The 115343-nt window shown below is 41.9% G+C and carries 106 protein-coding genes and 1 tRNA gene (1 of these 107 cut by a window edge); 49 read left to right on the top strand and 58 right to left on the bottom strand.

What is annotated here, in order from left to right; translation table 11 throughout:
• Nucleotides 1–221: 221 nt before the first annotated feature.
• The 7 genes from N6H18_RS12535 to N6H18_RS12565 form a co-directional block, all read right to left on the bottom strand.
• A complete protein-coding gene (locus N6H18_RS12535; RefSeq protein WP_262308617.1) occupies nt 222–437 on the bottom strand; it encodes a hypothetical protein in 216 nt (71 codons plus the stop codon).
• Between the two features lie 119 nt (nt 438–556).
• Nucleotides 557–1117, bottom strand: coding sequence for an aminoacyl-tRNA hydrolase (gene pth / locus N6H18_RS12540; protein WP_262308618.1), 561 nt, complete (start codon nt 1115–1117; stop codon nt 557–559).
• A gap of 166 nt (nt 1118–1283) precedes the next feature.
• Nucleotides 1284–1877 carry a 50S ribosomal protein L25/general stress protein Ctc gene (locus N6H18_RS12545; protein ID WP_262308619.1) on the bottom strand — a complete coding sequence of 198 codons (594 nt, stop codon included), beginning with the start codon at nt 1875–1877 and terminating at the stop codon, nt 1284–1286.
• Nucleotides 1878–1889: 12 nt separating this feature from the next.
• Entirely contained in the window at nt 1890–2822 is a 933-nt protein-coding gene (locus N6H18_RS12550; RefSeq protein WP_262308620.1) for a ribose-phosphate pyrophosphokinase, read from the bottom strand.
• Nucleotides 2823–2873: 51 nt separating this feature from the next.
• A tRNA-Gln gene (locus N6H18_RS12555) sits at nt 2874–2946 on the bottom strand.
• 96 nt (nt 2947–3042) lie between these two features.
• Entirely contained in the window at nt 3043–6711 is a 3669-nt protein-coding gene (gene purL, locus N6H18_RS12560; RefSeq protein ID WP_262308621.1) for a phosphoribosylformylglycinamidine synthase, read from the bottom strand.
• A gap of 78 nt (nt 6712–6789) precedes the next feature.
• A complete protein-coding gene (locus N6H18_RS12565; RefSeq protein WP_262308622.1) occupies nt 6790–7602 on the bottom strand; it encodes an alpha/beta fold hydrolase in 813 nt (270 codons plus the stop codon).
• Between the two features lie 115 nt (nt 7603–7717).
• On the opposite strand from N6H18_RS12565, the gene N6H18_RS12570 reads away from it, so the two are divergent.
• Genes N6H18_RS12570 through N6H18_RS12585 form a run of 4 tightly spaced genes read left to right on the top strand, consistent with a single transcriptional unit; the run spans nt 7718 to nt 14315 of the window.
• Complete coding sequence (locus tag N6H18_RS12570; RefSeq protein WP_262308623.1) at nt 7718–8341, top strand: TetR/AcrR family transcriptional regulator; 624 nt, start codon at nt 7718–7720, stop codon at nt 8339–8341.
• The gene (locus N6H18_RS12575; RefSeq protein WP_262308624.1) at nt 8328–9683 is read left to right on the top strand and encodes a TolC family protein; all 1356 of its coding nucleotides are present in this window, start codon (nt 8328–8330) and stop codon (nt 9681–9683) included. The genes N6H18_RS12570 and N6H18_RS12575 overlap by 14 nt, the downstream gene beginning before the upstream one ends.
• 25 nt (nt 9684–9708) lie before the next feature.
• Nucleotides 9709–10884, top strand: a complete 1176-nt coding sequence (locus N6H18_RS12580) for an efflux RND transporter periplasmic adaptor subunit (protein ID WP_262308625.1) — start codon at nt 9709–9711, stop codon at nt 10882–10884.
• A 29-nt stretch (nt 10885–10913) separates the two neighbouring features.
• Nucleotides 10914–14315, top strand: coding sequence for an efflux RND transporter permease subunit (locus N6H18_RS12585; RefSeq protein ID WP_262308626.1), 3402 nt, complete (start codon nt 10914–10916; stop codon nt 14313–14315).
• Nucleotides 14316–14505: 190 nt separating this feature from the next.
• Here N6H18_RS12585 and N6H18_RS12590 read toward each other — a convergent pair whose 3' ends face one another.
• The gene (locus N6H18_RS12590; protein ID WP_262308627.1) at nt 14506–15624 is read right to left on the bottom strand and encodes a TlpA family protein disulfide reductase; all 1119 of its coding nucleotides are present in this window, start codon (nt 15622–15624) and stop codon (nt 14506–14508) included.
• Nucleotides 15625–15821: 197 nt separating this feature from the next.
• On the opposite strand from N6H18_RS12590, the gene N6H18_RS12595 reads away from it, so the two are divergent.
• From N6H18_RS12595 to N6H18_RS12620, 6 genes are all read left to right on the top strand, one after another.
• Nucleotides 15822–17009 (top strand): proline dehydrogenase family protein, encoded by a 1188-nt coding sequence (locus N6H18_RS12595; protein WP_262308628.1) that lies wholly within the window; start codon nt 15822–15824, stop codon nt 17007–17009.
• A gap of 73 nt (nt 17010–17082) precedes the next feature.
• Nucleotides 17083–18534, top strand: a complete 1452-nt coding sequence (gene nhaC / locus N6H18_RS12600) for a Na+/H+ antiporter NhaC (RefSeq protein WP_262308629.1) — start codon at nt 17083–17085, stop codon at nt 18532–18534.
• The gene (locus N6H18_RS12605; RefSeq protein WP_262308630.1) at nt 18534–19112 is read left to right on the top strand and encodes a 3'-5' exonuclease; all 579 of its coding nucleotides are present in this window, start codon (nt 18534–18536) and stop codon (nt 19110–19112) included. Before nhaC ends, N6H18_RS12605 begins: the two co-directional genes overlap by 1 nt.
• 13 nt (nt 19113–19125) lie before the next feature.
• On the top strand, nt 19126–21972 hold the full coding sequence (locus N6H18_RS12610) for a PD-(D/E)XK nuclease family protein (RefSeq protein WP_262308631.1): 2847 nt from the start codon (nt 19126–19128) through the stop codon (nt 21970–21972).
• Between the two features lie 657 nt (nt 21973–22629).
• On the top strand, nt 22630–23184 hold the full coding sequence (locus N6H18_RS12615) for a hypothetical protein (protein WP_262308632.1): 555 nt from the start codon (nt 22630–22632) through the stop codon (nt 23182–23184).
• Between the two features lie 809 nt (nt 23185–23993).
• A complete protein-coding gene (locus N6H18_RS12620; RefSeq protein WP_262308633.1) occupies nt 23994–24554 on the top strand; it encodes a DUF1572 domain-containing protein in 561 nt (186 codons plus the stop codon).
• A gap of 255 nt (nt 24555–24809) precedes the next feature.
• Here the strand turns inward: N6H18_RS12620 and N6H18_RS12625 are convergent, their stop codons facing one another.
• The 3 genes from N6H18_RS12625 to N6H18_RS12635 all read right to left on the bottom strand — a co-directional run bounded on the left by N6H18_RS12625 (nt 24810) and on the right by N6H18_RS12635 (nt 29233).
• Nucleotides 24810–26606, bottom strand: coding sequence for an acyl-CoA dehydrogenase family protein (locus N6H18_RS12625; RefSeq protein WP_262308634.1), 1797 nt, complete (start codon nt 26604–26606; stop codon nt 24810–24812).
• 199 nt (nt 26607–26805) lie between these two features.
• Nucleotides 26806–28623 carry an ABC transporter permease gene (locus N6H18_RS12630; RefSeq protein WP_262308635.1) on the bottom strand — a complete coding sequence of 606 codons (1818 nt, stop codon included), beginning with the start codon at nt 28621–28623 and terminating at the stop codon, nt 26806–26808.
• 31 nt (nt 28624–28654) lie between these two features.
• Nucleotides 28655–29233 carry an ABC transporter permease gene (locus N6H18_RS12635; RefSeq protein ID WP_262308636.1) on the bottom strand — a complete coding sequence of 193 codons (579 nt, stop codon included), beginning with the start codon at nt 29231–29233 and terminating at the stop codon, nt 28655–28657.
• A 290-nt stretch (nt 29234–29523) separates the two neighbouring features.
• On the opposite strand from N6H18_RS12635, the gene N6H18_RS12640 reads away from it, so the two are divergent.
• From N6H18_RS12640 to N6H18_RS12650, 3 genes are all read left to right on the top strand, one after another.
• Entirely contained in the window at nt 29524–30885 is a 1362-nt protein-coding gene (locus N6H18_RS12640) for a sigma-54-dependent transcriptional regulator (protein WP_262308637.1), read from the top strand.
• A complete protein-coding gene (locus tag N6H18_RS12645) occupies nt 30875–32230 on the top strand; it encodes a sensor histidine kinase (RefSeq protein ID WP_262308638.1) in 1356 nt (451 codons plus the stop codon). Before N6H18_RS12640 ends, N6H18_RS12645 begins: the two co-directional genes overlap by 11 nt.
• 199 nt (nt 32231–32429) lie before the next feature.
• A complete protein-coding gene (locus N6H18_RS12650) occupies nt 32430–33650 on the top strand; it encodes a multidrug effflux MFS transporter (protein ID WP_262308639.1) in 1221 nt (406 codons plus the stop codon).
• Nucleotides 33651–33766: 116 nt separating this feature from the next.
• On the opposite strand, the gene N6H18_RS12655 is transcribed toward N6H18_RS12650, so the two are convergent.
• From N6H18_RS12655 to N6H18_RS12675, 5 genes are read right to left on the bottom strand one after another with little or no spacing between them, the layout of a single operon-like run.
• Nucleotides 33767–34501, bottom strand: a complete 735-nt coding sequence (locus N6H18_RS12655; protein WP_262308640.1) for an SDR family oxidoreductase — start codon at nt 34499–34501, stop codon at nt 33767–33769.
• Between the two features lie 9 nt (nt 34502–34510).
• A complete protein-coding gene (locus N6H18_RS12660) occupies nt 34511–34747 on the bottom strand; it encodes a hypothetical protein (RefSeq protein WP_262308641.1) in 237 nt (78 codons plus the stop codon).
• Complete coding sequence (locus N6H18_RS12665; RefSeq protein WP_262308642.1) at nt 34744–35523, bottom strand: peroxiredoxin-like family protein; 780 nt, start codon at nt 35521–35523, stop codon at nt 34744–34746. The genes N6H18_RS12660 and N6H18_RS12665 overlap by 4 nt, the downstream gene beginning before the upstream one ends.
• A gap of 25 nt (nt 35524–35548) precedes the next feature.
• A complete protein-coding gene (locus tag N6H18_RS12670) occupies nt 35549–36352 on the bottom strand; it encodes a haloacid dehalogenase type II (protein ID WP_262308643.1) in 804 nt (267 codons plus the stop codon).
• A 47-nt stretch (nt 36353–36399) separates the two neighbouring features.
• Nucleotides 36400–37002, bottom strand: coding sequence for a TetR/AcrR family transcriptional regulator (locus N6H18_RS12675; protein WP_119843528.1), 603 nt, complete (start codon nt 37000–37002; stop codon nt 36400–36402).
• Between the two features lie 152 nt (nt 37003–37154).
• Here N6H18_RS12675 and N6H18_RS12680 point away from each other — a divergent pair, with 152 nt between their 5' ends.
• From N6H18_RS12680 to purU, 11 genes are all read left to right on the top strand, one after another.
• Entirely contained in the window at nt 37155–37709 is a 555-nt protein-coding gene (locus N6H18_RS12680; protein WP_262308644.1) for a DUF2911 domain-containing protein, read from the top strand.
• A 391-nt stretch (nt 37710–38100) separates the two neighbouring features.
• Nucleotides 38101–40257, top strand: a complete 2157-nt coding sequence (locus N6H18_RS12685) for a TonB-dependent receptor (protein ID WP_262308645.1) — start codon at nt 38101–38103, stop codon at nt 40255–40257.
• Nucleotides 40258–40279: 22 nt separating this feature from the next.
• Nucleotides 40280–40696 (top strand): DUF2141 domain-containing protein, encoded by a 417-nt coding sequence (locus N6H18_RS12690; RefSeq protein WP_262308646.1) that lies wholly within the window; start codon nt 40280–40282, stop codon nt 40694–40696.
• A gap of 20 nt (nt 40697–40716) precedes the next feature.
• Nucleotides 40717–41361, top strand: a complete 645-nt coding sequence (locus tag N6H18_RS12695; RefSeq protein ID WP_262308647.1) for a tetratricopeptide repeat protein — start codon at nt 40717–40719, stop codon at nt 41359–41361.
• A gap of 157 nt (nt 41362–41518) precedes the next feature.
• Nucleotides 41519–42601 carry a sensor histidine kinase gene (locus N6H18_RS12700; protein WP_262308648.1) on the top strand — a complete coding sequence of 361 codons (1083 nt, stop codon included), beginning with the start codon at nt 41519–41521 and terminating at the stop codon, nt 42599–42601.
• Nucleotides 42598–43353, top strand: a complete 756-nt coding sequence (locus N6H18_RS12705) for a LytR/AlgR family response regulator transcription factor (RefSeq protein WP_262308649.1) — start codon at nt 42598–42600, stop codon at nt 43351–43353. Before N6H18_RS12700 ends, N6H18_RS12705 begins: the two co-directional genes overlap by 4 nt.
• Before the next feature lie 349 nt (nt 43354–43702).
• On the top strand, nt 43703–45265 hold the full coding sequence (locus N6H18_RS12710; protein WP_262308650.1) for a PhoX family protein: 1563 nt from the start codon (nt 43703–43705) through the stop codon (nt 45263–45265).
• Between the two features lie 29 nt (nt 45266–45294).
• Nucleotides 45295–47100: a cytochrome-c peroxidase gene (locus tag N6H18_RS12715; RefSeq protein ID WP_262308651.1), complete on the top strand. Its 1806-nt coding sequence runs from the start codon at nt 45295–45297 to the stop codon at nt 47098–47100.
• Nucleotides 47101–47389: 289 nt separating this feature from the next.
• A complete protein-coding gene (gene msrA, locus N6H18_RS12720) occupies nt 47390–47920 on the top strand; it encodes a peptide-methionine (S)-S-oxide reductase MsrA (RefSeq protein ID WP_262308652.1) in 531 nt (176 codons plus the stop codon).
• Nucleotides 47921–48151 (top strand): hypothetical protein, encoded by a 231-nt coding sequence (locus N6H18_RS12725; protein ID WP_262308653.1) that lies wholly within the window; start codon nt 47921–47923, stop codon nt 48149–48151. It begins immediately after the preceding gene.
• Between the two features lie 136 nt (nt 48152–48287).
• Nucleotides 48288–49157, top strand: a complete 870-nt coding sequence (gene purU / locus N6H18_RS12730) for a formyltetrahydrofolate deformylase (protein WP_262308654.1) — start codon at nt 48288–48290, stop codon at nt 49155–49157.
• A gap of 63 nt (nt 49158–49220) precedes the next feature.
• On the opposite strand, the gene N6H18_RS12735 is transcribed toward purU, so the two are convergent.
• Nucleotides 49221–49790: an acyl-CoA thioesterase gene (locus N6H18_RS12735; RefSeq protein WP_262308655.1), complete on the bottom strand. Its 570-nt coding sequence runs from the start codon at nt 49788–49790 to the stop codon at nt 49221–49223.
• A 108-nt stretch (nt 49791–49898) separates the two neighbouring features.
• Here N6H18_RS12735 and N6H18_RS12740 point away from each other — a divergent pair, with 108 nt between their 5' ends.
• Together N6H18_RS12740 and N6H18_RS12745 are read left to right on the top strand one after the other, a co-directional pair.
• Nucleotides 49899–52094: a B12-binding domain-containing radical SAM protein gene (locus N6H18_RS12740; protein ID WP_262308656.1), complete on the top strand. Its 2196-nt coding sequence runs from the start codon at nt 49899–49901 to the stop codon at nt 52092–52094.
• 55 nt (nt 52095–52149) lie between these two features.
• A complete protein-coding gene (locus tag N6H18_RS12745) occupies nt 52150–53301 on the top strand; it encodes a hypothetical protein (protein WP_262308657.1) in 1152 nt (383 codons plus the stop codon).
• A gap of 663 nt (nt 53302–53964) precedes the next feature.
• Here N6H18_RS12745 and N6H18_RS12750 read toward each other — a convergent pair.
• The 4 genes from N6H18_RS12750 to N6H18_RS12765 form a co-directional block, all read right to left on the bottom strand.
• Nucleotides 53965–55401 (bottom strand): TolC family protein, encoded by a 1437-nt coding sequence (locus tag N6H18_RS12750; protein WP_262308658.1) that lies wholly within the window; start codon nt 55399–55401, stop codon nt 53965–53967.
• Entirely contained in the window at nt 55391–58555 is a 3165-nt protein-coding gene (locus tag N6H18_RS12755; RefSeq protein ID WP_262308659.1) for an efflux RND transporter permease subunit, read from the bottom strand. Before N6H18_RS12755 ends, N6H18_RS12750 begins: the two co-directional genes overlap by 11 nt.
• 31 nt (nt 58556–58586) lie before the next feature.
• Complete coding sequence (locus N6H18_RS12760) at nt 58587–59669, bottom strand: efflux RND transporter periplasmic adaptor subunit (protein ID WP_262311612.1); 1083 nt, start codon at nt 59667–59669, stop codon at nt 58587–58589.
• Nucleotides 59670–59938: 269 nt separating this feature from the next.
• Nucleotides 59939–60328 (bottom strand): hypothetical protein, encoded by a 390-nt coding sequence (locus N6H18_RS12765; protein WP_262308660.1) that lies wholly within the window; start codon nt 60326–60328, stop codon nt 59939–59941.
• Between the two features lie 198 nt (nt 60329–60526).
• Here N6H18_RS12765 and lhgO point away from each other — a divergent pair, with 198 nt between their 5' ends.
• The 5 genes from lhgO to moeB all read left to right on the top strand — a co-directional run bounded on the left by lhgO (nt 60527) and on the right by moeB (nt 64897).
• Complete coding sequence (gene lhgO, locus N6H18_RS12770; RefSeq protein ID WP_262308661.1) at nt 60527–61720, top strand: L-2-hydroxyglutarate oxidase; 1194 nt, start codon at nt 60527–60529, stop codon at nt 61718–61720.
• A 400-nt stretch (nt 61721–62120) separates the two neighbouring features.
• Entirely contained in the window at nt 62121–63050 is a 930-nt protein-coding gene (locus tag N6H18_RS12775) for a PLP-dependent cysteine synthase family protein (protein ID WP_262308662.1), read from the top strand.
• A complete protein-coding gene (locus N6H18_RS12780; RefSeq protein WP_262308663.1) occupies nt 63050–63475 on the top strand; it encodes a M67 family metallopeptidase in 426 nt (141 codons plus the stop codon). Before N6H18_RS12775 ends, N6H18_RS12780 begins: the two co-directional genes overlap by 1 nt.
• A gap of 4 nt (nt 63476–63479) precedes the next feature.
• Nucleotides 63480–63758, top strand: a complete 279-nt coding sequence (locus N6H18_RS12785; RefSeq protein ID WP_262308664.1) for a MoaD/ThiS family protein — start codon at nt 63480–63482, stop codon at nt 63756–63758.
• Between the two features lie 2 nt (nt 63759–63760).
• Complete coding sequence (gene moeB / locus N6H18_RS12790) at nt 63761–64897, top strand: molybdopterin-synthase adenylyltransferase MoeB (RefSeq protein ID WP_262308665.1); 1137 nt, start codon at nt 63761–63763, stop codon at nt 64895–64897.
• Between the two features lie 256 nt (nt 64898–65153).
• On the opposite strand, the gene N6H18_RS12795 is transcribed toward moeB, so the two are convergent.
• The 4 genes from N6H18_RS12795 to mltB all read right to left on the bottom strand — a co-directional run bounded on the left by N6H18_RS12795 (nt 65154) and on the right by mltB (nt 68499).
• Nucleotides 65154–65477 (bottom strand): hypothetical protein, encoded by a 324-nt coding sequence (locus tag N6H18_RS12795; protein ID WP_262308666.1) that lies wholly within the window; start codon nt 65475–65477, stop codon nt 65154–65156.
• 180 nt (nt 65478–65657) lie between these two features.
• On the bottom strand, nt 65658–66419 hold the full coding sequence (locus N6H18_RS12800; RefSeq protein ID WP_262308667.1) for an SDR family NAD(P)-dependent oxidoreductase: 762 nt from the start codon (nt 66417–66419) through the stop codon (nt 65658–65660).
• A gap of 96 nt (nt 66420–66515) precedes the next feature.
• Complete coding sequence (locus N6H18_RS12805) at nt 66516–67430, bottom strand: helix-turn-helix domain-containing protein (protein WP_262308668.1); 915 nt, start codon at nt 67428–67430, stop codon at nt 66516–66518.
• An 88-nt stretch (nt 67431–67518) separates the two neighbouring features.
• Nucleotides 67519–68499: a lytic murein transglycosylase B gene (gene mltB / locus N6H18_RS12810; RefSeq protein ID WP_262308669.1), complete on the bottom strand. Its 981-nt coding sequence runs from the start codon at nt 68497–68499 to the stop codon at nt 67519–67521.
• 204 nt (nt 68500–68703) lie between these two features.
• On the opposite strand from mltB, the gene N6H18_RS12815 reads away from it, so the two are divergent.
• The gene (locus tag N6H18_RS12815; RefSeq protein ID WP_262308670.1) at nt 68704–69957 is read left to right on the top strand and encodes an MFS transporter; all 1254 of its coding nucleotides are present in this window, start codon (nt 68704–68706) and stop codon (nt 69955–69957) included.
• A 64-nt stretch (nt 69958–70021) separates the two neighbouring features.
• On the opposite strand, the gene N6H18_RS12820 is transcribed toward N6H18_RS12815, so the two are convergent.
• The 19 genes from N6H18_RS12820 to N6H18_RS12910 form a co-directional block, all read right to left on the bottom strand.
• Complete coding sequence (locus N6H18_RS12820) at nt 70022–70795, bottom strand: hypothetical protein (protein ID WP_262308671.1); 774 nt, start codon at nt 70793–70795, stop codon at nt 70022–70024.
• A gap of 9 nt (nt 70796–70804) precedes the next feature.
• Nucleotides 70805–71425, bottom strand: a complete 621-nt coding sequence (locus tag N6H18_RS12825) for a thioredoxin family protein (protein ID WP_262308672.1) — start codon at nt 71423–71425, stop codon at nt 70805–70807.
• A 246-nt stretch (nt 71426–71671) separates the two neighbouring features.
• The gene (locus tag N6H18_RS12830; protein WP_262308673.1) at nt 71672–72127 is read right to left on the bottom strand and encodes a doxx family protein; all 456 of its coding nucleotides are present in this window, start codon (nt 72125–72127) and stop codon (nt 71672–71674) included.
• A 38-nt stretch (nt 72128–72165) separates the two neighbouring features.
• Entirely contained in the window at nt 72166–73647 is a 1482-nt protein-coding gene (locus N6H18_RS12835) for a vanadium-dependent haloperoxidase (RefSeq protein ID WP_262308674.1), read from the bottom strand.
• A gap of 280 nt (nt 73648–73927) precedes the next feature.
• Nucleotides 73928–74476, bottom strand: coding sequence for a MepB family protein (locus N6H18_RS12840; RefSeq protein WP_262308675.1), 549 nt, complete (start codon nt 74474–74476; stop codon nt 73928–73930).
• Nucleotides 74477–74528: 52 nt separating this feature from the next.
• Nucleotides 74529–74852, bottom strand: coding sequence for a Spy/CpxP family protein refolding chaperone (locus tag N6H18_RS12845; RefSeq protein ID WP_262308676.1), 324 nt, complete (start codon nt 74850–74852; stop codon nt 74529–74531).
• Nucleotides 74853–74876: 24 nt separating this feature from the next.
• Entirely contained in the window at nt 74877–75521 is a 645-nt protein-coding gene (locus tag N6H18_RS12850; protein ID WP_262308677.1) for an SCO family protein, read from the bottom strand.
• Nucleotides 75514–75990, bottom strand: a complete 477-nt coding sequence (locus tag N6H18_RS12855; protein ID WP_262308678.1) for a toxin-antitoxin system YwqK family antitoxin — start codon at nt 75988–75990, stop codon at nt 75514–75516. The genes N6H18_RS12850 and N6H18_RS12855 overlap by 8 nt, the downstream gene beginning before the upstream one ends.
• Nucleotides 75991–76096: 106 nt before the next feature.
• Nucleotides 76097–76867, bottom strand: coding sequence for a YHYH protein (locus N6H18_RS12860; RefSeq protein WP_262308679.1), 771 nt, complete (start codon nt 76865–76867; stop codon nt 76097–76099).
• 39 nt (nt 76868–76906) lie between these two features.
• Entirely contained in the window at nt 76907–77386 is a 480-nt protein-coding gene (locus N6H18_RS12865; RefSeq protein WP_262308680.1) for a hypothetical protein, read from the bottom strand.
• Nucleotides 77383–77631, bottom strand: a complete 249-nt coding sequence (locus N6H18_RS12870) for a hypothetical protein (protein WP_262308681.1) — start codon at nt 77629–77631, stop codon at nt 77383–77385. Before N6H18_RS12870 ends, N6H18_RS12865 begins: the two co-directional genes overlap by 4 nt.
• Entirely contained in the window at nt 77631–78257 is a 627-nt protein-coding gene (locus tag N6H18_RS12875) for an RNA polymerase sigma factor (RefSeq protein ID WP_262308682.1), read from the bottom strand. Before N6H18_RS12875 ends, N6H18_RS12870 begins: the two co-directional genes overlap by 1 nt.
• A gap of 77 nt (nt 78258–78334) precedes the next feature.
• Complete coding sequence (locus N6H18_RS12880; protein WP_262308683.1) at nt 78335–78580, bottom strand: hypothetical protein; 246 nt, start codon at nt 78578–78580, stop codon at nt 78335–78337.
• The gene (locus tag N6H18_RS12885) at nt 78577–79215 is read right to left on the bottom strand and encodes a DUF1801 domain-containing protein (protein WP_262308684.1); all 639 of its coding nucleotides are present in this window, start codon (nt 79213–79215) and stop codon (nt 78577–78579) included. Before N6H18_RS12885 ends, N6H18_RS12880 begins: the two co-directional genes overlap by 4 nt.
• A 1-nt stretch (nt 79216) precedes the next feature.
• Nucleotides 79217–79435: a DUF4287 domain-containing protein gene (locus N6H18_RS12890; protein WP_262308685.1), complete on the bottom strand. Its 219-nt coding sequence runs from the start codon at nt 79433–79435 to the stop codon at nt 79217–79219.
• Nucleotides 79436–79440: 5 nt separating this feature from the next.
• Nucleotides 79441–79815: a DoxX family protein gene (locus tag N6H18_RS12895; protein WP_262308686.1), complete on the bottom strand. Its 375-nt coding sequence runs from the start codon at nt 79813–79815 to the stop codon at nt 79441–79443.
• A 26-nt stretch (nt 79816–79841) separates the two neighbouring features.
• Nucleotides 79842–80261 (bottom strand): VOC family protein, encoded by a 420-nt coding sequence (locus tag N6H18_RS12900; protein WP_262308687.1) that lies wholly within the window; start codon nt 80259–80261, stop codon nt 79842–79844.
• Nucleotides 80258–81106: a VOC family protein gene (locus tag N6H18_RS12905; RefSeq protein WP_262308688.1), complete on the bottom strand. Its 849-nt coding sequence runs from the start codon at nt 81104–81106 to the stop codon at nt 80258–80260. Before N6H18_RS12905 ends, N6H18_RS12900 begins: the two co-directional genes overlap by 4 nt.
• Nucleotides 81107–81227: 121 nt before the next feature.
• Complete coding sequence (locus N6H18_RS12910) at nt 81228–81644, bottom strand: SRPBCC family protein (RefSeq protein ID WP_262308689.1); 417 nt, start codon at nt 81642–81644, stop codon at nt 81228–81230.
• 135 nt (nt 81645–81779) lie between these two features.
• Here N6H18_RS12910 and N6H18_RS12915 point away from each other — a divergent pair, with 135 nt between their 5' ends.
• Nucleotides 81780–82769 carry a GlxA family transcriptional regulator gene (locus N6H18_RS12915; RefSeq protein WP_262308690.1) on the top strand — a complete coding sequence of 330 codons (990 nt, stop codon included), beginning with the start codon at nt 81780–81782 and terminating at the stop codon, nt 82767–82769.
• Between the two features lie 85 nt (nt 82770–82854).
• On the opposite strand, the gene N6H18_RS12920 is transcribed toward N6H18_RS12915, so the two are convergent.
• Entirely contained in the window at nt 82855–83844 is a 990-nt protein-coding gene (locus N6H18_RS12920) for an LLM class flavin-dependent oxidoreductase (protein ID WP_262308691.1), read from the bottom strand.
• Nucleotides 83845–84172: 328 nt separating this feature from the next.
• Here N6H18_RS12920 and N6H18_RS12925 point away from each other — a divergent pair, with 328 nt between their 5' ends.
• On the top strand, nt 84173–84814 hold the full coding sequence (locus N6H18_RS12925; RefSeq protein WP_262308692.1) for a peroxiredoxin: 642 nt from the start codon (nt 84173–84175) through the stop codon (nt 84812–84814).
• Nucleotides 84815–84875: 61 nt separating this feature from the next.
• Here the strand turns inward: N6H18_RS12925 and N6H18_RS12930 are convergent, their stop codons facing one another.
• Nucleotides 84876–86891, bottom strand: coding sequence for a dipeptidyl peptidase 3 (locus N6H18_RS12930; protein WP_262308693.1), 2016 nt, complete (start codon nt 86889–86891; stop codon nt 84876–84878).
• Nucleotides 86892–87601: 710 nt separating this feature from the next.
• Nucleotides 87602–88225: a deoxynucleoside kinase gene (locus N6H18_RS12935; RefSeq protein WP_262308694.1), complete on the bottom strand. Its 624-nt coding sequence runs from the start codon at nt 88223–88225 to the stop codon at nt 87602–87604.
• 391 nt (nt 88226–88616) lie between these two features.
• On the opposite strand from N6H18_RS12935, the gene N6H18_RS12940 reads away from it, so the two are divergent.
• Genes N6H18_RS12940 through N6H18_RS12950 form a run of 3 tightly spaced genes read left to right on the top strand, consistent with a single transcriptional unit; the run spans nt 88617 to nt 91528 of the window.
• Nucleotides 88617–89258 carry an O-methyltransferase gene (locus N6H18_RS12940; RefSeq protein WP_262308695.1) on the top strand — a complete coding sequence of 214 codons (642 nt, stop codon included), beginning with the start codon at nt 88617–88619 and terminating at the stop codon, nt 89256–89258.
• The gene (locus tag N6H18_RS12945) at nt 89255–91132 is read left to right on the top strand and encodes a LysM peptidoglycan-binding domain-containing protein (RefSeq protein WP_262308696.1); all 1878 of its coding nucleotides are present in this window, start codon (nt 89255–89257) and stop codon (nt 91130–91132) included. Before N6H18_RS12940 ends, N6H18_RS12945 begins: the two co-directional genes overlap by 4 nt.
• Entirely contained in the window at nt 91133–91528 is a 396-nt protein-coding gene (locus tag N6H18_RS12950) for a response regulator (RefSeq protein ID WP_262308697.1), read from the top strand.
• Between the two features lie 32 nt (nt 91529–91560).
• Here the strand turns inward: N6H18_RS12950 and N6H18_RS12955 are convergent, their stop codons facing one another.
• Together N6H18_RS12955 and dnaX are read right to left on the bottom strand one after the other, a co-directional pair.
• The gene (locus N6H18_RS12955) at nt 91561–92082 is read right to left on the bottom strand and encodes a hypothetical protein (RefSeq protein WP_262308698.1); all 522 of its coding nucleotides are present in this window, start codon (nt 92080–92082) and stop codon (nt 91561–91563) included.
• 68 nt (nt 92083–92150) lie between these two features.
• On the bottom strand, nt 92151–93272 hold the full coding sequence (gene dnaX, locus N6H18_RS12960; protein ID WP_262308699.1) for a DNA polymerase III subunit gamma/tau: 1122 nt from the start codon (nt 93270–93272) through the stop codon (nt 92151–92153).
• 216 nt (nt 93273–93488) lie between these two features.
• Here dnaX and N6H18_RS12965 point away from each other — a divergent pair, with 216 nt between their 5' ends.
• From N6H18_RS12965 to N6H18_RS12975, 3 genes are all read left to right on the top strand, one after another.
• Complete coding sequence (locus N6H18_RS12965; protein ID WP_262308700.1) at nt 93489–93797, top strand: hypothetical protein; 309 nt, start codon at nt 93489–93491, stop codon at nt 93795–93797.
• 142 nt (nt 93798–93939) lie between these two features.
• Nucleotides 93940–94923: a hypothetical protein gene (locus N6H18_RS12970; RefSeq protein WP_262308701.1), complete on the top strand. Its 984-nt coding sequence runs from the start codon at nt 93940–93942 to the stop codon at nt 94921–94923.
• Complete coding sequence (locus tag N6H18_RS12975; RefSeq protein WP_262308702.1) at nt 94907–97582, top strand: CHAT domain-containing protein; 2676 nt, start codon at nt 94907–94909, stop codon at nt 97580–97582. The genes N6H18_RS12970 and N6H18_RS12975 overlap by 17 nt, the downstream gene beginning before the upstream one ends.
• A gap of 177 nt (nt 97583–97759) precedes the next feature.
• On the opposite strand, the gene N6H18_RS12980 is transcribed toward N6H18_RS12975, so the two are convergent.
• Genes N6H18_RS12980 through N6H18_RS12990 form a run of 3 tightly spaced genes read right to left on the bottom strand, consistent with a single transcriptional unit; the run spans nt 97760 to nt 100208 of the window.
• Nucleotides 97760–98467 carry an SIMPL domain-containing protein gene (locus N6H18_RS12980; protein ID WP_262308703.1) on the bottom strand — a complete coding sequence of 236 codons (708 nt, stop codon included), beginning with the start codon at nt 98465–98467 and terminating at the stop codon, nt 97760–97762.
• Between the two features lie 51 nt (nt 98468–98518).
• Nucleotides 98519–99322 (bottom strand): ABC transporter permease, encoded by an 804-nt coding sequence (locus N6H18_RS12985; RefSeq protein ID WP_262308704.1) that lies wholly within the window; start codon nt 99320–99322, stop codon nt 98519–98521.
• Nucleotides 99315–100208 (bottom strand): ABC transporter ATP-binding protein, encoded by an 894-nt coding sequence (locus N6H18_RS12990; RefSeq protein WP_262308705.1) that lies wholly within the window; start codon nt 100206–100208, stop codon nt 99315–99317. The genes N6H18_RS12985 and N6H18_RS12990 overlap by 8 nt, the downstream gene beginning before the upstream one ends.
• Before the next feature lie 98 nt (nt 100209–100306).
• Here N6H18_RS12990 and N6H18_RS12995 point away from each other — a divergent pair, with 98 nt between their 5' ends.
• Together N6H18_RS12995 and N6H18_RS13000 are read left to right on the top strand one after the other, a co-directional pair.
• A complete protein-coding gene (locus N6H18_RS12995; RefSeq protein WP_262308706.1) occupies nt 100307–101017 on the top strand; it encodes a DsbA family protein in 711 nt (236 codons plus the stop codon).
• An 80-nt stretch (nt 101018–101097) separates the two neighbouring features.
• Nucleotides 101098–101916 carry a mechanosensitive ion channel family protein gene (locus N6H18_RS13000; RefSeq protein ID WP_262308707.1) on the top strand — a complete coding sequence of 273 codons (819 nt, stop codon included), beginning with the start codon at nt 101098–101100 and terminating at the stop codon, nt 101914–101916.
• A 157-nt stretch (nt 101917–102073) separates the two neighbouring features.
• On the opposite strand, the gene N6H18_RS13005 is transcribed toward N6H18_RS13000, so the two are convergent.
• Nucleotides 102074–102466, bottom strand: coding sequence for an acyl-CoA thioesterase (locus N6H18_RS13005; RefSeq protein ID WP_262308708.1), 393 nt, complete (start codon nt 102464–102466; stop codon nt 102074–102076).
• Between the two features lie 269 nt (nt 102467–102735).
• Nucleotides 102736–104031 carry a sodium:solute symporter family protein gene (locus N6H18_RS13010; protein WP_262308709.1) on the bottom strand — a complete coding sequence of 432 codons (1296 nt, stop codon included), beginning with the start codon at nt 104029–104031 and terminating at the stop codon, nt 102736–102738.
• Between the two features lie 193 nt (nt 104032–104224).
• On the opposite strand from N6H18_RS13010, the gene N6H18_RS13015 reads away from it, so the two are divergent.
• Both N6H18_RS13015 and N6H18_RS13020 read left to right on the top strand, forming a co-directional pair.
• Nucleotides 104225–104383 carry a hypothetical protein gene (locus tag N6H18_RS13015; RefSeq protein WP_262308710.1) on the top strand — a complete coding sequence of 53 codons (159 nt, stop codon included), beginning with the start codon at nt 104225–104227 and terminating at the stop codon, nt 104381–104383.
• A gap of 634 nt (nt 104384–105017) precedes the next feature.
• Nucleotides 105018–106220, top strand: coding sequence for a pentapeptide repeat-containing protein (locus N6H18_RS13020; protein WP_262308711.1), 1203 nt, complete (start codon nt 105018–105020; stop codon nt 106218–106220).
• 70 nt (nt 106221–106290) lie between these two features.
• Here N6H18_RS13020 and N6H18_RS13025 read toward each other — a convergent pair.
• Nucleotides 106291–107435 (bottom strand): IS3 family transposase gene (locus N6H18_RS13025; protein ID WP_262308022.1). Its coding sequence is split into 2 segments (ribosomal slippage): nt 106291–107174 and nt 107174–107435, totalling 1146 coding nucleotides; the frame shifts between segments, so codons are not numbered across the junction.
• Between the two features lie 286 nt (nt 107436–107721).
• On the bottom strand, nt 107722–107961 hold the full coding sequence (locus N6H18_RS13030; RefSeq protein ID WP_262308712.1) for a hypothetical protein: 240 nt from the start codon (nt 107959–107961) through the stop codon (nt 107722–107724).
• Between the two features lie 340 nt (nt 107962–108301).
• Between N6H18_RS13030 and N6H18_RS13035 the strand changes: the two genes are divergently transcribed.
• Both N6H18_RS13035 and N6H18_RS13040 read left to right on the top strand, forming a co-directional pair.
• Nucleotides 108302–108457 carry a hypothetical protein gene (locus tag N6H18_RS13035; protein WP_262308713.1) on the top strand — a complete coding sequence of 52 codons (156 nt, stop codon included), beginning with the start codon at nt 108302–108304 and terminating at the stop codon, nt 108455–108457.
• 131 nt (nt 108458–108588) lie between these two features.
• A complete protein-coding gene (locus N6H18_RS13040) occupies nt 108589–110100 on the top strand; it encodes an alpha-amylase family glycosyl hydrolase (RefSeq protein ID WP_262308714.1) in 1512 nt (503 codons plus the stop codon).
• A gap of 50 nt (nt 110101–110150) precedes the next feature.
• On the opposite strand, the gene N6H18_RS13045 is transcribed toward N6H18_RS13040, so the two are convergent.
• Entirely contained in the window at nt 110151–111854 is a 1704-nt protein-coding gene (locus N6H18_RS13045) for an ATP-binding protein (RefSeq protein WP_262308715.1), read from the bottom strand.
• Nucleotides 111855–112122: 268 nt separating this feature from the next.
• Between N6H18_RS13045 and N6H18_RS13050 the strand changes: the two genes are divergently transcribed.
• Nucleotides 112123–112800 (top strand): SiaB family protein kinase, encoded by a 678-nt coding sequence (locus N6H18_RS13050; RefSeq protein ID WP_262308716.1) that lies wholly within the window; start codon nt 112123–112125, stop codon nt 112798–112800.
• 108 nt (nt 112801–112908) lie between these two features.
• Here N6H18_RS13050 and N6H18_RS13055 read toward each other — a convergent pair whose 3' ends face one another.
• Nucleotides 112909–114396, bottom strand: coding sequence for a dihydrolipoyl dehydrogenase family protein (locus N6H18_RS13055; protein WP_262308717.1), 1488 nt, complete (start codon nt 114394–114396; stop codon nt 112909–112911).
• 175 nt (nt 114397–114571) lie between these two features.
• Between N6H18_RS13055 and N6H18_RS13060 the strand changes: the two genes are divergently transcribed.
• Complete coding sequence (locus N6H18_RS13060; RefSeq protein ID WP_262308718.1) at nt 114572–115066, top strand: paraquat-inducible protein A; 495 nt, start codon at nt 114572–114574, stop codon at nt 115064–115066.
• Nucleotides 115067–115230: 164 nt separating this feature from the next.
• Nucleotides 115231–115343: the start of an IPExxxVDY family protein gene (locus N6H18_RS13065; RefSeq protein ID WP_262308719.1), read on the top strand. It continues 325 nt past the right edge of the window; 113 of the gene's 438 nt are visible here — the first part of the coding sequence; its start codon is at nt 115231–115233; the stop codon falls past the right edge of the window.

Genomic DNA, 115343 nt, shown 5'->3' on the forward strand with positions numbered 1-115343 from the left:
CGCATTGAATATTCTCTGTGAGATATATGGAAACATTCAAATTCTGTTGATTTTTATAAACGATATGTACGCTCATACTCAAAATAAGAGGGCAAAATTACTAAAATGAAATCACATTTTAGTTAATATTCGATTATATAATGAATTAGTATGAAAAAAGGGCACTCATTGAGTGCCCTTTTTGAAATTACATCATAAATGATGCGTGGAATATTTTGTGATTACTCAGCTGAAACAGAATCAGCTTCCATAGATGTAGTATCCATTTCTACTTCCATAGCTGCGCTGTCTACTACGATTTCTTCTGGTACTGCAACTTCTACAGTATCTTCAGCAACCTCTGTTTGACCTGCACTACCTTGTGATGAACAAGATGCTGCTGCCAATGTAAAAATAAATGCAATAACTAATAAATTAACGTTCTTCAAAATTTTCATTGGTAATAAGTTTTGATTTAAGGACATGAAAGTATGACGTAATTTTCGATTTGTCAAGAGAGTAGCAATACTTTTTTATAAAATATTAATATTTAATGTTAAAATCATAACATTGTCTGTCAATCGTTGTATTGGCTCATGGTTTTTGGCGTACCGAGGGTGCAAAATGACAAAATCATCTCACATGCTTTATCCATTTTTAGGGGTAAATCAATCATCTCATCTTTGGAGAAATTGCTTAGAACATAGTCTGCTTGTTGTCCAGGACGAAAGTCATTCCCCACACCAAATTTTAATCGAGTGTAGTCATTACCACCAATCATTTCATCGATGTTTCTGAGTCCATTGTGTCCAGCATGACTTCCCTTGGGTCTCATTCTTAGGTTGCCGTAGGGGAGTGCTATGTCATCCATGACAACCAGTATGTTGGCTTTGTCTACTTTGAGTTCTTGCATCCAATAGTTGACAGATTTGCCACTGAGATTCATGTATGTGGTGGGTTTGATGAGGTGTATGGTGCGCCCTTTGTGTTTGAATTCTGTTTTATTGGCCAATTTGAGATGGTCAAATTCCACACCTTTTTCATGTGCCAATTTGTCAAGAATCAAAAAACCAATATTGTGTCTAGTGAGCTCGTACTCAGGTCCGATATTGCCCAGTCCGATGATTAAGTATTTCATGTTGTTATGAGGTCAATTCCTGCAAGTTAAGACAGAGAACCAAATTTAACCTGTATTGGCTTATGGTAAACCGGGATAGCTAGTTGTCATACTTGTAGGTAGTATTTACTCAAAAAAAAATCCTGCCATGGAACAGGGCAGGATTTTGTATTTCATAAAGAGAATCTTATGCTTTTTCTCCTTCTGCGTTCAATTCGCTGGCTGATTTACCTCTCAATGCTCTTGGTATCTCTGCTACTGCGATTGATGCCTGTGGTGCATCTAGAATCTCGTAGTTTTCTGGCTTCAAATCACCCACTTTCACAGCCTTGCCAAATTCAAGTTTTGAGATGTTTACATCAATATGCTCAGGCATATTTTTTGGCAATGATTTGATATTCAAAGTTCTTCTTTTGATGATCAAAGTTCCACCTGCTTGTACTGCTGGAGACAAACCTGTCACGTGAACTGGGATGTCCATTTTGATAGGAGTTCCTGCTGTCCACTGTAGGAAGTCAACGTGCAAAAGTGCCTCACTTACTGGGTGAAACTGAAGGTCTTGCATGATCGCATCATACTCAGTTCCTTCTACGTTCACTTTTACGAAGTGTGCTTCTGATGTGTAAACCAATTCTCTAAAAAGAATTGCTGGAGAGTAAAAATGCACTTGCTGACCGCCACCATAAATCACGCAAGGAACCATTCCTTCATTACGCAATTTCTTGGACTCTGCTTTGCCGAGATTTGCTCTTTTATACCCTATAATCTCAATCGTTTTCATAATTATATATGTTTATTGTACAAATAATGTGCTTATAGATTCATGTCCGTGGATTCTCTTGATTGCATCAGCAAACAGAGGTGCCATACTCGCTACATGTATTTTGTCTGAACTGCTTTGCAAAGGAATGCTGTCTGTGACTACTAGTTCGACCAGAGCAGAGGCATCTACATTGTCGTAGGCACTGCCAGATAAGATGGGGTGGGTGCAAAATGCTCTCACACTTTTCGCTCCTTTTTCCATCAGTAGATTGGCGGCTTTTGTTAAAGTCCCTGCTGTATCGATAATGTCATCTACCAAGATGACGTTTTTGCCAGTGACGTCTCCGATGACCTGCATCGAAGCGATTTCGTTGGCTCGTTTTCTATGTTTGTCGCAGACGACCATGTCTGCTTTGAAGAACTTGGCAAATTCTCTGACTCTTTTGGTGCTTCCTACATCAGGGGCAGCAAAAATAATGTCATCAAGGCCTAGGTTGTTGATGTAGGGTACGAATATCAATCCTGAAATCAAGTGATCCACTGGGATGTCAAAAAATCCCTGAATTTGATCTGCGTGTAGGTCACATGTCATCAATCGAGTAGCACCCGCAGCTTGTACCAAGTTGGCCATCAATTTGGCAGCAATAGAAACTCTTGGCTTGTCTTTTCTGTCTTGTCTGGCGTATCCGAAATATGGAACAACGAGGTTGATGGTGTTGGCACTCGCCCTTTTGGCAGCATCAATCATCAACAGTAGTTCGATGATATTGTCTGAGGGGCCATGTGTTGACTGAATCAGGAATACATCACACCCTCTGATAGATTCGTCAAAACTGTAAGAAAGTTCACCGTCGCTAAATCTTTTAGAAGATGACATTCCTAGAGGCTGGCCGTAGTGCTTGGCAATCTTTTCAGCCAAAGCTATTGATCCGTTGCCTGCAAAAAGTTTTACTTTAGACGACATTTTTTGGTGTTTAGTATTAAAAAATCCCGACCTTTAGCCGGGATTTTTATGTTGGTCTACTAGGGCTCGAACCTAGACTCTTCTGGACCAAAACCAGACGTGTTGCCAGTTACACCATAGACCAATCAATTGCCCCATTAATTTGGGAGTACAAAATTAGAATTTTGTTTCAGTAAATCAAACTTTAGACAAGTATTTTGATCTAAAATTTTCACTTTTTTTACTTCTGTGCTGATATCCAATTCTTTGCATTGATAAAAGCTGTGATCCAAGGAGTGATTTCATCTTGTCTATCCTCAGGATAGTGCGCCCAGTTCCATGAGAATAGGGATCTTTCTAAGTGAGGCATCATCGCCAAGTGTCTTCCGTCTTTGGAATATACCCCCGCTACGTTATAATCTGATCCATTTGGATTGCCAGGATAAGTGCTGTAGTTGAACTTCATACAGACGTTGTATTGATCCTCTGCAAGTGGGAGGTCAAACCTTCCTTCGCCATGCGCTACTGCTATGCCTAGACTAGTGCCTGAGAGACTACTTAACATGATAGAGTCGTTTTGAGGAACTGTGACTGACAAGAAGGTGGATTCAAACTTGCCAGATTCATTGTGTAGCATTTTTGGGTGATTTTCCATCTCTGGGAATATCAATCCTAGCTCCATCATGACTTGACAACCATTGCAGACACCAAGACTCATGGTGTCTTTTCTTTGGTAGAAGTCGGTCAGTGCTTTTTTTGCATTTTCATTGTATCTGAAGGCGCCTGCCCAGCCTTTGGCTGATCCGAGTACGTCAGAATTAGAGAAGCCTCCCACAAAGACAATTATGCTGATATCTTGTAGATTTTCTCTACCAGACATCAAGTCTGTCATATGTACGTCTTTTACATCAAAGCCTGCCAGATGTAGAGCATATGCCATTTCTCTATCGCCATTGACTCCTTTTTCACGAATGATGGCGGCTTGCACGCCTGATTTTGTTTTTCTCTTTTGATCTAAACCTAAACCTTTGATGCTTCCAGAGAATTTGCTTGGGAATACATACTTCAATGGTTGTGTTTTGTAGTTTTCAAATCTAGATTTTGCTTGTGCTTCTTTGGTTTGGTGCAAATCCAATAGGTGAGAAGTAGTCATCCATACATCTCGTAATTCATTGATATCTATTTTTTGATTGAAACTGTTCCCTTCTATAATGAAGGTGCGGTCTAGGTTTACTGCTCCAAGTATTCGGTAGTTTAGGCCCGTTTGATCCAAGGTAGAAATAGTCTCATTGCTGAGCTGAAGCACCCAAGCTGGACTTTCACTAAATAATACTTGAGACGCAGGTTCGCTAAATGATTTTAGATTGATAGTAGCGCCAGATTTGGTCGTAGGAAAGTGCATCTCAAGCAAGGTAGTGATCAAACCACCAGCTGATACATCGTGCCCTGCTAGTACTTTGTCTGCTTTGATCAAATTTTGCACTGCTGCAAAGTTTCTTTTGAATTGCTCAGGGTCTGGGCTACCAGCAGGTAGGTTTCCTACTTTGTTTTTGGTCTGTCCATAACTAGAGCCGTCCAATGAGAATTGCTCATCTGATAGCGAAATGTAGACCAACGAACTGTTCGGGTCTGATTTGATATCAGGAGAGACGGTTTGTTTGATGTTGTTGACCTCAGAGACACTCGATATGATCACGGTACCAGGAGAGTCTACGGTTTTTCCATCACTGTATTTTTGTGTCATGGACAAGGAATCTTTGCCTGTTGGAATGTTGATTCCGAGGGCAATGGCATATTCACTGACTGCCTTGACAGCTTTGTAGAGTCTTGCTTTTTCTCCACTCGTCTTGGTGGGCCACATCCAGTTGGCACTCAGAGACACGCCTTCAAAACCGTGGGAGAGAGGTGCGAACACTAAATTGGTCAATGCTTTGGCGATGGCCAATTGTGATCCCATTTCCGGATTGCAAATCGCAGCAACTGGTGCATGGCCAATGGAGGTAGCAATTCCTTTGTTACTCTCAAAATCTAGCGCCATGACGGCCACATTGTTGAGTGGAAGTTGAATTTCTCCACAGGTTTGTTGCTTGGCAACCCTGCCAGTGACAGAGCGGTCTACTTTGTTGGTGAGCCAATCCTTGCAGGCAACAGCTTCAAGTTGGAGTACATTTTTGAGATCTTGTACAAAGTCAGCATCGGTGGATTTTACAGATTTATAATCTCTGACTATGGTTTTGTCTTCGAGGATAGTTTTTGGTGAAGAGCCAAACATCTTAGATAATCCCCAATTGACGGCATTTTTTCCGTTTTCGTTGCGAGAGACGGTGAATTGCATGTCACCAGTTGCTTCACCTACTTCAAAGAATGGTGCTCTTTCTCTTTCTGAGATTTCTTTCAATTCTTGGATGGCAGTAGCTGGAAGCGCCAGTCCCATTCTTTCTTGAGACTCATTGCCGATGATTTCTTTGTCGGACAAGGTAGGGTCTCCTACTGGGAGTTGATTGATGTCAATTTTTCCTCCCGAATTCTCCACCAACTCAGATAGACAGTTGAGGTGTCCACCTGCTCCATGATCATGCACCGAGTGTATGGGATTGTTGTCTCCCTCGACCATGGCTCTGATGGCGTTGGCGACTCTTTTTTGCATTTCTGGATTGGATCGCTGGATGGCGTTGAGTTCGATTGAGTTGGCAAATTCACCTGTGGTAACAGAGGATACTGCGCTACCACCCATGCCGATTCGGTAGTTGTCACCGCCCATGATGACGATTTTGTCACCTTTTACTACTTCTTTTTTCTGTGCTTGCTCTAGTTTGCCATAGCCAACTCCTCCCGCCATCATGATGACTTTGTCAAAGCCTAGTGCTTGTTCGTTTTCTTCGTGTTCGAAGGTCAGTACACTCCCGCAGATCACAGGTTGCCCAAATTTGTTTCCGAAATCACTCGCTCCGTTGGATGCTTTGATGAGAATTTCTAGTGGTGTTTGGTAGAGCCAATTTCTTTCTTTGATGTTGTTTTCCCATGGTTTTTTTCCATCCAACCGAGGGTAAGAAGTCATGTACACTGCAGTGCCAGCCAACGGAATACTGCCTTGTCCTCCAGCCATCCTATCTCGGATTTCTCCTCCAGTACCTGTCGCAGCTCCGTTGAACGGTTCTACAGTCGTAGGAAAGTTGTGGGTTTCTGCTTTGAGCGAAATGACAGAGTCAAAATCCTTGGTTTCGAAGTAGTCAGGCTTGTTTTGGGTCTTGGGAGCGAATTGTTTTACCCTCGGTCCTGCAACGAACGCTACGTTGTCCTTGTAGGCAGAGACGATTTTGCCAGGAGTGGCAGCCGATGTCTTTTTGATGAGTTTGAATAGAGACTCTTCTTTTTCTTCACCATCTATGATGAAGGTGCCATTGAATATTTTGTGACGGCAGTGCTCTGAGTTTACTTGCGAGAAGCCAAAAACCTCACTGTCTGTCAATTTCCTTCCCAAGTCTTTGGCAACACCATTCAAGTATTCAACCTCTTCTGCGCTCAAAGCCAAGCCTTCGGCTTGATTGTAAGCAGCGATGTCTTCTATTTCAAGTATCTCTTCTGGTTGTTTGTCTATGGTGAAGGTGTGCTGATCCAAGATTTCGTACTTCATGTTCAGCATCGGATCAAAATGGCCTTCAGTGAAGAACTCTTCGATTCGAGTCAATCCAACAATTCCCATGTTTTGTGTGATTTCAACAGCATTGGTACTCCATGGTGTGAGCATTTCTTTTCTCGGACCTATGAATGAACCCTTGATAGATTCTGATTCGAGGTATTCTGAGTCACCAAACAGCCAATTTAGCTTTTCAATGTCAGTTGCAGGGAGTTTGGAAGAAGATGCTACTAGGTAATAAGTGGTGCTGTTTTTCTTGAATATTGAAATCATCTATGGAAGGACTTTAATAAGCCGCAAAAATAGAATGAATTGCTGGAATATGCAGACTGAGTGAATTGAATATTTCAATTACTTATTCAGGGTCGCTGCAATGATGTTGATCGTGTTCTCTACCAGTTTGTTGTGACCGTATGTTGTGATGTGGATATCACTTTTCTTTAATTGGGATAAAAAGTGTTGATGAGGTACAGGGTCGATCATTTTGTCTTTCTCTCCAAATATGAATGTGAAATGAGAGGCACTTTGGTTGACATGCTGGATGAGTTGCTTTTGGGGAATACGCAAATGTTTGAAACTGACCCACGTACGGTAAACCAAGAGTCTTTTGTCTTCGCTTTGGAGCTCCTTGCGTGCAAATTTGATCATGGTTTGGTTCATCCATCCTTTCTTTTCTAATCGATCGAGTAGCCAAAAAAAAGGTTTTGGCTCAATCATCAGCAGATAGAAAACTTGTCTGAGCACAACAGGAAAAGTTGCCAATTGATACCAAAACCTCCTGATAATTCCATCAGGTGCTACCAAGATCACTTGATCTATCTTGTTTTCACTGCCTAAAAAGGATGCCAAGGCAAAGCGGCCTCCCATCGAATATGCCAACAGTGAGAAGCGTTCAATTTGTAAGGAATGTAGGAAGTCAGTAAAAATAATCTTCCACTCAGGTATCCTGATATGGGAGATTTCGTTGTTGCGTCTTTTGCTACGTCCGTGATAAAATAGACGAATGACGATGATGCGGTAATCTATCAAATGATCCTCTAGAAACTGGAAGTCATCTGGTTTTTGACCAAAACCATGATAACATACCAAGGTCTTCTTGCCTCGTCCAAAGACCGAGTACTCTAGTTGAGATTTGGAGCTATGATGATAGATACTGGTAGCCATTTTTCAAGTTTAAAGAAAATAGTTTTTATAAATCCAACCTATTGGAAGTTGTTGCGTAATAAACCGAGGAAACTATTAGGGAAATTAAAGTTTCCATAGTTTCTTTGTGGAAATTATGCTAGAGGTAAAAGATAAAATAAAGGAAACAGCCATTCACTTGTTTCAGAGATATGGGATACGGAGTGTCTCTATGGATGATATAGCAAGAGAATTGTCTATCTCTAAAAAGACGATTTATCAGTTCTACAAGGATAAGGATCAAATTGTCACATTGGGTGTGGTGGAGCACATCGAGAAAGAGAGAGACGAATTTCAATGTTTATTAAATTCTTCTGAAAATGCCATTGATGAGATGCTCAAATTTTCTACTTGTCTCAAAAGAAATTTGGGAGAAATCAATCCTGCTTTGCTTTTCGATTTACAAAAATTTCATTTTTCAGCTTGGGAATTGTGGGTTGATTTTAAAAATGGATTTATCAAAAAAACGGTGTTGAATGTCATCAAGAGAGGTAAAGAAGAAGGGTTGTTTCGCCCAGAAATCAATGAGGAAATACTTGCCTGTTACAGGATAGAAGCAATAGAAATGGCATTTAATCAGCATGTTTTTCCGAGCGAAAAGTTTGATTTTGTAGAACTACAGATAACTCTCATGGATCATTTTCTACGAGGGATGCTCACAATGAAGGGACTTTTATATTATGATGAATTGAATAACTCAACAACTGATGAGAACAGATAGAATAGGAAGTACAGTACTAACAATGGTTCTGCTGCTAATCGTGATGACGAGCCGTGGACAGGATAAAACGAGCTTCTCTTTGGAAGAAGCAGTGAATTTTGCTTTGCTCAATAACCAAACGGTGAAAAACGCGAAGCTCGAAATGGAAATCGCGGAGAGACAGGTGGATGAGCTGATCGCAGATGGTTTACCACAAGTCAATGCGAATATGGATTTGGGGTATAACTACAAAATCCAGCGAGTCTTTTTGCCAGGTGATGCATTTGATCCCAACGGAGACCCCAACGCGGTTATAGCCCAAGAGTTTGGTACTTTGTATTCAGGTACGATGGGAATTTCTGCTACTCAAATGATATTTGACGGATCGTTTTTTGTCGGGTTGAAGGCCGCCAAAACCTTTACGGAGCTATCAAAAAAGGATTTGGTAAGAAGCAACATCGATGTGGCAGAGGCAGTTTCCAAAGCTTACTTTGGTGTATTGGTCAATGTGGAGAGATACGAATTGATCAAAAGCAACTATAGCAGGGTAGACTCATTGTTGAGAGATACAGATCTGTTGTACAAAAACGGGATGTCCGAAAAGATAGACGTGAGCCGTGTCAAGGTACAGTACAACAACTTGAAGGTGGAAATGGATAACTATCAAGCCATCCTTGACTACAGTAAGTCAATTTTAAAATTTCAAATGGGTCTAGATCCCAAGAGTACTATTGAGTTGACTGAAAAAATTCAGGACGTTGATTATTTCCAATTTGATCAGGTGCAAGATTTTCAATATGAAAATCGAATTGAATACGCACAATTGAATATCAACAAACAATTGAATGAATTGGATATCAGAAATGTCAATTCTGGTTACGCGCCCACATTGAATGCCTATGGTTCGTATGGTCGCAACTCTGGTACACAGGAGTTGGGTGATTTGGTCAACTTTACGGGCAACTATTGGCAGGGGGTAGGCGTGGTTGGACTCAAATTAAGTATGCCAATTTTCGATGGTCTCAGAAAAAGCAGACAGGTACAGCAGCGCAAACTGAAAGGAGAGCAGATCAAAAATCAATTTGAGCAATTGGAGTACAGCATTGATCTGGAGATCGAGCAGGCGATGGCTAGCTACAACAAGGAAATAGATAATATCAAAGCACAGAAGGAAAATATGGAGCTGGCACGTGAGGTATATGATGTGGCCAAGACCAAATATGAAGAAGGTGTAGGGTCAAACATAGAAGTAATCGATGCAGACCGCGAATACAAACAAGCACAAACCAATTATTACAATGCTGTCTATGACGCATTGATATCTAAAGTTGAATTACAAAAAGCATATGGAGTCTTACTCTAAATCAAACACAAAAACACCGATCAGGATGAAAAGATATATATCAATAGCAGTTCTTTCTAGCTTGCTGGTAGCATGCGGAGGAGGTAATGAACTCGATCAAAAAAAGGAAGAAGTGGTCAAGCTGAGAGACGAAATGCTGAAGATGAAACAGCAAGTGGCGGAGCTAGAAAGCGAGATCAAGACACAAGATCCAGAATATGGTAAGAAAGAAATCAATGCAGTATTGGTGACTACCATCAAAATGGAACCACAACACTTCGAACACAAAATCGAGGTAAGAGGTGGAGTAGAGTCTAGAACCAATGTAGTGGTGAGCTCGGAGATACCTGGTAAAATTATCAAAGTAGCGGTAGTAGAAGGACAAGTAGTCAAAAAGGGACAATTGTTGGTCGAGCTTGACAATGAGATATTGCGCAACAATATCGCTGAGTTGAAAACCAATTTGGAACTAGCGACGATTGTTGCTGACAAGCAAGCCAATCTTTGGGAGAAAAATATTGGAACTGAGATGCAGTATTTGGAGGCAAAGAACAACAAGGAATCGTTGGAGCGCAAGCTCGCAACTACTCGTTCGCAATTGAATCAGTCTAAGATTTTTGCACCATTCTCTGGCAGTATCGATGCGGTTGATGCGAAAACAGGTGAAATGGCGCAACCTGGGTCTCCATTGTTGAGAATCGTGAATCCTAATGATGTACACATCAACTCAGAAGTGTCAGAACGCTTTATCGGTAAGTTCAAGAAAGGAGATCAGGTAGATGTTTATTTCCCCTCTCAGGATCAAAAAGTCTCATCGGTGATTACATCGGTAGGACAGGTAATAAACAACGAAAACAGAACTTTTGGGCTGGAAGTAAGTTTGCCAAAACTGGATTTTCCTGTGAAGCCTAATCAAGTGGTGGTTTTGTCTATCAGGGACTACCAAAATGAATCATCGTTGAAGGTGCCTACTGAACTGATCCAAAAGGATAACAAAGGAACTTTCATCTATCAAATATTGGAAAAGGATGGAAACATGATTGCTGAAAAGCTCCATGTAGAAGTAGGAATTACCTATAACAACGAAACGGAAATTTTGTCAGGCTTGAAAAAGGGACAAATCATCGCTTACGAAGGTTACAGAGATTTGGCACAAGGAGTAGTGGTAGAAGTGCAAGCAGAAACCCCCAGCTCAGATGTCAACACAGTGGCATCTAAATAATCTTTTCAAACTCAAACTAGTATCTCATCATGGCTGAAAGCAGTGAAAATGATAAAAAAATAGAAAAGCAGTTTGGACTGACGACTCTTTCGATCAACAATCGTACGACCGTTTTTGTCTTGACAGCCCTTATTGTCATTATGGGGATTTCGACCTATATTGGATTGCCTAAAGAAAGCTTTCCAGAGGTCAGACAACCCATCGTATATATAGGTACTCCCCACCCAGGCAACTCACCTGTGGACATGGAGAACCTGATCACAAGACCTTTGGAAAAGGAGATCAATACCATCGCAGAGGTGGAGGAGATCAAATCTACGTCTGTTCAGGATTATTCTACGATCATCGTAGAGTTTACATCCAAAACTGACATAGAGGATGCTTTGACCAAGGTAAAGGATGCGGTAGATCGTGCCAAAACCGAACTACCCACTGACCTAGAGTCTGATCCCAATGTTTTTGAGATGAATTTCTCAGAGTTTCCAGTATTGAATATCAACTTGTCTGGAGATTTTAGCATCGAAGAGCTCAACGACTATGCAGAATATCTGGAAGATGAAATAGAAAAACTATCCGAAATCTCTAAAGTGGAAATCCGGGGGGTGGATGAGAAAGAGGTAAGAATCAATGTGGATCCCTATCAAATGGAAGCACGATTGGTGAACTTTGGGGATATTGAAAATGCCATCAGAGCGGAAAATATCACGCTATCTGGCGGTAACTTGAAGGAAGGAGATATTCGTAGATCTATCCGTGTAGTCGGAGAATTTACCGATCCTGAGCAATTGCTAGATGTAGTAATCAAACAGGAGAAGGGTAATATCGTCTATTTGGCAGATATCGCTGAAGTAGAGTTTGGCTACAAAGAGAAGCAAAGTTATGCTCGCCTCAATGGCAAGCCTGTGGTGATGATCGATGTGGTAAAGCGTAGTGGTGAAAACTTATTGATCGCCACTGACAAGATCAACGCGATCATCGAAAAAGCCAAAGAAAATGTGTTTCCAGAAAATCTAGAAACGACCATCACCAATGACCAATCTCAAGAGACCCGAGACATGGTCAGCAGTTTGGAAAACAACATTATTTCAGGAGTACTTCTGGTTGTACTTGTATTACTTTTCTTCTTAGGCACTAGAAACGCACTTTTTGTTGGGGTCGCCATACCACTCTCCATGTTTATGGCCTTTATGATTTTGGGGATGTTTGGAGTCACGATCAATACGATGGTGTTGTTCTCCCTCATCATGGCACTAGGTATGCTTGTGGATAACGGGATCGTGGTAGTAGAAAATGTCTACCGTCTCAGAGAGGAAGGATACAATATGTATGAAGCCACCAAAATAGGTGTGGGAGAGGTGGCATGGCCGATTATTGCATCAACAGCGACTACTTTGGCCGCATTTTTACCTTTGGCATTTTGGCCTGGGATTATGGGGGAGTTTATGAAATTCCTTCCGATCACACTGATTGTGACCTTGGGTTCGTCGTTGTTTGTTGCCTTGGTTATCAACCCTGTTTTGATTGCCGTATTCATGAAATTGGATCAAGGGGAGGAAGTCAATAAGAAGAAAATATTCATCTATTTTGCGGTGGCTTTGATCTTAGGGATTTTGATGATTCTGATCAATTGGACTGTAATGGGTAAATTGTCCATCACTTTAGGATTTGTGATACTACTCAATGTTTTTGTCTTGATTCCCGTGTCTAGACGATTCCAAAGTGCATTTTTACCTTGGTTAGAAGGACTGTATGGCAAACTGCTGACCTATGCTTTGGCTGGTGCTAGACCTTATTTGTTCTTTTGGGGTACAGTAGGTTTGCTTTTCTTTTCGATCTTATTGATGATGGTTTTTCCACCAGATGTGGAGTTCTTTCCTAAGACCTCACCAAAGTATGTGAATATATTCGTGGAGTATCCTGTAGGTACCGATGTAGAAAAGACCAATGAGTTTACCCAGGAAATTGAAAAGAAGGTGATGAAGGTCATCGAACCATATAGTGCAATCGTAGAATCTGTGGTTGCCAATGTAGGTGCTGGTGCTTCTGATCCAATGGATCTTTCTTCTTTTGGACAAAATGAGACGCCAAACAAAGGAAGAATTACAGTCAACTTTGAGGATTACAAAGACCGACAAGGAATCTCTACCAATGAAATATTGGATACATTGAGAGCAGCGATGGTTGGTTTTCCTGGAGTTGCCATTACCGTGGATCAAGATAGCAATGGACCTCCTGTTGGTAAACCCATTAGCATAGAGATTGCAGGTGAAGATTTCGCTAAGCTCATAGAAGTGTCGGAGCAGATGAAAAACTATATCAACAAGTCTGGTATAGAGGGAATCGAAAAGTTGAAATCTAACTTGGAAACAGGCAAACCAGAGTTGATCGTGGATATTGACAGAGACAAGGCCAGAAGATTTGGTTTGTCTACTCAATCTATCGCCATGGAGGTCAGAACGGCTCTGTTTGGCAAGGAAATCTCAAAATACAAAGAAGGAGAAGACGACTATGAGATTCAGCTGAGACTAAAGGAGAACTACCGATATGATATGGATGCACTCATGAACAAAAGTGTAGTGTATAGAAATCAGTCAAATGGCAAGATAGTGAGTGTACCGATTTCGTCTGTAGCTACTGCCGAATTGAGCTCTACCTACGGCTCTATCAGAAGGAAGGATCTGAAACGTGTAGTGACTATGACCTCCAACGTAGTTTCGGGATACAACGCAACAGTCATCAATGAAGAAATCAAAGAGTTGTTGTCGGATTATGAAATGCCCGTAGGTTATGAGTTCAAATTTGGAGGTGAGCAAGAGAAGCAAGCTGAAGAAATGGAATTCTTGAGTGGCGCACTGTTGGTGGCGGTATTCTTAATTTTCTTGATCATTGTATCCCAGTTCAACAAGGTTACAACTCCATTTATCATCATGACATCTGTGGTGTTGAGCACCATAGGTGTGTTCTTAGGCTTGGTGATATTTCAGATGAACTTTGTGGTGATTATGACCATGATTGGAATCATCTCGCTTGCGGGTATCGTGGTAAACAATGCCATTGTTTTGATCGACTTTATTGAGTTGAGTAGAGACAGAAAGCGATTGGAGTTGGGAGTGGATAAATTACCAATGAACGAGATTATCAACGCCATCGTTGTGGCTGGGTCTACGAGATTGCGTCCCGTATTGTTAACTGCCATTACTACTGTATTGGGATTGATTCCCTTGGCGGTAGGGCTCAATATCGACTTCATCAAGTTGTTTAGTGAAAACAACGCAGATTTTTACCTAGGAGGGGACAATGTTGCCTTTTGGGGACCTATGTCTTGGACGATTATTTTTGGATTGACATTCGCAACCTTCTTGACACTGGTCATCGTGCCTGTTATGTACCTGTTCTTCGCCAGAATCAACAGGAAACTAGGAGTAAGCTAAAAGAGTAAAATTGATATAATGCAAAGCGACGAGTGTAATGCTCGTCGCTTTTTTATGGTTTCTATGTTCTTGTTTCTGATTAGTCGCAATACCGTTATGGGTACATGGCAGCCAGAATTTAGTGTCTAAAGCAATCGATAAACTTCATCTTAGCGCATAGTGAAGAGCATACACCACGTTGCATAAATCTTTATTCAGTAAATAGTGAATTGATTTTCTCAACCAATTCTTCGCCGTGGATGTCTTTGGCGATGATGATGCCGTCTTTGTCGATGAGGAAGTTTTTGGGCAGAGCTGTTACAGAATAGTCCTGGCTGCTTTGCGTCTCATAGCCTTGTATGTTGGATACATTGACCCAATTGCGCTTGTCACTGTCTAGTGCTTTGATCCATGCCTTTTTGTTGTGCTCCAGGGCTACACCATAGATTTCAAAACCTTGGTCTTTGTACTGCTGATACAATTTCTGCAAGACTGGGTTTTCGGTACGGCAGGGAGAGCACCAACTACCCCAAAAATCTATGAGTGTATATTCTTTCATCGAAGAATACAGTGATATATCTGTCCCTGTTGTATCTGAGGCAATGATGTCTTTTGCAGAGCTGCCTACTGCAACCTGCTTCATTTTTTGGACCTTTTCGTTGAGATAGCTTGTGATAGGTAGTTTGGGATATTTTGCAGCAAATGCTGTGACCAAGCTATCATAGAAGGGAATGTCAGCATCATTGGTCCATCTCAGGGTAGTAGGATAGATGGCAATAGATATTCCCATTTTTTTTACGGCATACACCAGTGTGTCACGATACGCCTGTTCGGCTTGGAGTTGCTGACGACCTAGTATTTCGATTTCTTCAGCGTCTTTGGGATTATTTTGATCTCGAAGCGCGTAAAGTGTCTTACGGACTGGATAAACAGTTTTTTCCAAGATGGATTGCCTGAATGCTTCGTATGCTTCGAATTTTTCTGTGTCTTCTGATCCCAAAATTGTATAATCACTGCCAGATACTTTGATTTTGATTTGCTGGCTTGAGTCGGCCAATATGGGAATTTGGAGATTGCCAGACTCTAAAATGTAGTAGTGCGGAAGCAGGTCATAGTTTTTGACAATGGGTTCTCCATTTGTAGAGACTAGTGTGTCAACAACTACCCGTTGGTTCTGAGCTGGGTCGGTGACCTGATAGAGCAGAGATTTGTTTTGCAGTCCTGATACTTCTAGTGAAAATACCGCTGTAGTGATTGGCTCTTTGGGACTGCATGCCACCATGGCCAGTCCAATGAGTGATACTAGTAAGAAAAAGTTGTTTGATCGCATGTGTTGATTGTTCATTCCTTGGATGAACGAAAATAAGTCGATAAGTATTCAGAATTGATAAAAATATTCAGATTGGTTTTTTTGCTGACCATTCTTGGTTTCATCCTGCCGCTGATGTGATCTTCCAACTTTTACAAAGTCTGCTGTGTATGAATATTGGTATCTCATACTATCTTTGGTCACCCAAAAATGATTGTATGAATAAAATTTCAAAAGTGCATTTTGATGACACAGAGGTGGCATTCAATGACAAAAGCGACTTTGATCTAAAAAGAATGTATTTTCTGTTCTTTACCATGAATAACCCACTGATTGCCAAGTTGGGGATTTGGTTGACAGAGCTTGCCTTGAAAATACATCTCCCCATCAAGTTTTTAGTCAAGAAAACTATTTTCGCGCAGTTCTGTGGTGGCGAGTCCCTCAAGGATTCAATCAAAACAGTAGAAAAACTCGGAGACTCTTACATCCACACCATACTGGATTATTCTGTCGAGGGTGAGAGCAAAGAAAAGGTCTTTGATCAAAACAAAGTGGAGATCATTCAGTCTCTCAAACTGGCACAGACGACTAGCAATATTCCTACGGGAGTGATGAAACTTACAGGCTTTGTAGCCTTTGATTTGTTGGTAAAAAAGCAGGCAAGAAAAGAATTTACCAAAGAAGAACAAGTCAGGTGGGATGCATTCATCCAACGAGTAGAGGAGATCTGTCAGTATGCAGTGGATAGTGAAAAATACCTATTCATTGATGCGGAGGAATCTTGGATTCAAGAGCCAATTGACGAGATCGTCAACGACCTGATGAAAAAGCACAACAAGCGGACGGTGTACATCTTTAATACTTATCAGTTGTATAAGAAATCTTCTTTGGACAGTTTAAAGGCGATTCACCAAAAGGCAAAGGATGAAGGGTTCAAAGTAGGAGCGAAACTGGTACGAGGTGCCTACATGGAAAAGGAGAGGGAACGAGCCAGAGAGAAAGACTACCCTGACCCGATCCAGGTAGACAAAGCTGCAACAGATCAAGCCTATGATGAGGCATTGGCGTATTGTGTCAGCCACATCAAAACCATCTCCGTTTGTGCAGGCACACACAATGAGAAGAGTTCTCAATATTTGACACAATTGATGGAAGAACGACAAATCCGCAAGGATGATCCAAGGGTGTTTTTTGCGCAGTTGTATGGTATGAGTGACAATATCTCCTATACCTTGGCTGACTTGAGATACAATGTAGCCAAATATGTACCCTATGGCCCAGTCAAAAAAGTGCTACCCTACCTGATGCGAAGAGCCCAAGAGAATACTTCGATTGCTGGACAAAGCAGTCGTGAATTTTTGCTGGTCAAGCATGAGATGAAGAGAAGAAAAAGAAACAATTCGTAGAGATAAGTAGGTTTTTTTTGAGTGCAAGGCGAAAAATACCTATCTTCCGATTTTTAAGTTTTAGCAACTGTAAATGGTCAAGGAGAAAAGAGAAGCTAGCCTGCTGCAAGCATTTATTCCAATAATATTTCTAATTCTATTCCTAAGTATCAATGTCTTCATATTTGGAGATTCTGCCCTAGATGGATCCAATCAGATTGTTCTGATTCTATCGGGTGCGGTGGCCGCAGTGATTGCATTTGGTTTAGGCTATTCTTGGGATGATATTTTAAACGGGGTTACCAAGAGTATCAATTCAGCCATGCCATCCATGTTGATCTTGTTGTTGATAGGATCCCTAGCAGGGAGTTGGTTGATCAGTGGGATCGTACCAGCGATGATTTACTATGGTTTACAGATTCTCAATCCCTCCATCTTTTTGTTTGCGGCATGTATCGTGTGTGCGATTGTATCCATGGCAACTGGTAGTTCTTGGACTACTTCTGCCACTGTTGGTATCGCGTTGATTGGAATAGGGCAGACAATGGGTATTCACGAAGGCTGGGTCGCAGGAGCGATTTTGTCTGGTGCCTATTTTGGGGATAAAATGTCTCCCTTGTCAGATACCACCAACCTCGCACCAGCGATGGCTGGCTCGGATTTGTTTACTCATATCAAATACATGGCCTATACGACGATTCCTTCTATCACCATCACACTGTTGATTTTTTTGATTGCAGGGTTTGTTCATGAGCCTGCATCAGATGAGATCGGAACAGCTGCTGTGCTACAAGCCATTGATGACAAATTTTACATTTCCTTGTCCCTCTTTATAGTTCCTGCAATTGTCATCATCATGATTGTCAAGAAAGTGCCTGCCTTGCCTGCACTATTGGTGGGGACACTTTTGGGCATCATACAGGCTTTGATCTGTCAGCAAAACATCATCTTGGAGGTAGCTGGTATGGGTGATGCTTTAGGCTGGGAAGTGATCTATGTAGGCTGCATGAAGGCACTCTATGGCTCGGTAGGTGTAGAGACGAGCAATGCCATGGTCAACGAGTTGCTAAGTTCTGGAGGCATGTATGGGATGCTCAATACGGTGTGGCTCATCTTGAGTGCCATGGTGTTTGGTGGTATTATGGAAGGTGGCGGATTCTTGAAGAAAATAGCTGCTGCGATTATCAAAGTAGTGAATAGCACGGGTTCGTTGATTGCTTCTACTGCTGGTTCGTGTATATTTTTCAACATCACTGCTTCGGATCAATATTTGGCCATTGTCGTGCCAGGTAGAATGTATGCAGACATATACAGAGAGAAGGGGCTGGCTCCAGAGAACCTCAGTCGTACCTTAGAAGACTCGGGAACAGTGACTTCCGTATTGATTCCATGGAATACCTGTGGTGCGTATCACTCCTCAGTATTGGGAGTGGGCACTTTGACTTTTGCTCCCTATTGTTTTTTTAATATTATTAGCCCTTTGATGACGGTATTATTTGGATATCTTAACATCAAGATTAGAAAATTGGGCCAAAAGGAAGATTAATGCGCGTAAGAAAAATTAGCAAAGAGGAGGTAAATGAACTTCCACTCATCAAATATGAAGGTAAATCCATAGTCGTAGAGGACATCTCTGCTGTCCAGGAAGCTGCTAATTACTTGAGTCAATTTTCCTTGTTGGGATTTGATACCGAAACCAAACCAGCATTTAAGAAGGGACAGGTGTACCCTGTAGCATTGTTGCAATTGGCAGCCCCAGACCGTGTATATTTGATCCGTTTGTTGCAGACAGGGCTGCCTCAGGAGATAATTGATTTGTTTGAAAATCCTAAGATCACCATCGCTGGAATCGGGATCAGAGATGATATCAAAGACTTGAAAAAGATTAAAAACTTCAATCCAGCTGCTTTTGTAGATTTGAATGAACTAGCCAAGACCTTAGGGTTTGAGAGCATCGGTGCGAGGAATTTTGCAGGCATGTTCCTCAAAGGCAGAATCTCCAAAAGTCAACAAGTGTCCAATTGGGAAAACGAAGAATTGACAGATGCGCAGATAGACTATGCTGCCACTGACGCTTGGATCTGTATCGAGATCTATAAGAAGATGAACAAGCTCGAATCATAAGCAACCTCACACCATGAACCACTCTAATTTCTTGGAGTCACTTGCAGCCAGATGCAAGGAACAATTTGAAGAGAACTGTGGTCAGTTACATATCATATTTCCAAACAAGCGAGCCGGACTGTACTTTGCTACCTATCTCGCGGAGTTGTACGAGAAGCCCGTTTGGTCACCCATCATCACCTCTTTTGAGTCTTTTGTCGAGGAGCAACAGGATAGAAAATTGGCAGACGAACTACAGCTCAGCTTTGTGCTTTACAAAGCCTATAAAAGCCTATTGCCACATGCTGAGGCATTTGACGCCTTTTTGCCTTGGGGCGAAATGATCCTCAAGGATTTCAACGACATAGATAACTATCTCGTCGAGACCAATCACATTTTCCGAGTGATCAAGTCACAAAAGGAGCTAGACGATTCCTTCGATTTCCTCTCGGAGGATGACAAGAAAATCATACAGGGCTTTTGGCAAGGGTTCTTGCCTGAGCCTGACAAGAAGCAAACCGAGTTTATCAAGACTTGGTCCATCCTGGATCAGCTCTATGAGCGGTTCAACACCCTGCTCCAAGAGCAGAATCTAGTTTATAAAGGCCGTCTTTTTCGAGAATTTTCCGACAATTGTGATTCTCTCGTAGGCAAGCAGGTCTGGTTTGCGGGCTTCAATGCCCTCACCAGAGCAGAGGAGAAAATCATCAAACGCTGTCTCGATGGTGGGCAGTCCGATATCTTCTGGGAGATAGATAGTTACTATTTCGAAGGAGAGTACCAGGAGTCTGGTCTTTTTTTTCGTGAATACGCCAAAGACCCTGCTTTCAAAGCCAGTATCGAGCGGGACATCCAAAGTCAGATCAATCACAAGAACAAGCAGATCGAACTGGTCTCCGCTCCACTGAGAATGGGACAGATCATGGCGACATGCCAGCAACTGGAGCAGTTGTCGCTCAGCGCTGGAGGGATCAAGGATACCTTGGTCATCTTGGCGGATGAGTCTTATCTGCCCAATCTGCTCGATAAATTGCCTCCGTCGGTAGGAGCTGTCAATGTGACTATGGGCTGGGGTATAGGTCATGCCAGATTTTACATCCTGCTACAAAAACTCATCGAGCTACAATACAGCCTAAGCAAAAACAAAGGACGACAGCTCAAATTCAAAGAATTGCAATCCATCCTGTCGTTCAATGATCTCCTCGCTATTTCGGACGATGATGTGGAGACATTTATCAAGCATTGTCTGGCAGAGAATAGATATCTTTTCCAATTGGAAGATTTCGAGGAAGAGTTTCCCCATTTGGTAGAATTGATTCAACCCAAAGAGGTGTCTGGAGACTATTTGGATGCTTTGGTCGATTTTATCCAAGCGATGGATTTGGAAATGTTGGGAGCACTGGATAAATCGGTGGCAATTACCCTTCATTCCACATTCAAAAGATTGGCTAGCGCCTCGGCTGATCAGCAGATCGAGTTGTCGATGGCTTCTCTGCTGCGATTGTACAAGAAGCTCGGCAACACCATCAAACTGCCTTTTACAGGAGAGCCCAATAGCAACCTGCAGGTGATGGGGATCTTGGAGACCAGAAACTTGAGCTTCAAAAATGTACTCATCGTCGGGATGAATGAGGGATCATGGCCCAAGGATTCGAGCACGTCATCTTTCATTCCCTACAACATTCGCAAGGCATTTGACCTGCCCACTACCGAGCATCAGGACGCCATGCAAGCCTATTTGTTCTACAGGTTGCTACACAATACAGAGAGTATGTGGATCACCTACAACAACATCACGGAGTTTAACAAGAACGGCGAACTGAGTCGCTATGTCCAGCAGCTCCAGTATGAGTCAGAGATCCAATTCGTCGAGTCATCGGTAGAGACCAAGGTGTTGGCAGAGCCTGTCTTTCATATCACCAAACAGAAAAATGGTGAGACTCTGACGCAGTTGCGGCGCTATTTGGTTGGGAGCGAAAACCCCCGTCGATTGTCTCCCTCTGCTCTCAATACCTACATTGATTGCAAGTTGAAATTCTATTTCAATTACATCGAAGAGATCTATGAACCCGACGAAATCAAAGAGGATATCGACCCATCACTCTTGGGCAATCTCCTGCATACCTCGATGGAGTTCCTCTACGAGGGCAAAAAGGAGCTGACAGAGGAGGTCATGAAGGAGCTGGTCGGGCAAATAGAATCAGCAGTGAATCGCTCCTTCGTGGAGAACAAATTGGAGATTGATCAGGTCAAAAAGGCCAGAGGGCGTCAGTTGATTGTCTATGAGGTGATCAAGCAGTTTGTATCCTACATCCTCAAAGCAGATACGAGGTACACGCCGTTTGAGGTGATTGCCTTGGAGTCCAAGGACTACACAGTAGATTTTGAGATCGAGACACTGGAAGGTACCGAGAAAGTAGGATTGAAGGGCGTGATCGATAGGGTAGATCGCAAGAATGAACACATCCGAATTGTGGATTACAAATCGGGTCGTGACAACCGCGAGTTCTCAGACATCGCACAACTCATAGATGTCGACGCAGGTGACAACCGCAACAAGGGTGTCTTTCAGCTCCTGTACTATTCCATGCTGTACAAGGATAATCACCCAGGTTTGACATTGCCGATTCAGCCATTGATGTACAACAGCAAGGACCTGCATCAGCCAGACTTTGACGGGCAACTCAAACAAAAAGGCAACAAAGAGGCAGGGCGCACGGCTGGTGTACTGACAGACTATAGCATGGTAGAGGATGAGTTCAAGGAGACTCTGACATACCTACTGACCGAGATCTTCAATACCTCCATCGACTTTACCCAAACCGAAGACCTAAGGAAGTGCCAGTATTGCCCTTACATAGAGATTTGTAGGAGGGGATAGTAGTCTTTGGCGTTGGTAAGCTTATCAAGTCCCTCTTCTTAGTCACAAGGGTGAAAAGCAACTGCATAAGTAACTATACGCTTGCTGTTCAATCGCTTCCATTGACCGCATGTTGAGCCAAAAAGATATATATCTTTTCTGAAAATGATATATAGGGTTATAAAAAAAGATATATATCTTATTGAAAAATGACTTATATCTTTTTATCTGGACATAAGCACCATGAAGGTAAAGGGTACTTATCAAGAGGGTAGTGTGAAGTCAAAAAGAGGGCAAAAGTAAAGTTAACCTGGTGCTGGGGTAACCTATACTGACCGAAACCAAAAGGCAAAAGTGAGAGAGAGAAGGGAAGATTGTGTCTATTGACGAAACCTATCAGGTTTTCAAAACCTGATAGGTTTGAGGTGAATGCCTCGCAATCATCTCCCTGTATCGGGGTATTTTTCAATCGTACAGGGGCTTTTGGGGTAAGAGATTGGTATTTAATTGGGAAGAATAGTTTATTCTTGGTTACAATTCATAAACTAAAAACACATTTACTCTCGTCGCTGTACTAGATGTGAATGAAACAAATAAAACTATTAGATTTACTCATGCCATAGGGCAAGTATGCGGACAAAAGTTCCGCTTGCTCAAATGGTGTAGCACATTACTTTCATGACGAAAAAAGAACTAGTTAAACTTATCCCCTTCGGAATCGCTTGCATACTTTTTTTAACCTATGCGATTCAGGTACTATTAATGCCAAGTCATATCAACGAAGAAGGAAATGAAGTCACTTATTCAATGGTGGATTCAGTAAAATACGCGGGCTTTGGATTAGCAATCGTTTTAACACTGATACTAGTTAAGAAACCAGTTTGGAAATATGCCTTTGCCATTCTAACCATTTTAGCGTTTTCTGAATACATCAACTTTTATCCTAACACTTTCTCTTTTGGCATTGGTATCATCTCTTTCGAACTAACGGCATTGAGCCTCCTTATTTTTCACCTAGCCCTGAACCCTGAAGTGTTTCAGTCCTTCAAAGGATTCATAAAACCCAAACCAGAATCGGAGGAATCCAAGGAGTCAAAATTTGAGTCAGCTGTGAACGGTTTTGAAACAAGATTCAATAAGAAGTCTACGGACGAACTTCGTAACATCGTTGAACAGAACTCGCTAGTTCCCGAAGCGGTTGAAGCTGCAAAAAGGCTGTTGGAACGGAGATAAACGTGCTACAACATTGTGTATGGACGCATGTGCGAACTGAGCATTTAGCCAGCGTCGATGGAACGAACCCGTGCATCTGCCGCGGCAATTACTTCTCTGCTTATAGGGAGATCAGTTCGCCGCACTGGAAGATCGGGAGAACGTAGCTCTCACCGATTTGCTAGTAGGTTCGGCAGATTTTCACTACTTTGGCTGTATTATCAAACGACACGCACACGCACCATATCTTGGTTATGGCGCATGAGCGTAAAAAATGGAAGAACAATTACCTACACCTTTATCCGAATTAATATTATTGAACCTTTACCTTGGCTCTATTACATACCTACTAGGAATCGTATTTATAGCTCTTGTTTTAAGGGCAAATCAATTCACATGGTTGAAGCTCATATTAATCTCATCTTTAACCATTTTTTTGGGTCTGATAGCCTCATTTCTAATTTGGGCAATCTGGCCAACATCATACGATTTTATGATTGGCCCAATACATATTCCAACTTTTATCGGGGTTGCTACAATTTCAACCTCACTCTTGATAATTCTAGGTAACAAGATGAGATTCAGCAAACTCTCATGAACAACTTACTATGAATCTTCTACACTGCTTGTCTATACTTCGACGGGGCTCAGTATGACAAGGAATCAGAGTCTTGGGCGCAGCTCAGAGGAGATTTTCGCCTTCTGAATGCAGGGCCGTTTGAAACCGTTGTGAGCTTCAGCGGATTTCGCTAGATTGTGTTTTTTTACAAGCTGTGGGCTTACAACCGATAGTTGATTGATAGCTGTCACGCTGAAAAAAAACACGCTGAATGAAAAACCAATATCTAAATAGCGTCAAAAGGCAGTTTGAATATTATAAATCTGTCGGAGAAAAAACCTTTGACCAACTTGATCAACAAAACCTTCTGTGGCAATATGACGAAGGGTCGAATTCTATCGCCATAACCGTAAACCATCTTTGGGGAAATATGAAATCTCGTTGGACAGATTTTTTGGTGTCTGACGGAGAAAAGGAATGGAGAAACAGGGATTCAGAATTTGAATCGGTGATAAAAACCAAAGAAGAATTGATTGAAAAATGGAATGAGGGGTGGAAATGTTTGTTCGATGCATTAGATACTATAAATCAAGACAACTTTGAAACAAAAGTGTATATCCGAAACCAGGAGCATTCTGTTTTGGATGCGATAAATAGACAGTTAGCCCATTATTCTTATCATATTGGACAAATTGTTTATATAGGCAAAATGATTAAGGGAGATGAATGGAAAAGTTTGAGTATTCCAAAAGGAAAATCAACCGTATTTAATGAAGAGAAATTTTCAAGAGGAAAGCATAAAGGGCATTTTTCAGACGATTTAAAAAAATAAAACTTGCCACCACATTGTGCCTCGTTAAAGGATGGCGTTTTGTTAAGCAGGATATTTTCGGCTGGATTGGACAGCCCACCACCAGGTTGAGATCAAAACGTGACGATGCGCGAGATGAGAGGTTTGTGCGTTCCAACAGCCCACTGACCATGGCGGGTTGTTGGTACTGAAGACATAAAAAAGCCCTGAGATCTTTAAAACTCAGGGCTAATAATCAAACCAAACAATCAATTTTGGGTTACAACAGTTGGTTAATCAAAGAGCGTATTTGTTTTTGCTAATCAAGTGATCCGCAATCTCACGACGGAGTTCTTTTACATTGACTGGATTGGATTTGGTAAATCTTTTCAGTCCCATCATCATGACTTTTTGTTCGTCACCTTTGGTAAACGAAGCGATGGCATCCTTTCCGGCTTTGTTTATTTTTTCTGCAGCTTCATACAAGTACACTTTGGCTACATTGGTAGGCAGTTTGTGTGCATCGGCACCACCGATACTTACTAGTTTTTCTGCCCTCAATACTGCGGACTCTGCAGCATAGATTTGAATCATCATGTCGGCGATGTTCATCATGATCTCTTGCTCAGTCTCGAATGCTGGTCCAAAAGTCTGTGCTGCTTTGCCAGCTACCATCAAGACTGCTTTTTTGAGTCTCTTCAGTACTTCTTTCTCTTCTGCGAAAGGCTTGGACAAGTCTGGCATGTCAAATGAAGGCACAGAAGTCAATTCTTTGGCTACTGCCATCGCTGGTTCCATGATGTTGAGTTCACCTTTCATGGCGCGTTTGAGAATCATACCTACCATCAGCATGCGGTTGATTTCGTTGGTGCCTTCGTAGATTCTGGTGATTCGGGCATCACGGTAGGCTCTCGCCATGGGTGCATCTTCGGAGAATCCCATGCCTCCATAGATTTGGACTCCTTGATCGACTACATAATCCAATGCCTCAGAACCAATGATCTTGATGATGGCGCACTCGATAGAGAACTGCTCAAAGCTTTTCAACTTGGCTTGACCATCTTCCATGCCGTCAGCGATGAGATCTGCGATACAATCATCGATGTTTTGACCAGCACGGTAGGATGCTGATTCGGTGATCCATGTTTGGATCGCCATCTCAGCCAGTTTGTGCTTGATCGCTCCAAAATTGGCGATGGCAGTGTTGAACTGCTTTCTTTCGTTGGCATAGGTGACGGCATAGTTGACGACTTCCTTGCATCCACCCAATACGCCAGCACCCAGTTTGATACGTCCGATGTTGAGGATGTTTACGGCGATTTTGAAACCATTTTCTCTATCGGAGAGCATATTCTCAACTGGTACTTTGCAGTCGTTGAAGAAAACTTGGCGGGTCGATGACCCCTTGATACCCAACTTCACTTCTTCGTCGTTCATCGTGATCCCACCAAATGTTTTTTCTACTATGAAAGCAGTTAGTTTTTTGTCATCATCGATCTTCGCAAATACGATGAATAGATCCGCAAATCCAGCATTGGATATCCACATTTTCTGACCATTGATCAAATAGTGTTTGCCATCCGAGGAGAGCGTTGCCTTGGTTTTGCCAGAGTTGGCATCCGATCCAGCGTCTGGCTCAGTGAGACAGTAGCATGATTTCCATTCGCCTGATGAGATGAGAGGGAGGTATTTTTTCTTTTGTTCCTCAGTACCATAGTAGAGTATAGGTAGGGTGCCGATACCCGTATGTGCGCCATAGGTAGTAGAGAACGAACCCGTCTCACCAATGACATCTGCGATGAGCATAGAGGTATTGAAGTTCATTCCCAATCCACCGTATTCTTCTGGGATGGATACCCCGAGCAATCCTAGCTCACCTGCTTTGGTCATCAGATCAGGAACGATTGTACCTTCTTGTTTTTCGATTTTGTCTCTGACGGGTTGAATCTCTTTGTCAATGAAGTCTTTGGTGGCTTGTGCCATCATTTTTTGCTCTTCAGTAAATTCGGCTGGGATGAAGATTTCTTCTGCTGAGGTCTCTCTGATTAAAAATTCTCCTCCTTTGATTGATCTCTTAGTTGCTTGGGCTTCCATATTCTATCACTTAAATGTGTTTGGTTCTTTATGAGGTTATTATGCGTGCATAACATATCAAATATATAAAATAATAGTATGCGTGCATAATAAAGAAAAGAAAATATTTTAGTGAGTCATGTGTAATCTGAAGTAAAAAAATAGGCCTCAGTTGTTTTTCAACTGAGGCCTATTTTTTTATACTGTGGTTTGAATAGAATTATTCATCTTTTAGTGTTTTCGCAGGATTCAACATGGCTGTGGTGATAGATCTATGGCTAATGGTCACTAAGGCTATCACGAGTGTCATGATGAAAGAAAGTGCGAAAAATTCATACCCAATATCGATGTGGTAGGTGTATCCGCTTAGCCATTCATTCATAACATAGAAAGCCAATGGGGAAGCGATTACAAAGGCAATAACTGTTAGAGTCAGGATTTCTTTTGAGAAAATTCCTAAAATGCTCAATACAGAAGCGCCCAATACTTTTCTCACCCCGATCTCTTTAGTTCTATTGATGGCAATGAATGAGATGAGCCCATACAAACCTAGACAACCGATGAGGATGGATATCAGTGAAAAGATTCTCATGAGTGAGGTGATACTTTGTTCAGTTTCGTAACGCTCTTTTAATTCTTGGTCATAGAATTCATAATCCAATACATGCTCAGGATATACTTTTTCCCATGATTCTTCAAAATGTGAAATACCGCTTTTGATTTGATCGAGCGATGAAATTTTGATGGAGAAGCTATAGAATACACTAGGAAGATAAATTAGAACCGTATAATCTATGTCATCTTCTAGAGACTGGGTATGAAAGTTCTCGACTACTCCGATTACTTTTTTATCACCGCCTACACCAGTTACTAATTTTTCTCCAATTACTGCTTGATAATTATCTTTAAAACCCATCAAGTCAGCTAGTTTTCTATTGATAAGGATTTCAGTCGGAAAGGAATCAATCTTATGGATTTTCTGACCTGCAATTAGTTCTAAGTCAAAGAAATCCATGTAGTACTCGTCACAGAACTTGAAATTAGCGTGATAACTATTCTTCGAATCAAGTGGGGCATAATTAATGTTGGAAAAGGAGTTGCTATTACCAGTGGGTTGGCTAATAGCAAAGGTGATACCTGAAATGTGAGGAGACTGTAGCATGATTTCTCTAAATCTTTCACGCTTTGTATCATCCTGATCTGGCAATCCTGAATTGATGACTGCTTGAGTTTCAAATCCTAGTTTTTTTTTACTAAAGAATTCCATCTGTGCGTCGACTATGAGTGTACCAATAATCAAGAATTGAGACAAAGCAAACTGAAATACAATTAGTCCTTTTCTGAGAGAGAGTCCACCAGAATTGGTTTTAGTAGTGATCTTACTTTTTAGAGCTAAAATGGCATTCATTTTCGACAAAAGTATGGAAGGGTAAAAGCCTGAAGTAAAGCTGACTACTAGAAACAATACGGTAAGAAATCCAATGGAGGGAAGGTCATTCAACAAATCAAGAATCAATCTATATCCCAAAATATCCTCCAAGAGAATGAACATGATTTCGGCGATTGCTAATGATGCGATAATAGATACGAAGGTGATCAAGGCAATTTCTAACATGAATTGTACTATCAGCTGACTGGATTGTGCACCTATCGCCTTTCTCACACCAATTTCTTTGGCTCTGTTAGCTGCCTGAGCAGTAGCAAGGTTGATGAAGTTGATACAAGCTGTCAACACCAAAAAGAGGGCAATGGCTGCTAGAGCATAAAGGAATTCTTTGGGTATAGTCCTAGAATAGGCACCATACTCTTCGTCGAAGTGAATGCTGGACAGGGGTTGAGTGACAAATCTTTCTGTTTCGGTTTCCTCTTTGGAATAATGCTTCTCTACAAATTCAACTAATTTCTCGTCAAACTGTTTTGGATCAAATTCTTTAGAGGTCAATATGTAGGTGTTAGTATTAGAACTGGTCGAATTCCACTCTTTTCCCTCTTTGAAATATGGATTGGAGGGAGCTTGCCCATGATATTCGAATAGCATGGTAAATGGGAAGTTGGTTGTTTCAGGTGGATCAGCTATGATTCCTATGACTTTGAAAATCTCCTCTTAAGTCCACGATTTTGCCCATGGCTTCTACTTCATGTCCATTTTCTAATCCAAATAATTTCTTAGCAGCAGAAAGTGACAATACGACAGTATTAGGTTCGGAGAGTGCTGTTTCCTTGTTGCCAGCAAGCCATTCTGTAGTAAATATTTTAAAGAAACTATTTTCTGTAAACACGATTCCTTCATCGAGCAGAAATTTTTGAATGTCTCCATTTGGTTTTTTGATGTTGATCTGTGCTTCTTCCTGATAGTAGGTTCGAGTTACTTGCTCGATGTCTGGATAATCTTCGATGAGAGCTGGACCTACAGGGTGAGGGGTGCCCATTCCTTTGTCGACTCTATCTGGGTAGATGGACTCATTGGAGATGCGATAGATGTTTTCATATCTCTCTTGGTGTTTGTCATAGCTGTTTTCAAATTGAATCACTTTGAAAATAACCAATGAACATCCTATCCCCAGTGCTAGGCCAATGATATTGATCAAAGCATAAGTGCGGTTCTTAGTTAGGTTTCGAATGGCTGTGATGAGATAGTTTCTTAGCATGTGAGTCTTTGATTGTTTATCGAGGGATAGCTATTCTAATGCCATATTGCTAACCACTTGTTTTTCAATTAATTGAACTTGTTTTAGTTTACTTTCTGTATGCAATCGTACACTTTACTGTTTGTTTTTGATACAGTTTTTTGATCCTGACCGTAGATTGAAATATGCTTTTGAAATTTATTGAATTTATGTTTAAAGCGACTTTATCATGTTTATTTTAAGTTATAGGAATCTAGAAAGGAAGACAAAATACAAGAATCCAATTAGATTTAAATCTTCATTAGTCTCAAATGGAAAAAGAACAATCAAGAATACTTATAGTAGATGATGATCCCGCAGTTCTTACGACGGCTAGGCTGTTTTTAAAACAGAGATTTTCCTATGTGCATACACTATCGGATTTAAATACCTTGACCAAGGTGATGACAGAGTCTTCTTTTGATGTGGTTTTGCTGGATATGAATTATTCTAGAGGAGAAAACGATGGTGTAGAAGGATTGAAGCTGATAGAGCAGATCATAAGAGATCATCCTCAGACGGAGGTAATACCGATTACAGCCTACGGAGAGATAGACCTAGCAGTAGAAGCGCTCAAGCGCGGAGCAAGGGATTTTATCACCAAGCCTTGGCAAAATGAAAAGCTGTATGCTACGATTGCCAATCTATTGAATCTAAAGAAGAAACAAAATGGTGTTAGCGTTTTGAGAAACGTCAATCAGCCTCTGATTGGAGGTTCATTGGAAACTCACATGATTGGAGCTTGTCGCAGTTTTAATCAAATGCTGCAAATGATAGAAAAGGTAGCTCCCACGGATGCCAATGTATTGATATTGGGAGAAAATGGTTCAGGAAAGGAATTGGTCGCCAGAGTGCTTCATCAACAATCGGATCGATGTGACAAACCTTTTATCAAAATTGACCTGGGGTCATTGGTGGACAGTTTGTTTGAATCAGAGTTGTTTGGGCATGCCAAGGGGGCATTTACAGACGCCCAAAATGAGAAAGAAGGTAAGCTGCAAATGGCTAATGGCGGCACGTTGTTTTTGGATGAAATTGGGAATATATCACTCTCTCAGCAGGCTAAATTATTATCAGTATTACAGGACAGAGCGGTTACAAAGGTAGGAGACAATATATCAGTACCACTCGATATTCGTATCATTTCGGCAACCCATGCAGATTTGCAGGAGATGATCAATCAGGGAGATTTTAGACAAGATTTTTTGTATCGGATTAATACCATTGAGATACAAGTGCCTTCTCTTCGGCAAAGAGTAGAGGATGTACCTCTCTTAGCTCAGTATTATCTCAATTTGTTCAAAAATAAGTATGGTAAGAAGAGTTTGAAAGTCACTGCAGAAGCGATCAAGGTTTTGCAACAATATCCTTGGCCAGGCAATATTAGAGAGCTGAGTCATGTCATAGAACGTACCGTTATCCTAGCTGATCATCTAGTGATCAGGCCAGCAGATCTCGCACTCATGCCTAGTCATAAGGAAAACAGGGAGTTAGATCTGAATATAGAAGATATGGAAAAGACTTTGATCCTCAAAGCATTGGAAAAGAACAATGGTAATATGACTCATGCCTCTCGTGATCTGGGTATCGATAGGCAGGCATTGTACCGTAGATTGGAAAAGTATGGTCTATAATAGGTTTTTCCTGAAGGTTGTGCTAAGAGTGCTCATGATGCTAGCGGTGATGGTAGTATTCTCAGCGATTTTCTTAAGAGAGGATTTACTGTATTCGCAGTTGGTCTTGGTTATAGTGTTGGTTTTTCAGATCATGGAGTTGGTTTTTTTTATCAACAAGACCAATTATGATTTGGCTCGTTTTGTGAGTTCTATCTTGAACGAGGATTTTACAATCAGTTTTAATCAATCAGAAAAAGTTAAGTCTTTTGATCAGCTATATGCTTCCTTGAATCAATTTGTGGGTAGGTATAGAGGTATTCAAACTGCCAAAGCGGGTCAATTCCATTTCTTGACGCAGCTAGTTGATCAAATCGAATTTGGGATCATTACTTTTGATGAACAACAGCAGATCACTTTGATGAATCGACAGGCGCAAAGTCTTTTAGAGATTCCTGCAGTTTCCAATTGGCAAAATCTGCACAATCCTAATACGCAGTTTTTAAAGGTTCTCTTTACGTTATCTATAGGGAAAAATCAATTGATAGAAACAAAAATAGGAGAGCAACAGCGCTATTTTTCGGTAAGTGTAACTACTGTCTTCATACAGGAAAACAAATACACGATTGCTTCTTTTCAGGATATTAAATCTGAGATACAAGGCAAGGAGATTGCAGCTTGGCATAAAATTATTAGGATTTTGACGCATGAGATCATGAACTCTGTCACGCCCATGGTTTCTTTGACAGAAACGGTTCAGATGATTTTGCAGGATGATAATAAGGAAGATAAGCCATTGGAATCCTTGAGTCAGGAAAATATTCAGGATGTCAATGAAGCATTGCTTACCATTAAAGAACGGAGCAAGGGGATACTCAAGTTTGTCAACAGTTATCGTAAGCTTGCTAAAAGTCCTAAACCAGTTTTGTCTCCTGTATCTACTCAACAGTTGATTCAAGGGATTCTTAAATTGATGGAGACTCAGTTGAAAGAATGTGGTATAAAAATGACGGTTGTTCATGCAGATGTGATACTGAGCATTGATCATTCGTTGATTAGTCAGGTGTTGATCAACTTGATGAAAAATGCAATAGAATCATTGGGCGACACAGAAAAGCCCACAATAGAAATCTCGACAAGGCAACAGGGTGATTGTTTTCACATTAGTATTTCTGACAATGGTATGGGGATTTCGGTAGACCGAATGGATAAAATTTTTGTACCATTTTATACTACAAAGATCGATGGATCAGGAATAGGTCTGAGTCTATCTCGTCAGATCATGGATTTGCATGGCGGTTACTTGGAGGTCACAAGCATTCCAAATGAGCGAACCAGCTTCTCATTAATCTTTCCGAACTATTAAATATTGCGATTAGATTTTTGTATCTGTTTTACTTGAACCTTCTCTGGGGGTTTTTAGTATAAGAAAGAATTGCATTGTACTGTTATATTTTTTTATTCGAAGGATAGAGCAGCTACTATTGCAGTTAGTATGATTAGGGAGGTACTTAGAGGACGAGACTCTGCGTCTATTTGTACAGGGAGTAAAAAATTGAATAAGAATGAGAAGTTGGAATATCCCTAAAGAATCATACTTGACCACTGTGCTGTTGGCAAGTTTGGTGACATTGTCCCCTTTTGCCATTGATACCTATTTGGCAGCCATGCCTGTGATGGCAGATTTTTTTGGTGTGCACCTGAGTGTCATTGAGTTGACTATTACATTGTACTTTTTGGGGTTTGCTTTGGGGAATTTTTTTGGAGGTCCCTTGTCTGATTCATTTGGTCGCAAAACTATTGCATTGTGTGGCATAGGGTTGTATGGGTTTTCATCGCTCATGATTTCTATAAGCACGAACATTGAGGTAATATTGGTTTTGAGAGTGTTGCAGGCTTTTGGTGGGGGCTTTGCTACAGTTACATCCAACGTATTCATTAGCGATTGGTTTGAAGGTAAACAGGTCGCTCGGTTGGTTACAATCACTAGTATGATGATGATGCTTGCACCATTGATGGCTCCTGTGATCGGATCATTTTTGATTCTTCATTTTGGCTGGCAGTCGGTTTTCTATTTTCTGTTTGGTTTTTCTTGTGTATTGTTTTTGGTGTTTTCTCTTTTTGTGTCCGAATCGAGAGATGCTGCGTTGATCACCCGAAAGTTAACAGGAAGACAGTTGGTGGATAAGTACCGAGCTTTTTTTCAAGATCGTCAATCAATTATTTTTCTGTTTTCAATCAGTTTGTCCATGTCAGGGATGTATATTTTTATCACCAGTGCATCATTTATGTATATGGAGTTTTTTGGAATTAACGCGAAGTACTTTCCTTATTTGTTTGCAGCCAATATCATTCTCAATATTCTACTTTCGTTTCTGAATACTTATTTACTAAAGTATTTTAGACCCAGATACATATTGAGGGCAGGGATGTTGCTGCAGCTTGTCGCTGGAGTGATTCTGTTGGTGACTGTCCGCATGAATGAGCCCTCATTTTGGGGGGTGTTTTTGGGAGTGGTGTTATTTATAGGTAGTCTAGGACTCGTGTTTGGTAACGGTACGGCTGTCATTCTCAATCATAATCCCAAGGTAAGTTCATCTGCTAATGCAGCCATTGGGATCACCAGGTTTGTACTGGGCTTTTTGATGGGAAGTATTATTGCACTTTTCCATGCGGATGATTTGGTGCCAATAGGTACGGCGATGTTTCTCTGTACCCTTGCGGGGAATGTGATGTACAACATCGGTATGAGGCAGAAAGCACATGTGGAGGTAAGTGGTTATTGAACGACGGTCAATTAGAGAATCGAAGGAAGCAATGAGTGCAACGATAGAGATTCGATATGGGGACCCATCGAATCTCTATCGTTTAAAAAAGGGAATGGAAATTACCGATATAAGAACTAAATCAAAGCGCCATTTGCACCCACGACTTGTCCAGAAATCCATTTGGAATCATCACTGGCTAAAAAGAGAATGACTTTGGCTATATCTATGGGTTTAGCCAGTCGATTGAAGGCATTCATTGCGCTGAGTTTGTCTATCGTTTCTTGTGATTTACCTTCCAGAAATAGATCTGTCTCTGTTGCACCTGGTGCTAGGGCATTTACCGATATTCCTCTTCCTATTTCTTTTGAAAAAACACGAGTCATTTGTTCCACTGCTGCTTTGGATGCGGAATACAAGGCATAGGTGGGGAACATCAGTTTGACCGTGCTCGATGATATGTTGATAATGTTTCCATTGTCTGCAAGTTTACTGTTAGCCTCTTGCAGCATATTGAAGATGCCTCGTACATTGACGTCAAACTGTCTTGTGAAGTCTTCTTGCGAATTGTCTTTCAGTAGCTTGGAAACCATGACGCCAGCGTTGTTTACCAATACATCTACTTTGCCATAGGCAGCTATCGCTTCATCAAACAGGCGGGTCGTCTCTTTTCTCTGACTCACATCTGCTTTGATTGCCAGTGCTTTGCCTCCTTTTTTTGTGATTTCATCTACTGTTTTTTGTGCGTCAGCAGCACTGTTCGAATGATTTATGATCACTTTGGCACCTTCGTTTGCCAGAAGGAGTGCCGTTTCTTTGCCTATTCCTCTGGAGGCACCTGTTACGATTATTACTTTGTCTTTTAGTTTCATGGTGATTTTTTATTGGGTCTTAGCGTTCAACTTGTAAATAGAGATTGCAGTCAACAGGGTTGCGATGATCACAAGTATCATTTTGGGTTCTGGCCTGGCAAAGAATTCCAAGCCTAGTGCTGTGATCATCGTGATCAGTAAAAAAGAGAAGGCTAGCTTACCAACAGTCTTATTTCCTTGTATGGCAAAAAACGCCATGGCAAAGATTGCCATGGCGTTCAATATTTGATCTAAGATCTTTTTCATTTCAATGTTTTTAGCACTTCGATGAGATCGACTGGTTCTGCTCTGTTTCTATAATCAGGGTCTAGAAAAGCATATTTAATGACCCTGTCTTGTCCTATTATATAAGTAGCAGCTATGGGCAATTCTCCCTTGTCATTCCCATTGTAATTGCTCAGTCCAAATCCATTTTGATATTTTTTGATCAAGTCGTCGGTGAGTTTGTATGCTACTTTGTACTGGTGTGCAACCCTGTTGTCCAAATCACTTAGTACCTCAAATTCCAATTCGTTTTTTTCCTTGGTGGAAATAGAGCTGTCAGGGAGTTGAGGTGATACAGCCAGTAGATTTGCACCATACTTTTTGAAATCAGGGAGTGACTCTTGCATGTGTCGGAGTGTCAAATTGCAGTATGGACACCACCCCCCGCGGTACCACATCAAAATAACTGGGCCATTTTCTAGTTCATCATAAAGCGTGATGGTTTTATCCGTTGCGTTTGGAAGAGAAAAGTTTATCGCTGTATCACCTACTTGAAGTGCATTCTCTTGGATTTTATTTTGTCTTATAGACTCTATTCCTGCAGCACTCTGTTGTTTTTTTTCTTCTGATGCATTTTCTAGGAAATTCATCTTGCGTTCATTCAAAACAGTTTCCAAGGGCCTCTGTGTAATCTCTTTTTCAGTATCCACAAGTGTTTTGTTTTCAGAATCCATGGACGTTTTGTTTTGCTTTGAGTCTCCACAGCCCGCAACTATTAGGATGACTGCACTGAGAAGGAGGTATTTTGTTTTCATCATTTTTATTTTATTTAGAACGTATTGGTTATTTCAATGTGATTAGTTTTTCTGCTACTAATTTTAAGTTTTGTTCAGAAATTTCTGGGTTGGGAGCGAGAGGGTACAGTTGTGCACCTGGTCTACTGATGAATGCCCCTCTCCAGTTGGCCCATAGTGCGCCTGCTATATCCCAGCCGTGAGCAGCTACCAAGAGACATTCGTGAGGTTGTACGCCCATTTTTCTAGCGGCCCAGTCATAGGCATCTGTGTGTGGTTTGAATTTCCCAATATCCTCTACGCTTAATCTCTCTTCGAAGAATTCCGTCAATCCTGCATTTTCAAATTGTGTCGCTACGCCTTTGTTGGAAGAGTTGGTGAAGGAAACCAGCTTATAGCCTGTGTCTTTTAGTTGCTGCAGTGCTGCTTTTACTTCTGGGTGTGCTGGTAGTGATCGAATGGGACCGAGAATGGCTTTTTTGGCTTGGTCTTCTGAGATTTTGATGTCGTGATTAGCGGCGACCATTTGTAAAGCAGCCGCACCAATGACGCCAAAGTCATTGTACTGTCTCCCTACTGTGGTGACCAGCGAATATTGTAGCATTGTTGTAAACCATAGTGGCAATAGATCACGTCTACCTCCAAGTGCTTTCCCTACACTCTCTCTCATTGCTGTGAGGTCTAATAGAGTTTCGTTTACATCAAAAAATAGAACCTTTGGTCTAGTATCCGAGTTCTGCACGGCGCTGCTCTTGGTTTCGTTGGATGTTGCAAAACCTAAGGTAGGCATCACTGAACCTGCTAGTCCAAATAGCACTGTTTTTTTAGCGAAATCTCTTCTGTTACTCTTCATATAAGCGTAGTTTTAAAACATTCTACATAGAATGTTTTGGTAAAAAATTATTTATTTAATTGTCTTATATACATGCTTAATCCTGACATGTATTCTTCAAGTATGACGTCATCATTGTATAGTTTTCTAATGCCTCGAACCCCTTCGAATGCACTGATCAAATACGTGGCTACTGCTTGACTATGGATATTTTGCTTGATGGTGTTTTCTGTTTTCCCTCTTTCTATCAATGAGGTCAATGCAGATTTCCATTGTTCTATTATGTTCTTTAAAGCAATTTGATAGGCTGTTTCATAGTCGCCAATTTCATTGATGAGATTGTTGATAGGGCATCCGTGCTGTTTTTCATAGGGGGCAAAGGATTTGATACGTTGCAAAAAGGTTGATTCTAGTATCTCTATTGCGTTTCCTGTTTCGTACAAAGGGCGGATCATTCCTTCGTACACGCGTTTTTGAAGTTTTATTCCAATCACTTCTACCCCTAGTTCTTTTTTGTTTTTGTAGTGATGATAGAATGCTCCCTTTGAAAGCTTTGCATTCGCCATGATTTTTTCTATGCTGGTGGTTTTAAAACCACTTTCATAAAAAAGAGTGAATGCACTGTCCAAAATGATTTGTCTGGTGACTTCTGACTTTAGCTGTTGTTGCATGGTGCTGTACACGAAAAGACTACATAGAATGTTTTATTTTGTTATGAGATGTATAATTCAGACATTTTTGGAAATACTAGGACATAGGTGCTGTCATAATTGAGGCTATATTCGCAGTAGATGAATAGTTTTCACATATAACAATCAAAAAAATGAAAAACGTATTATTTACACTGATACTTCTATCAGGTATGGTGACAGTGACTTTTGCTCAAACTTTCAGATCAATTGATAAGAGCCCAATGGATGTGGCTTATTTGCCTGATAATTTTGCCCATGACCGTTCGGGAAGTGACAAAGCGATTGCCAAAATTTACTACAGTAGACCTCAAAAGAAAGGGAGAGAGATTTTCGGTAATGTAGTCGCGTATGATAAACTATGGAGAACAGGAGCCAATGAAGCACCTGAACTGAAGGTTTATCAAGAGATAAAGATGGGAGGAAAGACCCTAGCTGCAGGTACTTATTCGCTATTTAGCATCCCTGGAGAAAAAGAATGGACAATCATAGTGAGTACAGATTTAGATTATTGGGGTACGGCAGGCTATCAAGAGAAGTATGAGATTTTACGCGTAAAGGTGCCATCAAGTAAATTGTCTCAGGAAGTAGAAGCGTTTTCTATTCAGTTCAAAGAATTAGGAGACAATTCAGCAGAAATGAACTTGGCATGGGATAAAACAGTCGTTGCTGTTCCTGTACAGTATTAAAACTATCTCTAGGTGTAGTTGATAACTACACCTAGTTATATCACATCTTATTTTCAAAATCCTTGCGTTCCTCAAAAGTAGTTGTGTTTTCTTCGGTGATGTTTCTCTGTACCCCTGCGGGGAATGTGACGTACAACATCGGGATACGCTACAAAGGGTACAGGGCAGTCAGCTGATGCTGGGCGATATCGATCAGCGGTCTACTAGATAAGTGGCAGAGGCCAGTCTCTGTGTTTGGTCCTGTGCTCAGGAGGTAAAATGCATGAAACACGATTCCGGTTCATTCAGTTTCTTTCACAGTTCATTCTCAAAATTCTACAACTCACCCATTTCCATTATGTAATCATTGCCTGTCATTCGATGTTTGAGCTATCAAAATCAAACAAACCGAATGAAAAATTCAATTCTAACCGCACTATTTAATCTACTCTGTATTCCCATCCTTTTGGGACAGATCACGGGACAGGTACATGACACGGATGGCGAGCCATTGCCGGGCGTGAGTGTCTACATCATGGGGAGCTATGATGGCACTACCACGGATATAGAGGGCCGGTTCTCGTTTCGCACATATGAGGTAGGCGAGCAGACTTTGGTCGCTAGTTTCATCGGGTACAAGACCCACGAGGAGATACTGACGATGGGCGAGTCACATCGCTTAGACATTCGTCTCAAAGAGGAAGTCAACCGCCTGTCAGGTGTCACCATCACGGCAGGGAGTTTTGAGGCGAGTGATGAGCAAAAGGCCACCGTACTCAAACCGCTGGATATTGCGATGACTGCTGGTGCAGGGGCGGATGTTTCAGGTGCACTCAATATGCTGCCCGGGACGACTACCAATGGGGAGACGGGACGTCTCTTTGTCCGAGGAGGTACAGCCAACGAGACTCAGGCCTTTGTCGATGGGATCTGGGTGAGCAACTTCTACACCACCACACCGAGCAACGTCCCTAGCCGGGGGCGATTCGATCCGTTTTTATTCAAAGGGACATTCTTTAGTACTGGGGGCTACTCTGCGGAGTATGGACAGGCGCTGTCTTCTGTGCTTTCACTCAATTCGCTGGATCTGGCCGATGAGACGATCACCGATATCAGTCTGATGTCGGTAGGAGGGGCTGTAGCCCATACGCAGCGTTGGGATCAGGGATCGGTGTATGCCAAGATAGAATACATGAATCTGGATCCCTACATGAACCTCGTCAAGCAGACGTACGATTGGAAGGATGGTTTCACGTCAGCCAATGGCACGTTTATGCTTCGACAGAAGATCAACAAACAAGACATGCTGAAGGTCTATGCCACCTATGACCGCAGTGGATTTCATGCCATCATCCCCAGTATCAACAACCCCGCGGGAGACGATACCAAAGTCCAAAACGACAACACTTATCTCAATGCGACCTACAAGAAAGGCCTTGGGGATGCAGGCATGGCTTACTTTGGGGTATCCTATGGTCTATACCACCAAGATACCGACTACAATGCCATCCGGGTAGAAGGACAAAATGAGGCAGTGCATGCCAAGAGCTACTATACCACGGATATCGGGAGTTTGTCCCTCAAAGCAGGAGGGGAGATGATCCGCGCGGACGAAAAGGAGGATACCCGATTGGCGGACAACTCAGCGTTTGATCGTGCCTATGACAATACTCAACTGGCGGGGTTTGTAGAAGGGGACTATTTCCTGACACAGGCACTGACGCTGCGTGCAGGTCTTCGCTATGCGCACTACTCGGTGTTTGAGGAGGGACAGTGGTCACCGCGTGTCTCGATGGCTTACAAGACAGGTGAATACTCGCAGGTCTCCGCAGCTTTTGGGCAGTTTCATCAGTTGCCGCAGCGTGACCTGATGCTCGCCGCGCAGGATTACATCCTGCCAGAGCAGGCGGATCACTACATCCTCAGCTACCAGCGCATCAAAGAAGGTTTCACCTTCCGCGGGGAGCTGTACTACAAGACCTATGAGGATTTGGTGAAGTACGATGCGGATGGTATTTACAACCCGACGACCTACACCAATTCGGGGGAGGGCTATGCGCGCGGGATCGACTTATTTTTTAGGGATGCCAAAACGATCAAGAATGCAGACTACTGGGTATCGTACTCCTTCATAGACAGCAAGCGGGACTACCGCAACTATCCTCAGCAAGTGCGACCGGAGTTTGCGGCGATGCACAATGTGTCAGTGGTGTACAAGCATTTCATTCCTGTGATCCGTACGCAGATTGGTGCGACGTGGGACTTCAACAGTGGTCGCCCGTACAACGACCCCAACGAGGATGAATTCAACAATCAGAAAACGAAGTACTATGCCAATTTGAGTTTCAACTTTGCCTTTTTGTACCGACCCCATGTCATTCTCTATGCATCTGCGACCAATCTGCTCGGCAGAGACAATGTCTTCGGTTATGACTATGCCGACACGCCAGATGCTAGCGGAGTGTACGATTCGCAAGCGATAGGCCAGCAGGCTAAGCGCTTCTTCTTCGTGGGCGTGTTTATCTCCCTGACCAAAGACAAGAAAACCAACCAACTAGAATATTTATAAATCAACTTAAATCTTACAAATCATGAAAAAACTATTCCTTATCGCCATTTGTTTGTTGACCTGGACTGCTCAGGCAGGAGGCAACAAACACCAAGTGACCGTAGTGGTCAAAAATATCAAAGCCAGTACGGGTGAGATCAGAGCAGGCCTGTATGTCAGCGAATCGAGTTTCCTCAAAGAAGGAGTCTACGTCTCTCAAAAGGTAACGGGAAACGATGAACTGACACTGGTCTTTGACCATGTAGAAGCTGGCGTCTATGCGGTCAGCATCTACCATGACGAAAACGCCAACGGTGAACTGGACACTTGGGTGTTTGGGATTCCTGCCGAACCCTATGGTTTCTCCAATGACGCCAAGGGCTCTTATGGCCCTCCAAGTTTCGCAGATGCGCAATTCGAGGTAGCGACTGATCAAAATATTACCATCACACTTCATTAAAAACTAAAACATTCGAAATCATGAAAACGATATTCACACTATTACTCGCAATTTGTTCCCTCACAGTATCAGCTGACAATGGAAAGTACGAAAAAGCCATGCTGGACAATATCCAGTCCATCTATACCGCTGCGTCTACAGCAGACCTAGACCGACTCACGAATACTTTTTCCCGGATAGGGGATGCCGAAAAGGACAAATGGGAGCCCTACTACTATGCGTCTTTGTCGCAGGTGTTCAAGGCATTTCGCATCAAGGATGCACAGGTGCAGGACAAGGTATTGGACGAGGCATTGGTGAGTTTGTCCAAGGCCGATGGTCTCAGTGAGAACAATTCGGAGATCAAGACCATGGAGGGATTCATCTACATGATCAAAATAGGCGTGGACCCTGGTACGAGAGGGCAGACGCTGTCTCCGAAAATTTATGGCTTGTTTACCAAAGCCATGCAATTGGATCCTAACAACCCAAGGGCGGTACTGTTTATGGGGCAGATGCAAATGGGTACAGCGGAGTTTTTTGGACAGCCGCTGGATCAATCCTGTCAGTTGATCATGAAGTCACTGGAGATGTTTGATACGCAAGCGTCAAGCAATCCACTCGCGCCGACCTGGGGCAGCTATGGGCTCGAAGAGTGGACCAGTAAGTGCAACGGAGCAGAATAACCTTTGTTAGCGATTGGTATTTAGACCTTAGATTTTAGACAAAAACGGGAAGCCTGTTCGGTCTAAGGTCTAGCGTCTAGTGGTCTCAAGCCTTGATTTTTAACTCTTGGCTCTTGATTTTGTTATCTAAAGAGATTGATGATTAGATTTGTTTGATATGACGAATGAAAATGGCGGATGTGTCTCCCGTAGAGACAAATGGAAGAGACAGGTACGAATGCTTGTGGTGATTCCTGTTATTGGCAGTTTGATCATCTCTTACTTTTTCTGTCCCGATTGTTTGAGTGAGGGATATTATTCTCGATTCGCTACTTCTGTAATCATTTCTTATTGCTACTGGATAGGCATGTCATTGGGTAATAGTTTTTTGGTGGATAGTTTGGATCGTTATTTCAGTTGGTTGCACAAGCCCGTCGAGCGTACGATTTCTTCTTTGTTAGTAATGATTTTTTATACCGTTTTGGTGGCATTTGTGATGAATTACTTCATTGTAGAGTACCTGATTGGAAAGGATTTTTGGGAGACTTTCAAAGGAGGGCATCTCAATGGAAGTATTACCAGCACTGTGATCATTGCCTTGTTTATATCCATGTTTTTTCATGCCAGAGGTTTCTTTGTTTCTTGGAAAGATGCCGCTGTGCAAAATGAGAGACTCAACACCGAAAATGCCACATCCAAACTAGAAACGCTGAAGAGCCAAGTCAATCCACATTTTCTGTTCAACAGCCTCAATGCGTTGAGTTCTCTGGTGTACGACGACCAAAAAAAGGCAGTAGATTTTATTCAAAAGCTATCAGAAGTCTATCGCTACGTACTCCAAAATCAGAGCAATGAACTGGTCTCTTTGAGGGAGGAGTTGCAGTTTGTCAAGGCCTTTGTCTATCTCAATGAGATTCGCTTTGGGAAGAATTTTGCCGTGACTATTACCAGTATGGATCAAATGGCTGGCGAAGATCATGTGCCTCCGCTGGCATTACAGATGCTTGTCGAGAACTGTATCAAGCACAACGAGATTTCCAAAGAAAGGCCCTTGTCGATACAGATAGACTATCGCTCAGACTCTGTCCTCGTGTCCAATAACCTGAATCCGATACAGCAAGAAAAGCCCGATTCGACGGGACTCGGGTTGAAAAACATCACTTCGCGCTATAGCTACCTTAGCGATCGTGCAGTCAAAGTCACCACTGATCAAAGTAAGTTCACAGTCGAGATACCTATCATCAAACTAGAGACCTCATGAATGTACTCATTGTAGAAGACGAGGGGATCGCTGCGGATCGTTTGGCGAGACTGCTCGGAGAGCTCCAGCCAGACCTCCGGGTACTGGAAGTGCTGGATACCGTCAAGTCTGCTGTGGCTTGGTTGCGATCCAACCAGAGCCCTGATCTACTGTTCTTTGATATTCATCTTGCCGATGGGTCTAGCTTTGAGATCTTCGAACAGATCAGTGTGAGTTGCCCAGTGATATTTACCACGGCTTATGATCAGTATGCAATCAAGGCATTTGAGGTCAATAGCATTGATTATTTGCTCAAGCCCATTGAAGTAGAGAAACTTGAAAGGGCTTTGCTGAAATATGATGCATTGCAAAATGCTTCTCCGCAAATTGACCTTTCACAATTGCAGCAGATGCTAGGCCAACCTCTCAAGAGTTATAAGGAGCGTTTTGTCGTTAAGGTCGGAGAGCACATCAAGGCCATTCAGACCGAAGCGATCGCTTGTCTGTATAGCGTGGAAGGGAGTACGTATTTGCAAACCGAGGAAGGAAAGAAATTCATCATTGATTTTACACTGGATCAATTGGCCGATCTGCTCGATCCGAGTGTTTTTTTTCGGATCAACCGCAAATACATTGTCAAGATCTCGGCTATTCAAGATATTGTCACCTACTCAAATAGTCGATTAAAAATTGTACTCCCTAGTTTGGATCACAATGAATTAATAGTGTCTCGTGAAAGAGTGGGGGAATTTAAATCTTGGTTGGATAGCTAACTCAAAGTTCTTGTAGTTTTTAGAGGGATGATTGTTCGTATTGTTATTTTATTAATTCATATCAGATGTTTCTAATTGTATTCATGCTCGATAGTAGGGAAGGCTAGAATATGTCATAGAGGAAATAAAGCTGTTTATTAGGATATTTTAGTGTTATTTTTTGAGATTTTGTATTCCTGTGAATTCAGTTAGTTGTACAGTAGCGGATGCTAAAGCACATAGTATTAACACACTATTAGTAGGGTCACTAGAACTAGTGATTTTGTTAATAGTTTCATCTATTTACCGTCATTTTTAAACAATAGTACGGTTGTTAATTTGTGTCATTAGAAACCTAAAAAATTAAAAAATGAAACTTTTTAACAATTTGATTTTGTCCTTGTGTGCAGCAATAATTTGCGGTGCATTGTTCTTGAACTGTGAAGGTGAAATGGGAGATGTTGGGCCTGCAGGTGAAAATGGTGTAGATGGTACAGATGGATTAGATGGTAAGGATGGAGAAGATGGTGAAGACTTGATTGGAGATATGATTCCGTTGGCTTATTCTAACACGCCAGCCTCTATTTTGAAGCTAGCGGCTGGATTTGAGAGTTTAGACATTGAAGTTCTTTTGTCTTCTGAAGACAAACTCCCATCAGCTCCTAATTTTGTCTATGGTTCTATGGCCGATGGAGCAGGGCTCTTGGCTGAAGACAATGGTACTTTCACATTGATCAACAATATTGAGAATGATTACGCAATAGCGAGAATTATTCTTGATAAAAACCTAAGACCTTTAAAGGGAGAGTATATTCTTGATGGAGTTGCTACTGCATTGACAGCTCAGTGCTCAGGATCAATGATTACTCCTGAGGAGCATGGGTTCGGGCCATTATACCTCTCTGGTGGAGAGTGGGGAGGAGCATCCAAAGGGGTGTTTGTAACTGACCCATACAAAGATGTGGCTGAGGCTTCTGTAGCAACTATGTTGCCTGTCATGGGGCAATGGTCTACAGAAAATGCTGTTGCAATTGGAAAGGATGCTTATCCTGGCAAAACGGTAGTTTTTATCGGTGATGACGAGAGCAATGATAGTGAGCCATCAGGTCAGCTAGGAATGTATGTAGGTAACTCAGGTGATCTCGAAGGAGGAAAATTGTATGGTCTCAAAGTGACAGCTGATGGGGTGTCATATGAGATGGACATGGTAGAGGGAACATCATACAGCATGGAATTTGTAGAGTTGACAGAGACCAATATCGATTTGCTAGATGCAGAGGCTAAAACTAAAGGTGTAATGGGCTTTTCTAGACTAGAAGATATCGACTGGAGAAGAGGATCAGCAGCTAATAATAGAGAGATATATTTTGCAGTAACTGGCCGAAATAAAGTAGGTCTATTGGATAAAGGGTCACTTACAGGTAGAGTTTACAAAGTGGTATTGAATGATACTGATCCTACAGCGGCAGGTACGATTACATGTGTACTGGATGGGGATGTAGTAGGTGGTGTAGCCGAAGAGTTTCATAGCCCAGATAATATTGTGGTGACTGAGAATTATGCTTATATCCAAGAGGATCCAAATGGTGTTGTAAGTAGCTATCCAAATAAAGCAGCAGCGGATCACTTTGCGAGAATATATCAATACAACTTGAATACCAAAGAACTCAAAGTAGTGCTTGAGTGTGATCAGGTCACGGCAGAGGCGTTTGGTTATGGTACTACTGCTAATACTTGGGAAATCACAGGGATGATTGATGTGACAGATATTGTAGGCAGTACAGAGTCTACCTTCCTTGTGATGACACAAAATCACGGATGGGAGAGAAGCAATGGTTTGCCATTTACGGATCCTACGGCTAGACCAGATGATTTCAATGGTTCTGCTAAAGAAGGCAGTGTGTTGTTCGCTATTAGAGGATTGGAAAGATAATATTGATGAATCATACATTGTTAAAATGTATGCGGAAAGAGACTTACTGGCTGGTAAGTCTCTTTTTTGCATTCATGTCATGGAGTTGTCAATCTAATCAGACAACTCATGAAAAAGGAGACAATCCTTTCGATGAGGTTAAGGCCATGTTTTTAGTAGATATGGATAGTTGTCTCTATTACATAGACCTGGTTGCCGATAGTACTTCTGCAGAACATGTACAAGAATATTTTGTTCGATCCAGAAATTACTTTAAACAAATGGAGCCGATCCTTTCTTTTGCGGAAGTGGATAACTACAGCACCTTAATCCAGCCCAATTTACTTAAGGTAGAAGAAGAAGATCAAACCAATATAAGAATCAAAGAGCCACAAGGCTATCAAGTTTTGGAAGAAATGATTTTTGGAGAGGATGAGTTTAGTCATGCTGAAGTTATACAAAGGGCACTATGGATCAAAAATCGTTTGAGCCTCATTCGCAAGAATTTATTCTTTGACAAATATCAGACTTACCATTTCTTATGGCTGCTGCGTCATGGGATCATACGGACAGCTTTCACTGGAATCACTGGGTTTGATTCACCAGTTTTGGCTAGTTCACTCAATGATGCAGTAATTACATATGGAAGCTTGATGTCATATATGGAGATATTCGAATCTGAGTTTAGGGACGCAAACCTACTCGATCAATGGCGTGAAGAAATTAAACAATCACAGAAATTATTGAGAGAAGGTGAATTCGAAACTTTTGATCGGTATGATTTCATACGCAATCATACTCAGCATCAAATTGATCTATGGAATCAGACAGTAACAGATTGGGGGGTGAGTTTTCCATTTGAATTGGCAGTTAAGAATGATGCAAAGAATTTGTTTTCGCAACAATCGTTTAATGTCGACTATTTTTCGAGTAGGTTTTCTGCACCTATGGATTCTCAGACCGTTTTGCTAGGCAAGCAGCTCTTTGTAGACACTCGGTTATCCAAGGATGGTAAAATGAGTTGTTCGAGTTGCCATCAGGCCGATCGTGCATTTACTGATGGCTTGCCGAAATCTCTGGGTAATCTAGGAAAACCCGTGTTGCGCAACTCTCCGACATTGATGTATGCGGGGTTTCAACATGCTTTCTTTTATGATCTTAGAGCGGGTAATTTAGAAGGTCAGATCGTGGGTGTGATCCAAGCCAATGATGAGTTTCATTCTGATCTGGAGACCATGACACAGATGGTTCAATCAGACAGTGTCTATGAGCCACGATTCAATGCGATTTACAAAACAGGAGTCACAGAGGCCAATATCAGAAATGCCCTTGCTAATTATATTAGAAGTTTAGCTCCCTTCAATTCTAAGTTTGATCAAAGTATGAAAAAATCAGAAGTAATACTGGATGATTTGGAGATCAAAGGGTTCAATCTCTTTATGGGAAAGGCAGCATGTGCAACTTGCCATTTCCCTCCGTTCTTTAATGGTACGGTACCACCACGCTATGCAGAGAGTGAGATGGAATCTCTAGGAGTTCCGAGTCATGCCAACAACCGAGAGATCGATAGTGATTTAGGAAGATATGATGTATTCAGAACGGAGGAGAGAAAGCACTTCTTTAAAACACCAACGATACGCAATATTGCGTTAACCGCTCCATACATGCACAATGGTGTGTATGAAACGTTGGAAGAGGTCATGGATTTCTACAACCAAGGTGGAGGCGCAGGGATGGGATTTGACCTGCCTAATCAGACACTTCCTTTTGATTCCTTGAGTTTGGATCAGTCAGAGATTGATGCAATCGTGGCATTTATGCGTACACTGACAGATACAAGAGAGGCTACTTATTGAGAATTGTAGGTATAGGCTGGGAGGATATGCTGTTGCTAGGGTTTTGGTATCTTTGATTTATCAAACTTTTAAGTCTCTTCTGATCAGGTAGGGGAATTTAAATCTTGGTTGGATCGTTAGCATTATTTTATGACTACTTAATCTATTTATGAATTGGTTTCGTAAGTAGTTTGACTATTATGAAAAAAAGAAGGTTTAATCATAAAATAGAAGCCACATGAAGCTATTAGTTTTTATATCAATAATTATCAGTGCAATTTTGCCGAATAAACAATTAGAAGCCAAAGGAATGGATATAGCAACGTTTGGAAATGGATGTTTCTGGTGTACAGAAGCCATTTTTCAGGATTTAAAGGGAGTAAGCAAGGTAGAGTCAGGATACTCCGGGGGCAAGACAGTCAATCCCACCTACAAGGAAGTATGTACAGGTACCACAGGGCATGCTGAGGTGTTGCAAATTACTTTTGATCCAGCTGTGATCACATATTCTGAGCTGTTGGAGGTGTTTTGGAAGACCCATGATCCGACGACACTCAACCGCCAAGGCAATGATGTGGGTACGCAATATCGCTCAGTGATTTATTATCACAATGCCGAGCAAAAGACATTGGCAGAGAAATACAAGAAGGAGCTCAACGATGGGAAGGTCTATCCAGATCCTGTTGTGACTGAAATCACTGCCTTTTCCAAGTTTTACGTAGCGGAGGATTACCATCAAAATTATTATAACCAGCATGGTTCAGAACCTTATTGCAATTTTGTGATCCAGCCCAAAGTGGAGAAATTCAGAAAAATATTCAAAGACAAACTCAAGGACTAGGTGAAGAAAGTAAAGATGATATGGGATATGCGTGGTGGGGATGCCAAAGGGATGGCAGAGCACCACGCCATCCATCTCAAAGAATATGCAGCCAAGTGGAAAATGACACTCCACGAAGCAGGTACAGAAGTAGTCAATGATGTCTATGTGGTGGCTTACATGATCATAGACGAAAGCGACATGATCACTGTAAGGGACAACCTGAGACCGCACCGCGCAGAGTATGCTTGATCAAAAGTCCATGGTCTATTGTCAATAGTCCATGGACTTGAATTTCAAATATTAAATTTCAAATCATTAATTCTATAGAATCATCGTTTTTCGTTTATTTTCGAGCCGACAACAAACCCGACATTAATTACACTCAATGTCTGACAATAGGATTACTTTTCTGATACAGTGCGAGGATAGCAAAGGCATCATCGCCAAGGTTACCACTTTTTTTTACGATGAGGGATTCAATATCCTCACCTGTCAGCAGTTTACGGACAACATCGAGGATGCTTATTTCATGAGAGTCAGTTTGGATGCCAAGGATTTGGTCATGTCTAGAACTGAGTTGGAAGAGAGATTTGCTGTGATAGCAGCTCCCTTGAAGTTGGACTGGAAAGTGTACTACTCGGTAGATAAAACCAATGTAGCCATCTTGGCCTCTAAGACCAGTCATTGTCTGTTCGATCTCCTAGAAAAACATAGCGAAGGTAAGCTCAACTGCAACATACCGCTCATCATCAGCAACCATGATACAGTCAAGTATGTCGCGGATCAGTTCAAGATTCCATTTTATCACTTGCCCGTTACCAGCGAAAACTGGGAAGCACAGCAGCGAGAAATCAAAAGGTTGCTACAAGATCATCAGGTGGATTTGGTGGTGATGGCGCGATTCATGCGCATCCTTTCCTCCGAGTTCATCAACTCATTCAAAGAGAAAATCATCAACATTCATCATGCCTTTTTGCCGGCATTTCAAGGAGCCAATCCATACAAGCGTGCCTATGAGCGTGGTGTGAAGATGATAGGAGCGACGGCACACTATGCGACAGATGACCTAGACGAGGGGCCGATCATTGAGCAAGACGTGGAGCGTGTGTCACATGCAAGTTCGCCAGCGGGTTTGACGCAGATTGGCTCAGAAATCGAGCGTAAAGTGCTTTCCAAGGCTGTGAAATTCCACCTAGATCACCGCATCATCGTGACAGACAACCGTACGATTGTATTTCCAGAGACGGAAGGCTGATTTTTGTAGATGTTAGTAGCTAGACTTTAGATTCTAGACTATTAATTTCTTTAGGTAAGCGTACTACAACGTAAACTTCTTCAAATCCAACACGCATCTTTCGTGTTGTAGGAGTTCTTCATGAGCCTCGTCCATGATGACAGCAGATACTTCTTTGATTTTGCTACGGAAGTCTTTCTTCAGTTCTTTTCTCTTAATAGCTTCTAGAAAAAGTCTGACTTCTTCTTGCGATTCTAGTATCAATGCTGGCACCTGAGTCGGCTTGTCGTCATCACCTTTGGCGACCATGGTGACATAGGAGTTGTTGGTTTTTTTGACCGTATTTTCTTTTACATTTTCCGCAATGACGTTGATCCCTACTACCAGCGATGAGTTGCCTACATGTACGACAGCAGCTCTGAGATGTACGAGATCACCTACCTCTACAGGCTCAAGGAAGTCGACATTGTCCACTGATACCGTCACACAATAGTTGCCTGCATGTTTGCTGGCACAGGCATACGCTACCTTGTCAATCAACGACAGCAAAATCCCCCCGTGGATTTTTCCTCCAAAATTGGCATAAGAAGGAATCATCAATTCAGTGATGGTGGTTTTGGAAAAGTTGACTGGCTTTGCTTTTTGTGTGTTCATGATATGGTTTGACAATACTAGATGAGCGAAAATAAGCACAATAGTCTATCAGCGGAACATTAGCGATTCATTTTTTGATTTAATCCTCAAACAAGTAGAGATTTGCAGATGTCCAATACCAAGGTACTTCTAGTCACTCCTCCCTTTACTCAGCTGAATACTCCCTACCCGGGCACCTGCTACATCAAGGGCTATCTCAATACCTTGGGTGTTGAATCTTATCAAATGGACTTGGGGATAGAGGTCATCCTCCGTCTTTTCTCCCAAAAGAAACTAATAGAACTGTTTGATGTGGAGCCCACAGAGTCTGTGTCGGACAACTCACAGCGGATCTACCAGTTACGGGAGGACTACATTGCTACAGTGGATACGGTGATCCGTTTTTTACAGCACAAGAACCCGACTTTGGCCTATTCGATTGTGGAGCGTGATCTTTTGCCAGAGGCGAGCCGGTTCGAGCAGTTGGACGACTTGGAGTGGGCGTTTGGGAATCTCGGTGTGCAGGACAAAGCCAGACATTTGGCGACTTTGTATCTGGAGGATTTGGCGGATTATATCAAGGAAGTGGCTGACCCATTCTTTGGGTTTAGTCGCTATGCCGAGCGATTGGGGATGTCGGCATCTTCTTTTGACTCGATGCAGGAGGCATTGGATGGCCCCATGACCTTTACTGATCATATATTGATTCAGGTGTTGGAGGAGGTGATCAAGGTACAGCAACCTACGATGGTTTGTTTGTCGGTTCCATTTCCAGGCAATCTCTATGGTGCCTTTCGTTGCGGTCAGTATCTCAAGACGCAGTATCCTGAGATCAAGGTCTTGATGGGTGGGGGATATCCCAATACAGAATTACGCTCCCTTTCGGACCCGAGAGTTTTCAAATACATAGACTTCATCACCCTAGATGATGGTGAGCGACCTGTCAAGAATCTCATTGAGTTTCTAGAGGGGAAAAGAGAAAAAGCACTGCTGAAACGGACTTTTTGCCTAGAGGAGAACAAGGTGGTTTATATCAATGGATCCAAAGAAGGAGACATCCCTTTCACTCAGACGGGCACGCCTGACTATGCCAATCTGCCGATAGATAAATACCTGTCTGTGCTGGAGGTAGCCAATCCGATGCACAGGCTGTGGAGTGATGGTCGCTGGAACAAACTCACCATGGCACATGGTTGCTATTGGAAGAAGTGCAGTTTCTGTGATATTTCCCTCGATTATATCAAAAATTATGAGCCAGTCAGTGCGTCCATTCTCTGTGACAGGATGCAGGAGCAAATGGCACAAACGGGCGAGAGTGGTTTCCATTTCGTAGACGAAGCTGCTCCACCAGCCTTGATGAAGGAGTTGGCGCTGGAGATTTTGCGACGTAAACTGGTGGTGACTTGGTGGACGAATATCCGTTTTGAGAGTCGCTTTACCCCAGACCTCTGTCGCCTCTTGAGAGCTTCTGGATGTATTGCAGTTTCGGGTGGACTGGAGGTAGCCTCTGATCGCTTGCTAGAGAAGATGAAAAAAGGGGTGACTGTAGAGCAGGTCGCACAAGTGTCTCAGAATTTTACCGAATCGGGCATCATGGTGCATGCCTATCTGATGTATGGATTCCCGACGCAGACGGATCAGGAGACGATAGACTCGCTGGAGATGGTGCGCCAGTTGTTCATGCACGGGGTGATTCAGTCTGGTTTTTGGCATCAGTTTGCCATGACGGCTCATGCACCTGCTGGATTAGAACCAGCGTTCTTTGGGGTGGAGCGTGTCGGGCCAGTGCATCAGGGATTTGCCAACAATGACCTCCAACATGTCGATACACTGGGCGCAGATCATGTGCAATACAGCGAGGGATTGAAAAAGTCCCTATTCAACTACATGCACGGTCTGTGTTTTGATTATCCCCTGCAAGAGTGGTTTGATTTTCATGTACCAGTGACTAGTGTTGCTCCCCACTACATTGAGAGTGCTTTGACTACTAATCCTGGAACCTATATCAGTGATTCTTCCAGAGCTGTATGGTTGGCTGCCGTACCTGCATTGAGCTTTTATGAGAAGAGAAAAAAGGGCAAAGTGAATCTCAGAGCGCGCCTCTCACTAGAGCTCAAGTCGCACAGTATCGATGTGACTGCTGAGGAAAAAGAAGGGAAGTGGCTGCATGACTTTCTACAGCGTATGTCTTTGAGATCCCAAGAGAAAGTTACGTTTTCTGTCCTTAAACAAGCTTATGAGCAGGATTTCGGGCAGCCCATTGAGCGCTTGATCCATGGTCAAGCTTGGCAGGAGTTGAAAAACACAGCTTTGTTGATTGTATAAATCAATGTATATTTCACTCCTTTGTAGGAGGGTTGTATCATTAATAATTTGGATTATGAAAACGAGACAGTATACAGTACTTTATTTCCTTATCATCTCGATGTTGGGGTTTGCTTGTGGATCGGCCAAAAAACTGTACGAGCAAGGTGATTATTACCAAGCGGTACTCAAGTCTGCGGACAAGCTCCGCAAGAATCCAGATCACTCCAAGACCAAAGCAGCACTCAGAGAAGCCTATCCGATGGCGGTCAATGATTTGCTCGATCAAGTGCGTAGGGCGGAGGTCTCCAACCCGATGTTTGCCAATACCGAGTCTGTTTATATTTTCGAAAAGCTCAACCGAATGTATGACGAGATCAAGCGATCACCCGGCGCACTCAAGGTCATTCCTAATCCGACAAGTTATTACCAGCAATTGGCCCAATCCAAACTGGCAGCTGCCGAAGAGCAGTATGCAGAGGGTATCAAGGAACTCAATGTAGGCAGACGCGCCAATGCAAAAATCGCCTATGCATATTTTCAGATGGCGAACAAGTTTGAGCCTAACTATAAAGATGTGCAGGACAAAATCGAGGAAGCCTACAGCAGTGCTATTCTCACGGTGCTGGCACAGCTCCAACCTGTACAATCTCAGGCCTACCAGTTGAGTGGAGACTTCTTTTACGATCAGGTCAAAAAGGTCTTTAGACAAATTGAAGGCAATGAATTCATTCGTTTTTATACTCCCGAGGAGGCCCAAAGAGTGAATCTCCAGCGACCACATCATGTGCTGACCATGAACTTCTTGGATTTTGTGGTAGGAGAGACCCATACCCAAGAGCGAATCGAAAAAGTCGAGCGAGACAGCGTCGTAGTGGGACAGGTTAAAATGGACGATGGCAGTATCAAGAAAGTCTACAACACCGTCTCTGCCAAACTCACGATCCGTAGGATGGAGGTCGTATCTGGCGGTATCCTGCGCTACCATATTCAGGACGAATATTCCTCCGTCTCACTGCGCAAAGAAGACTTGCGAGGGGAGTTTGTTTGGTACAACCAGTGGGGGAGCTTTAATGGTGACGAGCGCGCACTGAGCAAGGAGCAACTGGCGATCTGCAATGGCAAGATGATCATGCCACCACCTCCACAAGAACTCTTCGTAGAGTTTACCAGGCCAATCTACAGTCAGCTCAGTAGTCAGTTGACTCGCTTCTACGATGGATATTGATTTAGATTCATGAATCAAACTTAAGGGATAAGAAAGAACGTCTTGGTTCTGAAACTATGCTTGTGACGGATGCGGCAATGTCATACTTTTCAGCGGCGCAACAGTTTTTTAGTCCAGTTTTATGACTTTCTTTAGCGGTTTTGTAATTAACTGCTGCGGTTTTGCGATTTTTTGTTGCGGTTATATCATTATATTTTTCGATTTTGCGATTTTAAAATACGTTTTTACTGTTTTCTTATTCGATTTATCAATCGACTTCTGATTTTTTGTTATTCTTTGATTCGGTTTTGCGATATATTATTGCCTTTTTACAATTTTTAGAATCGATTTTACGATATCGAGAATCGTCCTAGGAAAAGTTGACAGGTTATAGATAAATATTGATATGAGTTTGCAATGTAACTAACCCTAGTTGGTACTCTACAGGGATAGTAGGAATCATGTGTTGGGTATACGGCTAGGGGTTTTCTTGCATTGCGATAGATTTTGGGGGATGTCGAGCAATTTGGGAGCTGCCTGCTCTGCAGTCTGGTACCGTAGCCCAAAGCTACGGTCAGTTTTTGGTAGAATGAGTCCGTGGTATTTTAGGTATTGACAAATGAGACATAAAAAAGCCTTTCTGGATTTCCAGAAAGGCTTTAGGATTCATAACAATGTTATTTTTTATTCTTTCCATCCACCACCTAGGGCACGGTAGATGTTGACCATGGTATTCATTTGCTCTTTTTTGGTCTCGATCAATTCGAATCTTGATTCCAAAGCATCTCGCTGGGTCAAGAGTACTTCCATGTAGTCAGCCCTAGCTGATTTGAATAGGAAGTTGGAGATGTTGATAGACTCATTGAGTGCATTCACTTGCTGCTCCTTCAGGGAATAAGCACTTTGCAGGTTGCTGACACTAGACATCTGATTGGCTACTTCTATGTAGGCATTCAGAATGGTACGTTCGTAGTTGTACACTGCTTGAATCTGCTTAGAATTGGCGCTATAGTATGCAGCTTTGATTGCATTCCTATTGATCAAGGGTGCTGTCAAGTCTCCAGCCAATGAATACAACAATGACTCTGGTGATTTGATCAAGTATGTAGGATTAAACGCCTCAAATCCAATACCAGCTGTAATACTCAAATTGGGGTAGAACTGTGCTTTTGCCACTTTGACATCCAACTTGCTAGCTGTCAGTTGCATTTCTGCTTGTCTAATGTCTGGGCGATTTTCCAACAGTTGTGAAGGAATACCCGCTGCAATAGTCGCAGGAATCAAATCTCCAAATGTCTCATGATTTCGCTCAATAGGCTGAGGGTAGCGTCCGACCAGAAAGTTGATTCGATTTTCTGTTTCAACAATTTTTTGGCGAATGCCGTATTGCAGACTTTTGGTGTACAAGACATGCGCTTCAAATCTACGAACAGCCAACTCCGTCACTCTACTGGCTTGCTTTTGCAGCTTGACCATTTCATAGGCATTGTTTTGAATCTCGATGTTCTGCTGCAAGATAGCCAGCTGATTGTCAAGCGCAAGCAATTCATAGTAGGAATTGGCGATCTCAGCAATCAGGTTGGTCACCATGAAGTTTCTCCCATCAACAGATGATAGATACCTAGTGTAGGCCGATTTTTTGGCATTGCGTAGCTTGCGCCAAATATCTACCTCCCAAGTGGCATAAGCTCCAAAACCATAGTTGGGCAATGGATCTGGGGTGCTTCTACCTGGCTTGATGTCTGTAGTGGCTTCACTCGAACCTTTGCTCGTGTATCTACCCACTTTTTCAACATCAGCTGCGGCACCTATACCTACTGTAGGTAAGTACTCACCTTTTCTAGCGCGTACCTCATTTCTGGCGATTTGTATCTCCTGCATGATGATGTTCAACTCCTGATTGTTGGATAGTGCCGTGTCAATCAATGCAGTCAGATATGGGTCAGTAAAAAACTCTTTCCAGCCGATCTTTGCCGTGTTGGTAGAGTCCTGAGAGTCATTAAAACTCTCAGGGATTATATCTGTATTTTCTGTTTTCGTAACGAGCTTGGGTGTACATGCTGCAAAGGCCAAAGCCATGCAAGCAACTCCTGCCCATTGATATATTTTTCTATTTTTCATGATGAGGTTCAGTTAAAGGCTCAAAATCTTCATCTTTAATCAATTTGCGACCATCAGCCCATGTGCCAAATATGTAGTACAAACCAGGGACGATGATTACCCCGAAAATGGTTCCGAAAAGCATTCCGCCCAGTGCAGAAGCACCAATGGTACGGTTGCCTATGGCACCAGGTCCAGTCGCGATGATCAGCGGAATCAACCCAGCGATAAATGCGAATGAAGTCATCAAAATAGGACGGAAACGTACCCTGGCTCCTTCGATGGCAGCTTCGAGTACAGTCATGCCTTCTTGATGTTTCTGTACGGCAAACTCCACGATCAGTACGGCATTTTTACCGAGCAGACCGACGAGCATCACTAGTGCTACCTGTGCATAGATATCATTGGCCAATCCCATGCCTTTGACAACTAGGAATGATCCAAAAATACCAGCAGGCAACGAGAGAATAACCGCCAAAGGGAGTATAAAGCTCTCGTACTGTGCTGTGAGTACCAGATATACAAAGATCAAAACAATAAGGAAGATGTAGATGGATTCATTTCCCCGTCCCACTTCATCTTTTTGCAAACCTGACCAATCTATGTCATAGCCTTTTGGTAGCGTTTGAGCTGCTACTTCTTGTATCGCCTCAATCGCCTCACCACTGCTGTATCCTTTGGCAGGAGAGCATCTAATGGATGCAGTCGTGTACATGTTGTACCTGTTGATCTCATAGATGCCTTGCGTTTTTTTCATTTTCATGAAAGAGGAGTAGGGCACTTCTTCACCCATGTCATTTTTGACATAGAGTTTCATGACGTCCGTAGGTAGTTTCCTGTAGGCAGGATCAGCTTGTACGAAGACTTTAAAGAATCGACCAAACTTGATAAAACCTAAGTCATAAGTACTACCAATCATGATAGAGAGATTGTCCATGGCCTTGCCTATGGAGACTCCTTTCTGCATGGCCAGTTCGTTGTCTATTTCTAGTTCGTACTGAGGATAATCAGTTCGGTAGAAGGTAAACAAGGAAGTTAACTCAGGCCGTTTTTCAAGATCTTCCATGAATTTTTCATTGACTTCTCCCAGTCGCTGATAATCAATTTCTGAGTTTTTGTCTAGCAATTGAAGTGCAAGTCCCCCTGCTGCACCATATCCAGGTACCGCTGGTGGATCAAAGAACTCAATCTGTGCACCAGGGATATCCTTAGCTTTTTCTTCCAGCTCTTCAATGACTTCCTTGACGGTATGATGTCTGTCATGCCAAGGTTTCAAATTGATAAGAAGTGTACCGGAGTTTGATCCTCTACCTTGCGTCAAAATCTCATACCCTGCGAGGGAAGAAACGGACTCGATAGCATCAATATCCATGGCATACTTCTGAAGTTGTCTACTGATCGCATAGGTTCTCTCCAGAGTGGATCCTGGAGGAGTCTGCAATACGGCATAGATCATTCCTTGATCTTCGGATGGGATAAAACCAGAAGGAAGGAGCTTGGCTACACCGAACGTGCCTAAACTGAATGCTATCAACAGTCCAAAAGTAACGGATCGTCGATTGGCAATGACTTTCAGTAGACCTGTGTATTTGCCTGTCATCTTTTCAAACCCTCTGTTGAAACCATCCATGAATCGGTTCATCAGCGTTCTCTTTCTTGGTTGACCGTGGTTGTTTTTCAAGATTATCGCACAGAGTACTGGCGTAAGGGTAAGCGCTACAATACCAGATATCACAATAGAAGAAGCCATTGTGATCGCAAACTGTCTGTAGAATATCCCTACTGGTCCAGACATAAAGGAGACAGGAATAAATACTGCTGTCATCAAGAGCGTAATCGCTATAATGGCTCCACTGATTTCTCCTAAGACCTCCTTGACAGCCTTGAATGGAGAAAGATGTTTTTCTTCCATCTTGGCGTGTACGGCTTCTACTACCACAATTGCATCATCGACCACAATACCAATAGCAAGTACCAAGGCAAACAAGGTGATCATATTGACGTTTAGACCGAAAAATTGCATGGCAAAAAATGCACCGATCAATGATACAGGTACTGCTAGTGTCGGAATCAAGGTAGATCGCCAGTCCCCTAAGAATAAGAATACAACAAGAGATACCAAGATGAATGCATCTCTCAGGGTATGGATTACTTCATCAATTGAGGCATCCAAGAAATTGGAAACATCATAACTGATTTCATATTCTATTCCAGGAGGGAAGCTTTTCTTCATTTCCTCTAGTGTTGCTTTTACTTCCTCAATTACCTCTGTGGCATTACTGCCATAGGCTTGGTTGAGGGTAATCGCAGCGGAAGGGTATTCGTCTTTGTTGGAATATATGTCATAATACTCACTACCCAACTCCACCTCTGCTACATCCTTGAGGTATAAGACTTCCCCTTCAGGATTGGCTCTGACGATGACATTTTCATACTCTTTAGCTTCATTGAACCGTCCCTTGTACGTCAAAACATATTCGATTGCTTCCGAACGTTTACTGTCAGCCCGTCCCAATCTACCTGGGGATCCAATTATACTTTGTTCATCCAGTGCCTTCATTATTTCTTCAGATGAAATGTTGTATGCACGCATTCGGTCAGGATTGAGCCATACGCGCATGGCATATTGTCTACTACCGATGATTTGGGCAAGACCCACTCCGTTGATCCTTTGCAACTCTGGGAGCATATTGATGTATGCGTAGTTGAAGATGTACTTCATGTTGATGCTCGTCGTGTCTGTGCCGTATAGGTTGACATACATTAGCATGTTTGGCATCAAGCGCTGTACTCTCAGACCTTCCAATTGTACAATTTCAGGAAGACGGTTTTTCATTTGCTGTACCCTGTTGTTGATGTTAACTACGGCCTGATCCGGATCGCTCCCTTTGTGGAATACAATCTGTATGTTGGCTTCTCCTGAGCTGGCAGCTGTAGAAAACATGTACTTCATTCCAGGGACACCATTGATGGCTTGCTCCAAAGGAATAAGAACTGAGTTGGTCAATACGGTCGAACTAGCTCCTGGATAGGATAAATAAACCACAACCATAGGTGGTGCAATATCTGGGAACTGTGATTTTGGTAACGTCTTAATGGCAAGGAATCCCATAAACATAATGACGAGCGAAATCACTATGGCAAGGGCTGGCCTGCGTATGAATGTTTGAAACATTTTCTTAATCTTTTAATTCTTGAAAATAGATTTATTCGGCGTGTATTCTGAGGTGTGAGAATACTACTTTAGGATCGAGATATTCATAGTCGATCTTGTCATCGGCTTTCACGATCCTTAAACCTTCCAAGAGAATTTTTTCATTTTCTTCCAATCCTGCACCTATTTCAAACAAATCTTCCATCTCAGAGAGTACAGTGATTTGTCTTGGCTTGATGATATTGTTTTTATCTACTACATAGACAAACTTCTTGTCCAAAACTTCAAAAGTTGCTTTTTGAGGGATTAGAAGCGCATTTTTCATCGATTTTACAATCTGTATGTTGCCTGTTTCGCCATGTCTCAATAATCCCTTTGGATTGGGGAATGTGGCTCTAAAGGCAATGTTGCCTGTTTCATTGTTGAAATCAGCCTCTATGGTCTCTACGATTCCTGCATGCTCAAACATCTTGTTGTTGGCCATCAATAGATTGACAACCAATAAGCTGTCAGTATCTCTTGTGCTTTGATAATCAAGGTATTCCGCTTCAGGGACGTTGAAATAGACCCACATCTTGCTATTGTCCGATAGGGTCGTGAGCAGGTCTCCCTCGTTGACTAGACTACCCAGTCTTACCTGAAGACGGTCCATGATGCCATCAAAAGGCGCTCTGATTTCTGTAAATCCAACGTGAACTTGAGCCAAGGATAATTCTGCCAGCGCTCTGTCATATTTGGCTTTGGCCAGTGCCAATTCGTTTTGTCCAACTACATTGCTTTCAAACAAATTTTTGGTGTTGAGGTATTCTATCTCAGCATAATTGGCCTCTGCTTCTGCTTTCTTCTTTTCTGCTTTATACAGCTTAGGCATGATTTGAAACATCAGTTTACCTCTTTTGACAAACTGACCTTCGTCCACATATAGATCTTGTAGGTATCCCTTTTCTAAGGCCCTTAGTTCAATATGTCTAATTGCCTTGACTTGACATACATAATCTTTAACAATGGAAGTGTCCAATTTGACTGGACTGGTTACTTGAAATTTTGTTTCCTTATGGTGTTCTTCTTTGTGCGATTCACAGCTGGTGTAGAACAGTACGACACACAGACTCATGAAAATGAGAATTTGCTTCATCATGATTTTAATTTTTTGATAGATATTGTTAAGTAGGTGAATAGCGGGTCAATCTGAATCAAAGGGATGATTGGTCATTCTCAATTTTAGAATGGATACCATTGAAAATAATCAATAGTAAAATCCGAAATCAAAAGAATGAATTTTAATCTTTAGCCCAATAAAATACGGATTGACTTTAGGTAATATATTGTGTTTAAGTTAGTTATGAACTAAAATAAACAAGTAGGCTGAATATAGGTTACTTCAGACTGCTCAATAGATTTGTATCATATTCTGATGACCAGAAACTTGATATATAAGGGAATTGTGTTTTTAACATAGTGGAAAGAATATCCACGTGTTAAGTAATAAAGCGTAGGAGAGAAGTAATATGCTCTGTCCAATTGCTTTTTAGAAGAGTCAGTTTTCTCTTCTTCTACTTCATCTTCGAATGCTTCATCTCTTCTCTCTGCTTCTTTTTCGGTAGCGGATAAACAAGATTTGTCATGCGGTAGATGATTGTCTTTTGCAATACCATAATTGGTATCTGTTAAACTGATGAGGTTTTTAGAAGGGGAGTAAAAATTACCATCACACAAATGGGCACACAATGAACCATATCCACCGATTAAGAAGACTAGGAGTGATAGGAAATATTTCATTGATGCATTACTCATCGAGTACAAAGCTTAGTCAATTGATTTAATAATACAAATAGTAAATAACAATATTTTTAAAAATATTTTATAAGTGGTAATACTTGTTGAAAATTGAAGGGAGATGATTTTGTCTCAATGAGACTTGGGAGTTTGCTTTTCGCTTTTACTTTGTTCAATTTCGAGCTTCTATTATTATATTAAATATTTCAAAAGCAAATGAAGGATGTAATCGTCATTGGCGGAGGTATCGTAGGATTGGCCAGTGCATGGAAGATTCTCGAAAAAGCGCCAAACACTTCTATCACCATTCTAGAAAAGGAGTCGGGACCAGCCCAACATCAAACAGGCAACAACAGTGGTGTGATCCATTCGGGCCTGTATTACAAACCTGGTAGTCTAAAGGCTACCAACTGTATCAAAGGGTATCATTTGCTCTTGGATTTCTGTCAAAAGGAAGAAATCAAATACGATCTATGTGGGAAAATTGTCGTAGCAACAGATGAATCCGAGCTTCCTTACCTCACGACACTGCATGAAAGAGGTGTGCAAAATGGTCTGACAGATATGATTTGGTTGGACCAAGTGGGACTCAAGGAGTATGAGCCGCATGTCAATGGTGTAAAAGGTATTTACGTCCCACAGACTGGAATCATTGACTACAAGGCAGTATGTAAAAAGCTGGAACAAAAACTCCTATCCGCAGGTGCTGTGATCCACTACAACCACAAAGTGGTGAAAATAAATAATGGTACTGATGTCCAAACGGTAATCACCAATCAGGGTGAGTTCGAAGGGAAGTTGATCGTCAACTGTGCAGGCTTGTATTCTGATAAAGTGGCTAAGATGACACCATTGAAGCCTGATTTGAAGATCGTGCCATTTAGAGGGGAATATTACCAACTCAAAAAGGAAAGTGAACATTTAGTAAAAAACTTGATCTATCCTGTGCCCGACCCAAATTTCCCTTTCTTGGGGGTACATTTTACCCGCATGATCAATGGCGGTGTGGAAGCAGGGCCCAATGCCGTGCTGGCATTCCAACGAGAGGGCTACAAAAAGTCAGATATCAATCTCGCTGAATTGGCGGAGACCTTGGCTTGGCCAGGTTTTCAAAAGGTAGCTGCCAAATATTGGCGTACTGGTTTTGGGGAGATGTATCGTTCGTTTTCCAAGGCCGCCTTTACCAAGGCACTTCAAAAGCTAATTCCTGAGATCAAAGAATCAGATTTGGAAGTAGGAGGAGCAGGTGTACGCGCTCAAGCTTGCGACCGAAATGGCGGTTTGTTGGACGATTTTCATATCCTAGAGGATGAGCATTTTGTCAATGTTTGTAATGCACCTTCTCCAGCAGCTACGTCATCTTTGGCGATTGGTGATGAAATATCTAAGAGGGTATTGGCGAGGATGTAAGGATTGGGTCTCAATGTTTGCACCATTTCCCCAGATCTGTGGCATACAGACCTAAGCAACACGGTAAATGGTTTGTGGGTCAAAAACTATGGAGAGGCTCTACAAACCATGGAGAATAGTTGTCAATCAACGTGATCAAAAATTCTGACGAAAAAACTAGCAATTTTTGAACGAATAGCGGAACATTGCGTTGAACCTTTTTTATTTCAAAAGAAAGTGAATAAAATCTCTACCATAGACACATTGAAGAAGGAGATGATGATGGCATACTGCTGTTGTTGTGCTTTGTAATGGAGTTTGTGGGGAAATATCAATTTAAATAAAACGCTCGTCAGAGAGATCAAAATATTTAAAGCCTTTCCCCTCCGAGGAAAGGCTTTTTTGTTAATAAACTAATAACATGGTGATCAGTCAGGAATCAGAAGTATATAAAAGCATCATAGAACTGGGCAAGTACATCGGGAATACGCCTTTGTATCAGATTCAGCATTTGTCTCCTAAACCATCTGTCAAGATCTACGCCAAGATGGAATGGATGCAGTTTGGTGGTAGTGTCAAGACCAGACCTGCATACAATATCATCAAAAGTGCGCTAGAAAGTGGTGAATTGGGTGAAGGTAAAACATTGCTGGACGCCTCAAGCGGCAATACAGGCTTGGCATACGCAACAATATGTGCTCGGTTAGGGATACCGGTGACGATTTGTTTACCAGAGAATGCCTCCTGGGAACGAAAGAAATTGCTCAAAGGTCTGGGTGTAAACATCGTTTATACTTCCAAATTTGGTTCATCGGATGAGTCAGAAGCCAAGGCTTTGGAAATGTATAATGCCAATCCTGGTAAGTATTTCCTTGCTAATCAGTACAACAATGAGAACAACTGGAAGGCTCACTATTATGGAACTGGACCAGAGATCTATGAAGAGTTGGGGGATGGTATCACGCATTTTATGACAGGTTTGGGCACGACGGGTTCGTTTACGGGGATTACCAAATACCTCAAAGAAAGAAGCCCAGAGATCAAAACTATTGGTTTGCAACCTGATGGTGCATTGCACGGTTTGGAAGGATGGAAAGACATGGAAACAGCTAAAATTCCTGGAATCTACGACAAATCTCTGGTGGATGAAATCAGACACATTGATACCTATGATGCCTATGATCTGCTTAAGGAAACTGCGAAGAAAGAGGGGATACTGTTGAGCCCATCATCTGCGGCCAATCTCAAAGGTGCCATTGATTTGGCCAATGAAATCAAGGAAGGAGTCATCGTGACGCTATTTCCTGACAATGCGGAGAAGTATAGCGAAATCATCAAGTCTTTGTTCTGATGAGAAAGAAAGTCATAGTTGATCCCGAAACGCTGGCTTCTATGCACAGGCATGCCTTGGCTGATTTTCCCAACGAATGCGTGGGGTTTTTCTTTGGCGAGACCATAGAAGATGCTAAAAAGGTGAAGGAATATACTCCTTTGGAAAATTCCAAAGAAGGGGACCAGAGGAGGCGCTTTGAGGTGCATCCAAAGGATTATATGGCTGCCGAGCGGTATGCCATAGAGAGCAAGCAGGAGTTGCTAGGTGTGTATCATTCACACCCAGAGCATCCCGCAGAACCATCTGTGCATGATTTGGCGCAGGCGGTACCATTTTTCTCATACATTATCGCCTCAGTGTCAGGTACCAGTGTACAAAATACGCGGTCTTGGCAGCTCAATGACCAAAATGAGTTTGAGGAGGAAATCATTACAAACGAATAACAACATGGCAGAAATCATCATACCCACCCCACTTAGAAAATTTGCAGACAATCAATCGACAATTGATGTAGTCGGAGACAATGTATTGTCTGCCATCGAAAATTTAGTGACTCAATTTCCAGATTTGAAAAAGCAAATTTTCGATGCAGAGGGAAATATCAAGCGTTTTATTCGAATCTATAAAGGTGAAGATGATATTGAGTCCCTAGAAAATGAAAAGACAAGTATAGAATCTGATACGGTCATCAGTATCATACCAGCCATAGCAGGAGGAACAAAGTAAATATGTCAATTACATTTTCCAAAGCGGAGTTAGAACGCTACAGCCGTCACCTAATCATACCAGAGTTCAACATCGAGGGACAGCGCAAGCTGAAAGAAGCCAAAGTATTGGTGATAGGTAGTGGAGGACTGGGTAGTCCTGTACTGCTGTATTTGGCTGCTGCAGGTGTGGGACATCTGGGAATTGTAGATTTTGATGTGGTAGATGATTCGAATTTGCAACGTCAGGTTTTATTCACGGTAGAGGATGTCGGGAGGCCCAAAGCAGAAGTAGCGAAAGAACGTTTGCAGAAGCTCAACCCTTATATCGAATTTACAGTCCATGATACAGCCCTGACTTCTGAAAATGCACTTGATATCATCAAGGATTATGATGTGATCGCAGATGGGACGGACAATTTTGCGACACGTTATTTGGTCAATGATGCCTGTGTGATTTTGGACAAAGTGAATGTTTATGCTTCTATTTTTCGATTCGAAGGACAAGTATCTGTGTTCAATTATCCAGACCAAGACGGTGTGCGCGGACCACATTACCGAGATTTATTTCCTTCTCCACCACCCCCAGGGATGGTACCCAGTTGTTCGGAAGGCGGCGTGATGGGCGTCTTACCAGGTATGATCGGGACGATGCAGGCCAACGAAGTAATCAAAGTCATCACAGGGATCGGAAAACCGCTCAGTGGTCGTTTGTTTTTGTTCGACACCTTGGCATTTGAGACTCGCACGATGAAAATCCGTAAGAATCCAAATACGGCTCCAGTGACAGCACTCATCGACTATGAATTTTTCTGTGGCTCTGGACATGAAGACCAACCAGAGGCTGTAGCAGAAATCACCGCTCAGGAACTCAAAGAATGGATGGATAACGAAAGACAGTTTCAGTTGATCGATGTCCGTGAACCCTATGAGTACGAAATCGCCAACATCGGTGGAGAATTGATTCCTCAAGGTCAGATCGAAGCACAGCTCGATCAAATCAGACAAGACAAACCTGTGGTATTGTATTGTAGAAGTGGCAATAGGAGTGCAGATGTACTTCGCTCTCTCAAGACTAAGGGCTTTGATAATCTCTACAACCTCAAAGGAGGAGTTCTATCATGGGCAGAGCATATCGATCCTGAAATGGCAAAATATTAAGAGGAAACAAAATAGCCCGACTGAATCGGGCTATTTTGTTTCTCAGAGCGTTAGCTCTTTTTGGCTTTTTTCAATCTCTTCTCTTCCTTTTTCTCTTTTGGTGATTTAGTAGCCTCTTTTTTTACGCTCTTCTTGGCGTCTTGTGCCTTACCCATGGTCTGCTCTTTAGAATTCTGTATGAAATCATCTTGATCCCGATGTAATACTAGTGATTAAATGTCGGGAACCACTCAAACCGTTCGAATAAGACGGAGCTTTATTGAAAACGTTCTTGCTTGACATCCATTGGGATTTGCTTGATCATTTCGGGATTCTCATCGCTGTTGGCTCCATAGCTCATGCTTAGTGTTCCTTTGATCCCGTCATGGGCAATGATCCCAAACAAATCGGTCTGATCTGAGGGGTTTGTCATCCCTTCAAACCGAAAGGAGTGTACAATTTTTAGATCCTCTGGTTGATAAGTTCTTTTGGCATAAAGTGCGACGATTGAGTTGTCCTTTGTCTTAAAGTTGTCTGTAAAGCCATCTTTGGTCAGGGCATTGGATGCTTCTGCGAGTGTATCAAAATTATGCGTGTCCATATCTAGGTTGTTTTAAGTGTACATTGGTTCTATTTCGAACCAAATGGTTAATACTACTTGTGTCATACAATCTTTATAGGAAACGTATTTATACCTTGGTGAGTTTTTTTATTCTAAAATGAAAAACACGCTGTTAAAAAGGTATCAAATACAACCGCCTGGCGCATGCCGTAGAGAGAGTTACAGCATCATTCCACCAGATACTTCTAAGCGCTGGCCATTGATCCATTTGGCATCTTCTGTACAGAGGAATGCTACCACTCCACCTATGTCATCAGGTAATCCTGCCCGACCCAAAGCCGTAAGATTTGCTATCATGCTATTTGCCTCTTTGTTGTCTCTGATTTGTCCATTACCGAAATCTGTTTCTATAGCACCTGGTGCAACTACATTGGCAGTAATTTTACGAGAACCTAATTCTTTCGCAAGGTACTTTGTAAGGACTTCTACTGCTCCTTTCATAGAACCATACGCAGAGGATCCTGGGAGAGAGAAGCGTGCAAGACCAGACGAAATATTAATAATTCGTCCGCCATCACTAAGTATTGGTAATGCCTTTTGAGTTAAGAAAAAAACTCCTTTATAGTGAATGTTTATAACTTCATCAAATTGAACTTCAGTAGTTTCGGCAAAAGACGCATATAACGCTGAACCAGCATTGTTGATTAAGAAGTCAAATTTTTCTGTACCAAAGGTGTTTTTCAATTCGGTCTTTACTGTATTGTAAAAGCTGTCAAAGTTCTTGTTTTGTGCAACGTCGAGTTGTAAGGCTAATACTTTCTGTCCTTTCTTTTTGATGTCGGCGATTACTTTAGCAGCATCATTTGCATTGTTTTGATACGTTAGGATTACGTCGATTCCTTTGTCGGCCAAACGAAGTGCCATATTTTTGCCTAACCCTCTGCTACCGCCAGTGATTAGTGCTATTTTGCTTGTTGTCATGAGTGATTTTGTTTTATAGAATATTATTGGGCAAAGATCTACTCAAGATCAGGGTGTCTGTTTGTATTTATCAATCCATTATTTGCAAATATCAAATTATTGGGGGCAATTCCGGTAATTGAATGGAGCAAGATCAGTTTGTTTTTTAAAGAAATTGGAGAAATGAGCTACCTCTTCAAATCCCAAACAATAGGCAATTTCAGAGACAGACCAGTTGGTCTGTTTGAGTAATATTTTTGCCTCTTGCAATATTCTTTTTGTGATGAAATGGGTAGTGGTTATACCAGTGTTTTCTTTCAGTACTTTGTTGAGGTGATTGACATGAATGGCTAGATGATCCGCGAAATCTCTCGCACTACGCAGCTTGAGTTTCTGCTGAGGAGATTCGATTGGAAACTGTCTCTCTAGCAACTCTATGAATAATGAAGTGACCCGTACAGCTGCATTGTGAGTAGGGTGTAGAGTAGCAGCAGGCTGGAGCTTCTGCCCATAATGAATCAACTCTAAGACATAGGTTCTTAGCAGATCATACTTGAAGGCATAATCAGAGCTGATTTCGTTACTCATCTTACTAAATGTATGCGATATATCTTTGATTTCTTCGTCTTTCAACTCAAACACAGGATAGCCTCCTGACATAAAAATAGGAAATTCATCGAGGACGATTCCACTAATGGATTGGGTAAAGAACTCCTCAGTAAATATGCAAAACTGACCTGCTTGCCGACCGTTTTCAGGGATATAGTTATATGGGATTTTTGGGGTTGCGAAAAGCAGTGCGTTTTGCTCGATCTGAATTACCTTGTCGGCATATTCTGCGCGGTTTTTTCCATGGATGAGACTGATTTTGTAGTAGGCTCTTTTGTTATAAGGCATCTCTCCCTTCTCTTTAACCTTTTGGTAGATTTCTCCCGTATCGAATATGTTGAAATGTCCAATCTCTTTACTGATTCCTAAAGGTATATGGACATTGAGATGATCATAAAATTCTTCAAGACTAGTGTTTTTCATGATTCGATTCTATTTGTATGATTCAAATATACTGACTCGAATGGGAGCTTCTAAATTGCTATGAAAAAACTTGCAGAAACTAAATTGTTCAATTTGCTTTCTTGGTTTTGATCGCTTCGCCCAATTGATAGACTGCAAGTGCATAGAGTGGGCTATGGTTGTATCGGGTGATCACATAGAAGTTGTTGAATCCAAACCAATATTCGCTGCCTTCGTCTAGCACAAACTCCTGTAGTGTTACTTGTTCGTTGGTGCTGCTACCATCTGCAGTCTGAAACCCCATGTTTTGATACGTTTTGATTGATTCACTGGGTTTGACGGATTGCTTCGCCAATGGCAGTTTGGCACTATCGGTGACGATTGCCTTGGTTACTACAGGTTTGCCAGGTTGCCATCTGTGCACCTGGATATAATTGGCGACACTTGCTATGGCGTCATCCACATTGTTCATGAGATCTGTGCTGCCTTGTTGATCAAAGTTTTTGGCGTATGCCAAATAGCTACTAGGCATGAACTGGCAGTAACCCATTGCTCCAGCATAGGATCCCTTGATACTCAGTGGGTCGAGATTTTCTCTTGTACACAATTCAAGGAATTTGCCTAACTCCGCTTTGAAAAATGCTGAGCGCTTGGGATAGCCAAAGGCCAAAGTATATAATGCATCTAGTACCGAATAGCTCCCTGCTCTGGTGCCGAAGAAAGTCTCCACACCGATGATTCCCAGAATGACCTCTTCAGATACACCTGTCTGTTTACTCACTTGTCTGAGTGTTGTTTCGTTGGCAGCCCAAAATTTGATGCCTTCGTCGATACGGGCATCAGTCAAGAACAGTCCCCTGTAGCGCGTCCATGTCATGGTTTGCTCTGCAGGTTTGGTCATCTTGTCGATGATGGAAGGTTGGAAAGTTGCCTTGCTTACAATTGCTTCGATGTCTTCAAGGGCTAAGTGATTTTGAGAGGCATAGATTCGGACGAAATCATCTACATCGGTTTGGTTGATCTGAGCCAATGAGCTGATAGAGACAAGTAGAAAAGCAAGGATGGTAAAAATACGAGGGATGAATTGCATAAATGTTAAGATAGTTTTAGTCAGTAAAATCAATAATGATGCCTGATTGTGTGGCAAAGTTGTTGATCCGAACTGACAATATGGAGGAGACGACAGTATATTTCATGATAGGCTTTACAAACCCAGATTTTTTTAAGACAAATCAATAATAAATACTTTGCGAATGAAGCTAGAAAGCTACTTTTGGCTTTTCTTCATAGATACATGAATTCAAACGATCCTTACGCTGCACTCCGCCTTTCTGAGTTCCGTATTTTTATGCTTTTGCGTTTCGCTATGACATTTGCATGGGCGATGCAGTTTGTGGTGATTGAGTGGGAAATCTATGCGCTGACCAAAGATCCTTTGTCCCTAGGTTTGATTGGACTGATGGAGGTGATTCCGGCGGTTTCATTGGCGCTGTTTGCTGGGCATTTTGTGGATCAGATGGAAAAGCGCAACCTGCTGGTGATGTGTATACTCAGTTTTCTGGTGATCAGTACGGGACTTTTTCTGCTGACTTGGCCGACAGCTAATGAAACACTAAGTCACAAAACCATTGTGTGGAGTATCTATGGATTGGTTTTTTTTGGAGGTGTCATCAGGGCATTTTTGGGTCCCACGATCTTCTCTCTCTTTTCCTTGGTAGTACCCAAGTCACTTTACGCAAATGCTGCGACTTGGAGCAGCGGAGCATGGCAAATGGGAGCCGTAGTAGGGCCAGCAGTAGGAGGGTTTGCCATTGGGTGGTTGGGTGTGCATTGGTCGCTGTTGCTTATAGTGGTGGTTGCATTTGTAGCACTGGTCTTTTTGTTTCGTATCCCGCCCAAACCGATCCTTAATACCAAAAAAGGAGAGCCTATCATGCAGAGCCTCAAAGAAGGACTCAATTTTGTATTCAATACCAAAGTGATCTTAGGAGCCATTACTTTGGATATGTTTGCTGTTTTGTTTGGAGGGGCAGTAGCATTGTTGCCTGTATTTGCTCAAGATATATTGCATGTGGGTTCCACAGGTTATGGCATGCTCAGAGCAGCTCCTGCTGTGGGTTCGTTCATCACCATGATGACCATTGCTTACTTCCCACTCAATCGCTCTGCTGGGTGGAAGCTATTGGCGTCAATTTTTGGTTTTGGTCTATGCATCATAGCATTTGGTTTATCCACGATTTTTTGGGTGTCCTTGTTGGCTCTTTTCTTCAGTGGAGTGACAGATGGTATCAGTATGGTTATCCGCCAAACCATCCTACAGTTGAAAACTCCAGATCACATGCGAGGCAGGGTCTCCTCGGTCAACTCTATGTTCGTCGGTTCGTCCAACGAACTGGGGGCGTTTGAAAGTGGTGTCACGGCGCGTCTCTTTGGTACGGCCAGGGCTGTGGTGCTAGGAGGGACACTGACCTTGATCACCGTAGTGGGTACAGGTATATTAGTGCCTGCACTTCGAAGATTGGATTTGAAAAAGGAACTAGAATCGTAGTAGGCATCAATAGCCCATGTTGATAGTATTGTGCTATTGATGCTAATTGGTCTAAAGTCCTAGATCAAAAAAGTTTCCAATCTATGTCCGTTAGTTTGGCGTTGATTTCGATTTGTTTTTGTGTGGTTTTGATCAGCTCGTCGTTGCGTTGATTGAGTTCTTCATTGTTGATGTTTAATTCTTCGTTTTTCTTGACGAGTTGCTGTTTCACACTATGGAGCGCCTTGTTGATATCAGCCATTTTTTTGTTCGATGCACGGAGTTGAAGTTTGGTGATCGCGTCATTGATCGTATTCTCTCTAAAGGAATGTCCCCATTTGCCACAAATCGCTACAACAGCTACAGCCAAGACGGCATGGAATACAAATGTCTGCAAATCCATGTATTGTAGCTGGGTGAAGTAAACATCTGGAACTCCTGCAAATTGTGCGTAAGCAAATGAAGCATGATGTACGACAATAAACACGATCAATGGAATCTGTACCTTCCAATCTTGATAAATAATCAAAATAGCTGCACTGATGAATGCAAAGAAGTGCATTTCGAACATACCATGCATCTGGTAAATAAACAGGGCAACATATATCCCTAACAGAGAACTGGCAAGATAGCGATGCGTACTGCTCTCAGGAAGCAATGCTTTGGTCCCAAACCAAGCAGCCGTCGCGAGTACGCTGACAGCAATACCCAAAAACCATGTATTGTAAAAGAATGCTAGGAATAGTGCAATACCTGCATGTACCAAGAGTACACGAGTCATGTATTGATCCGCCTTTTTACGGTAGGGAGCCAATACCTTTGCAATTTGTTTTTTGTTTAATAAGTGAGAATTACTCATGATATCAAGTTAAAGGTTTAGTGTCCAAATGTTAAAATCTTCGTTGGGCAAGCCACAGCCATAAGATACAGTAGACAAAAGTCCAAAATCTGGCGCCTGACGATGCTGAATGAGTGAATCCATGGCCATTTGCGCAAAATTGCTACCTGGATCTGTGCAGTATCTGGCTTTGTTGTAGTTGCCACGATAATAAAGTTTTTGGTCTGCTGTCACAATCACCGCCTGAGGGGTAGAATACACGCCAAACTCATGTGCCAGCCTCATGTCTTGGTCTATGGTGAGCACCTGATCTTTGTCAAAGTAGTCTAGAGCTTCTTGATAATCACTCCCCTCTGGTAGGACAACTATAAAGTCTACTTGGGATTCGTAATTGCGACGGAGTATATTGAAATACTTGACGTTAAAGCGGGAACACGGACAGGTTGGTTTGAAAAAATGATAGAATCTTGGTTTGTGCTGAGGAGTCAGACTGCTGTCATTGATGGATAATACTTCATTGACGGGCACAATTTTGTAGTCGGCAGGAATGGGAGTAGGCAAGATGTATTGCAACTCTTGTTGCCAAAACAAGAAGCCGATAGAAGCAAAAACAAATAGTATTAAAAATGTGGCAAGTATTTTTCTGAGCATAATTCACTAAATGCAATGAATGATAGATGGAGCTACTACAATACAGAAGGGAATGGGCAAATCTAAATGATTTATTAACACTTGAATGTTAATAAATCATGAATATTCACTTCTTGAGGCTGTTTTTTGGCAGATAGCTATGGTATCATCAGGTTGTTTTTAATTGGTCTGGAGAGTCTAGGATGAAAACATAAAAGGAACCCCTTAGAGGATTCCTTTTATCTTACCAACGTAAATATAGGAGCTTTAACGATTATTACTTTTTGAATAAATGACAAGTGCTGCACTGATGATGATAAAATTCTTCATGATGTACTGCCCTACCAGAGTGAATCCGAATGGAGGATATACAAAAATTTGTTCTGGAAAAATGATCATGGGAGAAAGTGTCCCTCCCATGTGTACAAGCAATAGATATAAGACATACTTAGATCTAAACCTTAGAATCAGAGATAGTCCGATCAGTACTTCCCAAGTAGCTAATCCTTTGATGAGCCAGCCTGTGTTGACTAGATGAAAAGTCATAATCTCCATGGTATCAGCTGCTAGCACTTCTGCAGGACTGCTGCTAGGAAAGAATTTTAAGATCCCAAACCAGAGATAAGTCAATCCAATGGATAATTCTAGCAGTACAAGGCTGTAGCGATCCACTAATTGATGAAAGCGGAAGTCTATTCGGTCTGATATTTCTTTGACACTCATTTTTCCGTTCTTGAATCTAATAATCCAAACATAGGTTTTCAAATTCCTGCTTGTGATTCATCTATATTGGCATACTCACCGATAAGTTTTTGATACTTTTTCCAGATGTCTTGTGCGATGTTTCGTCCTAGGTTCAATCCTTCTATATTGTCTGCTTGGATATGGTAGCCTCCCATTACTCTTGAAATACCAGCCATTTCACCTGCTTTGGTGAAAGTGGGAAAGTGTAGCGTCACCGTATCTCCCAAATTTTCTGGCTCGGTCATGATACCAGGGACTAGCTTGACTGATGATCCAAATTCATCCTTGCCAGTGAATAGGCGCAAAGCCTCGGCGCATCCGCCGCTGATCGTACTGTGTCCTGAGACATAGCTCGGAAAGGGAGGGCAAAGAAATGAATCGGGAGAGTAAGGTCTCCAATCTTGACCTTTCATCTCTGTCATCCCTATTCCAGGACCTCCCCATGCTTTGATGACTTGATCTTGGTAGTAGTCATGCACAAGAGCAAAGGGTCTAGCAAAATCGTAGTGCATTTTTGCATCCCAGCAGGCAATGAAACCATCCATGGCAACAGATTCTACATAGAAGTACATTTTGACATCATCGTCCAGTGTATGGTGGTCACGGACCGATACTTGTTGAGCAAAGAGAAGCCAGTGACCTGCTTGTTGTACAGATTTAGGTCCGTCTCTCATGAACTCTACCAACGCTCTATGCTCGTCGGTTAGGTTCGCTTGTAGATCAATGACTTCTTTGACTTCCGCGGCAAGTTGCTCTGAACCTATCGCTGGAGGAGGACCTGGACGGTATTGACTAGATGAATCCAACATCAATGGCTTGACCAATTGCCAGTAAGGAGTCAGACAGCTCGGGGCAAATTGCTTGCCTTCGCTGTCTTTGAAATATTTTGGCTGCCATCTGATCAAATCTACATTTTCGTCTACGCTGTTGACTGGGCTGTACTGTGTATAGTCCCAGTACGGTTTGCCATCTGCTGACAGTTCGCCGTATTGATTCGATCCATCATTTCTTCTTGCATCGATGACCGCTTTGGCTGCTAGATTGCCTATGCCTTCGGGAGTAGTAGGATCCATTGAGACATTGTATGGGTCAAGTCCCATAGAGATCATAAACTCACGATACATGGTAGAGTCTGAGTAGTAATATTCTGACAAGGCTCTATAGGCTGCATAGCTGATGGCTATTTCTTTGTTTTTAGTGGTTAATTCTTCCAGAGGCCTTCTTTCTACTCCTGTCAAATACACTGGCGTAGCTTTTTCGTCGTAGCGTGTCCATGCGTCGAAGATGGAGGTGAAAATCAAACCTAAAAAGCGGCTGGTGATAGTGGGCCTTGGTTTGAACATATCTGTGTCATTGGCAGTAGCTTCCAAAGCGATTTTTCCCCACTTGTAGGCAATATTATCTTGTCCCATGGGGACGTAAGCTTCTTCTTTTTGGTCTGAGGTACAGGAAGTCAGCAGGATAGCGATGATGATCGCAGTGTGTAATAGTCTATTCATATTGCTTGTTTTTGAAAGAATGATAATCTCTTTCTCAGTATCAATACTACCACTTAATACCATGCACTTGACAGGAAAAGGATGAAGTACGGATTTGGATGGATGAAATGGTGGAATTAAATGATGAAAAACCAAACTCAAACATTGACTCTGTGAAGCTAGAATCAGCAAGAGATGAAGACATTGTCTTGAGTTCATTTACTTACTCCTTCGTCCCTGTACCTGACTCGCTGATGGAGCGATGGACAGAAGCCAATCTAGACTTAATAGTATTGGAAAATCAATTGAAATCTGAAGACTCACTATGCAAATCAAATAGTCTTAGGAGTTTAGGGATGGATGCATTGAGTATATCGAATTGAATAAAGTAATCACTTTGCCAGTCTTGTGATCTTTGAGCTTGTCGGTTGGTCGTTTTATCCCAAGAGGGGTAAACCCTAAATCCTCTTTTGCCTCCTTTGTTGGGAGTGTTGAGTATTCCTTTTTCTATCAAGATAGATTTTGAGAAAATGAATAGACCTAGATTTTTATCTTTTTTGGTTAGGATAATGATCAAATCAAGTGTGTCTGAACCATCTAAAGGTTGAATTGACCCCTTTGGGTCTCTCTTCCAGAGCGTCACGAATTGCCCCGTTTTGGTAGGGGTGATTTTGGCAGATCGGTAGACGACTTTTTTGTCATTCAACTCAAAGCGACAAGCATTATATTCTTGGCTTTCGGATTCGAGAGCAAAATATTGCAACTTCAGTCCAAGAGGAGAGAATACTAGTTTGTCAGTGAGTGAGAGGTCTGTGAAAGGCGACTTAGGGTGAGGCGTAGTTGGATACATTTTGATTATACCTCCAACTGATAAGCAATGTTGCCAGTTGGAGGTATTTGTTTTAGTTTCTTGGAGGACCCTGCTTCTTGGATTTTTCTCTCATAGCAGTGAATTTTTCTATTTGTTCATCGGTTAATATCGCTTCAATTTCTTGAGTCATTGCCTCCATAGTTTCCTTTGATGGTCTTTGTCCAGATGATGGTTTGGGATACTTTTTATGAATCTCTTCCCATTGTGTCACTTGGTCGTCTGTCAAACTCAATTCTTTTGTGATTTCCTCTATGCTCATTTCAGGTGGAGGGCCTTGTTTACTACCTTTTTGTCCTTGAGCCATCAGTCCAGTACCAAGACACAATAGGGCTGTGATCATTACTATTTGTTTCATCTTTTATATTTCTAAATTTTACAATTATTGTTTAAGAATTTTTATATCAGCTATTAATTGATTTAATGAGGACTTGTTGAGTCCATTGTATATGCCACGTATGTGACGGTTTTGGTCCACGAGAATGAAATTTTCTGTATGTAGGAAATCATCGGGTGATTTGCTTCTACCTAAATTCTCTTCAACAAAATAATGATTCCGACCAAGCTCATAAATTTGGGTGCGGTCACCAGTCAGCAGGTGCCACTTTCCATCTATGACTTTGTAGTTGTCAGCATACTGTCTCAGTACAGATACACTATCCCGATCGGGTGTGACTGAATGGGACAGTAGCACAATCATGGTGTCGGGTAAGTACTCCTGTTGTAATAGAGACATATTGGTGGTCATCTTGGGACAAATACCTGGGCATGAAGCAAAGAAAAAATCAACAATTAGAATTTTACCTTCTACACTCTGCTCAGTAATAGTTTGACCAGTTTGATTGATGAGTCTAAAAGGAGGAATCTGATGAAAATCAGTAGGTAGCTCATAGTCAGTACTGAACCATTGTGGTGTGAAGCTTGCCTCACTATAGTAGGGTAAAGTATCAGTGGTGCTCGTATTATTTTTGGATTGAGTACAAGCACTGATCATTACTACGCATAATGCCAGCATACGATTAATCATTGATTTCTAGATTTTCTTCAAACAATTCATAGCACAGATTGGCACGTTTAAGGCCATAGATGCGTCCATTCTTTATTTCACAGTTGACATATTGCTTTCCGTTTTTTAACCACGCTTTTTGCATACCCTCTTCTTTTCCCTCGATGATGTGATTTTCCCGTGCCAATTGACCATTATCGAACCATTTTTTCTGTATACCATGTTTGACACCATTCACATACTGGGACTCTGAGCTCATCTGTCCATTTTTCCACCATGATTTGGCAGTTCCATTTAGTCGGTTTTGATGGTAGTAGGATAGTTTTTGTATAGAATTATCAGGATACCATTTTTTGGCGATACCTTCCTTTTTTCCATGGTAGTATCCTGTTCTCTCCATCATGCTACCATCAGGGTACAACGCGATCGCATAGCCTGTAAAGGGTTCATTTTGGTAGTGCCATTGTCCCTTATTAGCTATTAGTATCAATTTATCCTTTGTTATTTGTATATCATCAATTGCAACTGGTATCTCTGTCATTTCTGATGAGTGACAAGATATCATCAGAAGACAGGGCCATAATAATCCTGCATAATTAATTAATTGCATTAGGTGTCCCCATATATTCACCAGGGAAGAGGATGTAATATTGATTGAGGTATAGCTCATTTTTTATGTGATAGTGATATTCTGCTACATCAGTATGTTGTGTGACACTGGTATGTCCTCCCGATTCGTCTAGGTCAGTTGGATATGTTTCAGTTGCATGGCATTTTCTACCATAGATGAAAAATCCATCCGCTATGATTCCAATGAGGACATCATCATCATATGACCAAGCTGCAGGCTCAAGGTGATAATGATACTCGGCTGGACCAATATGCCCGCCTGAATAATCGAGACTTGATGCAGCTTCATTCAAAGCACCATTTCCTTCTTGATCATTGAAAATGGCAGCTCCACTAACGGCAATGCCGATGGCTCCTAGTGAAGTTGACGTTGATTGACTGGCCAATTGAGGATTAGCAGATACTCTCAAGGTTGCGTCGGCATTATAGTTGGGAATCAATGAAGGAGTCAAACTTACCGTAGGTTCTTCTTTGTAGAGCGCATTGGTTTTTCCCCAATATACAGAGCTATGGTTAGGACGACCTGTCGTCTCGATGACTATTTGAGTCCCATCTATGTAGATGTCAGTCTCGTTAGTGTCAAATTCAGCAAAAGCAGCATGCAGTTCTGTGACTGTGTTTTCATCGCTATCATCATTTGCATGTATATCATCATTTTGACATGCAATGAACGAGTAGGAGAGGAACAACAATATGAGCAGAGGAATTGTCTTGATAACTATCTGTTTGTTTTTCATTTGTATTGGCTTATTAATAGTTATTTAGACGAACTTTATTTAGTGTCCCCTCGGAGGAGGGTGATTATTTTTTTCTTTATGCAAAAGAAGAGATATCAATTGATCTACAACTTGATCAAAACTGGATAGTTGTGATTCATTGCAAATATTTTTTAGTTCTTCAAAGTGCTGGTAGGTCGCGATTGTTTTTTCTGATTCTAGGGATTGAATTTGGAGGATCAAATCTTCATGATTGTCCTTGGTATGGTTGTTTGTTTTGAGTGTGGAAAAATATAGTTTAAGTATTTCCTTCTGTTTGTTGTTGATCTGCCTCATCGACTGGTCGTGTGACTGTGCCGATCGTTCGTATGCTTCCTTTTGTTGTGGTGATAGTTGTAGTTGTTCGCTGATTTGGATTAATACTTGACCATTAGGCCTAGGTTTGTGCGGAGGATGATTTTGGATAAGTAGGTATATAAGAATACCATTGAGTATCATCATGCAACCAAGCCCAACTTTGAATATTGTATTACTATTCATAACTCATATATGTTATAGTCTGAAACAAGATTGTCATAGGTCTGATCGGTCTGAGTGGAGGTGGGCTGACTGTAATAATTTTTGATCAATATGATATTACTAGATATCAATAGTACTAGCACAGCTGCTACACTCATCCATCCTTTTGAGGAAGTCCTGTTGCTTCTTTGGTCTATTTTTCTTTGAATCTTTTCGAAGACATTAGGAGCTGCTTGTGCTCTTTCTGTCCCTTTCAAGCTATTCATTATGTCCTCTTTCCAGTTGTCCATGTTTCTTTAGACGTGTTTAATTGTTGTGTACCTCGTTCTGGGAAATATTTTTCTAGGTCTTTCTTGAGATTAGCCTTGGCACGTTGTATCAGTGATTCCACTGCTTTTCTTGTGATCTTCATTACATCTGCTGTTTCTTGTTGTGATAGATCTTCTATATGTGTAAGTATAAAAGCAGTTTTTTGATTATCGGGCAACTTCTTGATTACTTTGAACAGCGTAGCAGCATTTTCTTGGTTTTCTAACCTTACCCCAGGATGTATAAAGTCTGTACTATCATACTTGATCTCTTGAGAGTCTTTTTTGTAGAGAGAAAGAAAGATGCCTTTGCGTTTTGCACTATTCTTCTTTCTTAGAAAATCCAATGATTTATTGACCGCAATTCTATAAATCCAAGTATTGATGGTAGAATTGTATTGGAATTTGGCAGCTGTATCAAAAATGCTAATAAACACATCTTGTAAGATTTCTTCTGCGTCTTCCACATTTTGAGTGTAGCTGAGCACTGTGTTGTAAACCTTGTCCGAATACAATTGATACAATTGTCTAAAGGCAGTTTGATTGCCAGAGGCAATTCCCTTTAACAAACTGCTTTCATTCATATAGGTAATTTCCAGAAACTATTTGAGATATTCAACAGTTCTAGTAATGAAATGAAAGAGCGAATAGTTGCTTGTGATCAGGACATCACTTCACAGTGATATCCTGTTTGGTTAATTAGTTTGATCACTTCTTTGATTTCGATGTTTTCACCTACGATTCTTAGTACTCTGTCACAATCATCCAAATCGAAATTGGCCTCCGAATAGGAAAATAGATTGAGCAATTCTTTGAGTATGTCTGCGGCTTTGTGCTGGCAGTCAACATTTGTTTTGAATACTTCGATATAGGTTGGGTTCATCATGATTGTATCTTGATGATTCATGGTTTAGAAAAGTTGAGTTTTGAGTCTGCCAGTGCTTTACGCAGTTTTGGCATGGTTGTTTTGCCAATGCCATGCAATTCTAAAATTTCTTTTTCACTGTAGGTGGCCAGTTGCTCTAGACTGCTGATGTTTTGCCTCTCCAAGGCGCGCCGAGCTGGGGCGCTGACCGTTGATAGAAATCCCTGACTAGGTCGATTGTGTTTTTCACAAATGGGACAAGTAGGACAGTCTGTGCTTTTGTAGAATTGATGACCTTGGGCACAGGTCTTAATTTTCTTTTTGACGAGTGCTTGTTGGTAGTTTTCCTCTAGCCTGAATTTTACGATGCTCGCAATCAGACTGTGTGGCAAGGGTTGATCCAAAGGGAATTGAACAGAGCCTTTGGCTTTTTTGTAGGGAGACAACTCTCGGAGGAAATGGCTGATGCCCGACGGAGCAGGATAAAATCCAATGTGATGCTTGTACCCTGCAAAATGAACCAAATTGCCGTATTGAAAAAATGTAGGCATGGCATAGCTCATTTTTTCTTCTGCCTCTGGTGCAGCTGCTTTGATGGTCGCTCTGATCTCCTGAAGCTGCCGTTGAACTGCTTCAGGAAATCTGAGGATGTATTGGTCTATTTCAGAGTTTTTCATACTATTCGGTTTTTCCTTTGAAAGTGGCATAGATGGCCATGGCATGTCCATGGCCCAGTTCAAAATCCTTTTTCAACCAGTCCAGTACTTGTCCAGCTTTGAGACCAATGACTAGTTTACCATTTTGGATGAAGCCTTTTTGCTCCGCCAATGTTTTAAAGTCATCTGGTGATTTTCCAGTCTTGGCTTTGATGTTGTCGATGTACGCTTGAAATGACATGTCACTTAGTTTTGAGGCTTGGATTGCAGTTGGTGGTAGCTAAAATACGAGAGCATCAAAATACCTAAAACGATCAAAGGAAATACAGCCTGAAATCCAAAACCGTCTATTACCCAATGACTGATCATGGCAAAAAGAAAATCAAATGTAAATCCAGCATAAGCCCATTCTTTGATTCTCTTGGGTACTATGGGAATGATGAGCGCCAAGGTGCCTGCTACCTTGAATAGGATCAAGGCTGTGCCAAAATACTCAGGATAACCCAAATGTCTGATGCCTTCTTTGGCCATTTCGGTATGACCAGTCAAGGCTGGCATTACACCTTCAAATAGGAAAATGATTACTGTGGTAATCCAAAAGGTTATTTTTGTCTTTTTCATTGTTTTTGATTTAAAATACTCAATACTCAATACTCAATACCTTTCCGTTCATAGTTCAGCAGCCAGTGGTTGCCGTATTTGTCCGTCAGGTTTCCAAATAGTGCTCCCCAAAAGGAGTCTTCCAGAGGGTGTTCTGCTATTCCTCCTGCGGACAGTTTTTCAAAGCAAGACCTGATTTCTTCCTCACTACCGCAGCTTAGAGACAAAGAGACCGCATTACCGTGGTTCAAACCAGATTGTCCTACCATATCTGAGGCCAACAAGGTCAGGTCGTTTTTGGTCAACGCAGCGTGAAGGATACAATCTTTCATTCGTTGTGGCATTTTCTCTGAGAGTGGAGAGTCTCCTATGGTCTGGAATCTCAGGGTTCCTCCTAGACAAGATTGGTAGAAGGTCATCGCTTCTCTGCAATTGCCAGAAAATGTCAAATAGGAATGTATCTTCATGACTCTGAGGCTTTGATTAAGGTCTCAATATCAAACTTACTCATCTTCAAAAAGGCAGCTGTGACTTTAGGCGCTTTGACAGGATCGCTCATCAGACTCTCCAATACGGTAGGTACTACCTGCCATGATACGCCAAACGGATCCTTGAGCCAGCCACACTGGCTCTCTTGACCACCTTCTGTCAACCTTTGCCAGTAGTAATCGATTTCTTCCTGAGTCTCACAATCTATCACAAATGAAAGCCCTTCGCTAAACTGAAAATCATGTTCGTACGAACTATCCATTGCCATAAGCACTGTTTTGTCAAGCGTAAACTGTGCGTGTTTGACCGTCCCTGTAGGCTCTTGATCCGCCTCACTGTAGCGCAACACACCTCTGATACTGGACGGTTCAAAAATAGCGGTGTAGAAATCTATTGCATCTATCGTTTTGCCGTGCTGCTCACCTACAAACATCAAAGTTGGGGTAAACTTTTGACCCACTTCGGACAGCTTGCCATAGGACAGCTGCCAGTTAACTCCGAATTTGTCTTGAATCCATCCATATTTTTCACTCCAATCATATTTGTCCAAAGGCATGAGTACATTGCCACCCTTGGAGAGTTGCTGCCATGCCAGATCGATCTCATCTATGCTTTCACAAACGACGAAGAAGGAGATGGAGGGATTGATTTTGAACATGGAGCCGCCGTTGAGTCCCATGAACTTTTGGCCGGACATTTCAAAATTAACCACCATAGGAGTGTCTGCCGTAACTCTTGCATGGGGGAATATACTACAGTATAAATCTGCTGCCTCTTTGGCATTGCCATCGAACCAAAGACATGGATATATTGGATTTTTCATGGGTGTTTAGTTTTTAAGAAAAGCGTTAGTCTGCATCATGTAAGTCGTTTCTAAAAGTAGATAAGGATTATAGACACTATGATTTTTTGTCTAAAATCTAGTGTCTAGTAATCTACATTCATCATGCAAGGGATTCGGTGTATTTCTTAAAGTTGTCCAATATTGCTTGCCAACCGTCTTTTTGCATTTCTACTGGGTTTTCATGTTCAGGATCGAAAGTCTCCGTTAGCTTGGTGTGATTCCCTGAGCTGGTGAATTGTACCATGACCGTTCGGCCATCCTCCATCGTATAGGCAATCAACTCATGGAGTTTTACCTCGTCGTACACGCCAGCAAAGTCGAACCCAAAACTACCGTCTTTGGCTTCCATTCTTGAAGTGAATCGTCCACCTTTTCTCAAATCATTTTCTGCCCTAGGGGTGTGCCAATCTGGAGAAGCATTGTTCCATTGTGTGATATGTTCTGGTTTTGTCCAAACTTCCCATACTTTGGTTATAGGAGCAGTAATGTTTGTTTCTACTGTGATTTTTGTTTTCATGATATTTTTTGTTTTTGTGATGATACAAAATTGAGGATTCTTTTCTTAATCGTTGAAGTGCAAATGCGACACTTTGAAGGGCAGATAATGACAAGATGTTTTTCTACTTTTACAGTATCAATCAACTCCTATACCATGAAAAATGTATCGATTCTCATTCTAGAAACTGCCGTGATCGAAGCAATCGCCGATCCACATTACATATTCAAGGCGGTCAATCAGTTTTTACAATTTTCTGGCAAAGAACCGCTATTTAATGTGCAACTGGTCGGTTTGACCAAAGAGGTGAAACTCGAAGGAAGTTTGTACACCGTGCACACCGAAAAATTGCTGCATGAGGTTGATAAAACGGATTTGATTTTCATCCCGGCGTTGAGCGGGGACATGGATATGGCACTGCATCTCAATCAAGCTTACATCCCATGGATTGTGAGTCAGCATCAGCGTGGAGCCGAAGTAGCCTCCCTTTGCATTGGGGCTTTCTTGTTGGCCTCTACGGGTCTGTTGGACGGCAAGCGATGCTCTACCCATTGGAACTCTGCCAATGATTTTAGAAATCGTTTTCCTGAGGTGGATCTTGTGGATGGCAGTATCATTACAGAAGAAAATGGCATCTATTCCAGTGGAGGAGCCAATTCCTACTGGAGTCTCTTGCTCTATTTGGTTGAGAAATACACAGACCGAGACACAGCGATTTTGGCTTCCAAGTATTTTGCTGTGGATATAGATCGAGATAGCCAGGCTGCCTTTATGATGTTTGAAGGACAAAAAAATCACGATGATGCGGAGGTATTAAAAGCCCAGTTGTTCATAGAACAACACTATCAGGACAAAATCACGATTGCTGATCTGGCAGACAGCGTAGCAGTGGGTCGGCGCAGTTTTGAGCGTAGGTTCAAGTCAGCTACCAACAATACCGTGATCGAATACATCCAAAGAGTGAAAATAGAGGCAGCCAAACGCAACTTTGAGAGCAGTCAAAGAAACATCAGTGAAGTGATGTTTTCTGTAGGTTATACAGATACAAAGGCATTTAGGACGGTATTCAAAAAAATAACAGGTCTCACACCTATTGAGTATCGAAACAAGTACAACAAGCAGGAAGTAGGGAGTCAGTTGCCTTGATCCAGTAGCTTGCTGTGCTCTTGAGATTCATCTCTTTACGAAAATTTTGAATCCTCGCATTTAGCTTACAGCACGCTGCGAATAACTATTGCAGACCTTTCAAAAGCTCGTAGGATTTTAGCCTAGCCTGGTGATCATAGATGTGTGATACCACCATCAGTTCGTCAATCTGTGTGTCTTCTACAAACTGGTCGAGGCGACTTCCTACTTCGTCCGCATCTCCTATGAAAGAATAGGCGAGGAAGGGTTTTAGTGCTTCTTCGAACTCACGAGGCAACACAAACTTAGGGTCTGGAGCCTGTAGCGGATGACGCTGACGTGTCAGTATGCCCATAAATATCTTCTTCATGGACGTAGAGATTAGCTCGGCTTCCTCAGTCGTATCTGCGGCAATTACATTGACACAGGCGATGACAAAGGGTTCTTGCAAATACTTCGAAGGTTTGAAGCTGTCTCGGTAGATCTTCAATGCCTGGTGCAGTTGCTGTGGTGCAAAGTGACTTGCAAAGGCATAGGGGAGGCCAAATGAAGCCGCTAAGTGTGCGCTGTCTGTGCTAGAGCCCAAGATCCAAATAGGAATATCTAACCCTTCGCCTGGTATGGCTCTGACCGCTGAGTGTCGGTTGTCATCGGATAGATAATTTTGTAATTCTCTGACTGTCTGAGGGAATTTATAAGCCGCTTCATCGTCCCTTTGGAGTGCTCTGGCTGTTTGCTGATCTGTGCCAGGAGCTCTGCCCAACCCTAAGTCAATTCGGCCAGGATAGAGAGATTCCAAGGTGCCGAACTGCTCTGCTACCATCAGAGGCGCATGATTGGGAAGCATGATGCCGCCCGAGCCTACTCTGATGGTAGAGGTACCACCAGCGACATGTCCGATCAGGACTGCTGTAGCAGAACTGGCGATGCTATCCATGTTGTGATGCTCCGCCAACCAAAATCGATTGTAACCGAGCTGTTCTGCTTTTTGAGCCAGACTTAGGCTATTTTTAAATGCTTCGCTAGGACCAAATCCTTCGAGAATCACTGCCAAATCCAAAACTGACAGAGGAATATTCTTCAACTCTTTTTTCATTGTATCAAATTACTAGCTGCAGGGGCTCAGCTCTTGGGGGTAACATTTACTTATTGCTTTCAAACTGTATTGCAGGCAAAAGGTTATTGAAATATGCTACAATGATCGTCAAATATATTTCATAGTCATTGTGTGGGATAAATGAGACGATCGTGAATCAAACAGGGTTCTTATTCGTATCATGGGTTGTGACTGTTCAAATCGTCCTTGTTTCAATCTCGAACAAGGGGCTTGCAGAATATTTATACTTAAATTAAGACTATCCACAGAGATGATCAAGTCCTGTGAGTATATGATATCTATTGAAACCCTTTAAATTATTCACGTAATGAGTACTATTAGACTTGGAGACATAGCTCCAAACTTTACCGCAGAAACGACAGAAGGAAAAATTGATTTTCACAACTGGCTAGGAGATAGCTGGGGCGTTTTGTTTTCCCACCCTGCTGATTATACACCTGTTTGTACAACTGAGCTAGGTGCAGTGGCCAATTACAAAGCAGAGTTTGACAAGAGGAATGTCAAGGTGATTGCACTAAGTGTAGATGGTATCACCTCTCACAAAGGATGGATCAAAGACATCAATGAGACGCAAAAGACTACTGTCAACTTTCCAATCATCGCTGATGAGGATCGGAAAGTTGCGACTTTGTATGATATGATTCATCCCAATGCCGATGATAAGATGACTGTGAGATCTATCTTTTTGATTGGTCCTGATAAGAAAGTCAAGCTGATGATTACCTACCCGGCTTCTACTGGTAGAAACTTCGATGAGTTGCTTCGTGTGATTGATTCGTTGCAATTGACGGCCTATCACAAGGTAGCTACTCCAGCCAATTGGAAAGCGGGTGACGATTGTGTGATCGTGCCTGCTGTGAAGAATGAAGACATTCCGTCTTTGTTCCCAAAAGGATATACGGAGATCAAACCATATTTGAGAATGACCCCACAACCTAATTTGAAATAATTCAGGGTTGTGAAATAAAAAAGGCCGTTAGGAATTGTTTTCTAACGGCCTTTTTCATGTGCTACAAGAACGAATAATGTTTCGCATAGTAGAGCATTTGCTCTGTAAAGTCTTCTGGATATGCTACCGTAACATCTGTGATATTGCCAGCGGTATCAGTGACTGGGATCAACTCAGGGTTGATGAATCCGCCATAAGGTGCGATATTCAGTTTTTCGGCTCGGGACAGGACTTCAGCATGAATCACAGGGTCTACTTTTACGCCATAGTTTTCTACCAAAGCCTTTGCCGCTTCATAATCTCCTTCAGACTTGATACGCTGGGTTTCTCTGAGCAATCTGCCAAAGATCATACGTAGCTCCTGATAGTCGTTGATTTTATAATAGGTTTTGCCCTCTTTCAATACTTTTTCTATCACTCGTCCTGGGAGACCTTGTTCGAATGCCCAATTGGATACCCAGGCTCTGTTGCGCATGTGGGCTTCTTCGATGTCTTCACCGGGTTTCAATCTGCGCAGCTGTATGAGCAGGCCGTTTCGGATGTAGCTGTCATATTCTTCTTTACCTACTTCTAAACTAGGGATTAATCCCAACTCAACCAGTTTTGGGTCGAGTAGGTAATACAGACCCACTAGATCTGCACGACCTTCTTCTAGGGTAGAGGCGTAATTTTTTAAAGTTTCTGCGGGTGTACCTACACCAGGATTCAACTGTCCTGATGCATGACCGATGACTTCATGCAGTGCGGTGTGCATTTTGTCTCCCAGTACACCATATTTTTTGGTTCTGGCGACCTCTTCTTCTGTGAAGGCAAACTCTTCTACCAACCCAGAGCCACTGCCTTGTGTATAGGCATCTATGATGTTGCCTAGGCTTACTGATTTTGAGCCGTGTTTGCTTCTGATCCAGTTGGCGTTGGGTAGATTTACACCGATAGGAGTGGATGGGCTGGCATCTCCAGACTCACTGGCGACATTCACTACTTTGTAGCTCACACCTACCACATTGCTCTTTTTGTGTTCTTCCATGATGGGAGAGTTGTCTTCAAACCACTGCGCATTGTGAGAGAGAACCTGCATGCGTTCTGATGCATCAAAATCCTTGATCTGAACGATGGATTCAAACGAACCTCTGTAACCTTTGGGGTCATTGTACACTTCGATGAAACTGTTGATGTAGTCAATGTCACCTTCGGTAGCACCTGCCCACACGACATTGTACTCATCCCATGTTTTCAAATCCCCAGTTTGGTAATAGGCAATCAACAAGTCCAGCGCCTTCTTTTGTGCTTCATTTTCGGCGACTGTACTGGCTTTTTCCAACCAATAGATGATTTGGTCGATGGCGGATCCATACAATCCCCCCGATTTCCAAACGATTTCTTCCAGCTGTCCTTCTTGGTTTCTGATCAACTTGGAATTCAAACCATAGGAGATGGGTTCGTCTGTGTTCTTGTCGATTATGTCCGTGTAAAACTGGTCTACTTCATCGGCAGTGATGTCTGGGGCATAAAAATTCGTCGCTGAACCAAGTAGCAAACCTTTGCTTTCATCCAAGTTTACCTTTTTATTATCTACCGCAGGATCAAAGATGGCAGAAAGAACTTCCTCATTGAGTTCTTGATTCGTAGCGAGCAACAAGCTGTCAAAATACTCGGACGAGAACTCAGGCATGATTTTACTCATCGAATAGTGGTGATGGATGCCATTGGCAAACCATATTCGCTTGGTATATTCCATGAGGGATTTCCAGTTTTGGTTGGTGGTGTCTCCCTCGTACTGATTGATGATGTTTTCCAGTGTTTTGCGGATGGTCAGGTTGTGTCGGTAGTTTTGATCATAAATGATGTCTCTGCCACAGAGTCCCGCCTGTGCCAAATAATAAACAAGTTTCTTTTGGTCGAGGCTCAGTTGATCAAAATTAGGAAGCTGATAGCGGTAGATTTTCAGGTCGGCAAACTGCTCCGTCCAATACTTGAATTCTTCAGTCTCTGGTGTTTCTTGTACTTTGGAACTTTCTTTTGGCTGACATCCATAGATGAGCAGGCATATCATGGGAATGTAGATGTAATGTTTCATGTTGTTATCATTCATTGTGTTTAGTCTGATGTAATTTAACCCTGAATTATGTAATTCAGGAGTTAATAGAGATTTGATGAATGGTTAATCATCAGGGTGGCTCGTGTCTTGCGTAGGAGAGCCAATCATGGTTGATCTGACTCACCCTTGTCTATTAATACCTGTTGTGTACGAATTGCTCCAGTTGTCTTTTGGACTACCTCTCCAGAGGAGTGAGAATCAGATTCTTTGAATAGTACAAATATGAAGAGAAAGTCAGTAGGTGTTTTTGAGGGGAAAAGGCTCAAAATGGAGGTTGAAAAGTAGATGAAACAAAGCATGTCAAGTGTTCGGTGAAACGAACACCTGTGTTTGACCGTCCGAACACAGGTGATTGACCGATCAAACACAGGTGATTCATCGGTCAAACACAGGTGTTTGAAAAGGTGGAGAAAAAGCCTCATTGCTGCATGTAAACGGGGTTTTTGTTCATGCTCATCGATTCCGTGTTGGTTGTAAGCCTCACCGTGGTATTGAAGACTACAGTCTTGGGGTATATGTGTTTGCTGTCTTGGATTAGTGCAAATTTCACGCTGGCAATTAGAGTGATGTTTGGGAGGTCAAGCCAGGGGATAGTTGTTTCGATCTCTGCTGTGACAATAGCATTTCTCAACCGAACGGTGTAGTTGTGCCATGGGCTAACACGCAGCACAACTACACGGGTGGTAGGACTAGCTAAATAAACCGAAGAGTTCTCTGTCAAGATTGGATACTATCTGTGCAAAATCTTCCTGTTTGTCTACGAAGTTGAGTTTGTTGACATCTATGATTAGCAACTTGCCTTCATCGTAGTTTTGGATCCATGTTTCATAGTGCTCTTTGAGCTCTCTGAGGTAGTCGATTCGAATTGTTTTTTCGTATTCTCGCCCTCTTTTTTCAATGTTGCGAACCAAATGATCAATGTCACAGCGCAGGTAGATAAGCAGGTCTGGCGGCTTGACATATTTGATCATAGACTTGAAAAGTGCCAAATAGTTTTCGTAATCTCTGGGACTAAAATAGCCTTGATCATAGAGGCTCTTGGCGAAAATATAGGCGTCTTCGTAGATCGTACGGTCTTGGATTACAGGCCTGTCTTTTTTGGCAATTTGGTGAACCTGACCAAACCTACTGTTGAGGAAGTAGATTTGTAAATGAAAGGACCAGCGCGCCATGTCTTTGTAAAAATCCTCCAGGTAGGGGTTGTTGTCTACTTCTTCGAGTTCTACTTCCCAACCATAGTGTTTGGCAAGCATTTTGGTAAGCGTTGTCTTGCCTGCTCCGATGTTTCCGGCTATGGCGATGTGTTTGATCATTTTGTTTTGCTGCTTGTGAGTGGAGAAGTTGAAAGTTTGAAAGCCGAAAGTTAATGAGATAGTAGTTTGTATTGAACGAGTTTCTTTGACAATTTGGCTGATTTCTATCCACCATTTATCATTTGTCAATCGAGATGTATTCAATCACCTTTTGTTAGTTGCTAATTGTCACGATTTGGACTAGAATTGCCTCGCTTTGGCTCGGAAACGGGTTAGCCTTTGAGGTCAATAGAATCGTGTAAAAGCGAATGGATTGGCTGACATAATGAGAATGATTCCTGCTAGTGACTTTGCGCTGTAGACTATTTGCAATCGAGGCTTGAATCAATTTTAGCTTTCTAACTATTCACATTATAACTTTAAACCTTCAACTCCTGATACCCATACTATTTTGGATTTTTTAGATAGAGAAATACAACGCTACACTGAGGGACATAGTTCTGCAGCCACTCCACTGTTGGAGCGAATAGATCGAGAGACCCACCTAGAGGTCATGATGCCGAGGATGATCTCAGGGCATGTACAGGGCAGGATTTTGTCTATGTTTTCCTACATGATTCGTCCACGTAGAATCCTCGAAATCGGTACCTACACAGGGTATTCGGCACTGTGTCTGGCAGAAGGGATGACTGTGGATGGTCGATTGATAACTGTAGATGTCAACGAAGAGTTGGAAGACCGTGTGAGGGGATACATAGCAGCTTCTGATTATGCACATCAGATTGATTATTACATTGGCAAAGGTGCAGAATTGATCCCTACCTTGGATGAGACTTTTGATTTGGTGTTTATCGATGCGGACAAGTCCAATTATCAAACTTACTTTGATTTGGTTCTGCCCAAAATGCGTAAGGGAGGATTTATATTGGCAGACAATGTGCTATGGAGTGGCAAGGTAGTCGAGCAAGTCAAACCCAATGACAAAGACACTTTAGCTTTGATTGATTTCAACAAATCTGTGCACGACGACCCCAGAGTAGAAAATGTATTGATGCCAGTGAGAGATGGCCTAATGATATTGAGAGTATTATGAGATATTTGATTGCCTGTTGGGCATTGTTGTGGGGATTGAATGCAAGTGCGGAGGATTTAATTAGTCCCAATGTGCCTTCTTCCATGGAGTTTGCGGGAATGAAATTGAAGATCACCGAAAGTGCCAGGAGGGATATTCAGAAGGATGTAGACATGCTCACGCAGAGTGAAAAATATTTTGAAATCAAAGCGGACCGAGCCAGGTTGTACTTTCCCATCATAGAAGAAACCCTTCGCAAAGAAAATGTACCAGAAGATTTTAAATACCTTTCTATCCAAGAGAGTGCGTTGATCTCAGATGCAGTTTCTTCATCCAATGCAGTTGGTTTTTGGCAGTTCAAGGACTTTACAGGGCGCGAAGTGGGTTTGCGTATTGATAGAGATGTGGACGAGCGACTCAATATTGTCGCTTCGACCATAGGAGCAGCCAAGTATTTCAAAAGACACAATTTTTATTTCAACAATTGGATATACACCTTGTTGGCACACATGACCGGGCGAGGAGGAGCGGCCAAATATGTAGATCAGTCACAATTCGGAGCGAATAAGATGACCATAGACCGCGATACCCATTGGTATGTCAAGCGTTGTCTGGCGCACAAGATCGCTTTTGGTAGTGTGATGGAAAAGAAGCACAGTGAAGGCATGCGGTTGATGCAGTACGATCGAGGTGCAGGTATGAGTTTGTCTAAAATAGCGAATGAACTCAATGTGGATGAGACGGAATTGCGTCAGTACAACAAGTGGCTCAAATCTGGGAAGGTACCAGGAGAAAAGACCTACATCGTGATTGTTCCTATCAGAGGCAAAATGAAGCCCATAGAAAAGATCGGCGGTGGCGTAGATGATAGTATGATTGTCAAATCTGGGTCTGACAAGGACTCAGGACGTGAACAAACTTCATTTGAAAAGGTCTTCCCATCCCTCAGCAAGACACTCAATACAGATAAGAGCATCTTTGTGAAAATCAATGGCTTGCCTACAATATTGGCTAAGTCGGGAGACAATGTCACCTCGGTGGCTAGCAAAGTCAATCTGGATCCAGCTCGTTTTGCCAAATACAATGATCTCAAGGTCACAGACAGGTTGACTGAGGGAGAGATTTATTACCTCAGATCAAAAAGAAATAGAGGCCTGACTTATTACTACACTGCGCAGCGCGGAGAGACACTCTGGGAGGTGTCACAAAAATTTGGGATCAAGCTCAAGCAACTCGCCAAACTGAACCGCATGTCGGTGACTGATCGATTGCAACCAGGCCGTGTGATGTGGCTCAGACAACGAAGGCCGTCTGACGTACCCGTAGAAATCAGAGAATTGCCTGCTGCACCCGTAGATGAAACGATTCCAGTGAAAGAATTGAAACAAGTTGAGGAGCCTAAACCCGCTCAATCACCTGTGCAGCTGCAAGAAGTTTCTGAAAGCGCTGTGGATGAGGTAGTGATACAAAAGCCAGCGCAAACAGAAAAGGAGGAGCTACCAGTATTCATGGAAATGGAGGATAGTCCAGAGTTGATAGATGAAAAACCCAGGGTTGTAAAAGAGGAGAAGGCTTCCTATTTCACGCATACGGTCAATAAGGGAGAAACGCTCTATTCGATTTCTAAAAAATATGGTGTATCTGTCGAGGATATCAAAGAATGGAATGACATGCAGAGTGGAGGACTAAGCATAGGCCAATCACTGGTGATACATGGAGAGGGACGACCGTTCGAATTGGCGCCTGCTCAGGTGGATTTTCATGTCGTAGGACCAGGTGATACTATGTATAGTATCTCAAAGAAATATGGTATTTCGATAGATAAGTTGCTTACTATTAATCAAAAAGATAATTTTGCACTTTCGATAGGCGAGAGAATAAGAGTAAAGGAATAGATGGGGGATTATAGATGTGAGCTTGCGTTGCTAATCGACAACAACGCAACCGACAATTTTGCTCACAGAGTAGCGATCGTAGAGTCACATTTGGCTCAGCAAGTCAAAGTGGTGACTAGTGGAAAGGAAGCTATTGCTTTTTTAAAAAAGGCGAAGGACAAGCTGCCGCAACTTATTTTGTTTGATGTACACATTCCAGTCCTCGAAGGGCAGGTGTTCCTACATGAGTATGCTGGACTGACACATTTTGACAAGGATGATGTCAAGATTGTGATATTGACTTACAAAGACAAAGCGGCCTACTTGGAGAGATTGCTCATCAACAATGAAATTTCTAAAATAGAAATCAAACCACTGACACTTGAAAGCTGCGAGCGACTAGGGGAGTTGGTTTAGGTAATTCTCAACAGTCGACCGTTGACTGTCTATTAAAACTCCGTATCCAATCCCAATTGATCCCTTAGTTTGAATACATTGGGGTTCTTCTTGGCCATGGCCGCAAAGATCTCTGTGCTGGTATAGGGTCTTCTTTCTTCTGGATTGTCAGAGTATTTGTATCCGACTTGTATCATTGAGTTACGCAATTCTTTTCTGAAAAACTCCAGCATTTCTACTTCATTCTTCTGTATCATAGAAGTCTCCACTTTGTTGGAGATAGGGAATTCAATCGTCAGGTCGTTGAGTACAAAGGGTTTGTTTAGGATGTTTTTGACCGAGACTGAGGGGTTGAATTTGTCGATGTAGTTGCGAATCGTGATCCCAATGGCCTCTTTGGTGACAGGTTCACTGAGCTCGACTATAGGTTCTTCTATTTGAGTTGTTTCTGTTTTGACTTCTTCCTTTTTGGATTGGAAGATGTTTTTCAGGTTAGGCGTTTCCTTTGCCACTGGAGTGGTAGAGGATGCTGGGGCAGTTCGTGCAATAGGAGCAGTAGAAGGAACTGCTGCCACAGGCTTACTGCCCGCTACTGGAGTAGGTTTGGCAACTTGTTCCTGAACTGGTGCAGGAGTTTTTTCGACTAATTTGCCGTCATCACTTTTTTTTTTAGTGGCGACTCCTGTCCGTTGGCCAATTGGAATGCTTGTTTGAGGTAGCCCAATTTCATCAATGCCAATTCTACATGCAATCTCTGATTCTTGCTAGATTTGTATTGCAGGTCTGCCTGATTGAGGATATTGAGTCCAGACATCAAGAAAGACAAACTGGTTGCTTTGGCTTGTTCGATGTATTTCTGCTCGATGCTTTTAGATACGTTGAGCAATTTGACAGTTTCTGGGTCTTTGCAGACCATCAAGTTTCTAAAATGCTCGGTGAGCCCCACTACAAAATTGTGCCCATCAAATCCATTCCTCAATATCTCGTCATAGATCAATAGTGCAGACGATACTTCCTCGTTGTACAGACTGTCTGTCAATTTGAAGAAGTAATCATAGTCTAGTACATGGAGATTCTTGATCGTGTCTTGATAGGTGACTTTGTTGCCTGATGAGAAGGTGACGATCAAGTCAAATATGGACAAGGCATCCCTCAGCGCACCGTCTGCCTTTTGAGCAATCAGGTGCAATGCTTCTTCCTCAGCTTCAATTCCTTCGCTGCTTGCGATTTTTTTCAGCTGGTAGGTGATGTCATCGATTTCTATCCTGTTGAAGTCAAAAATTTGGCATCTTGATAGGATCGTAGGGATAACTTTGTGTTTTTCAGTAGTTGCTAGGATGAAAATCGCATAAGATGGCGGCTCCTCCAAGGTCTTCAAAAAAGCATTGAAGGCTTGGTTGGACAGCATGTGAACCTCATCTATGATATATACTTTGAAAGTACCCTGTTGAGGAGGGTATCGTACCTGATCAATCAGGTTTCTAATGTCTTCCACGGAGTTGTTGGAGGCGGCATCTAGTTCATAGATGTTCAGCGCATTGACTGCCGAGATGTTGTCTGGATCATCAAATTTGTTGACCATTCGTGCCAAAATCCTTGCGCAGGTTGTTTTTCCTACTCCACGAGGACCACAAAATAACAAGGCCTGAGCCAAGTGATTGTTGTCTATGGCATTTTTAAGTGTGGTCGTGATGTGGCCTTGTCCCACCACTTCATCAAAGCCTAAAGGTCTGTATTTTCTCGCCGATACCACGAAATTCTCCATGGCTGCAATTTAATCATCCAAACCAAATAATGGCAGTTTGTCTTGTAATATTCTGATCATTTTATCTCTACTTTTTTGGAGGAAAGGCTAATGGAATGACCTGTGCAGAAGTATCATTATTCGAATGATAAATTGTGAATAATTAACATTGCAAGACTGGGTTTATGTATTAATTTAGCGAATCAAAACAAGCTATAGTAATCAAATTCAACAGTTATGTCAAAAAAATATTTAATTCTAACCATTCTCATGATGTTGTTCTGTTTTGCAGCGATGTGTCAGGACAGTGCCCAAGGAAAGGGTACAACCAAGGATGATGCAAAGAAAGAGCAGGCTTTTCATATTCATCAGCATGTGATGGTCACTATGTCAGATGGCAGGCAGGTAGAAGCTGTGGTACATGGTCACATTTCCAAAAATAAATATTGGGTGAGAGAATACCACGGAGGCAAGCAAGGCAAGGTAAAGGCGAAGTACATGAGACCTATGTCAGAGCAAGAGGTTGCCGATTTGAAAAAGAAGTAGTCCTAAATGATGAAAGCAAGAAGACCTAACTTCTTGCTTTTTTTATATCCAAAACGGATTTACCAAACAATATTTTAATCCTTGGACGTTTACTGCTAAATTGCCATTTGACTCAGTGAACCATTAAACCAATTTAACCATCTTGAGAAAACAATTATTTGTGATCATCCTGTGTCTTGCAGGGTTGTTAGCAAGCCACGAATCCAACGCGCAAGGTTGCAGTGATGCAGGATTCTGCACCATGGGTGCCATGAAACCTGATCAATACTACAGCAAAAAAGTCAATGTGAAGCTTCGTTCTGTCGAAATCAATGCCTATCGAGGTTCTACCACATTGAGTCCCATCATATATGTATTGACCGCAGACATGACTTTTGCGATTACCGACAGACTGTTCATCCAAGGCAAAATACCCTATCAAGCGGTGGAAGGGAATTTGGGGAAAACCAGTGGGCTTGGGGATATTTCATTGAGTTTGACACAAAATCTCACAACCTTGAAGGGAGGAATGCTCAGTGCTACTCTGGGTACTAAGTTGCCTTCCAACAATTCTGACCTAGAAAAGCAGGATAATGAGTTTCTCTCAAAGGGTAGCGATTTTCCTATGTACTATCAGGTAAGTTTGGGATCATATGATTTGATTTTTGGAGGATCGTGGATCAATGAAAAATGGATGCTGGCGACAGGTGTACAAATCGCCTTGACTGAAAATCAAAATGACTTTAGATGGGGACAATGGCCTGGATATCCAGATGGGCAGGCGGATGGTGAGATAGACCCTTATATCGAAAAATATGCCTTGGCCAATAATCTCAAACGTGGCATTGATGTGATGTTTAGGGTTGAACGCAATTTTAGGTTTACCAATTTTAATTTTAACATTGGTCTGCTACCAATCTATCGAATCACTCACGATGAGCGACTAGATTTCAATACAAACGAACGAATCAAAGTGGAAGGTACGACGGGTTTGGCATTGTCAGCATTGGCAGGAGTAGGGTACAGTTTTGATGTGAAGAACAGCATTAAATTCATTTATGGACAAAAAATAATGGATAGAGAAGTGAATCCAGATGGTCTCACCAGACATGTAGTAACTAGTTTGAGCTATGTTTATAGATTTTAGAACTTGGCTCATAGTATTGAGCATTTCCTTTTTGTGGGTATATCCTTCCCAGTCCCAAAGTATTAGTAGTGCTGATGCCTTGTTTGTACAATCAAAATACGATGAAGCATACCAAGCGTATCATGCGGTGGCCGAGACATATTTTTCTAACAACCAACTGGATGAATATGTAGGCTGTCATCTCAAAATGGCTGAATGTCTCATCAGTCGAGGCAAGGTTGATGCGGGGATTCAAAGCGCAGAAAGTACCATTCAGTTTATCCATAAGAATGTAAGTGATACTGTCACTTGGACTGCCCATGCTCGTATGGTCGTAGGCAATGGCTACCTGCACATTGGACGAAATGACCTTGCTATAGAGCAGCTGTTGCTCGCCGAGCCCAGTTTGGTGGACGGTACACTCGAATTGGCGGAATGCTTCGAAAATATAGGGATTGCATATTGGAACAATGGGAATCAATACTTGGCGCTGCAGTACCACGAAAAGGCACTTTCTATCCGCAACAAACAAAAGGCAGCTGATGTGTTGTTGGGAGATTCGAACAACAATATAGGATTGGTTCGACTCAAAGACCAACCCCTACAAAGTATCATTTATTTTAACAGAGCTCTGACTTTTTACGAATCTGATTTGGAGGCCAATCGCCGTAAAATTGCGCTGTGTTATGCCAATATAGCTTTTGCCTCTGCTGAGTTGTCCAACTATCAAGATGCACTACAGTATTTGGATAAAATGGAAGCGATTTGGGCGACCATTCACCAAGGTGATCACGCCAACAAGGCTTTTGTGATCAGTAGCCGTGGGAGGATTTATGAGATGAAAGGCGAGTTTGATCAAGCACTGGTGTATCAGCAGCAGGCTTTGAAAATGTATTTGAATCTACATGGTGAGAAGCACCCAGATGTGGCGAATACTTATTTTTTGATAGGACAAGTGTATCAAGAGAAGAGCGACTACAAGATGGCAGCTGAGAGCTATCAACAATCTATCTATGCCAACCTGTTTGATCAAGAAGAAGTCGATTTGTACTCGTTGCCTGTTATTGAGAATTATTACAATGCAGACATCTTGTTGTCATCCTTACAAGCCAAAGCCAAGGCATTGGAAGCCTATCATTTTGAGAAAACATTGAAATTGAGAGACATCAATGGAGCCTTGAGTGCTTATATTCTTTGTGATCAACTGATCAATGAGATTCGTCAAACTCGTATCAATGAGGCAGATAAGTTGCGTCTGTCAGTAATAGCGGCAGATGTCAACGAAAATGGCATCAGTATTTCTAAATACCTCAGTGAAAATACATTCAGGAAGAAGCATTACTTGGAATTGGCATTTGAGTTTGCGGAACGGAGCAAGGCAGCCGTATTGTTGAGTGCTATCAACGATACCAAAGCCAAGCACTTTGCAGGTATTCCTGATTCAGAACTGGCCATAGAGGATAGTTTGAAAACAGAAATTGATTATTTGGAGCAGATGCTTTTGCAAGAGATTTCGGATGAAGACAGACTTGCTTTTAAAGAGAAGTTGTTTGACTATCAGTTGTCTCTCAGAGAGTTTGTCAAGGAATTGGAAATCAATTATCCGCAATATTATTCGCTCAAGTACAACACGGAATTGGCGTCTGTCTCAGAGTTGCAAGCCGAATTGCAAGCAGATCAATTGGTGCTATCTTATTTTGTGGGTGCAGACAAGTTGTATGTGTTTTCTATCTCCCAAAACAAATATGAATTGCTGGAAGTGGCGAAAGGTGAAAAATTCGAAAACAAAGTATTGGGGATGAGAAATGCCATCAAATACAGGATGCAAGATTCTTTTGAGCCCATTTCTTCAGAATTGTATGGGTTGTTGATTCCTAAGTTTTCTAGTCAGGTCAAAGAGATAACTATTTTTCCTGACGGTATTTTGTCCACCGTACCGTTTGAAAGCTTGGTGAGTGAGACGAGCCCTACGACCAGATACTTGATACAGGATGTGGCGATCAATTATGACTATTCAGCTACGTTGTATTTGCAGAAGAGAGGTAGTTTTATCAACAATGGCAAAGCTTTGCTCATCGCACCTGTAGCGTTTTCTACGAGCTTTGGAATGTCGGATTTGCCTGCCACCAAAGAGGAAGTACGGGAGATCAAATATTTGTTTGATGGGAATCAAATGGGGGTGGAAACGATCGTCGATGACAATGCCAACGAAATGAATTTCAAGAAGAAGCTGGAGTCTGGGTATAAATATTTGCATCTGGCCACACACGGCGTAGTAGATGAATCTAACCCCTCTTTGTCTCGGATTTTTCTCGCTCCTAGAGGAGATGAAGATGGTAGTTTGTATTGTGGTGAGATATACAACTTGAAGATCAATGCTGATTTGGTATCGCTCTCTGCATGCGAAACAGGCTTGGGTAAAATATCAAAAGGAGAAGGGGTCATTGGTTTGAGTCGTGCCTTGAAATATGCAGGAGCACAAAACCTGATGGTGTCACTTTGGACTGTCAACGATCAATCGACCTCTGATTTGATGATCTCGTTTTACAAGAATCACTTGATTCACAGTACTTCGTCAGGATTTACCAGAGATTTGCAAAAGGCCAAACTGGAAATGCTCAACTCTGAGAAGTACTCCATGCCTTACTATTGGGCACCATTCGTCTTGGTTGGGAAGTAAGGATGGTTTGACTGGTTTGACTGGTTTGGCTAGTTTTCTGGTTGGCTAATTTTACTTGTTGATTTGTACTTTTCTGCAATATGTGGACAAAAAAAGAGAGTCAAGAACCAAGACAAATCTTGATTCTTGACTCTCGCAATCTAGTTTCTGTTTTGACCTTTATCGGTCTAGGTTTGTTTACTTGGTCAAAAGGTAGGATACGTTGACTTCATCAGACATCGTGATTTCTGTGGGTTCGTATTGCGATACATTGCCACTATCCGCCATGGTTTTCATCATGGCAAACTCTACATTTCTACCCATTGGGGGTAGTGAGGTATTTACACCATGTCTGATTTCTTTGACACCAGCTACTTTATAGCCTTCTTGATTTGCCAAAATTTGTGCTTTGGATTTGGCATCCTTCATGGCGGCAATCATCAGACTTTCCTGTGTTTTTTTCTTTTGTGCATCTGAGAGTTCAAACGAAATAGACAAGTTGGGTGCAGACGCTTCTTCCGTGGTTTGGTTGAGAGAAGAAAGCATTTTCTTCTTGTCAAAAGTGAATTTTACGACCAGTGATTGCGTAGCAATGTACTCATCACCAGCTTCCTGACCTTTGTTGTAGATTTTGCTTTTTCGTATATTGAAGTGAGAGGTCTTGATCTCTTCCGAAGCAAATCCAGCTTTTTTCAAATCACTCAACAGGCTGTTGACGCGGGTGTTGAGCTGGTTGACAGCTGTTTCATAGTTTTTGTGATTTGAATGGACGCTGTAGTTGAATACTACGATCTCTGGATTGACAGATAGTTCAGCTTGACCTGAAACATGGATCATGGATTGTTCTTGTCCCAGTGAGACAAAACCAATCATGAGTAGTGCTAGTGCTAATGTGTATGTTTTCATGTTTTTCATTACGAATGATTCGATCCGCTGGATACAATAACTGTTCCTGTTTTACAAATCTCTTTTGGTCAACATAAAATAGGCCAACCCAATGAAACCAATAATCCATGCCAAGGCAATGCCCAGTTCGCCCATCTCGACAGTCTCTTGTACTGCATCTGGATCCATCAAATTGATGGGAGATTGGATTAAATTATCCAAAGCGTTGATAGGAAGCAGGTTGATGAGCCATCCATCACTGCCCAATATGACCCAGCCAAAGAAAGGCTCAAAAAGAATGCTGTATGCGAGAACAAACATGATACTCATTCCAGATTTTTTGATCCAAAGCGTGATGAACAATGCAAAGCATAAGTATCCAAAAATCTCTATAAAATAAGCTCCTATAAAATCTAGATTAGAAAACATGGTGTCAACTTCTTGTGTGATAGAATAGGTGAGTCCGAAGTACATACTGATTACAAAAAGTGTGATTGTCGCTACTGTAGCTAGTAGGACGATGAAGATCAATTTTGATTTTAAAAAAGATTCAACACTTAGGCCGTCTATGATATTTTGACGCAGTGTGCGGTAAGAGATCTCATTGCTGATGTTGACAATGACGATGATGGCTAGTAGTATCCTGACGAAGGATCCAATGTAGCTCATGTTGTGCCAGATACCTGGGAAGTCGTAGATGGTGATCTGCGGGAAATCTTGCGTTTCCTGATTGGAGGTAAATTCGTAAGTGGCATTCATCAAAATAGTGCCTGTAGATAGGATGACGTAGGTAGCTGCGATGTACACCGCCATCAGTATCCAAAATGTGGGATTGGCTTTGTTTTTTATCCATTCGAGTTTGATAAGACTATTCATTGTCAGCTAGTATTTTTAAAAATTGTTGTTCGAGGTTTCCTTGTTTTTTGAGCAGATGGCTCGGCGTGATGCCTTTGGCGTGCAGGTGTTGCATGATGTACTCCGTGGTGACTTCATGCTCTACCTCTAGTCGATAAAAGTCGCCGTCTTGGAGGATATTGCGTATGCCTTTGAGCTGATCGAGGGTTTCTCTGAGCAAAATCATGTTGCTCGCGCCCACTTCGATGGTGGTTTTCTCTTGTTCGATATCATGGATGCTGCCTTGATGGAGTAACCTGCCAGCTTTGAGTACTGCAAAGTGCGAGCAGACTTTTTGTACTTCGGAGAGCAAATGGCTTGCGAGAATGATGGTTTTGCCTGTCTGGGCAATCTTTTGTATGATCTCACGAATCTCCACGATACCCGCTGGATCCAGTCCATTGGTAGGTTCGTCGAGGATCAACACTTGGGGATCAGCCAATAGGGCAGAGGCGATGGCAAGTCTTTGTTTCATTCCTAGAGAATAGGTCTGGAATTTGTCATACTTTCGATCCAGTAGACCTACTTCCTTTAATGTTATGTCGATTCGGTTGTAGCTGCATCCTTTGATTTCGGCGACAGCTTTGAGGTTGTCCGTGGCGGTCAAGTAAGGGTAGAAGCAAGGCGTCTCTAGGATTGCACCTATGCGTTTTCTGCTTTCTGCGGAGGCGGGTTGATCAAACCAAGTGAAGTCCCCAGCGCTGGGTCGCAGCACACCGAGCAACATAGCGAGTGTGGTGGTTTTGCCACTGCCATTGGGGCCGAGCAGCCCGAATACCTGACCCGCTTCTATTTGTAGATCGATGGCATTGACTGCCGTCCGAGATCCAAAATGTTTGGTGAGTTTTTTTACCTGTAAAATAGACATCAATGATATTTTTGTGTTTAGTCGTTATGAAAGCTAAGATATTACAAGCTAAAGGAACAATTCTCGCTTTGAATTGTTTTAAGTAAAAATGTATAGAAATGAAAAAGGAAATGAATTGTGAAGATGGGGTCTGTGAGGTACCGAACTTGTCCCAAGAGGAAAATCTTAATTTAACAACAGCTCCAACTGAGAAAGCTACATTGATGTATTTTGGTGATCCCATGTGCTCTTGGTGCTGGGGGATCACCAATTACCTGGATCGTATCAAGACAGAGTACAAAGAGACTTTCGATTTTGAGTTGGTGTTGGGTGGTTTGCGTCCAGGTGGTGGAGATGCATGGACAGAGGAGTTTAGGGAGATGCTCAAGTCTCATTGGGGACATGTGCATGATGCGTCTGGACAGCCTTTTGATTATTCGTTTTTTGACCGCAAGGAATTTAACTATGATACCGAACCTTCTGCGCGAGCGGTGAGAGTCATCAGAGATGTGGCTCCCGACAAAGAATGGGCTTTTTACAAGACCCTGCAAAGACTGTTTTATGCAGAGAACAAGGATATTCAGGATTTGAATGTTTTGGAAAGCGTCTGTATCGAGTTGAATATTGATTACCAGTCTTTTGAGCCACTCTTTCTTTCAGAAGGGTACAAGAAGCTGACCTATCAGGATTTTGTCAAGTCACAACAAATGGGCGTAAGAGGCTTTCCTTCTGTGGTGATTCATAAAGGAGAAGAGTACATAGCTGTCACAATGGGTTTTGCTGATTATGAAACGATGAAGCAAAGAATTGACAACATAATGGCCGATTGATTTTGCATAGCGGGTCAAATTTATAAAATTACAGGAGCTCTATAGAGCTCCTTTTTTTGAACTATTAAACTAATCTAACAATGAACATCGAAGAAATTATTTCGCAATTGTACGCCAAAGGGATAGACTATGGCCCTAAACTCCTAGGTGCTCTCTTGGTACTACTGATTGGCTCTTGGGTCATCAAGTTGCTCATGTCTGGATTGTCGTCCATCATGAACAAGAGATCCTTTGATCCCTCGCTGAAGACATTTGTAATGAGCCTAATTTCTATCGTACTTAAGGCGATGCTGATCATCAGTGTACTCGGAATGATAGGAATAGAAATGACATCTTTTGTAGCGCTACTTGGTGCAGCGGGTGTGGCAATTGGATTGGCGCTGTCTGGTACTTTGCAAAACTTTGCAGGAGGTGTGATGATCTTGCTGTTCAAACCTTACAAGGTGGGCGACTTTTTGGATGCACAGGGCTATATGGGTACCGTGTCTGCCATTCAAATCTTCAATACCATATTGAAGACGCCAGACAACAAGACCATCATCATTCCAAATGGTGGTTTGGCTACAGGGTCGATGACCAACTTCTCCACAGAGCCTCGTAGAAGAATTGACTTCACCTTTGGGATCGGATATGGTGATAGTGTAGACAAGGCAAGAGAGGTTTTGCTCAAATTGGCTAATTCTGAGGGTAAAATCTTGCAAGAAGAAGGGTTAGCACCACAGGTGATGGTTGACTCCTTGGGAGACAGCTCGGTCAATATGTTGCTTCGTGTGTGGGTGGAATCTGTGGACTATTGGGATGTGCATTTTGGGATGAACGAAAACGTGTACAAGACTTTTGCCATCGAGGGGCTCAATATTCCATTCCCACAAATGGACGTGCATGTGCATAATAAGTAATTAGATGTTAGGTACTAGATGTTAGATTCACGAATTGAGAACTAAGATCTAGTATCTATTCATTCTTATTGAATTGCTGTTTTTTCAAGTTTCTTGTCTAGTACAGTGACTCTTTTGGTTTCTCCGATACCAACTTTACCTCCGGACATCAGCATCTTTATTGATGCTTTAAGATACTTACTGGTTTTTTGTTCTCATCGATTGCGACAAAGGTGAACTCACCAGTGATGGCTTTTTCTCTTTCGTTGCTGTACATCTGCTCTACAAATATATCTACACGGACTTTCATACTGGTATTGCCTATGTGAGAGACATTACCAACTAGTTCCATCAGTGTGCCTACTTGGATAGGATGAGTAAAGTCAATGCGGTCACTGCTGACGGTTACCATTCTTTGCCGGGAGAAACGTGTTGCCGTGATGAAGGCTACTTCGTCCATGAGCTTCATGGCGGTACCACCAAAGAGGGTATCGTAATGGTTGGTAGTATTAGGAAATACAGCTTTGAAAATGTGAGTTTCAGATCCTTTGATCTGTTCTTCGAGGGTCATAGAGACGTTTTTATGATTGATTACTTGTTTTGGTCCATCAAGTACCATGTGGCAGCTAGATGTCTAGTACTGTCGTTTCTTTCATGTCATCACATTTGAGCAAATCACCTCAGCCAAAATGATACTGCAATCTAGACAACTTAGAGGATTGCTTGGCATCATGTTGTCTGTAGATTTGGATCCAGTGATACAAATCATGGATTGATCGATGTGAATAGGTTGCTACACGGGTAGACTTCAATAGATTACAGGTTCAGAGTCATTGGAGTTTATTTTGACCTGTACAATAGCCCCATCAGTGAGCCTATCAAGACCAAGATCGCCAGCGTAGGTTGTGCGCCAAAGGCAAGTAGTCCGATGAGCAAACCTAGTACTCCACCTACTGCACTGCCCATGAATCTTCCGCTGTTTTTATATCCTAGGATTGCATAGATCATGGCAACAGCTATGGTCATACGCAACGCCGCACCGACAATGGTGATGTCTACGATGCTTCGCCAAAATAGCGCAACTAAAAATGCCAAGACAACCGTGAGAATGGTCGCATAGCGTACATGTTTTACTTTTTGCTCAGGAGAAGTCTGCCGTATGAGGTGAGAGGCTACTGCAAAAATCGAGCTGTCGGCTGTACTCATCAGTCCAGCAAAGAACAGCACCAGCAACAGTGGCAACCAAGAAACATCCATGATGTTTTGGGTCGCATAGACGAAAACCATGTCAGGATCGAGTGTCGTGTCTAGTGTATAAACATGTAGCCCCAGCAGCAACAGCAAAAAGGCAATGAGTAGTACAGGTACAATCGCCAAACCCATGCCGCGCTTGAGTGACTTTTCATCCTTGGCTGCATAACAGAGCTGGTAGCGATCTGCCAGTCCAAAGACAGACAGTCCACCATACAGTACCAAACCTACGATGCTCCCTAGGGTGACTTTATTATCTGTGCTCGTACTGACCAGTGAGTCTAATTCTTGGATATCCAGCATAGCATAGACTAGCATACTGAGGAAAAATAGAATGATGATGGCTTGCACCACATCTGTGATCACTACTGCTTTGAATCCTGAAAACAGGACATAAATCATCACGACCGAAGTGGTGATCAGTAAGGCAATCTCATAGGAAAACAGGCCAAAATAGGAGATGATTTTGGCACCACCAGCTAATGACAGTACAATCCAAAAGAACTGAATCACGATGGTGATGCCATTCGTGAGGTGAGAGGCTCTTTGGCTGCCAGTGACGTATCTTGGCAAATCTCCCTGGGTGTAGAACTGTCCCTGCAGGGACAGACGTTTGATCCTTGGAGCTGCCCAGAGTGCAAAGAGCATGTAGCCTACCACTGCACCGATCAGCATCCCAAACATCCCCAGTCCAAACTGATAAGCATAGCCTGTGTAGCTAATCAATGTACTGACCCCAATCGCCCCAGCAAATTTGGAGAAGAGGATGGTCCAACCGCTTCTGTTGCGGCCACCGATGAGGAAGTCCTCTGGCGAAGATGTCTTGGAGAGGTACACAGACAGTCCAACAAGCAACAAAATATAGGTAACGAGATAGATGAGCATAGCGGTCAGAGTTTCAATTGACGTGAAAATAATCATGCTTACTTTAAATACTCAAAAGAATGGAATAAAAGTACAGAAATGTGAAGCGTAAGAGAAAGAATGGCTGTGACGGTATCCCTGTATTACCTTTTGTAGGCAAGGAGGGTGATTGTTGGGTTATGCAGTTTTATAGTTGATCGCAGGGCGACAAGGAATGCCTAGGTATCAGCACAGCCTGTCTGATGGTTCGAGTTTCTGTGCAGAATTGGTTGGATATATAGATGCGCACGATGTGGTCGTTGGCTCCTTTGGATATGACAGTTTCTATGAGCCCTACCTGCTGGAACTGAAAGGGGAACAAACTGAGAAGTAGCGAGATTACGCCAAGTAATCTCGCTACTGTAGTGGGTTTGATTAGTCCTTGACTAAGTAAATGGGCATGCTAGCCTTAATGTTGCTGTTTCGATACGATAGACTTGCTAAATGATAAAGCAGGATCTTGTATTGGTTTGAGGTACAATAGCCTCTACTTACCGCATGTTTGACCAAAAAGATATATGTCTTATTGAAAAAAGACTTATATCTTTTTACTTAAGGATAAGTACAATGAAAATGAAGGTTGCTTATCGAGAGGGCATAGTCAAGTCACAAAGACGGCAAAGTAAAGTTAACTAGGTACTAACCTATACTGATCACAACCAAAAGGCAACAGAGTGAGGCAGTAAGGGGTGATTGCTTCTACTGACAAACCTATAAGGTTTTTAAAACCTTATAGGTTTGAGGTATCTGCCTCGCAATCTCCTCCCTATATCTGGGTATTTTTCACTAGGAGAATGACTTTTGGGATGGGATGTTGGTATTTAATCGTGGAGAATGATTTATTCTTGGGGGAATCGACATGAGACAGGGTTTTGGTGAACTTTGTTTTTGAATGAGTATATCTGTTCATAAACTGTTAGAATGGAGAGAGTTTGCCATAATCTTTTATTATCAATTATATATGCGAAATGAAAAGTGAGGAAGTAGAAGATCTCTTTGAAAAAAAAGGATTTAGCAATCGTGTAAAGCTGATTAATTCTAAAGATTTAGAATTTGAAATCTCAGAAGAAAATTCAGTAAAAATCGCAAACACGATAAGAGATCTTAATTATTGTTTTGATGGAAAAAAGAAAATTTTTGTAAAGAGTGCTTTGGACTTATCGAAAAGTAATAACTCTGGACTAGACCTTTCTTATTGTATTTTCGAGAAACAGGTTTCGATAAATAATTCAAACCATGAGTATGAAATGTATTTAATTAATTGTGAATTTAGACAAGGAGTTAACTTCAGCAAAGCCATTTTTAAGAACAATGTGCGATTTCATAACTCCAAATTTTATGGCAAAACAGACTTTACTAATACTAGTTTTAAGAAACTAGTAGATTTCTATTTTGCTGAATTTATTGAAGACCAACAATTTCACCTTACAGATTTTGAAGGGACAACAATATTTTCAAATACTACATTTCACAAATCAATTCAATTTTTACACAACAAAGTTGTACCCAATAGTTATATAAGCTTTGAAAATGCAATTTTTCACAACGGCTTAGATATTTCTCGCTCAAACTTTTGGTGTACAATTCAATTTTGGGGCGTTAATTTCGATAAGACGCAGTTAAATAAATTACAAGAGAGCAATCTCTATCAAAATGATCTATTAACAGTTTCAGGGTCTCAAAGCAATGTTAGTGCTTTGAAAAGGGTTAGAGAAACCTTCAGATTAATAAAGCATGAGTTTAGAAAGCAAGGAAATAATATAAATGCGCAATTATTTCATCGATTGGAAATGAAAGTTTATTCTGAAGAAATAAAGGTAGATACGGGTCGATTGGGGGAGAAAATACTCTTGCTTATGAATGGTATTTCCAATAAGCATGGTCAAAGTTGGTCTAGAGCACTTGGGTTTACTTTAGGAGTAACGGTTATTGCTTATTGCATTTTCCTTTTGACAATTCGCGACTCCATTGTATTTGCTCAATCTTGGGAGGATGTTGGATATACCATGAAATACTTTCTTCAGCTGCTTAACTTGACTTACTGGGACTACATGCCATTTGGAGAGCCGAATGAACCTGAGGGTTACTTAATTCTTTTTATAAGCAGACTTTTTATTGGATATGGATATTATCAGTTTATCCAATCATTTCGTAAGTATGGAAAAAATTAATGCCCCCACTGGTCTTAATGTTCGCTAAGACAGGAGGAGGAAAGTGAGTCTAACTGTAAGCTTCCCATTTTTAGGACAGCTGTAATTTATAATTATTGTCTAATACTTCAACCTTCAGAGAGTCCAAGAGGGTACCCTCTTGGACTCTCTGAAGGTTTTCTCCGAACATTTTTGGAGTAATCCTACCAAGGCTATCATGCGGGCGATGGTTATTGTAATCTTCCATCCACTTATCTACTTCTTCTCTGGCCTGGTCGATGTGCTCAAATACAAACGCATCAAACACGCCCCGGCGCAGAGAGCCATTGAACCTTTCGATGTAAGCATTCTGCGTGGGCTTGCCTGGTTGGATGTAACAAAACTCAATTTCTTGCGCATAACTCCATGTTTGGGTCATTAAGGCTATGAATTCTGGCCCATTATCCATCCTGATGCGCTTTGGTTTTCCTCTCCTATTGATCAGGTGGTTCAGTACCCAGATCACTCGACTGCTTTTTAGTGAAAAATCTACTTCTATATGCAATGCCTCTCTGTTTGCATCATCCATTACGTTGAAACTTCTGATTTTTCGACCATTTACCAATCTATCCTGCATAAAGTCTATTGACCATGTATGATTAAGGTGATTCGGAGCCTCAAGATGCTGCTTGGACCTAGCGGGGAGACGTTTCTTCTTCTTGACCCTTAAGGATAGCCCCAGAGCTTTGTAAACCCTATATACCCTTTTATGATTCCAATGCTTGCCCTCTAGTCTAAGGCGGCCATAAGCCTTCCAAAAACCTTCTCTGGGAAATTGTGCAGCCTTATCATTCAAAGCCACTTCAATCGGGGTGTCATCCTTTTGGGGTTTATAATACATCACCGACCTAGACACATCCATTACACGGCACGCCCTGTTGATACCGTATTTAGGCAGCTCTTTACTAATCCTACGCTTATCACAGGGCTTTAGAGCTTTTTTTCTATGATCTCTTTGGCCATCTGGTGATCCAATGCCAGCTCAGCATACATACGCTTTAGTTTGGCATTCTCCTCCTCCAGAGCCTTCAAACGCTTCAGGTCTGAGGCTTCCATGCCGCCATACTTCTTGCGCCAATTATATAGCGTGCCTTGGCTTATACCATGATGGCGGCATACCTCTTGTGCCGATTTACCTTGTTCAAATTCCTTGAGAATCTTAACGATTTGCTGGGGACTAAATGTACTCTTCTTCATTTCTACAGTTTAAATCTATTCATTTTTAAACTGTCCTGTTTTTGGGGAAGCTTACATAACCAGTGCAAAGAACCCCTGACCCACAAAATAAGTCTAAGTATATTTTAGGGACTTGAGAGAAATAGTTTTAAAAGTATACTTAATAATACTTTTAAAGCCCTAAAGATGTTAGAGTGGAGGCAGGAACTAAATATTTAGTATAAATGATAATACTATTAGTATAAGAATTGTTTACTTTGTAAAACCAACAAATACTGAACAGTTGTTCAGCATTTGTTGGAATAACTTATCTAGTAGCAGTTATGAGTAGCTCAAGTATTGCAAGTACTTCGTTAGGATCAAGCTCTAGATCACCATTAAAACAAATCAATTGCAGTAGGTACACCAATACAAATCTGCAAAAGAATTTTACAAACCCTTTCCATTTCAGGAAGGGGTTTATTTTTCCCGGCACTTCCTCCGGATCGGAATCATCTCCATCACCATCTGTGAAGGTTACTGAACCTTTAAATTTAATTTTAACCATTTTTATTAAATCATAATTGATAATAATTTTAGTTGTACATCCAGTATGATTCACTTTGACTTCAAAAATACTAATAAAATTCGTATTTTTTTGATTGAGTTTTCCACATACAACTATACATTATAAGCTAGAATTCCATATTGTTTAAAACCTATTAGAAATAAATGGACACCTTCGTGATGATAGAGCCTGTCTGCGGAAGGAAAGTCAGATCAATTGCAAATAGCTGATCTCGTATGAGGTTCTTTCTACCCATCACTATAGGATAAATACATTCTTCAAAACACCAACGACGGGCGGATCTACCTACCGACAGCAGGCCCCTTGAATATTTTAGGTCGTGGCGGAGGTTAAGACCAGAAGGTGGGAGCTTCGTCTACATGACATACGACTAGAACCTGAAAACCCTCCTTGTCATCCTGAGTTTATCGAAGGGCGACAAGCAGTACTGCAACATCAGCACAGCCTGTCTGATGGTTCGAGTGCCTCACCATGACAGGGAGAGAGTGGTTGTGATGGATTTCAATTGCTATGAGTTTGTGATCGGAGGCTAATTAAATAAACCTATAAGGTTTATGAAACTGGCACATTGAGAAAATATCAAAGAGGATTTAACCCCCCAAAGCAGTGAGCTACAACAATGCCGTCTTTTACGAAATATTTGTGCAGTCCTTTGCCGATTCTAATGGCGATGGAGTAGGAGATATCCCTGGTATGACAGCCAAGTTGGATTATTTGGTAGACTTAGGGATCACAGCGATTTGGCTTATGCCTATGTCTCCATCACCGAGCTACCACAAGTATGACGTGACCGACTATGTGGGCATTCATTCAGATTATGGCACGATGGAGGATTTCAAAACTTTCATTCATGAGGCTCACGCCAGAGAGATCCGAGTGGTGATGGACTTTGTGATCAACCACAGTTCGTCGGAGCATCCATGGTTTGTGGATGCAAAGACAGGTAAGGATGCCAAATACAGAGATTATTATGTGTGGGCTGACAAAGACTCCATCGCTCAGGAGATTGCCAAGAAGGAGACTTCATTCGACTCGGACAACATCCGACAGTGGCACCCAGTGACGGAAGAGGATACAGTTTCGGAGCATTACTATGGTTTTTTCTACGGAGGAATGCCTGATTTCAATTACGACAATCCCGCAGTTCGCAAGGAGTTTTATGATGCAGGTAAGTTTTGGTTGTCTCATATTGGGGTAGATGGCTTCCGATTGGATGCGGCCAAGCACATCTATCCAGATGACCGTGCGGTGGATAGCCATGCTTTTTGGAAGGAATTCAAATCAGAGATGCAAAAGGTCAATCCTGATGTATATCTCATGGGGGAAGTTTGGTCTGATGCCAAAAATGCATCTCCATACGCAGCTGGTTTTACGTCTCTTTTCAATTTTGACAGAGCTTTTAGTATCCTAGAGTCTATCAATGCTGGCGAACAAAAAGCAGCGAAGATAGCAGGACACGGGTACGAGATGAATGCAGATGTACATATCGCTGACGTGATCAACGAGTCCTTGCCATGGTTCAAGTCATACAATCCTGACTTCATTGAGGCTAGTTTTTTGAGCAATCATGACCAAAACAGAGTGGCTTCTGTTTTGGGAGGGAAAAGTGATAAGATAAAATTGTCTGCTGCTATTTTGTTTACACTGCCAGGTACACCATATATATACTATGGAGAGGAGCTAGGCATGCTAGGGATGAAACCAGATGAAAACATTCGCGAACCGATGCTTTGGGATATAAGTAGCAAAGACGCCCAGAGAACGGAATGGATGAAGTCAAAGTACAGCACCGATAGCACAGTAGTGCCAGCCAAACAACAGATGGCTGATGGTCAATCTATATACAATACTTACAAGGAATTGATCGCATTGAAAAAGACTAGTCTTTTTTCTCAAGGAACGATCGCTAAGATTTCGTCAGAAGAGCCAGCGCTGCTCGCATACAGTAGATCGTATGGTGATAGCCATGCTATGATTTACCACAACTTGTCAGCGAAAGAGATCATTGTCAATGTATCAGCAGAAGGTTACAAAATCGGTTATGAAAATGGTGACGCGGTATTGACAGGTGGTTACTTGACTTTGGGGTCAAGAGCAAGTCTAATTCTTATCAAGTAAATGGGTTTTGATGGTATGGAGAGGATACGTTCTTTCTATACCATATTATATCAGGCCAAACTGAGCTTGACGGTAAAGGTAGTACCTACACCTGGTTCTGAATCACATTCTAGTTCTCCACCTAGCAGCCCAATGTATTTGTTGACAATCGATAAGCCAAGACCTGTGGATCGCTCACCAGCAGTAGCTTTGGCACTCAATACTTGGAATTTCTTAAACATGTTCTTTTGATCAGCAGCGGTCATCCCAGGGCCTTCATCTTTGATTTTGACGAGAGCCAGATGGTTTTGAGCCGTGAGGTCGATAAAAACCTTCTTTTCATGTGGAGAGAACTTGATTCCGTTGGATACTAGATTTTCTATCACATGGAATAGGTACTGCTCATCTCCCAGTACCTCCACATCGGGTAGTAGGTTGGTGATGATTTCAATTTTTTTAGCACTGGCATGCGTAATATTTGTTTCTACGACATGTTGTACGACTTTTGTCAAGTTAATTCTTACGAATTGCTCAGAGGTTTTGGATTCGATCTTTTCAATGTCCAGGATCTTGGTTACCATCTTATTGAGCCTCATGGACTCGTTGGCTATATGGTTGATCATTCTACTTTGCTCTTCGTTGAGATCCTCTGGATTCATATTCAATATGTTGGCCAAAGCAGTGATGTTGTTGATCGGAGCTCTTAGGTCATGGGAGAGGATGTGGATGAAGTTATTCTTTTCTTCGTCTCTACTGACCAAGTCTTCGTTTCTTCTAGATAGCAGTGCATTTTGCTGCTCTATCATCTGCCTGTGTTTGGTTAGGATTTCGTTTGCCTTGGACTTGACTCTGTTGCTATTGAAGAGAAAATAGGTGATGGTCAATGCCAAGATGATCGATATCAGCAAGATGTTTTGGATATAGCTTTGTTCTTGCGCTTGTTTTTCCTTGGAATGAAGCTCTTCGTTCATGTAGCTCTTTTCCCTTTGGAGCAAAACTATTTCTTCATTTTCGCCTTCAGCGATGTGTGATATCAGTTGATTGACATCATATCCGAGATACTTTTGAACGGATTTGGTTCTCAATAGCTCAAATTCCTTGCTTGCGAGGAATTCGTTGAGGGGAATATTCCAATCACTATCCAAACTGAAAATCATGCAGTAGCCAAAGCCTTTTTTGGAGAGCAGGTTCTGTCTTTTGATCTTCTTGTTTTTGTTGAGTGCCAAGATGTAGTTGGGCAAGTCCACATAACCAAACGTCATTTCGTTGGATTCTATGTATCTAATGATGTCATTGCTAGAGCGGATGTGCTGTAGCTCAAACTCCATTTGTTGACTTTTCATTAGTTCTCGGAGGTAGATGTCATAGGTAGTACCCTCGACAGATACCGCAGTATAGTCCTCAAACATCTCTGCAAAATCCTTGATGGACTCTATGGTTGGTGCACTTCTGTTGGTGATGAGTACCTGAATGTCTGGGAAATAGGGGGCTGAAAATTTGACTTCTTTTTCTCTCTCTGGTACTTTGGATATGATATCAAGTCCTATATCACCTACTTTAGAGTGGTCTTTGATTTGAGAGTAGATGTCTCCAAAACTTCTTTTCAATTCCCAAGTCAGGGTCAGATCATATCCATATTGATTGAGGAGATAATATTTGAAACCCATGAGCATTTCGTACTCGAGACCTTCGAGGGTACCCTGCTCGGTGATGATTAAAAAAGGGTCAGAATGACGGTAGTAGATTGTGATTTCTCCACGTTTATTCTTTTGCAATTGTGCCCAAGACAAGTCAGTCGCTACTGATGAAAAAGAACACAATATCAGTACAATACAACCCCAAACTATAATAGTACTTTTTATCACGGCTTAAAGATAGAAATTAAGTAAAAATACTGAGGTATATTGCGAATAATATTAGTTCAGAAAATATATGAAACAGATTTTGACATCATATGGTCGATTTCTTAATCTTTTTAATAATTTAGATATTATCTTATATTTTTGTACTTTTAAAGGATAGTGGATTTTTCTCCCGTTCGATATGAATGATATATCACAAAGCATGCTTGGGGCGTTTGACGAATGGAAAGAGGAACAACGGAAAAAAACAGAAATGATCGATCAGGCAAAAAAAGGGACTAAGTCCAGTGAAGAGGTCAATAGTGTCAGTAGTTTTGATTTATACAACAGGATATACAATGAGAATATTCTGTTGATGTACAAAGGCGCGATTACGTTTGACTTGGTGACATCAGTGATAGAGACTCTTGACCGCAAAGTAGCGCAGGTAGAAACTGATAAAAAAGTGCAGAAACTGTTTTACAGCGCTGCAGTGGAAGTGGTACACAACCTGTATCATCACATGGACGAAATCAAAGGACAGTTCGATGGCGTATCAGATTATGATGCAAAATCTGGATTGATCACCGTGCTAGCCAAAGAAAAGTACTACAATATCTTGACTGGCAATTTTATTCCTACCAAAAACACCTATGATCTGAAAGCCAAAATTGATGAGGTCAATACCACTGACAAGGATGGTTTGAGAGCCCTGTATAAGGAAACGCTCAGCAATGGACAATTCTCTGACAAAGGAACGGCTGGCCTAGGACTGATTCAATTGGCTCGAAAAACAGGAGAAAAATTGAATTATAAGTTTGACAAGGTAAACAGTGAATACTCATATTTCACTTTTCAAATTAAGATCAACAGATTTTAGATAAAAAAATGAAAGCATTGATAACAAAAAGACCTGAATTAATTCAGGTCTTTTTGTTTGATAGTCATGGTATGGTCATCACATTGGTTCTTTGATCTATTCGACCTCTTATACGAACTCTACATCTCTTACTTCGCCGTTTTCACAACTCGTGCATCGCATGGCGTGTCTGAGTACACCAGGTTTTAGCATGGATTTATTGAGAAGCATGCGTACACACTCTTGGATACCTTCTATAATGGACGGGTGAGGGTGGATTAGTTCTGCCAGTTCTTCGATTCCTTTGCCCATAGAGATGAGCAAAGCAACAGCCTCGATGGCACTGGATGCATGTTCGCCGATTACGCGCATGCCTAATATGCGCATTTCTTCATCTTTGGATACGATGATCTTGATGAAACCATTGGTGTTGCGCATGGCAATTGCTCGTGAGATACAGCTATAGTCCAAGCAGACCATTTTGTAGGGGATGCCCAGTTCTTTGGCTTTTACCTCGTTGATACCCACGCCTGCTACCTCTGGAGCCAAAAACATTATTGTAGAGATGTTTTCGTAGTTTAAGGGACGTTTAGGGTGTCCAAATATTTTTTCCACAGCATATCTACCTTCTAGTTCTCCTACATTGACCAAAGCGATATCAGCAGTGATATCGCCTACGGCATATATGTTGGGGATTGATGTCTGGGTGAGTTCATCTATGATGCCTCTGTTGTCTTTGTCAATATGGATCGATCCAGAAATCAGGTTTTCATAATTGGGCAATCGACCCACTGAAACCAAAGCTTTTTCGACATGAAAAATTTCTTTGGACCCGTTGTTGTACTCTAGCGTATAGACGACCATGCCATTTTCAATCTTCATGTCAATCAACTGAGAGTTTCGGTGTATGGTCACGTCTTTGCTTTCCAGATTTCTTTCGATGATACTTACGACATCTTCGTCTTCAAAGGGTAGGATTCTATTGCCTTTGTCTATCATGTACACTTTGGTCTGTCCAAAGTTGGAGAAGATCGTCGCGTACTCACACCCGATCACGCCAGCACCCACGATTACCATGCTTTTTGGAAATTCCTTGAGGTTTTCGATCCCGTCACTGGTCAGGATGATTTCTTCATCGATTGGGATGTTGTCAAGTTTCCTAGGTCTACTGCCAGTGGCCAAGATGATGTTGTCAGCTTTTATTTCTAGGTCTTCGCCATCGTTTTGCTGAATAGAGACAATGTTTGGTCCCACTACTTTGGCTAGTCCACGTTTGAAATGAAAATACTCATCGCTGCTATTGACATTGATGTTGTGCATATGGTGCTCTAGTAATTCACGTCGGCCATCGATGGCTTTGTCCACTTCGGCTTTTAAGGTTTGGAAATTGTAGCTAGGGATTGGTAGACTGGTTGTTTTGCAATGGGAACGGAGTGCAAGTGCTTCCCTAGATAGTTCCCACCAGGTTTTGCTCGACAAGGCTCCATTGTGAAGTCCTACTCCTCCAATCTTATGCTTTTCTACTAATAATACTCGCTTTTTGAAATCAACAGCTCTCATCGCCGCTGCGTATCCAGCGGGTCCCCCGCCTATAACACAGACATCATATTTCTCCATTCGAATTTGCTTTTTGTTTTAGGTCGTATATCAGCTAGTTGATAGTTTAATATTAACCAATAATTACCTAATTGTTGAATTAAATCAGCCGTTAATTGATTCCTGCACGATCACGCTAGGATTATTCTTATAATTAGTATTATTGTGTGTATAAAATAAATTGACACCACAACAAATGCTCAAACGAAACATTGTAGCACTAGTCTTGACGATCATTTCGTTGGCGATACTCTACCCAGGTCTTACTTTTCCAATTTTGCAAATTACAGTTTCTGCAGATTTGCCAATTCTGGGGAAAACTACCTTTTACGAACAGACTCAAAGCATACTTCAGACTGTAGAGACTTTGTATAAGACGAACAATAAATTTGTAGCGTCTTTGATTTTTTTATTCAGTGTGGTGGTACCAGCTACCAAGGGGGTGATTGTATTGTCGGTATTGCTGATCAAAGATTTTAAACTGAAATACAAGCTGTACAAGTTTGTCCACTCGATAGGGAAGTGGTCGATGGCTGATGTGTTTGCTGTGGCTGTTTTTATGGCCTTTCTATCAGCACAGTCCAATAGCTCAGTAGAGGCAGTCTTGCATCAGGGATTCTTTTACTTTGCTTCCTACTGTTTGATCTCACTTTTGGGACTGCAGTTTATCAAAATAGCTGAGCCTGCCTAAGTAGTTAGAATATCGGATGTCTTTAGGATTCCGTTATGGATGATCTATATTTGTCGCTACACGAGGAGGATTGTGGTTGATTTCAACAAAACGTGAGATTGATATTAATATGTTCAACGAAAGTTTGATATTGTTGAAATTGTTATCACTTTTGAATTTCAATTATGTCTACGGTGAAAAGGCTTAAACTACATACAAATTATAGTTTTGACTTCCATCTGATTGGCATAATTTCAAAATCCAAAGAATACACAGTCTCCTGGGCTATCAATCAAGC

Source organism: Reichenbachiella agarivorans, assembly GCF_025502585.1.
Lineage (GTDB): Bacteria > Bacteroidota > Bacteroidia > Cytophagales > Cyclobacteriaceae > Reichenbachiella > Reichenbachiella agarivorans.

Coding starts and splice junctions, on each gene's coding strand:
- N6H18_RS12535 (WP_262308617.1), bottom strand. CDS start 437: ATGAAAATTTTGAAGAACGTTAATTTATTAGTTATTGCATTTATTTTT.
- pth (WP_262308618.1), bottom strand. CDS start 1,117: ATGAAATACTTAATCATCGGACTGGGCAATATCGGACCTGAGTACGAG.
- N6H18_RS12545 (WP_262308619.1), bottom strand. CDS start 1,877: ATGAAAACGATTGAGATTATAGGGTATAAAAGAGCAAATCTCGGCAAA.
- N6H18_RS12550 (WP_262308620.1), bottom strand. CDS start 2,822: ATGTCGTCTAAAGTAAAACTTTTTGCAGGCAACGGATCAATAGCTTTG.
- purL (WP_262308621.1), bottom strand. CDS start 6,711: ATGATTTCAATATTCAAGAAAAACAGCACCACTTATTACCTAGTAGCA.
- N6H18_RS12565 (WP_262308622.1), bottom strand. CDS start 7,602: ATGGCTACCAGTATCTATCATCATAGCTCCAAATCTCAACTAGAGTAC.
- N6H18_RS12570 (WP_262308623.1), top strand. CDS start 7,718: ATGCTAGAGGTAAAAGATAAAATAAAGGAAACAGCCATTCACTTGTTT.
- N6H18_RS12575 (WP_262308624.1), top strand. CDS start 8,328: ATGAGAACAGATAGAATAGGAAGTACAGTACTAACAATGGTTCTGCTG.
- N6H18_RS12580 (WP_262308625.1), top strand. CDS start 9,709: ATGAAAAGATATATATCAATAGCAGTTCTTTCTAGCTTGCTGGTAGCA.
- N6H18_RS12585 (WP_262308626.1), top strand. CDS start 10,914: ATGGCTGAAAGCAGTGAAAATGATAAAAAAATAGAAAAGCAGTTTGGA.
- N6H18_RS12590 (WP_262308627.1), bottom strand. CDS start 15,624: ATGCGATCAAACAACTTTTTCTTACTAGTATCACTCATTGGACTGGCC.
- N6H18_RS12595 (WP_262308628.1), top strand. CDS start 15,822: ATGAATAAAATTTCAAAAGTGCATTTTGATGACACAGAGGTGGCATTC.
- nhaC (WP_262308629.1), top strand. CDS start 17,083: ATGGTCAAGGAGAAAAGAGAAGCTAGCCTGCTGCAAGCATTTATTCCA.
- N6H18_RS12605 (WP_262308630.1), top strand. CDS start 18,534: ATGCGCGTAAGAAAAATTAGCAAAGAGGAGGTAAATGAACTTCCACTC.
- N6H18_RS12610 (WP_262308631.1), top strand. CDS start 19,126: ATGAACCACTCTAATTTCTTGGAGTCACTTGCAGCCAGATGCAAGGAA.
- N6H18_RS12615 (WP_262308632.1), top strand. CDS start 22,630: ATGACGAAAAAAGAACTAGTTAAACTTATCCCCTTCGGAATCGCTTGC.
- N6H18_RS12620 (WP_262308633.1), top strand. CDS start 23,994: ATGAAAAACCAATATCTAAATAGCGTCAAAAGGCAGTTTGAATATTAT.
- N6H18_RS12625 (WP_262308634.1), bottom strand. CDS start 26,606: ATGGAAGCCCAAGCAACTAAGAGATCAATCAAAGGAGGAGAATTTTTA.
- N6H18_RS12630 (WP_262308635.1), bottom strand. CDS start 28,623: ATGCTATTCGAATATCATGGGCAAGCTCCCTCCAATCCATATTTCAAA.
- N6H18_RS12635 (WP_262308636.1), bottom strand. CDS start 29,233: ATGCTAAGAAACTATCTCATCACAGCCATTCGAAACCTAACTAAGAAC.
- N6H18_RS12640 (WP_262308637.1), top strand. CDS start 29,524: ATGGAAAAAGAACAATCAAGAATACTTATAGTAGATGATGATCCCGCA.
- N6H18_RS12645 (WP_262308638.1), top strand. CDS start 30,875: ATGGTCTATAATAGGTTTTTCCTGAAGGTTGTGCTAAGAGTGCTCATG.
- N6H18_RS12650 (WP_262308639.1), top strand. CDS start 32,430: ATGAGAAGTTGGAATATCCCTAAAGAATCATACTTGACCACTGTGCTG.
- N6H18_RS12655 (WP_262308640.1), bottom strand. CDS start 34,501: ATGAAACTAAAAGACAAAGTAATAATCGTAACAGGTGCCTCCAGAGGA.
- N6H18_RS12660 (WP_262308641.1), bottom strand. CDS start 34,747: ATGAAAAAGATCTTAGATCAAATATTGAACGCCATGGCAATCTTTGCC.
- N6H18_RS12665 (WP_262308642.1), bottom strand. CDS start 35,523: ATGATGAAAACAAAATACCTCCTTCTCAGTGCAGTCATCCTAATAGTT.
- N6H18_RS12670 (WP_262308643.1), bottom strand. CDS start 36,352: ATGAAGAGTAACAGAAGAGATTTCGCTAAAAAAACAGTGCTATTTGGA.
- N6H18_RS12675 (WP_119843528.1), bottom strand. CDS start 37,002: ATGCAACAACAGCTAAAGTCAGAAGTCACCAGACAAATCATTTTGGAC.
- N6H18_RS12680 (WP_262308644.1), top strand. CDS start 37,155: ATGAAAAACGTATTATTTACACTGATACTTCTATCAGGTATGGTGACA.
- N6H18_RS12685 (WP_262308645.1), top strand. CDS start 38,101: ATGAAAAATTCAATTCTAACCGCACTATTTAATCTACTCTGTATTCCC.
- N6H18_RS12690 (WP_262308646.1), top strand. CDS start 40,280: ATGAAAAAACTATTCCTTATCGCCATTTGTTTGTTGACCTGGACTGCT.
- N6H18_RS12695 (WP_262308647.1), top strand. CDS start 40,717: ATGAAAACGATATTCACACTATTACTCGCAATTTGTTCCCTCACAGTA.
- N6H18_RS12700 (WP_262308648.1), top strand. CDS start 41,519: ATGACGAATGAAAATGGCGGATGTGTCTCCCGTAGAGACAAATGGAAG.
- N6H18_RS12705 (WP_262308649.1), top strand. CDS start 42,598: ATGAATGTACTCATTGTAGAAGACGAGGGGATCGCTGCGGATCGTTTG.
- N6H18_RS12710 (WP_262308650.1), top strand. CDS start 43,703: ATGAAACTTTTTAACAATTTGATTTTGTCCTTGTGTGCAGCAATAATT.
- N6H18_RS12715 (WP_262308651.1), top strand. CDS start 45,295: ATGCGGAAAGAGACTTACTGGCTGGTAAGTCTCTTTTTTGCATTCATG.
- msrA (WP_262308652.1), top strand. CDS start 47,390: ATGGATATAGCAACGTTTGGAAATGGATGTTTCTGGTGTACAGAAGCC.
- purU (WP_262308654.1), top strand. CDS start 48,288: ATGTCTGACAATAGGATTACTTTTCTGATACAGTGCGAGGATAGCAAA.
- N6H18_RS12735 (WP_262308655.1), bottom strand. CDS start 49,790: ATGAACACACAAAAAGCAAAGCCAGTCAACTTTTCCAAAACCACCATC.
- N6H18_RS12740 (WP_262308656.1), top strand. CDS start 49,899: ATGTCCAATACCAAGGTACTTCTAGTCACTCCTCCCTTTACTCAGCTG.
- N6H18_RS12745 (WP_262308657.1), top strand. CDS start 52,150: ATGAAAACGAGACAGTATACAGTACTTTATTTCCTTATCATCTCGATG.
- N6H18_RS12750 (WP_262308658.1), bottom strand. CDS start 55,401: ATGAAAAATAGAAAAATATATCAATGGGCAGGAGTTGCTTGCATGGCT.
- N6H18_RS12755 (WP_262308659.1), bottom strand. CDS start 58,555: ATGTTTCAAACATTCATACGCAGGCCAGCCCTTGCCATAGTGATTTCG.
- N6H18_RS12760 (WP_262311612.1), bottom strand. CDS start 59,669: ATGAAGCAAATTCTCATTTTCATGAGTCTGTGTGTCGTACTGTTCTAC.
- N6H18_RS12765 (WP_262308660.1), bottom strand. CDS start 60,328: ATGAGTAATGCATCAATGAAATATTTCCTATCACTCCTAGTCTTCTTA.
- lhgO (WP_262308661.1), top strand. CDS start 60,527: ATGAAGGATGTAATCGTCATTGGCGGAGGTATCGTAGGATTGGCCAGT.
- N6H18_RS12775 (WP_262308662.1), top strand. CDS start 62,121: ATGGTGATCAGTCAGGAATCAGAAGTATATAAAAGCATCATAGAACTG.
- N6H18_RS12780 (WP_262308663.1), top strand. CDS start 63,050: ATGAGAAAGAAAGTCATAGTTGATCCCGAAACGCTGGCTTCTATGCAC.
- N6H18_RS12785 (WP_262308664.1), top strand. CDS start 63,480: ATGGCAGAAATCATCATACCCACCCCACTTAGAAAATTTGCAGACAAT.
- moeB (WP_262308665.1), top strand. CDS start 63,761: ATGTCAATTACATTTTCCAAAGCGGAGTTAGAACGCTACAGCCGTCAC.
- N6H18_RS12795 (WP_262308666.1), bottom strand. CDS start 65,477: ATGGACACGCATAATTTTGATACACTCGCAGAAGCATCCAATGCCCTG.
- N6H18_RS12800 (WP_262308667.1), bottom strand. CDS start 66,419: ATGACAACAAGCAAAATAGCACTAATCACTGGCGGTAGCAGAGGGTTA.
- N6H18_RS12805 (WP_262308668.1), bottom strand. CDS start 67,430: ATGAAAAACACTAGTCTTGAAGAATTTTATGATCATCTCAATGTCCAT.
- mltB (WP_262308669.1), bottom strand. CDS start 68,499: ATGCAATTCATCCCTCGTATTTTTACCATCCTTGCTTTTCTACTTGTC.
- N6H18_RS12815 (WP_262308670.1), top strand. CDS start 68,704: ATGAATTCAAACGATCCTTACGCTGCACTCCGCCTTTCTGAGTTCCGT.
- N6H18_RS12820 (WP_262308671.1), bottom strand. CDS start 70,795: ATGAGTAATTCTCACTTATTAAACAAAAAACAAATTGCAAAGGTATTG.
- N6H18_RS12825 (WP_262308672.1), bottom strand. CDS start 71,425: ATGCTCAGAAAAATACTTGCCACATTTTTAATACTATTTGTTTTTGCT.
- N6H18_RS12830 (WP_262308673.1), bottom strand. CDS start 72,127: ATGAGTGTCAAAGAAATATCAGACCGAATAGACTTCCGCTTTCATCAA.
- N6H18_RS12835 (WP_262308674.1), bottom strand. CDS start 73,647: ATGAATAGACTATTACACACTGCGATCATCATCGCTATCCTGCTGACT.
- N6H18_RS12840 (WP_262308675.1), bottom strand. CDS start 74,476: ATGTATCCAACTACGCCTCACCCTAAGTCGCCTTTCACAGACCTCTCA.
- N6H18_RS12845 (WP_262308676.1), bottom strand. CDS start 74,852: ATGAAACAAATAGTAATGATCACAGCCCTATTGTGTCTTGGTACTGGA.
- N6H18_RS12850 (WP_262308677.1), bottom strand. CDS start 75,521: ATGATTAATCGTATGCTGGCATTATGCGTAGTAATGATCAGTGCTTGT.
- N6H18_RS12860 (WP_262308679.1), bottom strand. CDS start 76,867: ATGAAAAACAAACAGATAGTTATCAAGACAATTCCTCTGCTCATATTG.
- N6H18_RS12865 (WP_262308680.1), bottom strand. CDS start 77,386: ATGAATAGTAATACAATATTCAAAGTTGGGCTTGGTTGCATGATGATA.
- N6H18_RS12870 (WP_262308681.1), bottom strand. CDS start 77,631: ATGAATAGCTTGAAAGGGACAGAAAGAGCACAAGCAGCTCCTAATGTC.
- N6H18_RS12875 (WP_262308682.1), bottom strand. CDS start 78,257: ATGAATGAAAGCAGTTTGTTAAAGGGAATTGCCTCTGGCAATCAAACT.
- N6H18_RS12880 (WP_262308683.1), bottom strand. CDS start 78,580: ATGAATCATCAAGATACAATCATGATGAACCCAACCTATATCGAAGTA.
- N6H18_RS12885 (WP_262308684.1), bottom strand. CDS start 79,215: ATGAAAAACTCTGAAATAGACCAATACATCCTCAGATTTCCTGAAGCA.
- N6H18_RS12890 (WP_262308685.1), bottom strand. CDS start 79,435: ATGTCATTTCAAGCGTACATCGACAACATCAAAGCCAAGACTGGAAAA.
- N6H18_RS12895 (WP_262308686.1), bottom strand. CDS start 79,815: ATGAAAAAGACAAAAATAACCTTTTGGATTACCACAGTAATCATTTTC.
- N6H18_RS12900 (WP_262308687.1), bottom strand. CDS start 80,261: ATGAAGATACATTCCTATTTGACATTTTCTGGCAATTGCAGAGAAGCG.
- N6H18_RS12905 (WP_262308688.1), bottom strand. CDS start 81,106: ATGAAAAATCCAATATATCCATGTCTTTGGTTCGATGGCAATGCCAAA.
- N6H18_RS12910 (WP_262308689.1), bottom strand. CDS start 81,644: ATGAAAACAAAAATCACAGTAGAAACAAACATTACTGCTCCTATAACC.
- N6H18_RS12915 (WP_262308690.1), top strand. CDS start 81,780: ATGAAAAATGTATCGATTCTCATTCTAGAAACTGCCGTGATCGAAGCA.
- N6H18_RS12920 (WP_262308691.1), bottom strand. CDS start 83,844: ATGAAAAAAGAGTTGAAGAATATTCCTCTGTCAGTTTTGGATTTGGCA.
- N6H18_RS12925 (WP_262308692.1), top strand. CDS start 84,173: ATGAGTACTATTAGACTTGGAGACATAGCTCCAAACTTTACCGCAGAA.
- N6H18_RS12930 (WP_262308693.1), bottom strand. CDS start 86,891: ATGAAACATTACATCTACATTCCCATGATATGCCTGCTCATCTATGGA.
- N6H18_RS12935 (WP_262308694.1), bottom strand. CDS start 88,225: ATGATCAAACACATCGCCATAGCCGGAAACATCGGAGCAGGCAAGACA.
- N6H18_RS12945 (WP_262308696.1), top strand. CDS start 89,255: ATGAGATATTTGATTGCCTGTTGGGCATTGTTGTGGGGATTGAATGCA.
- N6H18_RS12950 (WP_262308697.1), top strand. CDS start 91,133: ATGGGGGATTATAGATGTGAGCTTGCGTTGCTAATCGACAACAACGCA.
- dnaX (WP_262308699.1), bottom strand. CDS start 93,272: ATGGAGAATTTCGTGGTATCGGCGAGAAAATACAGACCTTTAGGCTTT.
- N6H18_RS12965 (WP_262308700.1), top strand. CDS start 93,489: ATGTCAAAAAAATATTTAATTCTAACCATTCTCATGATGTTGTTCTGT.
- N6H18_RS12975 (WP_262308702.1), top strand. CDS start 94,907: ATGTTTATAGATTTTAGAACTTGGCTCATAGTATTGAGCATTTCCTTT.
- N6H18_RS12980 (WP_262308703.1), bottom strand. CDS start 98,467: ATGAAAACATACACATTAGCACTAGCACTACTCATGATTGGTTTTGTC.
- N6H18_RS12985 (WP_262308704.1), bottom strand. CDS start 99,322: ATGAATAGTCTTATCAAACTCGAATGGATAAAAAACAAAGCCAATCCC.
- N6H18_RS12990 (WP_262308705.1), bottom strand. CDS start 100,208: ATGTCTATTTTACAGGTAAAAAAACTCACCAAACATTTTGGATCTCGG.
- N6H18_RS12995 (WP_262308706.1), top strand. CDS start 100,307: ATGAAAAAGGAAATGAATTGTGAAGATGGGGTCTGTGAGGTACCGAAC.
- N6H18_RS13000 (WP_262308707.1), top strand. CDS start 101,098: ATGAACATCGAAGAAATTATTTCGCAATTGTACGCCAAAGGGATAGAC.
- N6H18_RS13005 (WP_262308708.1), bottom strand. CDS start 102,466: ATGACCCTCGAAGAACAGATCAAAGGATCTGAAACTCACATTTTCAAA.
- N6H18_RS13010 (WP_262308709.1), bottom strand. CDS start 104,031: ATGCTCATCTATCTCGTTACCTATATTTTGTTGCTTGTTGGACTGTCT.
- N6H18_RS13015 (WP_262308710.1), top strand. CDS start 104,225: ATGCCTAGGTATCAGCACAGCCTGTCTGATGGTTCGAGTTTCTGTGCA.
- N6H18_RS13020 (WP_262308711.1), top strand. CDS start 105,018: ATGAAAAGTGAGGAAGTAGAAGATCTCTTTGAAAAAAAAGGATTTAGC.
- N6H18_RS13030 (WP_262308712.1), bottom strand. CDS start 107,961: ATGGTTAAAATTAAATTTAAAGGTTCAGTAACCTTCACAGATGGTGAT.
- N6H18_RS13050 (WP_262308716.1), top strand. CDS start 112,123: ATGAATGATATATCACAAAGCATGCTTGGGGCGTTTGACGAATGGAAA.
- N6H18_RS13055 (WP_262308717.1), bottom strand. CDS start 114,396: ATGGAGAAATATGATGTCTGTGTTATAGGCGGGGGACCCGCTGGATAC.
- N6H18_RS13060 (WP_262308718.1), top strand. CDS start 114,572: ATGCTCAAACGAAACATTGTAGCACTAGTCTTGACGATCATTTCGTTG.